Source organism: Ruegeria sp. Ofav3-42 (genome assembly GCF_022347725.1).
GTDB lineage: Bacteria > Pseudomonadota > Alphaproteobacteria > Rhodobacterales > Rhodobacteraceae > Ruegeria.
The window spans coordinates 57,672-173,014 of record NZ_JAKRGB010000005.1 but is presented as its reverse complement, the minus strand read 5'-3'; the positions used below and the strand labels follow the sequence as shown (position 1 = coordinate 173,014).

At 57.5% G+C, this 115,343-nt stretch carries 98 protein-coding genes and 3 riboswitches (2 of these 101 cut by a window edge); of the genes, 49 read left to right on the top strand and 49 right to left on the bottom strand.

The genetic code is table 11. The features are described from left to right. Positions 1-1,312, top strand: partial view of a DUF1501 domain-containing protein gene (locus tag MHN28_RS09830; protein WP_239338505.1) — the 3' portion only. It extends 71 nt beyond the left edge of the window; 1,312 of the gene's 1,383 nt are visible here — the last part of the coding sequence; its start codon lies beyond the left edge, outside the window; it ends in the stop codon at positions 1,310-1,312. Positions 1,313-1,583: 271 nt separating this feature from the next. Next, positions 1,584-2,174, top strand: a complete 591-nt coding sequence (locus MHN28_RS09825) for a TetR/AcrR family transcriptional regulator (protein ID WP_239338503.1) — start codon at positions 1,584-1,586, stop codon at positions 2,172-2,174. A gap of 25 nt (positions 2,175-2,199) precedes the next feature. Here the strand turns inward: MHN28_RS09825 and MHN28_RS09820 are convergent, their stop codons facing one another. From MHN28_RS09820 to MHN28_RS09810, 3 genes are all read right to left on the bottom strand, one after another. Continuing rightward, on the bottom strand, positions 2,200-3,261 hold the full coding sequence (locus MHN28_RS09820) for a ferredoxin--NADP reductase (protein ID WP_239338500.1): 1,062 nt from the start codon (positions 3,259-3,261) through the stop codon (positions 2,200-2,202). A gap of 84 nt (positions 3,262-3,345) precedes the next feature. Beyond that, positions 3,346-4,221 (bottom strand): ABC transporter six-transmembrane domain-containing protein, encoded by an 876-nt coding sequence (locus MHN28_RS09815; protein ID WP_239338497.1) that lies wholly within the window; start codon positions 4,219-4,221, stop codon positions 3,346-3,348. Beyond that, positions 4,218-5,369 carry an aromatic ring-hydroxylating dioxygenase subunit alpha gene (locus tag MHN28_RS09810; RefSeq protein WP_239338494.1) on the bottom strand — a complete coding sequence of 384 codons (1,152 nt, stop codon included), beginning with the start codon at positions 5,367-5,369 and terminating at the stop codon, positions 4,218-4,220. Before MHN28_RS09810 ends, MHN28_RS09815 begins: the two co-directional genes overlap by 4 nt. A gap of 331 nt (positions 5,370-5,700) precedes the next feature. On the opposite strand from MHN28_RS09810, the gene MHN28_RS09805 reads away from it, so the two are divergent. After that, the gene (locus MHN28_RS09805) at positions 5,701-6,879 is read left to right on the top strand and encodes a patatin-like phospholipase family protein (protein ID WP_239338490.1); all 1,179 of its coding nucleotides are present in this window, start codon (positions 5,701-5,703) and stop codon (positions 6,877-6,879) included. Between the two features lie 149 nt (positions 6,880-7,028). After that, a complete protein-coding gene (locus MHN28_RS09800) occupies positions 7,029-7,940 on the top strand; it encodes a LysR family transcriptional regulator (RefSeq protein ID WP_239338487.1) in 912 nt (303 codons plus the stop codon). A gap of 34 nt (positions 7,941-7,974) precedes the next feature. Here the strand turns inward: MHN28_RS09800 and MHN28_RS09795 are convergent, their stop codons facing one another. After that, entirely contained in the window at positions 7,975-8,565 is a 591-nt protein-coding gene (locus MHN28_RS09795; protein WP_239338485.1) for a TetR/AcrR family transcriptional regulator, read from the bottom strand. 197 nt (positions 8,566-8,762) lie between these two features. Between MHN28_RS09795 and MHN28_RS09790 the strand changes: the two genes are divergently transcribed. After that, complete coding sequence (locus tag MHN28_RS09790; protein WP_239338483.1) at positions 8,763-9,950, top strand: SRPBCC family protein; 1,188 nt, start codon at positions 8,763-8,765, stop codon at positions 9,948-9,950. 29 nt (positions 9,951-9,979) lie between these two features. Here MHN28_RS09790 and MHN28_RS09785 read toward each other — a convergent pair whose 3' ends face one another. Continuing rightward, a complete protein-coding gene (locus MHN28_RS09785) occupies positions 9,980-10,894 on the bottom strand; it encodes a LysR family transcriptional regulator (protein ID WP_239338481.1) in 915 nt (304 codons plus the stop codon). Positions 10,895-10,994: 100 nt separating this feature from the next. Here MHN28_RS09785 and MHN28_RS09780 point away from each other — a divergent pair, with 100 nt between their 5' ends. From MHN28_RS09780 to MHN28_RS09765, 4 genes are all read left to right on the top strand, one after another. After that, a complete protein-coding gene (locus tag MHN28_RS09780) occupies positions 10,995-11,954 on the top strand; it encodes a tripartite tricarboxylate transporter substrate binding protein (RefSeq protein WP_239338479.1) in 960 nt (319 codons plus the stop codon). A gap of 69 nt (positions 11,955-12,023) precedes the next feature. Then, positions 12,024-12,491 carry a tripartite tricarboxylate transporter TctB family protein gene (locus MHN28_RS09775; protein WP_239338477.1) on the top strand — a complete coding sequence of 156 codons (468 nt, stop codon included), beginning with the start codon at positions 12,024-12,026 and terminating at the stop codon, positions 12,489-12,491. A gap of 6 nt (positions 12,492-12,497) precedes the next feature. Beyond that, positions 12,498-14,012, top strand: a complete 1,515-nt coding sequence (locus tag MHN28_RS09770; protein ID WP_239338475.1) for a tripartite tricarboxylate transporter permease — start codon at positions 12,498-12,500, stop codon at positions 14,010-14,012. Beyond that, positions 14,005-15,111, top strand: a complete 1,107-nt coding sequence (locus tag MHN28_RS09765; RefSeq protein ID WP_239338473.1) for a lyase family protein — start codon at positions 14,005-14,007, stop codon at positions 15,109-15,111. The genes MHN28_RS09770 and MHN28_RS09765 overlap by 8 nt, the downstream gene beginning before the upstream one ends. Before the next feature lie 54 nt (positions 15,112-15,165). Here MHN28_RS09765 and MHN28_RS09760 read toward each other — a convergent pair whose 3' ends face one another. Continuing rightward, on the bottom strand, positions 15,166-16,716 hold the full coding sequence (locus MHN28_RS09760; RefSeq protein ID WP_239338471.1) for a class I adenylate-forming enzyme family protein: 1,551 nt from the start codon (positions 16,714-16,716) through the stop codon (positions 15,166-15,168). Positions 16,717-16,826: 110 nt separating this feature from the next. Next, positions 16,827-17,324, bottom strand: coding sequence for a flavin reductase family protein (locus MHN28_RS09755; protein ID WP_239338469.1), 498 nt, complete (start codon positions 17,322-17,324; stop codon positions 16,827-16,829). 186 nt (positions 17,325-17,510) lie between these two features. On the opposite strand from MHN28_RS09755, the gene MHN28_RS09750 reads away from it, so the two are divergent. Then, positions 17,511-18,950, top strand: a complete 1,440-nt coding sequence (locus tag MHN28_RS09750) for a coniferyl aldehyde dehydrogenase (RefSeq protein WP_239338466.1) — start codon at positions 17,511-17,513, stop codon at positions 18,948-18,950. Positions 18,951-19,056: 106 nt separating this feature from the next. Here MHN28_RS09750 and MHN28_RS09745 read toward each other — a convergent pair whose 3' ends face one another. The 5 genes from MHN28_RS09745 to MHN28_RS09725 form a co-directional block, all read right to left on the bottom strand. After that, positions 19,057-19,758: an ABC transporter ATP-binding protein gene (locus MHN28_RS09745; protein WP_239338463.1), complete on the bottom strand. Its 702-nt coding sequence runs from the start codon at positions 19,756-19,758 to the stop codon at positions 19,057-19,059. After that, a complete protein-coding gene (locus MHN28_RS09740; protein ID WP_239338460.1) occupies positions 19,758-20,522 on the bottom strand; it encodes an ABC transporter ATP-binding protein in 765 nt (254 codons plus the stop codon). The genes MHN28_RS09745 and MHN28_RS09740 overlap by 1 nt, the downstream gene beginning before the upstream one ends. Continuing rightward, complete coding sequence (locus MHN28_RS09735; RefSeq protein WP_239338457.1) at positions 20,519-21,805, bottom strand: branched-chain amino acid ABC transporter permease; 1,287 nt, start codon at positions 21,803-21,805, stop codon at positions 20,519-20,521. Before MHN28_RS09735 ends, MHN28_RS09740 begins: the two co-directional genes overlap by 4 nt. Next, positions 21,802-22,758: a branched-chain amino acid ABC transporter permease gene (locus MHN28_RS09730; RefSeq protein WP_239338455.1), complete on the bottom strand. Its 957-nt coding sequence runs from the start codon at positions 22,756-22,758 to the stop codon at positions 21,802-21,804. Before MHN28_RS09730 ends, MHN28_RS09735 begins: the two co-directional genes overlap by 4 nt. 82 nt (positions 22,759-22,840) lie before the next feature. Next, positions 22,841-24,088, bottom strand: coding sequence for a branched-chain amino acid ABC transporter substrate-binding protein (locus MHN28_RS09725; protein ID WP_239338453.1), 1,248 nt, complete (start codon positions 24,086-24,088; stop codon positions 22,841-22,843). A gap of 378 nt (positions 24,089-24,466) precedes the next feature. Between MHN28_RS09725 and MHN28_RS09720 the strand changes: the two genes are divergently transcribed. The 11 genes from MHN28_RS09720 (at position 24,467) to MHN28_RS09670 (ending at position 36,723) form a co-directional block, all read left to right on the top strand. Beyond that, positions 24,467-25,300 carry a xanthine dehydrogenase family protein subunit M gene (locus tag MHN28_RS09720; protein ID WP_239338451.1) on the top strand — a complete coding sequence of 278 codons (834 nt, stop codon included), beginning with the start codon at positions 24,467-24,469 and terminating at the stop codon, positions 25,298-25,300. Then, on the top strand, positions 25,293-28,043 hold the full coding sequence (locus MHN28_RS09715; protein ID WP_239338449.1) for a molybdopterin cofactor-binding domain-containing protein: 2,751 nt from the start codon (positions 25,293-25,295) through the stop codon (positions 28,041-28,043). Before MHN28_RS09720 ends, MHN28_RS09715 begins: the two co-directional genes overlap by 8 nt. Further along, positions 28,033-29,526 (top strand): 6-hydroxynicotinate reductase, encoded by a 1,494-nt coding sequence (locus tag MHN28_RS09710; protein ID WP_239338448.1) that lies wholly within the window; start codon positions 28,033-28,035, stop codon positions 29,524-29,526. The genes MHN28_RS09715 and MHN28_RS09710 overlap by 11 nt, the downstream gene beginning before the upstream one ends. Before the next feature lie 6 nt (positions 29,527-29,532). Then, a complete protein-coding gene (locus MHN28_RS09705; RefSeq protein ID WP_239338446.1) occupies positions 29,533-30,396 on the top strand; it encodes a UPF0280 family protein in 864 nt (287 codons plus the stop codon). Next, positions 30,389-30,970, top strand: a complete 582-nt coding sequence (locus MHN28_RS09700) for an amino acid synthesis family protein (protein ID WP_239338444.1) — start codon at positions 30,389-30,391, stop codon at positions 30,968-30,970. The genes MHN28_RS09705 and MHN28_RS09700 overlap by 8 nt, the downstream gene beginning before the upstream one ends. Next, on the top strand, positions 30,967-31,548 hold the full coding sequence (locus MHN28_RS09695; protein WP_239338442.1) for an amino acid synthesis family protein: 582 nt from the start codon (positions 30,967-30,969) through the stop codon (positions 31,546-31,548). The genes MHN28_RS09700 and MHN28_RS09695 overlap by 4 nt, the downstream gene beginning before the upstream one ends. A gap of 88 nt (positions 31,549-31,636) precedes the next feature. Further along, positions 31,637-32,851, top strand: coding sequence for an ABC transporter substrate-binding protein (locus MHN28_RS09690; protein WP_239338440.1), 1,215 nt, complete (start codon positions 31,637-31,639; stop codon positions 32,849-32,851). A 67-nt stretch (positions 32,852-32,918) separates the two neighbouring features. Beyond that, the gene (locus MHN28_RS09685) at positions 32,919-34,763 is read left to right on the top strand and encodes an ABC transporter permease (RefSeq protein WP_239338437.1); all 1,845 of its coding nucleotides are present in this window, start codon (positions 32,919-32,921) and stop codon (positions 34,761-34,763) included. After that, the gene (locus tag MHN28_RS09680; protein WP_239338435.1) at positions 34,760-35,533 is read left to right on the top strand and encodes an ABC transporter ATP-binding protein; all 774 of its coding nucleotides are present in this window, start codon (positions 34,760-34,762) and stop codon (positions 35,531-35,533) included. The genes MHN28_RS09685 and MHN28_RS09680 overlap by 4 nt, the downstream gene beginning before the upstream one ends. Next, complete coding sequence (locus MHN28_RS09675) at positions 35,526-36,227, top strand: ABC transporter ATP-binding protein (protein ID WP_239338433.1); 702 nt, start codon at positions 35,526-35,528, stop codon at positions 36,225-36,227. The genes MHN28_RS09680 and MHN28_RS09675 overlap by 8 nt, the downstream gene beginning before the upstream one ends. Before the next feature lie 70 nt (positions 36,228-36,297). Further along, a complete protein-coding gene (locus MHN28_RS09670; protein WP_239338431.1) occupies positions 36,298-36,723 on the top strand; it encodes a MarR family winged helix-turn-helix transcriptional regulator in 426 nt (141 codons plus the stop codon). Here the strand turns inward: MHN28_RS09670 and MHN28_RS09665 are convergent. Then, positions 36,718-37,830 (bottom strand): CaiB/BaiF CoA-transferase family protein, encoded by a 1,113-nt coding sequence (locus tag MHN28_RS09665; protein ID WP_239338429.1) that lies wholly within the window; start codon positions 37,828-37,830, stop codon positions 36,718-36,720. The genes MHN28_RS09670 and MHN28_RS09665 overlap by 6 nt on opposite strands. A gap of 69 nt (positions 37,831-37,899) precedes the next feature. After that, a complete protein-coding gene (locus MHN28_RS09660; RefSeq protein WP_239338427.1) occupies positions 37,900-39,066 on the bottom strand; it encodes an amidohydrolase family protein in 1,167 nt (388 codons plus the stop codon). A gap of 158 nt (positions 39,067-39,224) precedes the next feature. Here MHN28_RS09660 and fdxA point away from each other — a divergent pair, with 158 nt between their 5' ends. Further along, positions 39,225-39,554 (top strand): ferredoxin FdxA, encoded by a 330-nt coding sequence (gene fdxA / locus MHN28_RS09655; protein WP_239338425.1) that lies wholly within the window; start codon positions 39,225-39,227, stop codon positions 39,552-39,554. Positions 39,555-39,563: 9 nt separating this feature from the next. Then, the gene (locus MHN28_RS09650) at positions 39,564-40,370 is read left to right on the top strand and encodes a ferredoxin--NADP reductase (RefSeq protein WP_239338423.1); all 807 of its coding nucleotides are present in this window, start codon (positions 39,564-39,566) and stop codon (positions 40,368-40,370) included. Between the two features lie 76 nt (positions 40,371-40,446). On the opposite strand, the gene MHN28_RS09645 is transcribed toward MHN28_RS09650, so the two are convergent. After that, positions 40,447-41,217, bottom strand: a complete 771-nt coding sequence (locus MHN28_RS09645; RefSeq protein ID WP_239338421.1) for a crotonase/enoyl-CoA hydratase family protein — start codon at positions 41,215-41,217, stop codon at positions 40,447-40,449. Positions 41,218-41,226: 9 nt separating this feature from the next. Next, positions 41,227-41,988 carry an SDR family NAD(P)-dependent oxidoreductase gene (locus MHN28_RS09640; protein ID WP_239338419.1) on the bottom strand — a complete coding sequence of 254 codons (762 nt, stop codon included), beginning with the start codon at positions 41,986-41,988 and terminating at the stop codon, positions 41,227-41,229. A gap of 198 nt (positions 41,989-42,186) precedes the next feature. On the opposite strand from MHN28_RS09640, the gene MHN28_RS09635 reads away from it, so the two are divergent. The 6 genes from MHN28_RS09635 (at position 42,187) to MHN28_RS24835 (ending at position 48,225) form a co-directional block, all read left to right on the top strand. Further along, positions 42,187-44,031: a feruloyl-CoA synthase gene (locus MHN28_RS09635; RefSeq protein ID WP_239338417.1), complete on the top strand. Its 1,845-nt coding sequence runs from the start codon at positions 42,187-42,189 to the stop codon at positions 44,029-44,031. Further along, positions 44,028-45,656 (top strand): acyl-CoA dehydrogenase family protein, encoded by a 1,629-nt coding sequence (locus MHN28_RS09630; protein WP_239338414.1) that lies wholly within the window; start codon positions 44,028-44,030, stop codon positions 45,654-45,656. The genes MHN28_RS09635 and MHN28_RS09630 overlap by 4 nt, the downstream gene beginning before the upstream one ends. 16 nt (positions 45,657-45,672) lie before the next feature. Further along, positions 45,673-46,086, top strand: coding sequence for a Zn-ribbon domain-containing OB-fold protein (locus MHN28_RS09625; protein WP_239338412.1), 414 nt, complete (start codon positions 45,673-45,675; stop codon positions 46,084-46,086). Positions 46,087-46,097: 11 nt separating this feature from the next. Next, positions 46,098-47,246, top strand: a complete 1,149-nt coding sequence (locus tag MHN28_RS09620; RefSeq protein ID WP_239338410.1) for an acetyl-CoA acetyltransferase — start codon at positions 46,098-46,100, stop codon at positions 47,244-47,246. A 327-nt stretch (positions 47,247-47,573) separates the two neighbouring features. After that, a complete protein-coding gene (locus tag MHN28_RS09615; protein WP_239338408.1) occupies positions 47,574-48,059 on the top strand; it encodes a GNAT family N-acetyltransferase in 486 nt (161 codons plus the stop codon). 43 nt (positions 48,060-48,102) lie between these two features. Beyond that, positions 48,103-48,225: a hypothetical protein gene (locus MHN28_RS24835; protein WP_255732423.1), complete on the top strand. Its 123-nt coding sequence runs from the start codon at positions 48,103-48,105 to the stop codon at positions 48,223-48,225. 42 nt (positions 48,226-48,267) lie between these two features. Here MHN28_RS24835 and MHN28_RS09610 read toward each other — a convergent pair whose 3' ends face one another. The 10 genes from MHN28_RS09610 to MHN28_RS09565 all read right to left on the bottom strand — a co-directional run bounded on the left by MHN28_RS09610 (position 48,268) and on the right by MHN28_RS09565 (position 61,114). Beyond that, positions 48,268-49,083: a siderophore-interacting protein gene (locus MHN28_RS09610; protein ID WP_239338406.1), complete on the bottom strand. Its 816-nt coding sequence runs from the start codon at positions 49,081-49,083 to the stop codon at positions 48,268-48,270. Between the two features lie 146 nt (positions 49,084-49,229). Then, on the bottom strand, positions 49,230-50,366 hold the full coding sequence (locus MHN28_RS09605; protein WP_239338404.1) for an LLM class flavin-dependent oxidoreductase: 1,137 nt from the start codon (positions 50,364-50,366) through the stop codon (positions 49,230-49,232). A 142-nt stretch (positions 50,367-50,508) separates the two neighbouring features. Next, positions 50,509-52,278, bottom strand: a complete 1,770-nt coding sequence (locus MHN28_RS09600) for an acyl-CoA dehydrogenase family protein (protein ID WP_239338402.1) — start codon at positions 52,276-52,278, stop codon at positions 50,509-50,511. Positions 52,279-52,290: 12 nt separating this feature from the next. Beyond that, positions 52,291-54,588, bottom strand: coding sequence for a 3-hydroxyacyl-CoA dehydrogenase/enoyl-CoA hydratase family protein (locus MHN28_RS09595; protein ID WP_239338400.1), 2,298 nt, complete (start codon positions 54,586-54,588; stop codon positions 52,291-52,293). Continuing rightward, on the bottom strand, positions 54,589-55,770 hold the full coding sequence (locus tag MHN28_RS09590; protein WP_239338398.1) for an acetyl-CoA C-acyltransferase: 1,182 nt from the start codon (positions 55,768-55,770) through the stop codon (positions 54,589-54,591). A 25-nt stretch (positions 55,771-55,795) separates the two neighbouring features. Further along, positions 55,796-57,445, bottom strand: coding sequence for a long-chain-fatty-acid--CoA ligase (locus tag MHN28_RS09585; protein WP_239338396.1), 1,650 nt, complete (start codon positions 57,443-57,445; stop codon positions 55,796-55,798). Between the two features lie 39 nt (positions 57,446-57,484). Next, positions 57,485-58,873 carry an amidase family protein gene (locus MHN28_RS09580; RefSeq protein ID WP_239338393.1) on the bottom strand — a complete coding sequence of 463 codons (1,389 nt, stop codon included), beginning with the start codon at positions 58,871-58,873 and terminating at the stop codon, positions 57,485-57,487. Positions 58,874-58,905: 32 nt separating this feature from the next. Continuing rightward, on the bottom strand, positions 58,906-59,283 hold the full coding sequence (locus MHN28_RS09575) for a nuclear transport factor 2 family protein (RefSeq protein WP_239338390.1): 378 nt from the start codon (positions 59,281-59,283) through the stop codon (positions 58,906-58,908). Between the two features lie 39 nt (positions 59,284-59,322). Then, positions 59,323-59,970: a 3,4-dihydroxy-2-butanone-4-phosphate synthase gene (gene ribB, locus MHN28_RS09570; protein ID WP_239338387.1), complete on the bottom strand. Its 648-nt coding sequence runs from the start codon at positions 59,968-59,970 to the stop codon at positions 59,323-59,325. Positions 59,971-59,980: 10 nt separating this feature from the next. Beyond that, positions 59,981-61,114 (bottom strand): LLM class flavin-dependent oxidoreductase, encoded by a 1,134-nt coding sequence (locus MHN28_RS09565; RefSeq protein WP_239338384.1) that lies wholly within the window; start codon positions 61,112-61,114, stop codon positions 59,981-59,983. A gap of 179 nt (positions 61,115-61,293) precedes the next feature. Here MHN28_RS09565 and MHN28_RS09560 point away from each other — a divergent pair, with 179 nt between their 5' ends. From MHN28_RS09560 to MHN28_RS09540, 5 genes are all read left to right on the top strand, one after another. After that, complete coding sequence (locus tag MHN28_RS09560) at positions 61,294-62,271, top strand: TetR/AcrR family transcriptional regulator (protein ID WP_239338381.1); 978 nt, start codon at positions 61,294-61,296, stop codon at positions 62,269-62,271. A 203-nt stretch (positions 62,272-62,474) separates the two neighbouring features. Continuing rightward, positions 62,475-64,571 (top strand): hydantoinase/oxoprolinase family protein, encoded by a 2,097-nt coding sequence (locus tag MHN28_RS09555; protein WP_239338378.1) that lies wholly within the window; start codon positions 62,475-62,477, stop codon positions 64,569-64,571. Beyond that, a complete protein-coding gene (locus MHN28_RS09550; RefSeq protein ID WP_239338375.1) occupies positions 64,571-66,223 on the top strand; it encodes a hydantoinase B/oxoprolinase family protein in 1,653 nt (550 codons plus the stop codon). Before MHN28_RS09555 ends, MHN28_RS09550 begins: the two co-directional genes overlap by 1 nt. Further along, a complete protein-coding gene (locus MHN28_RS09545) occupies positions 66,220-67,287 on the top strand; it encodes a histidinol-phosphate transaminase (RefSeq protein WP_239338373.1) in 1,068 nt (355 codons plus the stop codon). Before MHN28_RS09550 ends, MHN28_RS09545 begins: the two co-directional genes overlap by 4 nt. After that, positions 67,284-68,021: an Asp/Glu racemase gene (locus MHN28_RS09540; RefSeq protein WP_239338371.1), complete on the top strand. Its 738-nt coding sequence runs from the start codon at positions 67,284-67,286 to the stop codon at positions 68,019-68,021. Before MHN28_RS09545 ends, MHN28_RS09540 begins: the two co-directional genes overlap by 4 nt. A gap of 41 nt (positions 68,022-68,062) precedes the next feature. On the opposite strand, the gene MHN28_RS09535 is transcribed toward MHN28_RS09540, so the two are convergent. Continuing rightward, positions 68,063-69,601 (bottom strand): trimethylamine methyltransferase family protein, encoded by a 1,539-nt coding sequence (locus tag MHN28_RS09535; protein WP_239338369.1) that lies wholly within the window; start codon positions 69,599-69,601, stop codon positions 68,063-68,065. A 309-nt stretch (positions 69,602-69,910) separates the two neighbouring features. Here MHN28_RS09535 and MHN28_RS09530 point away from each other — a divergent pair, with 309 nt between their 5' ends. From MHN28_RS09530 to MHN28_RS09520, 3 genes are all read left to right on the top strand, one after another. Then, a complete protein-coding gene (locus MHN28_RS09530; RefSeq protein WP_239338367.1) occupies positions 69,911-70,822 on the top strand; it encodes a LysR substrate-binding domain-containing protein in 912 nt (303 codons plus the stop codon). Between the two features lie 71 nt (positions 70,823-70,893). Continuing rightward, positions 70,894-71,098: riboswitch (cobalamin riboswitch) on the top strand. A gap of 81 nt (positions 71,099-71,179) precedes the next feature. After that, positions 71,180-72,433, top strand: a complete 1,254-nt coding sequence (locus MHN28_RS09525) for an aromatic ring-hydroxylating dioxygenase subunit alpha (RefSeq protein WP_239338688.1) — start codon at positions 71,180-71,182, stop codon at positions 72,431-72,433. A gap of 5 nt (positions 72,434-72,438) precedes the next feature. Next, positions 72,439-73,521, top strand: coding sequence for a hybrid-cluster NAD(P)-dependent oxidoreductase (locus MHN28_RS09520; protein WP_239338365.1), 1,083 nt, complete (start codon positions 72,439-72,441; stop codon positions 73,519-73,521). Positions 73,522-73,600: 79 nt separating this feature from the next. On the opposite strand, the gene MHN28_RS09515 is transcribed toward MHN28_RS09520, so the two are convergent. The 3 genes from MHN28_RS09515 to MHN28_RS09505 are packed head-to-tail and all read right to left on the bottom strand — an operon-like array spanning position 73,601 to position 75,653. Then, on the bottom strand, positions 73,601-74,398 hold the full coding sequence (locus MHN28_RS09515) for a metal ABC transporter permease (protein WP_239338363.1): 798 nt from the start codon (positions 74,396-74,398) through the stop codon (positions 73,601-73,603). Then, on the bottom strand, positions 74,398-75,138 hold the full coding sequence (locus MHN28_RS09510) for a metal ABC transporter ATP-binding protein (RefSeq protein WP_239338361.1): 741 nt from the start codon (positions 75,136-75,138) through the stop codon (positions 74,398-74,400). Before MHN28_RS09510 ends, MHN28_RS09515 begins: the two co-directional genes overlap by 1 nt. 2 nt (positions 75,139-75,140) lie before the next feature. After that, entirely contained in the window at positions 75,141-75,653 is a 513-nt protein-coding gene (locus MHN28_RS09505; protein WP_239338359.1) for a Fur family transcriptional regulator, read from the bottom strand. A 56-nt stretch (positions 75,654-75,709) separates the two neighbouring features. On the opposite strand from MHN28_RS09505, the gene MHN28_RS09500 reads away from it, so the two are divergent. After that, the gene (locus MHN28_RS09500) at positions 75,710-76,894 is read left to right on the top strand and encodes a zinc ABC transporter substrate-binding protein (RefSeq protein ID WP_239338357.1); all 1,185 of its coding nucleotides are present in this window, start codon (positions 75,710-75,712) and stop codon (positions 76,892-76,894) included. A gap of 214 nt (positions 76,895-77,108) precedes the next feature. On the opposite strand, the gene MHN28_RS09495 is transcribed toward MHN28_RS09500, so the two are convergent. The 5 genes from MHN28_RS09495 to MHN28_RS09475 form a co-directional block, all read right to left on the bottom strand. Next, positions 77,109-78,359 carry an aminotransferase class V-fold PLP-dependent enzyme gene (locus MHN28_RS09495; RefSeq protein ID WP_239338355.1) on the bottom strand — a complete coding sequence of 417 codons (1,251 nt, stop codon included), beginning with the start codon at positions 78,357-78,359 and terminating at the stop codon, positions 77,109-77,111. A gap of 149 nt (positions 78,360-78,508) precedes the next feature. Further along, positions 78,509-81,682 (bottom strand): efflux RND transporter permease subunit, encoded by a 3,174-nt coding sequence (locus tag MHN28_RS09490; RefSeq protein ID WP_239338353.1) that lies wholly within the window; start codon positions 81,680-81,682, stop codon positions 78,509-78,511. Next, positions 81,675-82,949 (bottom strand): efflux RND transporter periplasmic adaptor subunit, encoded by a 1,275-nt coding sequence (locus tag MHN28_RS09485; RefSeq protein ID WP_239338351.1) that lies wholly within the window; start codon positions 82,947-82,949, stop codon positions 81,675-81,677. Before MHN28_RS09485 ends, MHN28_RS09490 begins: the two co-directional genes overlap by 8 nt. 238 nt (positions 82,950-83,187) lie before the next feature. Then, entirely contained in the window at positions 83,188-84,438 is a 1,251-nt protein-coding gene (locus tag MHN28_RS09480) for a Xaa-Pro peptidase family protein (RefSeq protein ID WP_239338349.1), read from the bottom strand. Further along, positions 84,435-85,220 (bottom strand): 2OG-Fe(II) oxygenase, encoded by a 786-nt coding sequence (locus tag MHN28_RS09475; RefSeq protein WP_239338347.1) that lies wholly within the window; start codon positions 85,218-85,220, stop codon positions 84,435-84,437. The genes MHN28_RS09480 and MHN28_RS09475 overlap by 4 nt, the downstream gene beginning before the upstream one ends. Positions 85,221-85,319: 99 nt before the next feature. Between MHN28_RS09475 and MHN28_RS09470 the strand changes: the two genes are divergently transcribed. Then, positions 85,320-86,201, top strand: a complete 882-nt coding sequence (locus tag MHN28_RS09470) for a LysR family transcriptional regulator (protein ID WP_239338345.1) — start codon at positions 85,320-85,322, stop codon at positions 86,199-86,201. 300 nt (positions 86,202-86,501) lie between these two features. Continuing rightward, positions 86,502-87,266 (top strand): enoyl-CoA hydratase, encoded by a 765-nt coding sequence (locus MHN28_RS09465; RefSeq protein ID WP_239338343.1) that lies wholly within the window; start codon positions 86,502-86,504, stop codon positions 87,264-87,266. Between the two features lie 258 nt (positions 87,267-87,524). On the opposite strand, the gene thiC is transcribed toward MHN28_RS09465, so the two are convergent. Next, complete coding sequence (thiC, locus tag MHN28_RS09460) at positions 87,525-89,318, bottom strand: phosphomethylpyrimidine synthase ThiC (RefSeq protein ID WP_239338341.1); 1,794 nt, start codon at positions 89,316-89,318, stop codon at positions 87,525-87,527. 109 nt (positions 89,319-89,427) lie between these two features. Then, positions 89,428-89,547, bottom strand: a riboswitch (TPP riboswitch). A 429-nt stretch (positions 89,548-89,976) separates the two neighbouring features. On the opposite strand from thiC, the gene MHN28_RS09455 reads away from it, so the two are divergent. From MHN28_RS09455 to MHN28_RS09430, 6 genes are all read left to right on the top strand, one after another. After that, positions 89,977-90,465 carry an HPP family protein gene (locus MHN28_RS09455; RefSeq protein ID WP_239338339.1) on the top strand — a complete coding sequence of 163 codons (489 nt, stop codon included), beginning with the start codon at positions 89,977-89,979 and terminating at the stop codon, positions 90,463-90,465. A gap of 24 nt (positions 90,466-90,489) precedes the next feature. Continuing rightward, entirely contained in the window at positions 90,490-91,854 is a 1,365-nt protein-coding gene (locus MHN28_RS09450; RefSeq protein ID WP_239338336.1) for a sodium:proton antiporter, read from the top strand. A gap of 171 nt (positions 91,855-92,025) precedes the next feature. Further along, positions 92,026-92,132: riboswitch (TPP riboswitch) on the top strand. 32 nt (positions 92,133-92,164) lie between these two features. Next, entirely contained in the window at positions 92,165-93,145 is a 981-nt protein-coding gene (gene thiB / locus MHN28_RS09445; RefSeq protein ID WP_239338333.1) for a thiamine ABC transporter substrate binding subunit, read from the top strand. Next, positions 93,121-94,668 (top strand): thiamine/thiamine pyrophosphate ABC transporter permease ThiP, encoded by a 1,548-nt coding sequence (locus tag MHN28_RS09440; RefSeq protein ID WP_239338331.1) that lies wholly within the window; start codon positions 93,121-93,123, stop codon positions 94,666-94,668. Before thiB ends, MHN28_RS09440 begins: the two co-directional genes overlap by 25 nt. Beyond that, a complete protein-coding gene (locus tag MHN28_RS09435; RefSeq protein WP_239338329.1) occupies positions 94,655-95,347 on the top strand; it encodes an ATP-binding cassette domain-containing protein in 693 nt (230 codons plus the stop codon). The genes MHN28_RS09440 and MHN28_RS09435 overlap by 14 nt, the downstream gene beginning before the upstream one ends. Before the next feature lie 160 nt (positions 95,348-95,507). Then, on the top strand, positions 95,508-97,391 hold the full coding sequence (locus MHN28_RS09430) for an adenylate/guanylate cyclase domain-containing protein (RefSeq protein WP_239338327.1): 1,884 nt from the start codon (positions 95,508-95,510) through the stop codon (positions 97,389-97,391). Positions 97,392-97,432: 41 nt separating this feature from the next. On the opposite strand, the gene MHN28_RS09425 is transcribed toward MHN28_RS09430, so the two are convergent. The 7 genes from MHN28_RS09425 to MHN28_RS09395 form a co-directional block, all read right to left on the bottom strand. After that, entirely contained in the window at positions 97,433-97,981 is a 549-nt protein-coding gene (locus MHN28_RS09425) for a helix-turn-helix domain-containing protein (protein ID WP_239338325.1), read from the bottom strand. A 675-nt stretch (positions 97,982-98,656) separates the two neighbouring features. Then, entirely contained in the window at positions 98,657-99,634 is a 978-nt protein-coding gene (locus MHN28_RS09420; RefSeq protein ID WP_239338323.1) for a CoA ester lyase, read from the bottom strand. An 18-nt stretch (positions 99,635-99,652) separates the two neighbouring features. Then, a complete protein-coding gene (glyA, locus tag MHN28_RS09415; protein ID WP_239338321.1) occupies positions 99,653-100,948 on the bottom strand; it encodes a serine hydroxymethyltransferase in 1,296 nt (431 codons plus the stop codon). A gap of 67 nt (positions 100,949-101,015) precedes the next feature. Continuing rightward, a complete protein-coding gene (locus tag MHN28_RS09410) occupies positions 101,016-101,987 on the bottom strand; it encodes a D-glycerate dehydrogenase (RefSeq protein ID WP_239338319.1) in 972 nt (323 codons plus the stop codon). Continuing rightward, the gene (gene sucD, locus MHN28_RS09405; protein ID WP_239338317.1) at positions 101,987-102,877 is read right to left on the bottom strand and encodes a succinate--CoA ligase subunit alpha; all 891 of its coding nucleotides are present in this window, start codon (positions 102,875-102,877) and stop codon (positions 101,987-101,989) included. Before sucD ends, MHN28_RS09410 begins: the two co-directional genes overlap by 1 nt. Next, positions 102,877-104,073 carry a malate--CoA ligase subunit beta gene (locus tag MHN28_RS09400; RefSeq protein ID WP_239338314.1) on the bottom strand — a complete coding sequence of 399 codons (1,197 nt, stop codon included), beginning with the start codon at positions 104,071-104,073 and terminating at the stop codon, positions 102,877-102,879. The genes sucD and MHN28_RS09400 overlap by 1 nt, the downstream gene beginning before the upstream one ends. Positions 104,074-104,101: 28 nt before the next feature. Then, on the bottom strand, positions 104,102-105,343 hold the full coding sequence (locus MHN28_RS09395; RefSeq protein ID WP_239338311.1) for an aminotransferase: 1,242 nt from the start codon (positions 105,341-105,343) through the stop codon (positions 104,102-104,104). A 220-nt stretch (positions 105,344-105,563) separates the two neighbouring features. Here MHN28_RS09395 and MHN28_RS09390 point away from each other — a divergent pair, with 220 nt between their 5' ends. Beyond that, complete coding sequence (locus MHN28_RS09390; protein ID WP_239338308.1) at positions 105,564-106,193, top strand: response regulator transcription factor; 630 nt, start codon at positions 105,564-105,566, stop codon at positions 106,191-106,193. A gap of 217 nt (positions 106,194-106,410) precedes the next feature. On the opposite strand, the gene MHN28_RS09385 is transcribed toward MHN28_RS09390, so the two are convergent. The 6 genes from MHN28_RS09385 to MHN28_RS09360 form a co-directional block, all read right to left on the bottom strand. Continuing rightward, positions 106,411-108,180, bottom strand: coding sequence for a tetratricopeptide repeat protein (locus tag MHN28_RS09385; protein WP_255732405.1), 1,770 nt, complete (start codon positions 108,178-108,180; stop codon positions 106,411-106,413). Between the two features lie 95 nt (positions 108,181-108,275). Then, positions 108,276-108,878, bottom strand: coding sequence for a GNAT family N-acetyltransferase (locus MHN28_RS09380; protein WP_239338686.1), 603 nt, complete (start codon positions 108,876-108,878; stop codon positions 108,276-108,278). A gap of 239 nt (positions 108,879-109,117) precedes the next feature. Beyond that, positions 109,118-110,062: an ABC transporter substrate-binding protein gene (locus tag MHN28_RS09375; protein ID WP_239338304.1), complete on the bottom strand. Its 945-nt coding sequence runs from the start codon at positions 110,060-110,062 to the stop codon at positions 109,118-109,120. A 46-nt stretch (positions 110,063-110,108) separates the two neighbouring features. Then, positions 110,109-111,116 carry an ABC transporter permease gene (locus MHN28_RS09370; RefSeq protein ID WP_239338302.1) on the bottom strand — a complete coding sequence of 336 codons (1,008 nt, stop codon included), beginning with the start codon at positions 111,114-111,116 and terminating at the stop codon, positions 110,109-110,111. After that, positions 111,113-112,651 carry a sugar ABC transporter ATP-binding protein gene (locus MHN28_RS09365; RefSeq protein ID WP_239338300.1) on the bottom strand — a complete coding sequence of 513 codons (1,539 nt, stop codon included), beginning with the start codon at positions 112,649-112,651 and terminating at the stop codon, positions 111,113-111,115. Before MHN28_RS09365 ends, MHN28_RS09370 begins: the two co-directional genes overlap by 4 nt. Before the next feature lie 30 nt (positions 112,652-112,681). Further along, positions 112,682-114,235 (bottom strand): UxaA family hydrolase, encoded by a 1,554-nt coding sequence (locus MHN28_RS09360; protein ID WP_239338298.1) that lies wholly within the window; start codon positions 114,233-114,235, stop codon positions 112,682-112,684. A gap of 84 nt (positions 114,236-114,319) precedes the next feature. Here MHN28_RS09360 and MHN28_RS09355 point away from each other — a divergent pair, with 84 nt between their 5' ends. Together MHN28_RS09355 and MHN28_RS09350 are read left to right on the top strand one after the other, a co-directional pair. After that, entirely contained in the window at positions 114,320-115,057 is a 738-nt protein-coding gene (locus tag MHN28_RS09355) for a GntR family transcriptional regulator (protein WP_239338296.1), read from the top strand. Then, a protein-coding gene (locus MHN28_RS09350; RefSeq protein ID WP_239338294.1) for an aldo/keto reductase crosses the window boundary here: on the top strand, positions 115,054-115,343 show its beginning. Its footprint extends 763 nt past the window's final position; 290 of the gene's 1,053 nt are visible here — the first part of the coding sequence; its start codon is at positions 115,054-115,056; its stop codon lies beyond the right edge, outside the window. The genes MHN28_RS09355 and MHN28_RS09350 overlap by 4 nt, the downstream gene beginning before the upstream one ends.

Sequence of the window (115,343 nt, the reverse complement as noted above, 5' to 3'; positions counted from 1 at the left end):
GGGTGCGGCCCTGCCCGGGCTGGCGCAAGCCGGTGGCGGCATGATCAAGCCCGCTCGCAAGGCGCTGGTGTTCGTAATGTTGGATGGCGGCAATGACAGCTTCAACATGCTGGTGCCGAACGACAAGATCGCTCACGGCCAATATTCGGAAACTCGGGCCAATCTGGCGCTGTCCCGGAAAGAGCTGCTGAACCTGGACGCCCCCAAGGACCGGCTGGGACGCAGCTTTGGCCTGCACCCGTCGATGCCCGAGGTGGCAGAACTGTTCGATCAAAAACGCCTATCCTTTGTCGCCAATGTTGGTCCGCTGGTCGAACGGGTCCGGAAAGAACAGTTCTATGACGGTTCGGCGGCCCTGCCCCTTGGGCTGCTTAGCCATGCGGACCAGTTCAAGCATTGGCAAACCTCACGCCCTGATCTGCGGGTCAACGATGGGTGGTTCGGGTTCTTTGCCGATGATCTTCAGCCGTCGAAATCGGCGCATGAGATCGGCATGAACATCTCTCTGGCCGGGAACAACATCGCCCAGAACGGTAAGATCGACCTGCCTTATGCGATCACTGACAAGGGCAGCGTCGGGCTATATGTCAAAGAAGAAAGAAGCCCGCTGAACGATCTGCTGCTGGACAGCTTCAACCGGATGATGAACGCCGATCATAATGGTGACCCCTTCCGCGAGACCTATCTGAACCTGACCCGCGACGCCCAGGCCAAACACGAGACGTTCAAATCCGCGACCCGCGGGATCAAGGTACCGCGGTCTTTCCCGTCCTCGGATCTGGCGCAGCAATTGCGCATGGTCGCCAAGACGATTGCCGCCTCTGACCGGTTGGGGCACGAGCAGCAGACCTTCTTTGTTCGCTACATCGGCTGGGATCACCATGACGAACTGTTAGCTAACCACGCCCGGATGCTGCGCGTGTTGTCCGAGGCGCTTGGGGCTTTCCAGGCGACGCTGGATGATATGGGACTTGCGGATCGCGTCGTGACGTTCACCGGGTCCGATTTCGGCCGGACCTTGACGTCGAACGGCAATGGCACGGACCATGGCTGGGGTGGAAATACGTTGGTGATGGGCAATTCTGTCAAAGGCGGGCGGATTCTGGGGGACTACCCCGAACTGGGCCTGGCCAGCGACAACGCGCTGGATGTGGGTGATGGAGTACTGATCCCTACAACTTCGACCGATCAACTATATGCTGACCTGTCCCTTTGGTTTGGTGTTCAGCCGTCGGCGCTGGACACTCTGTTCCCGAACCTCAACCGGTTCTCTGATGTGGCGGGTGGCGAAAGGCTGGGCCTTTTCTCCTGACCCTGCCAACCCCGAGCACCCTGCCCACCAGGGTGCTCGGACCTTACCCGAATGTCAGGAATCCACTTATCCAAAAAGCCAGGCAGAAGCGCCCCGAACTCTGTAAAACAGAAAAGCAGTCCTCGGTCGGTACGGACTACCAGAACACAATTGAATAGTGGACCAATCGCCACCTAATCAGTGTAAAAGGCAATAGTTTACTGTCTAACTTGACAGTTTACTTAGAATACTATATTTGCGGGAAAACCTGTATCTAGCCAAGAGTAATCGCATGGGTCGCCCCTCGGTACAAGATCAACGCAAAAAAGAAGTTCTCGACGCGTTCATGACATGCGTTGCCTTATATGGGGTCGAAGGCGCTACACTTGAACATATTGCGGCCGAAGCCGGGCTGAAACGCCCCCTGATCCGGCACCACCTCGGCAATCGCAAAGCTATGGTTCTGGCGCTTGGTGAGCACATCGCCGATACCCTCAGCAGTCAGAGCGAGATGTTGCGCGTTGCGTTGGAAGATCACCCCGGTGTTCGCAACCTGATCGAGGCGTTGTTCAATTCCGACGGTGAGTTGGATCCGAGGATCAACATTTGTTATCAGGCCTTGGTCAATTCGGTTGAGAATTACCCGGAACTTCGCAAACCGTTGCTTGATTCGATGGAGACATTTTACAAGGTTGCGATTAACATCGTACTGGCGTCGCATCCAAATGCCGACAAGCAGGCTTGTGAAATCGTCGCGCACGGTATCGTCAACCTGTTCATCACGACGGACGCGTTTATCCCGCTCAAACCGCCGAAAACATGGGGCTACTCGTCCTATTTCGCTGCGTTGAAACTGGCCGAAACACTCGAAACCAAATCGTGAGCACGGCTACCCAGTTTCAGGTTGGTCAATCGTAGTTGATAGCCAGTTTCTCAGTCGTCGCGACAGCCTGGCACGAAAGCACTGCGCCTCGCGCAATTTCGCTGTCGTCCAGCGCAGTGCGCGCCCGCATGTGGACCGAACCCTTCTTCAGTTGACACCGGCACGCCCCGCAAACTCCGGACTGGCAGGAATACGGAGGTTCCAGTCCGGCCTGTTGCGCAGCCTGCAAAATTGTTTGGCCCGCCGCCATCTGAACCGATTGGCGTTCTCCGTTCAACGTGATGTCCACGACAGCGTCGACACCTTTTACACTGTCATCCGTGTCCTGCGCACCACCATAGCTTTCCATATGAATCCGGTTTGCAGGCACGTCCAAAGACATCAGCGCCTCTTTTACCGACTTGTTCATCCCGCCCGGGCCGCAGATGTAGTACTGCGCATTCTGAGCGTACGGTGGATTCTCGGCGATCAGAGCCTCAACCGCGTCCTTGTCGATGATCCCCCGTCGCCAATAGCTGAAACTGGACCACATCGAAGGCTTCGACAGCAGGTGTTGAACCGTCAGGCGATCGGCAAACGCCTCTTGGTAATCAGCAAATTCATCCCTGAACAGAATACTGTCCGCATTGTTATTGCCGTAAGCCAGATGCGCGACCGACCACGGCTCGGCCAACAGCACTGACTGAAGCATGGAATGCAGAGGGGTAATGCCGCTGCCAGCACCAAAGAAATAGTGCGTGCGCCGCTCGGTTGGGTCTGTATCCAGACAAAAGCTGCCGAAAGGCGGCATCACGTCAATCACATCGCCCGGCTGCACCGTGTCATTGATGTGGTTGCTGACAAGCCCTTTCTTGACCCGTTTCACCGTGATGCGCAGTGGATCGCCCGACACCGGAGAGGACGATATCGAATAGCTTCTGCGCACCTCTTCCCCGTTGAGCTGAAAGCGAAGAGTCAGGTGCTGACCGGCCCGCCAGGCGAATTCCTGAGCCAGTTGTGGCGGCACGTCAAACATGACGGATTTCGCCTGCCCGCCGATCTCTTCGCGGGTCTCACGCACGGTAAGTGGGTGAAAAGCTCTGGTCATTGGGAACCTCCGAAAAGCGCGCCATGCGTCTGTGCTGGATGGGTAATGATATCCGATATGCACCGGAAACTTGAATTGGTTCTGCTACGCATTCGCGCCCTTCCCGGATGCAGGTGCATTGATCCGTTCTGTGATCTCGGACAAACGCGCAAGGCTTTGCAGAACCATCGGGACGACCACGACCGATTGCACGAACTCAAAAGAATATGTGACAACCGAGAATATCTGCCCGGCAGTGGCCTGACTTTGGGTCGCAGCGAACCACAGATTAAAGGCCAGCATACTCAGCAAAACCGCAAAGATCGCACCGTAAACATAGGCCTCAGAGTCCGACAGGCGCACCTCATGAGCGCGCAATCTGAACAGATGCTGGCCGATCTTTTTCAGATCGTTGCTTTGCAACGACGTGACTTGCCTTTCTGATTGCTGATTCAGCAATCCGTTCAGACGAAAAAACCGGCGCGAAAACAAAGTGAAGATAATCACGATGAGCGCCGCAGCGAGGCCGGCGGCCGTCGCCAGTGCCCCGTGGAACGACATCAGAATGCCAATAGAGACCAACACCTGAACGGCAGCACCCATCGACTCAGGCGCCTCACCTTCCAAAAAATCGACCAACTCGCGCGCCATTAGCACGCGCGCATTCAGCACCGAAACTTCTTGCCCGGAGTCGCGCATGGCCTGCGCTTTGCCCAATTCGACGCGGATCGTGCCATAGGCGCGCGTGTCGTAGATACGGCGCAGTGTTGCGACCACCAACAGCGCCGCCATGACGGCGCCGAAATGGGTAAACGAGGTGTAATCACCTTTCGACAACCCGTCGATTGAATAGCCGATCAACAGCGGAAGAAAGGCGAACAGCGCCGTCTCGACAAGGGTCAGGCCCCAGGTCATTGCGATCTTTGCCCGGAAAACCCGCAACAAAGTGCCAATCGACAACCGGTCGTCAGGTCCGATCATTTGTCCTGCAACCAGTCGCGGACGACCCTCTGGTGCTGTACAACCGGGCTTTCTCCGACCGCGGCGGGGCCAACCTCAAAGTATGGCGAGGTCAGGGATTTCTGCTGTTGCTCACAGGCATATATGTCCTCTTGCGTGAAATCGCCCGATGCCATCGGGTCGTTTTCATCATAGGCATCATCACCTTCGTATTTACCCTTGATGCCAAAGTTGTTCCAGAACGACGCAGATCGGCTGGCCTGTTTCGTGAATTCCCACCCCGAGGCATTTGCGACACGCGTTCGGTTCAGGATACGCGTCCTGTCCGGGGCCAGCGGCGTGACGATAAAGGCGTTCCAAACATCCTCGGACGCGCCAATTCCAATCCCCGGAAACAACATCGGCACCCATGCACCGTTCTGATCTTCGGGAACGACCCTCGGCATCTGCAGCTTTTTGTTCTGATCCTTGGCGAAATCCTCGACCGGCGGCTCCCAGAAGATGTAGTGCGGCCCGTACCAGCCATATTGCGCCTTGGCGTGGTCGTACATCTGCAACGTGTTCGAATGCAGGTGGCTCAGGTGGTAGACATCGATGTAATTCTCGATGACGATCTTCCAGTTTGCCTTTATTTCATACGTGTTCGAGGTGTCTTCATGCTCGACCAGTTCTTCGGGAACATGCGGACCGACCTTGTCATCGACATCTCCGAACCACTTCATGATCGAACCCGCGTTCGGATCGGGATGAACGAACAGCATGCCCTTCCAGATATCGACGGACGCCGGTTTCAGGCCAAGGCAGGATTTGTCGACCGATTTGTATTCGCGATGTTCGTCCGGGACCGAAACAAGGTTGCCTTCAAGGTCATAGGTCCAGTCGTGATAGGGGCAGGTCAGCGCCTTTTGTGTCTTGCCGACCGCGCGGATCAACTGCGTGCCCCGATGGCGACAGATGTTATGAAAGGCCCGCAATCGCCGGTCTCGCCCCATCACGATAAATAGATTGTTCAACCCGGCCTGAACCGAGAGATAGTGGCCCGGCTCGGGCACGTCTTCCATAAAGCCAGCGAAACGCCAGGTCTTTGAGAATATCTCGCGCTGCTCACGATCGAACCACTCCTGCGAAGTGTAGGCTTCTGCGGGTAGTTCGTGGTACATCTGTGGCATGCTGTCCCCTCCTCGGGCCGTATTTTATCACGGTTGGCAAGCTGATCTGTTCTGATCCTGGCAAAATCGTTTGTCCGGCGCCGTATCGCGGCGGCATTCCGATGCGAAATAGGCAATCCACACATAGCTGTCAATGGTGACAATTAAAATGACGGCCCCAAGAAAGAACATCATGCGGGCTTAGGCGACATTCGGCTCGCCCGATCGGTGACTACTTGCCAAGAGGCAGGCTGGGCACCCAGAAAAAGAATCCAAGCCGGGCAAACGTGACTCAACAATCGGCGAATGCCTCGTTAAGGAGCCTCGAGCTTTTTGAGACGGACACGCCCGCATGCCCTCGTTGAAGATTTGCATCCATATTGTCCTTGTTTTGTCGCTGACAGCCTGCGCTGGCAGCTACGATCGTACGGCTCTGACGCCGACAGCGGCGACCTACGAAACGTTCCTGCCAGTCGGCGCAAATGCAGACAGTCGGTATTTCGAAGATGACAGCGGTGCCCGGCTGGCCGATCTGGAATCGGATATGCGCAAGACACTGGCACAGGTGCCGAAGGGACGCGGGCTGAACGTCCTTGCGCTGTCAGGGGGCGGCCAGCATGGGGCGTACGGCGCTGGCGTACTCAACGGTTGGAGCGAAACGGGAACCCGACCATCTTTTGATGTTGTTACCGGAATATCCACAGGGGCGCTGATTGCTCCTTTTGCCTTTCTTGGGCCGGACTATGACAACAGGCTAAAGCGGTTCTACACCGAAACTGCGACACGCGACATTGTCCGACTGGATCTGACCGGAGCCGTATTCGGGCGTGGATTTCTGACAAAGGCAACCCCGCTGAAGCAGGCGATCCAACAAGAGCTAACGGATGACCTGATCCTTAAAATCGCCGAAGAGCACCGAAAGGGCCGTCAGCTGCTTATCGGCACCACCAATATTGATGCCGAGCGGCCGGTACTTTGGAATATCGGCGCAATTGCGCAATCCGATACACCGCAGGCGCGGGACCTGATTCACAATGTTGTTTTGGCATCAGCTTCGATCCCCGTCGTATTCCAACCGGTTACAATTGACGTGACAAACGGCGAAGTTGTTCGCGAAGAACTGCACGTGGACGGTGGGCTGACACGCGAGATATTTGCCTACCCCTACGAATTACAGATGCGTCAGCTTTTGCGCTCTGCCGGGTTGAGCAACCGGAACAACCGCATTTGGCTGATCCACAACAAAAAGCTGGAACCGACATTCGATCCGCTGCCAGGAAACGCAACAGCTGTGGCCAACCGCGCGTTCGAGATGCTGATCCGGTCGCAAAGTCTGGGCAATATCGAGAGCATTCTGGCCCTAGCGAACCGCGACGGCTTTGGGGCGAACATCACCTATATTCCCAAAGAGTTCCTGACCAAGCCTGACGAACCGTTTGATCCTGACTACATGACCGAACTGTTTGCTATCGGATTTTGGGCAGGTCAGCATAAAGACGGTTGGGTCTACAATGTCCAGGACTGGCAGTGAAACCGGCTGGAATGCACGCATTTCTTACTCTGCAGCAGTGGCAACGCTCGCGTTTCAACCATTGGGGCGTGCCAGCAATGCACAACCTGTTTGAACAAATCGCAAATAACTGCAAGGTATTGGCACGAAACCATGATCTGAACGCATAGATGATACCGCCACGTCGCCTTTTTCCTTCAATCTCATCGCTCCGCGCCCTCGAAGCTTTGGACCGCCTCGGCTCGGCTTCAGCCGTCGCGGACGAGCTGGCACTGACCCAAAGTGCCGTAAGCCGCCAACTGCAGACATTGGAAGCGCAATTGGGCGTAGACCTGATCCGTCGCGACCGCAAACGCCTGCTTCTTACACCGGTCGCACAGGAATACGTGGCTGAGGTGCGGCAAGGATTGAACCAGATCGCTCAGGCCTCTCTGAAACTGCACGTGGCGCCCGCCGGAGGAACTCTGAATCTTGCCATTCTGCCAACATTCGGCATGCGCTGGTTGGTACCAAGGCTACCCGAGTTTGCCCGACTTCATCCTGACATAACAGTCAACATGTCCACCCGCCTGCGCCCCTTTAGCTTTACCACGGAACCCTTTGATGCAGCACTGCATTTTGGTGAACCTGACTGGCCCGGCACGGACCGGCTTTTGTTGCGGGTGGAAAGCGTACAACCGGTATGTGCACCATCATTGCTGCCCAAAGGCGTACCAGAGTCTCCGCGCGATCTACTGAAACTGCCCTTGCTACACATCCAGACGCGACCACACGCCTGGCAAGAGTGGTTCCGCCACATGGGCACAAGCCATCCAGAAGCGTTGCCGGGAACAATTTACGATCAATATACCACGATCAATCAGGCGGCGGTGCACGGGCTCGGCGTGGCCTTGTTGCCCAACTATTTGATTGAACAGGACCTGGCGACCGGCAAATTGATCGCAGCATTCCCCGATGCGGTCGAAATGATGGGGGCCTATTACCTCGTTTGGCCGAAATCCAAATCCGACGACCCATCTTTACGCAATTTCAGGCACTGGCTTGCAACGCAGGCCCAGACCGAAGAGGGCCTACCGCGGTAGCAAGACTAGACACCAATGCTCACGCCGCCCCCGCTTAGTCGGACACGTCAAGCGTTTCAGTCAACAACAATGCCGCCTGTTTCAACTCTAACCGCCAGTCTGACGGGGCATCAAGCGCAGCCAGAGAGTCAAGCGATAGAAAGACCGTCGAAATCCCCTGCGCAACGGCCCGCACCTTTTCTGCACTTGCGTTGGGCGACACGCGGCGCAGAGTTTTTTCAATGACCAACAAGAACCGCGAAAGGACCGCCAGCAGAGGTTTCGCAAGATCCGGGTGGTCTCCAATCGACGTGGACAAAGCCTGCCAGGCGGCCAGCAGTCGGGGGTCAATTTCCTCGTCGTCGGTAAATAGGATTTCAACCAGCTGGCTGCCGGATTCGATCTCGCTCAGGTAAAAATCCAATTCAGCGGTCTGATTGTTGAATGTGTTTGCAACATAAAGGCTCAAGGCAACGATCATTTGATCCCGGTTACCAAGATAATGCCGCAACAATGGGCGCTTCACGCCCGCCTCGGCCGCGACTCGCTCCTGCGTGGCACCCTCAAGGCCAAACCGGGCGACACATGTCATATAGGCATCAAGAATTTCTTCGGACCGTTGAGTTCTGAGGCTCGGACGCGGCATGGCAGATCCTGTTTTGCTGCCGAAGCGTGGCGCTTAAACTCGGCGGGTTGTCTCTGGCCGCTCATTTCGCAGCATTTTCCGGTTGTTACATCAAAATTAGTGAACGGTCACTTTTTGTTGACAAATGGCATTTTTTTCGTTATTTGTCAATATTGACAATAAAGAAGCAGCCAATCAGCCAATTGCGAGACGTATACATGCAACAACCGAATAAAATGCCGGAGGTCGCCACTCAGGAACTACCACCCGAGGCGTACACGTCAGAAGAATGGCTGGCGCAGGAAAACAAAAATCTCTTTTCGCGCAGCTGGGTATTTGCGGGGACCGAATCGAAAGTTGCCAATGCTGGTGACTACATGACCGCTAAGGCAGGGCATTTTACTCTGGTTGTCATCCGCGGCAACGACGGCGAACTGCGCGCCTTTCACAATATCTGCCGCCATCGCGGAACCGAGCTGCTTGACCGCGGCTGCGGCAATACAGGCAAGACCATTGTTTGCCCCTACCACTCATGGACATTTGGTCTGGATGGCGCGTTGCGCGGCATCCCCGAGCAGCGCGCGTGCTTTCCGGACATCGATAAAAAGGAAAACGGTCTTCACAAGGCGTCCGTAGCCGTATTCAAAGGCTTTGTGTTCGTTAACCCCGAGCCAGATCAGGACCTGTCCGACTGGCTCAGCGGGCTGGAGGATGTCGTCTGGCCTCATGACATCACCAGTCCCGAACTGATCTCTTATGGTGACGCCGTCACTTATGAGATGCAGTGTAATTGGAAAGTTTTCTTTGAGAACGCGATTGACGGGTACCATCTGGCCTATCTGCACAAGAATACCCTTGGCGGACCAACCCAGGACAAAAATATCTGGGACCCCTACGGCGACAACCAGGTCTGGTATTCGACCGAGAACGAAACCGTGCGTTCACGTGTTCCAAACTTCGTATCGAACCGCATGGACAAGTGGAACGCAAAAAAGATCCCGCATGCCGAGAAAGAAGGCTATGGGGGCGTCTATATGCTGTTCCCGACAACCCTCATCGTAGCCAGCCCATGGTCTTTCTCGGTTTCCGTGATGGAACCCGTCAGCGCCGGTGTGACCCGGTTGAACGTCTATGTCTGGGCCGCAAAATCGTGGATGTCCAATCGCGGATCGGTCAAGGACATTCCCGGATATGACAAGGCGACCGGCCTGATCAAAAGCTCTCACTGGAAAGTACATCCACTGGAAACCCAGGATTTCCAGACCGAGGACGTTTATGTGGTTGAAAAAATGCAACGCGCCCTGATGTCTCCGAAATATTCGGTCGGCAAAATGGCCGCTGGTCCCGGAGCGGAGTCGCCGCTGACATATTTCCAGAGATCCGTTCTCCGTCATATGGAAGCATAACTTCCCCAAAAGCCGCCTGATGGCGGCTCTCAGGCAAGCGCCAAGGTTGGGCTGTTTTTACACAGTTCGGACGCTTGCCAAAACAAAACGTCTTCAAAATCCTGCAACGCCTCTGATTTCTCCTGATTTACAGGATAGAGCAGCCCAAAAGTCATCCAACGTTCTGGCGCGATGGGAACCAACGCCAACCGGTCGAGGGCTTCCTGCGCAGCGACCAGTTCGTCAGCAATGGTTACACCCGCGCCCTCTGCAACAAGCGAGCAAGCAAGCTGTGAAGCCGCGACTTCACAGGTATGGCGTGGGTTGACGCCGGCAGATCGAAAAATGTCGTCCAATTGCTCGCGCAGCAAAAGTCCATTCATCAACCGGATCACCGGAAATTGGGCCAGATCGGTGGCCGAGACCGAACTGCGATCACGCAACTCGTGCGTAGCAGGCAGAACCGCCTGCGCCCGAACTCTGAGCAAGGGTTTCGTCCGAACTCCGGGATGTTGAACCGGCAATGCCCCTATACCAATGTCATACTCACGACCCGCCAGCCATTTGCTGGCTTCGCGCCGCGCCCGGATGTCCAGACTGACATTTGTATCCGGATGGGCTTGCAGAAATTTGGCGAGAGCGGGTGCCGAGATCGCGCGAGCGATGCGCGGCATGGTGACCACGCGCAGTGTTTCTGTGCGCCCTGCGCGTATTTCAGCCGCAATACGGGGAACCTCGTCAAGGTTGTCCAAAATTCGTCCCGCCTCGCGGTAGAACGCCAACCCCTCTCGAGTCGGCGTCAGATTCCGGCCACTGCGGTCAAACAGGATCAGGCCCAATTCTGCCTCCAGACCAGATATCAGACGGCTGATCGCCGGTTGACTCAGGTGCAGGATTTCAGAAGCGGCAACTAATGTACCTTCGGAAAGGGTGGCGCGAAAGGCTCGGAGGGCTTTGATATTCATCAGACTGAACCTTTACTATTTTGCAAGAGAAGATAACACCTTTGCATTTTTATTAACACTACTTTTAATCTAATTTGGATCGCATCTCAGGGAGGATGCTATGAAGCGTAGAACTATTCTCACCGCTGTCCTTGCGGCAGTAACCGTAACTGCAACCGCGACGGCGAGTTTCGCAGCCGACTGGCCGAAACGCCCGATCAATCTGGTTGTTCCCTACAAAGCCGGCGGCGGTACAGACGCCTATGCCCGCGCCATTTCGGCTGCGGCCGAAGGCATTCTGGACGTTCCGGTTGTCGTCGTGAACAAGCCCGGCTCGGGCGGTCTGAACGGGGCAAACTCAGTCGTTGGCGCCCGCCCCGACGGCTATACCATGATGATGACATCGGGCGGCTCGTTCCTTTTGTCGACGATGACCCGTGACACGGATATCGACGCACTGGAAAGCTTTGACTTCGTTGCACAAGTCGGTCAGCTGCAAACTTCGCTGATGGTGCCGCTCAACAGCCCGTTCCAGTCCGTTCAGGACGTGATCGATGCGGCCAAAGCCAACCCGGGCCAACTGCGTTGGGCACATTCGGGCCGCGGAGGCTTCCACCATGTCGGCGGCATGGGGTTCCTGGCCAGTAACGGCATCGAGGCTCAGGACGTACCGTTCAAAGGTGGCGGACCGACCCGTGCCGCTCTGATCGGCGAACAGGCCGACTTTGGTTTCCTGGGCGTTCAACAGCTGGCAGGATTTGAAGAGCAACTGCGCGCGCTGGCCGTCAACAGTCAGGATCGCGATAGCATCATGAAAGACGTGCCTGCGTTTGGCGAACTGGGTATTCCGTTTGCCGCCGTCTCCTCGCCGGTGATCGTGTTCGCCCCGAAGGGCACCCCGGCCGAGGTCGTTGCCGCGATGGAATCTGCGCTGGAGCAGATTGCCGCAAAACCCGAGTTTGCCGAGCTTCTGGCCTCGCGCGGAACCGGCCCGGTCTATCAGAATGGTGCGGACGCCAAAGCGACGCTGTCCGCCATGAAAGAGGACGCCACTCCCCTGGTCGAAAGTCTGACCAACTAAAGTCCTCAGGGCCGGGTGGGTTTTCTCCCCCCGGCCTTTTTGTATCTAACGTAATCAGGGAGGATCGACATGCGCGCCTATGCAGAAGGCCTTGTGCTAGCCCTCATCTCAATCATTGCCATCTGGGGTGCCTGGCAAGTGCCCGCAGCGTCTCCGGGGGATACCTGGGCAGGCATCGTGCCATTTTCAGCGTCCATCGCACTATTGTTTCTTTCCTGCCTGCTGCTGTTGGGTGCCGCACGTCAAACGGCCGACGGCACCAGCCAGGAACAAGACAACGGAGCAACGCTGCAAATCATCGGCCTGTTCATCATCGCCCTGATCTATCAGCAGTCCTTCCGCTGGTTTGGCTACTTGCTGCCAACGGCGATTGCCGCGCCGATCGTTTTGTACTTTTTCGGCGTACGCAGCTGGATCGGGCTGGCGGTGTCTGTGGTGCTATGCCCGCTGATCTTCCACCTCATCTTTTTTGTCCTGCTTGGTGTGTTCCCGCCATACGGCGAGGTCTTCGACCTGCTCAACTGGATACAGGGGTAAATCGTCATGGAAATTTTTCCCGCACTTCTTTCGGTGATCACCGACCCAACGCTGCTTTTTGCCATCGTGCTGGCCGCAGTCGTGGGCATGGTGGTCGGGGCCACACCTGGGCTGACCGCGTCGGCAGCCATTGCGATGCTGCTGCCCATCACTTTTTACATGTCGCCAATCTTCGCGCTCGCTTTCTTGTATGTGATCGGAAAATCCGGCCGGTATGGCGGCTCAATCGCGGCTATTCTGTTCAATACGCCCGGAACAGCAGCCAGCGCTGCAACACAAATCGACGGCTATCCACTGGCACGCGCCGGTAAGGCTGGCAAAGCGATGAAAGTGGCGACGATTTCGTCCATCATCGGAGACCTGATGGGCGACATCATGTTGGTTATCGGTGTCGGCTTTATTGCGGCGATCGCCCTGAAACTTGGCCCGCCAGAAACCTTTGCAATCTATTTTGCGGCCTTTGTGGTCATTGGATCTGTTATCGGCAACTCAATTATCAAAGGTCTGGCCTCGGCGCTGATGGGTATTCTGATTGCCATGGTCGGTTTGGACCCGATCTCAAGCGAAGAGCGTTACACCTTTGGTTCGTTCGAGCTGTCGAACGGCATCGGGCTCGTGCCGCTGATGATCGGCGTCTTTGTGCTGGGCGAAGTCTTTGCCCAACTGGAATCGCGTCGCAAAGCAACCGGCGAGACCAAAGAGAACGAAAGCACTGAAAACGGCAACAGCCTGACCTGGGAAGAATACAAACCCTGCTTGCCGCACGCATTCCGCGGAGGCTTTATAGGCGCAGGTATCGGCGTTCTGCCGGGCCTCGGTTCCGCGATCGCTGCGTTCATCTCTTATGGCGAAGGCAAACGCCGCGCGAAAAACCCCGAGATGTGGGGCAAGGGCGCGCTGGAAGGTGTCGCCGCACCAGAGGCCGCCAACAACGCGGTATCCGGTCCCTCGATGGCGCCACTTCTGACACTGGGCATTCCGGGTTCGACCATCGGTGCAATCCTTTTGGGCGTTTTCCTGATCCACGGCATTCAGGTTGGGCCAACCCTGTTCCTGACGGACAAGGAATTGGTCTATAAGCTGTTCGCCTGCGGTATGCTGGGTATTCTGGCCTATGGTCTGATCGGGTATTTCGGTGCCACTCAGGTGGCTCGCCTGATCCTGAAGATCCCGACCAACGTTCTATATCCGCTGATCTTCCTGACCTCGTTCGTCGCAGCATATTCGGCACGCGGATCCATGTTTGACGTCACGGTCATGACCTGCGCAGGTTTTGCCGGCTGGCTGATGCGGAAATACGACTTTAACGTTGCCGCATTCGTGATCTCGTTCGTCCTGGCCAAAGGCGCGGAAGAGACCTTCCGCCAGTCGCTACTGATGTCCGATGGCGGCGCCTTGATCTTCGTCGAACGTCCGATCGCGCTGGCTTTCCTTGTCATCGGTGCTGGGGCCATCGCCTTCCGCATCCGTGGGATCATGAAAGAGCGCAAGATCGCAAAGGGAGAGCTGGAAGATGCTTGAGCACTCCCTTTACCGAGACTGCTTTTCCAGCGCCGACATGCGGTCCGTCTGGTCACAACATGCCACGATTTCAGCCTGGCTAAAGGTTGAGCAGACGCTGGCGCGCCATCAGGCGCTGGAAAATCTGATCCCGCAGGAGGCCGCCGACGCGCTGGACGCGATTTCGGTCTGCAATCTGGACACCGAACGCCTGCACGAAGACATGATGCATGTCGGACGACCAATTGTGGGACTTGTCGAACAACTCAGAAGGCAGGTTGGTGATCACGCGACAAGGGTTCATTACCGGGCGACGACGCAGGATATTATGGACACCGCTCTGGCTCTGCAGATGAAGATCGGGCTTGAGCACATTCAGACCGGGCTGGAACGGCTGACCGCAGCCATCGGGCAGCAGATCGACGAAGTTGGCGACACCGTCATGATGGGTCGCACCAATGGTCAACACGCGGTGCCCATTCGGGCTGGCACCAAGTTGACGGTTTGGAAAGTCGAACTACTGCGGCGCGCGCAAGCGCTTGAAGAGTCGGCGGCGCGGGGCTTGAACGTCCAGATTGGCGGCCCCGTCGGCGATCTGCGCGGTTATAAAAACGGCACAGGTCACCGGATCAAGGAAGGCGTCGCCGCCACGCTGGGCCTGAATGTCATAGAGCCCCATTGGCAAAACGCCCGCGACGGTATTGCCGACATTGTCGGCGCGCTTGGGGGGTTGTGCGCGACGCTGTGCAAGATCTCTCACAACGTCAATCTGCTGTCATCGTCGGACATATCAGAATGGTCCGAGGTACACGTCACTGGCAAGGGTGCGTCATCCGCCATGGCACATAAGCAAAACCAACGCGCGTCTGAGTTTGGTGAAGCCGTCGCCCGGCTTGGCCGGCAGCGGGCCGAGCAGATCGGAGAGTTCACTACCCACCAGCATGAACGGTCAGGCGGGATGTGGATTGGCGAATGGATTGTCGTGCCCGAGACCTTTTTACTTACTTCGGGCGCACTGTCCTGGGTCGAGACCATCTTTGCCAATCTGATGCTGGATACGGACTCTATGGCGCGCAAAGTCTCGGACTTTGATCATGCCGCGGCGGCACAGCCGCACTAAATCCATCAACAAGCTCCCTGGCCGCGCACATACGCACGCGGCCAGGGAGTTTTCTCAGGCCGCGCCACTCTGGCTGCTGCGGCTACAGATGTCGATGATCTCACGTTTTTGGATTTTTCCGGTCGGCCCCTTGGGCAACGCTTCCCAGATTTCAATTTCCTTCGGTATCTTGAAGTTGGCGATCTTGCCACGGCAGTATTCGCGTAATTCTGCTCCGCTGACAGGCGTATCGGAATTCAGGGTTACAACGGCGTGTATCCGATCACCCCATTTCGGATCGGGCAAACCAAACACGCTCACCTCGTCGACCGCGTCATGCTCGGCAAGGCAGTTTTCGACCTCAACGGGGAAAACATTGTACCCGCCAGACTTGATACGGAATTTGGCCCGATCCTTGAGGTGAACATAGCCCTCGGCATCGATCACCGCGATATCTCCGGTGTGCAACCAGCCATCGCGTACGGTTTCCGAGTACTCCACCGCTTGATTCCAATAACCGGGTATCACGTATGGTGAGTGGATCAGCAGTTCTCCCGCCTCTCCGCTGGGCAGGTCATTGTCCTGCTCATCCACAACGCGGACGTCCACGTAATACAGGGGCCGCCCTGCGCTTTCCAGACAGTTGTGCCCGTCTTTCAATGCGCGCTCATGGTCAGTTGCCGTCAGCATCATACCCATCCCCATCAGTTCGGTCGTGCCGAACATCTGCAGGAACTTGCACCCAAACGCCTTGAGCGCCTCGCGCACCGTTGCTGGCGGAATCGGGGCAGAGCCATAGCCAAGCTGCCGGATCGAAGAGCAATTGTAGTGCGTGATCAGACCCGACGACAAAAGATCGTTCAGCATGGTCGGCACCAGAACGCAGATCGTGGCCTGTTCCCGGTCGATCAGCTTCAGGGCCGTTTCGGCATTCCACTCGCCGATAATGGCGCATTTGGTGCCGTGGAACATGTTGCGCAGAAGATGAATGATTGGAACACCCGAGGCTGGCATCGCATGCAACCAGACATCGTCCGGCCCCGCGCCTTCGGCAAGGGCGATTACGCCCATTGACTCGATCATCAACGCATGGGGATAGATCGCGCCTTTTGGCAACCCGGTTGAACCGGTCGTATAGCAGATCATCAGTTGTTCATGCGGTGTATGAGGGAATCGCCCACGATCAGCGGCCGCTGCGATCAGTGATTCATAGTCCCGCTCCATTTCATGCTGCGAACCGACACCCACAAGCACAGGCTGGCGTTCGCTGAACTTCAACGCGTCCCGAGCTATCGCGATCTTCGTGTCCTGAACGAACAACACATCCAAGCCCGCATCGTCGATCAGCGCTCCGATCTCTCGCGGGGCAAGGCGATAGTTCAAACCCACACGGATAGCGCCCGCCTTGGCGCAGGCACCAATTGTTTCAGCCACTTCGATGCAATCGGATAGGATGACCCCGACCCGATCTCCCTTGCGCACATCCAAAGCCCGCAGCGCATGCGCCAGCGCATCCGTGCGCTTGCCTAGGTCACGCCAGCTGCGACGGCGATCCAGTTCTACATATGCGTCCCGATCCCCAAAACGGTCTGCGTTTCGGTCAATCAGCTGGCCAAGCGTCGCCATATCAGTCTCCTCCCGGGCATCATTACACCACGTCTGTGAACTGTCGCCCAAATGTTATTCGGTCGTGAAATCTGTCTGTATCCGGCGAATGTGTCGCCGCAAAACCAGTGTCAGCTCTCAAGCGGTGTGAGTTTGTGGAATCCTTTGCGCCCGTATATCAGCGCCGATTTTTCGGGGTTCAGGTGAACCTCTTTCACCATGCCAAAGAACACTGCATGTGTCTTTGTGTTGGCCCAGTTGTCGACTACGCATTCAAAAGACACGACGGCCTCTTGCAGCACGGGCAGGCCCAAGTCGCCTTCGATCCAGGTTCCCGCCGCCTGAAACTGTTGTTCCTTGTCCATTTTCGAAGAAAAGGCACCGACAACGGCGGTCATGTCATCGGGTATAAGGTTCACGGCGAACTTCCGGCTATCCATGACAACGCCATAAGTCCGGGCGGTTCGGTTGATACAGACCAGCAACGCTGGTGGATCTGCGGTCAGCGAGCACACGGCCGTTGCCGCCATGCCGGCGCGCGCGCCTTCGAAATTGGACGTGATGATTGTGGTTGAGGCCGCAAGTAACTGCATGCCGGTCTTGAACCTGTCTTCGGTGGTCAGGGTCATACTGCGCTCTTGCCTATTAGTGAACGATCACTTACCTTCCACATTGCCGAGCAGATGTCAACGTGGACTTGGCGGCCCGGCAACAAAGAACCAAAAGCCCTGCCCTTGCGATCAAGGGATCGAACAAGGCACACAGATCAACAGGAAGGCGGTTGCACACCGCAGGACAACCGCAGGAGACGCACAGTGAACCAACATAGCCCCAACACAGTCGAGGGCCTTTCAACTCTTCTGGAAACGCAAAAGTCCCACCGGGCAGAACATGGCGCACCAAATGCGACTGAACGCAAAGAACGCATTACGCGGCTGATCGATTTGGTTTTGGATAATCGCGATTCCATGGTGGATGCGATTTCGGCCGATTTTGGCAATCGGTCGAAACATGAGACGATCACGGCAGATATAGTTGGAACGGTAAAACAGCTGAAATTTGCGCGGGACAATCTCGATCGCTGGATGCGCCCCGAGAAGGCCAAGATTGAATTTCCCCTTGGGTTACTGGGCGCACGCGGCAGCATCCAATACCAGCCGCTGGGCGTAATCGGCATTGTCAGCCCCTGGAACTTTCCAATTTACCTGGCCATTGGCCCCATGGCCGAAGCCTTTGCCGCGGGCAACTCGGTCATGCTGAAGCCCTCGGAATTCACGCCCCGCACGTCCGACCTGTTGAAGTCATTGATAGAAATGAACTTTGCCCCGCATGAGGCAGTGGTTGTAACCGGTGGCGTCGACGTTGCACAGGCGTTTACCGTCCTACCTTTCGATCATTTGCTTTTCACCGGAGCCAGCACAATCGGACCTCATGTCTTGCGTGCAGCGGCCGAACATATGGTGCCAACGACACTGGAGTTGGGCGGCAAGAACCCTGCCATCATCGCGCCAAGCGCGGACATGGATCTGACAGTTGCCCGCATCGCGGCTGGCAAGATTTTCAATGCGGGCCAAGTCTGCCTTGCGCCAGACTATGTTTTGGTCCCACGCGCAAAGATGGAAGACTTCGCAACCGCGCTGGCCGCAAAGATCGCCGAGGCCTACCCGACCCTGTCCGGCAACCCAGATGTTACCCATATCGTGACCGATCGCCAATTCGACCGCCTCAAGAAGCTTGTCGAACAGGCGCGCTCGGCCGGGGCGCGCATCGTGCAGGTAAACCCTGCGAACGAGGATTTCTCGGCCACCAACGAGAAAATCCTGCCACCGACTCTGATCATCGACGCCGACCCTGGCCTGGATGTCATGCAGGATGAGATTTTTGGGCCAATACTGCCGATCCTGCCCTATGACTCTCTGGATCAGGCCATAGCGTTCGCCAACGCGCGCCCACGTCCGTTGGCGGCCTATGTTTTTGCCAAAGACGCAAGCGAGCAGAACAAGGTGATGGAGAACACGATTTCCGGCGGCGCGTGCATCAACGACACCATCATGCACTCAACCCAGAACACCCTTCCGTTTGGTGGAGTCGGAAACAGTGGCATGGGCGCTTACCATGGTCACCACGGGTTCAAACGGTTCAGCCATGCAAAGGCCGTTTACAAACAGATCAATATGGATGGCGTCTTTAAAGCCGTGCGCCCACCCTATGGCGAGAAATTCTTCAAGACGATGGCTCCGTTCCTTAAGAAATAATCGGAACCAAAAAAGGGAGCTCCAATACAGGAGCTCCCTTCGCCTTGTTCTGCTCATGACCGACAAGGCAGCGGCAGTGTTTCAGAAGCGACGCGAGGCGGTTGCCTCAGACCTCCAGCCATTCCTTCCGGATATCGTCATTTTCACGCAGCGCCTGCGGGGTTCCTTCGTAAACCATGTGCCCGTGCCCCATCACATAGACCCGGTTGGTCACACGAAGTGCGATGGTCAGCTTTTGCTCAACCAATAGGATTGAAACCCCGCGCTTGGCGATTTGCAGCAGCAAATCCCCGACTTGTTCGACAATCTTGGGCGCCAGACCTTCGGTTGGTTCATCGATCATGATAAAGTCCGGATCACCCATCAGGGCGCGACAGATGGTCAGCATCTGCTTCTCACCACCTGACATGACCGACGCATCCACATCCGCACGGTTACGCAGGTTGGGGAACATTTCGAACATGTCCTCCATGCACCAACGCCCATCGCCGTCCTTTTGGCCTGGTTTCAAGCCCAGCATCAGGTTCTGCCGCGTAGTCAGGCCGGGAAAGATATCCCGGTTCTCGGGCACATAGCCGATCCCGGCCTTGGCGATCTCGAAACTTTTGCGACCCGCGATTTCTTTCCCGCGAAACTGGATCGATCCGTGCGGCGCGACCTCGCCCATGATCGCCTTGCAGGTGGTGGAACGCCCCACCCCGTTGCGACCCAGAAGCGAGACAATCTCGCCCTCACCCACCTCAAGATTCACACCCTGCAGAATGTGGCTTTTGCCGTAATAGGCATGCAAGTCGTTTACCTGAAGCATCACACGGCCTCCTCTTCCAAACTTGCGCCCAGATAGGCTTCTTTGACCTTTGCCGAGGATCGCACCACGTCCGGCGTGTTGGATTCGATTACCTCGCCGTAAACCAGAACCGAGATCTTGTCGGCCAGATCGAAAATCACGCCCATGTCATGCTCTACAATCAACAGAGTTTTGTCTTCGGTCACCTTGCGGATCAGATCGACAATCAGATCGGTTTCCGAATGGCTCATCCCCGCGCAGGGTTCGTCCAACAGAATAATGTCAGCGCCGCCGGCAATCGTGATCCCGATCTCAAGCGCGCGCTGTTCGGCATAGGCCAGAGTTCCCGCCAGTTCGTTCCGGCGTTGGGTCAGATTGATCTGGGCCAGGATTTCGTCCGCCTTTTCCGTCACATCCTGCTGCCGCCCAATCATGTGCCAGAAGGAATACCGATACCCCATCGTCCACAACAGCCCGCATCGGATGTTCTCGAACACGGTCATGTTGGGGAAAATGTTAGTGATCTGGAAAGATCGGCTGAGCCCTCTGCGATTGATCTCGAAGGGCTTCATACCGGTCACTTCCTCACCATGCAGGAAGACCCCGCCCGAAGTCGGCGCGAAGCGACCGGTGATCAGATTGAACAGGGTCGATTTCCCGGCCCCGTTCGGGCCAATGACGGCGTGCCGTTCCCCCTTGGCGATCTGCAGGTTCACGCCCTGGATGATCTTGGCCAGACCAAAGCTCTTCTCAAGATTTCTCAGCTCAATGGCGGGTGCGCTCATACCTGCCCCTCCGCATGATTGGCATTGTCCCAAGCTGCGCGGATTTCCGGCAGCACACGGGACACGAGGAAAAGGGATACCGCGGCGATGACTACGGCCATGCCGATGGCGTGATAGCCGCTGCTGTCAAAGGCGATGCCGTAAAGCTCCATTTCGTGATCACCGCCGTAACCGTGGCGCTTGTGAAACAGGATTTCCAGAATGGCCGCCAGCGACAGAACGCTGGTGATCGACGGGATTGCCACCTTGAGATACGGCTTGACCAGCAGATGCAACTTACCCAACGAAAACGGGCGGCGGTGCATAGCGATCAGCCCGGCGAACCCCGATGGGAAGAACATCACACAAGCGACAAACAGGATGCCCAGATACAGCGCCCAAAGCTCGGTATGCAGACCAAGGACGGTTTGCAGCAGGGTGAATACAACAGCCCCGATGATCGGCCCGACAAAGAAACCGGCCCCGCCGATGAACGTAATCAACAGGATCGATCCCGAGGTCGCAAGGTTCAGGTTCTCTTCTGTCAGGATCTCAAAATTGATCGCAAACAACGACCCGGCTACGCCAGCAAAGAAACCCGAAGCGCAGAAAGAAATCCAACGAACGTTGCGTTGGGAATAGCCCAGAAATTCTGCCCGTTCTTCGTTGTCACGCACCGCGTTGGCGATCCGCCCGATTGGTGTGCGAGAAAACAGGTACATCAGCAACGTTGCCACCAGCAGCCAGAAGATGGTCAGGTAGTAAACTTCTTGCTGCGTAAGGAATTCATACCCGAACACCGGCGGGCCCATTGTGCGGTCGCCCGAGATGCCCTCTTCGCCACCAAAGAACACGACGATGATCACCGAACAGGCGGCGATAAGCTCGCCTACGCCCAAAGAGATCATGGCAAAAACCGTGCCCGCCCGGCGGGTCGAGAAGCTGCCGATCAGGAAGGCAAACACCAGGCCGAACAAACCGCCAACGATCGGTAGAAATGGCAATGGGAGCCACAGTCCGTCCTCGACCATGTTCATCACATGCATGGCAAAGAACCCACCCAGCCCCATATATACCGCGTGGCCAAACGACAGCATGCCGCCCTGCCCCAGTAGCATGTTATAGCTGAGCGCAAACACGATGGTGATTGCCATCTGATTCATAATCGTCAGCGCCGAGCTGGTTTGGAAAACCAACGGCAAGCACAGCAGAAACAAAGCGGCAAAGGCCCACGGTATCGTTGTCGACAGCGACACCAACCGCGCCGTGCCCGCTGTCAGGGGTGTCTTGCTTGCGATACTCATGATTCACGGTTCCCCATCAGACCCTGCGGACGCAGGACAAGCACGACGATCATCAGCAGATACGGCAGCATTGGACCCAGTTGCGGCAGCGTCAGAGTCCAGAGGTCCTGCAGCGGGTGATCCCAGATCAACTCGGGCTTGGTAAAGCCGATGGCGGTCAGCACCTGTTCGGCAGTGATGTCATAGGCGGTAGCGAAGGTTTGCATCCACCCGATGATCAAGGATGCGACCAAGGCGCCCCAAAGCGAACCCAAGCCACCGATCACGATAGTAACGAAAACGATTGACCCAAGTTGAACGGCCATTCCGGGGAAAACACCCAGAACCGGACCGGCGATCACGCCTGCCAAACCGGCCATCGCGGTGCCGACACCAAAGACGCACATGAAAACCAACGGCACGTTGTGACCTAGGTTTTGTACTGTTTCAGGATAGCTAAGCGCGGCCTGAATGGTCATGCCGATACGTGTCTTGGTCAGGATGTACAGCAGCGTCAGAAAGATCCCCATCGCTACGGCAATCATGAACACCTTATAGGCAGGAAAAGCGTTTCCAGCGATGGCGAAGGCAGCGAAATCAAGCGCCTCGGGCTCCGAAAAAGGTAACTGGCTTTTGCCCCAAAAGAACTGAATAGTTTCTTCGATCAGCAGTGCGAGACCAAACGTAAAGATCAGTTCGGGCACGTGTCCGTATTTGTGGACGCGCCTTAACCCATATCGCTCGACCACGGCCCCGATAACCCCGACTATGAGTGGCGCGATCAGCAGACCGGCCCAGAACCCGGTCACGAGGCTGATCTGATAGGCGAAATAGGCACCCAGCATATAAAAACTGGCATGGGCAAAATTCAGAACGCCCATCATGGAGAAGATCAGTGTCAGACCGCTGCATAGCATGAACAGCAACAATCCGGTCACAAACCCGTCCAACACGTTCACGAGGAACAGCGCCATTGCTTGTCTCCCTGCATTGATAGAGTGGTGATCTGTGACGGCCCGCCCTAACAACAGACGGCCCGCCAGAGTGGTTAGAGAGTTAGGGGCGCTTCATCTCGCATGTGGTGGCGGAGTCGTTGGACGCCAATTCCACAATTGTCTCGGCAGCCATGCCGCGACCCGATTTGTCATATTCGAACAGGATGTCGTCAGGTGTCTGACCCTGCACGGTTACTGTCTGGATCGCTTGATGGTCGCTTTCACGCATCACGGTCTTGCCGGTGACGATGCTGTCATACTCCATCCCCTCCAGGGCGTAGGCGATGGCCTTGATATCGGTGGCGTTACCGACCTCGTTGATCGCCGCGGCCAGCATCGGCGCGACATTGGCCATTTGCGGTTGACCGAAGTCCAGGTCAGGGAAGTTCTCGTAGAACGCCGTGACGAACTCCTGCGCTTCGGGCGTTGCGGGCGGGTTCACTTGCCCTGCGCCAACCAGCTTGACGATGCCGTCGCCTTCTTCACCGAAAGCTGCCGTGATGCCCGAGGTCGCGCCGTAATAGGTGTAGATCGGCTTGTCGAAGCCAGCGCCCATAACGGCCTTGCCAAGACCGACCATGTCGCCGCCCCAGTTGCCGGTAATGACTGCATCCGCGCCAGAGCCGACGATCTTGCGCGCGTAAGGCGTGAAATCCTTGACCTTGCCGATCGGGTGCAACTCGTTCCCTACGATTTCGATATCCGGGCGCTTATCCTTGAGGAAACGCTGCGCTGCCGCGGCGACGGCCTTGCCGAATGAATAGTCCTGGCCGATTACATAGACCTTATTTATGTCCGGGTTGGCCGCGATGTCATCGGTCAGTGCGTCCATCTTGATATCGGCATTGGCGTCGAAGCGGAAATGCCAGAACTGGCACTTGTCATTGGTCAACGCCGGATCAACGGCCGAGTGGTTGAGGAAGATGACCGGGTCATCGGGGTTGCGGCGATTGTGTTTAGCAACGGCCTCGGTCAACGCATTGGCAACACCGGATGATGCGCCTTGCGCAATAATGCGGATCCCTTGATCCATGGCGACTTGCAGCTGAATCAGCGATTCCTTTGCGCTGATCTTGTTGTCAAAGGGCACCATCTCAAACTCGGCCTGCCCGTCCAGCAGCGCACCGGGCTCATTGACCAGTTCTTTCACGCTGTGACGATAGATCGCCAAGCCCTGCGTTCCGGTTGTGGCAAACGGTCCGGACAGCGGATCAATGAACGCGATTCGCACTTTTTCCTGCGCCGCCGCAGCCCCTGCGGTTAGGCCGGCAGCAAGTGCAGTCACCATCATCAAATTGAACTTATTCATTTCTTCCTCCCTGTTGACAGCAGGCGGTAGGTTTCAGCCTGTCGAAAGATCCACACATTGGTGAGTGATCGATCACTATCTTCATGGCTGTTTGTTAGTGTGTCAACGAATTACTGTCGAATTTCGAAACTACTGGATTGCCTCGGATTAATTTCGGAAATGCGCTTAAAATTTATTCATTTCTTTGAGGCCGCAGTCACCAAGACCTCCTTCGTCACTGAAAACAAAGAGAAAGTGTAAGTCTAACGGCCTTCGTGGCACAGGCTGCTTCGAATACAACCACTACTCAAAAACCACACAAACAAATCGTTGACATTTTTTTTGATCGCGTAATATCATTAGTACACTAACGAGAAAAATCTCATCAGGACAGACACTTTGCGGTATCTCTCACCCTGCACGCTCGACGATGCGTTTAATTTGCTGGCCACACATGACCTGACGGTTGTCGCTGGCGGCACCGATTTCTTTCCGTCTCGGCAGCGCCATGAGCTGCACACTGACATTCTGGATGTAACGCGGATCGCAAGCCTTTCGGGCATCACCTTTGCGGACAACCGCTGGAAAGTCGGAGCCGCGACAAGCTGGACCGACATCGTGCGGGCTGACCTGCCGGCTGCGTTTCGAGGGCTGCAAATGGCGGCACGGGAAGTCGGAAGCCTGCAGATCCAAAACAGCGGCACAATTGCGGGAAACCTGTGCAATGCCTCTCCTGCCGCTGACGGCGTGCCCCCGCTGCTTACGTTGGAGGCCAGCGTCGAACTTGGGTCGACGCGCGGCTTTAGAGAGGTCCCGCTGTCAGAATTCATCACCGGTGTCCGCCAGACCGCAAGGACCAACGACGAGATCGTGACAGCCGTCTACCTGCCCAATCCGCCCACTGGGGCTGTCGGGCATTTCGAGAAGCTCGGCGCGCGACGGTATCTTGTCATATCGATTACAATGACGTCTGCGGTCATCGGTCTCGATGAGAACCGCCGGATCAACTACGCTCGGATCGCGGTGGGAGCCGCCTCAGCAGTGGCGCAACGGCTGGAAAGCCTCGAAGCTGACCTGATCGGGAAAACCCCTGAGGCCGTTGAGATCACGCCAGATCATCTGGCGCCGCTCAGCCCGATCGATGACGTGCGCGGAGACGCTGCATACCGGCTGGATGCCGTGGCTGAGCAATGCGTCCGCGCAATCAGGGAGGCGGGTAAAAGCCATGGATAAGCGCGCAGACGAGGTCACAACCGAATTCACTCTCAACGGAAAGCCCGTCAGCGCGGCTCCGCGCGTTGGCGAACGCTTGTCTGAAATGCTGCGCGAACGGTTGGCGGCGCGGGACGTCAAGATCGGCTGTAATGCGGGCGATTGCGGTGCCTGCACGGTGCTGATCGACGGTGATCCGGTCTGTGCCTGTCTGGTGCCCGCACAACAGGCCGCCGGACGGGTGGTAGAGACAGTTGCCGGACTGACAGAAGAAGATCAGATCGCTGCCCGTTTGGCCGAAAGTTTTCAGAACCACGGGGCGGCGCAGTGTGGCATCTGCACACCCGGCATGATGACCGCAGCCGTTGCGTTGTTGCGTGAGACACCTGAGCCGAACTCCGAACAGGTACAGGATGCCCTTGGCGGGGTCCTGTGTCGCTGCACCGGCTATCGTAAGATCATCGACGCTGTCGTTGCCGCTGGCACAGTTCGTCAACCTGACACGACGACCGGGCATGCGGGCGACGCCATTCGGCGCGTTGATGGACTGCAAAAGGTTACCGGTGCCGAACTGTTCGGCGATGACGTGGCTCCGGCGGGCACGTTGGAGATTTTTGTAATCCGCTCACCGCATCATCGGGCGGGGTTCACCTTTGGCGATCTGAAGGCATGGGCCAAGTCCACCCCTGGAATTGAAGTGGTTCTGACGGCCGCCGACATTCCCGGCCGCAACGTGTTCGGCGTTATCCCCGATTTCGCGGACCAACCCGTGTTTGCAGAATCTGAAGCCCGATTCCGGGGTGAGGCAGTGGCCGCAGTTGTAGGATTGCCCGAGGTTCTTGCGACCTTTGACCCCTCAAGCTTCCCCGTAACCTGGGAAGAACGGCCCGCCGTACTGGAATCTCTCGAAGCCATGACACCCGAGGCGGCACAATTGCATCAGGATCGCGATGAAAACGTCATGTGCGGAGGATTTGTCAAATGCGGCGACCCCGAAAAGGCTCTGACCGACGCAGATGTCGTTGTCGAAGGCCATTATCGTTCCGGGTTTGTCGAACATGGATACATCGAACCCGAAGCCGGTTTCGCGGAAATCGTAAATGGCCGGGTCGAGGTACATGCCTGCACGCAAGCACCCGTAATGGATCTGGACGCGCTTGAGATCATTCTGGGCATGCCCCGCGATCAGATCCGCATTGTCCCAACCGGCGTCGGCGGCGGTTTCGGCTCCAAACTGGATATCTCCGTACAACCCTATCTGGCGCTCGCAGCGCTCAGAACCGGTAAGCCGGTGCGGTTGACGTATTCCCGTACCGAGTCGATGCAATCCACGACTAAACGCCATCCATCTGACCTGCGGGTCAGGATCGGCGCGACCAGAGACGGGCGGGTCAGCGGCATGACATTCGATGGCCTGTTCAATACGGGTGCCTACGCCAGCTGGGGTCCGACCGTAGCCAACCGAGTGCCAGTTCATGCCTCGGGCCCATATAAAATCACAGATTACCGCGCCGAAGCCAAAGGCATCCATACGCATTGCCCGCCGTCCGGGGCTTTCCGTGGCTTTGGGGTTCCTCAGTCGGCCATCGCTCAAGAAAGCCTGTTTGACGAGCTTGCGGACAAGCTGGGCATCGATCCGCTCGATTTCCGCATCCAAAATGCGCTGGACAACGGCGTCCCGACAGTCTGCGGGCAAGTATTCGATCAGGGTGTTGGCATTCGCGCCTGCCTGGAAGCGCTGCGCCCCGCATGGGCGAACGAAAATGCGACGGCCACGGCTTTCAACGCAGAAAACGATATGCTCAAGCGCGGTGTCGGATTGGCAGCAGGCTGGTATGGATGCGGCAACACCTCGTTGCCGAACCCCTCGACCATCAAATCCGGCGTTCGGTCGGATGGCAGTTTGGTCCTTCATCAAGGGGCAATGGACATCGGCCAAGGCGCAAACACGGTCATCACGCAGATATTCGCCACGGCGCTTGGCGTTCCAGTGTCCCAGATCGAATTGATTGGCGCTGACACGGATGTGACACCTGACGCTGGCAAAACTTCGGCTTCGCGCCAAACCTATGTCTCAGGCAGTGCCGCGCGCCTATCCGGTGAGGCGCTGCGCGCGCAGATCCTATCGCGCGTCAATGCCGGGCCCGATGCGGTGATTTCGCTGACCGCCGGCACAATCGACGTGGATGACAACGGTCAGAAGCATTCCATCGACCTGACCGCGCTGGAACCAGACGCCGAGGGTTATGTCCTGCGCGCCGAAGAAACCTATGACCCGCCCACAAAACCGCTGGATGAAAACGGTCAGGGGATCCCGTACGCTCAGTTCGGCTATGCTGCGCATCTGGCGGTGGTTGAAGTAGACACGAAGCTTGGGACGGTGAAGCCAATCAAATTCGTGGCGGCGCATGATGTCGGTAAGGCGATCAACCCGATGCTGGTCGAGGGTCAGGTACAGGGCGGTATCGCGCAAGGCCTTGGTATGGCGCTGATGGAGGAGTACCTACCGGGGCGCACCGAGAACCTGCACGATTACCTGATACCAACCATTGGTGACATTCCTCCTATCGAAACCCTCATCATCGAAGAAGAGGATGCCCACGGTCCCTATGGCGCCAAGGGTTTGGGTGAGCACGTACTGATTCCGACCGCACCGGCCCTTTTCAACGCAATCAAACGCGCCTGCGGCGTCCGGCTGACCCGGGGTCCGGCCACACCCGCGAAACTGCGCGCAGCAATCAAGGAACTTAAAGATGGCAACTGAGCGCACGACACCGGAGAAAATCCGCTGCGACGCCTGCCCGGTGATGTGTTACATCGCAGACGGCAAGGCCGGGGCTTGCGACCGATATGCCAACCACGGCGGTGATCTGGTCCGGTTGGATGCGCTTACTATCATCGAAAGCGCGGAAGACACGCGTCTTGTTCCGTTCCTGAAGGATGGCAAAGACCCTGAAGACTGGGACGGCGACATCGTGCAGGGCAAGCGGCCCTTTGTGACCGCCGTTGGCGCAGGCACCACCTATCCCGACTACAAACCCGCGCCGTTTATCGTCAGTCAGGACGTGCAAGGCGTTGATATGGTCACCGTCGTGACCGAGGGGATTTTCTCATATTGCGGCGTCAAAGTGAAGATCGACACCGATCGCCACATCGGCCATGAGCGCGACGTTGTTCGCGTGGATGGGGAGCCGGTCGGGCACGTGATGACTTCGGAGTATGGTTCAAAAATGCTGTCTCTGGGTGGTGTGGAACACCTGACCGGCGGAACCAAGAAAGAAGGCCGTGTCACCTGTGACGCCTTGCTTCGCCTGTGCAATCGCGAGGCCGTCGAGATGGTGATCGGCGATGAAGGACATGAGACAACTGTCGTCGTGCAAGCGGGCAAAGCCCCTATCATCAACGGGGTCGAGGAAAAGCTGATGCGCGTGGGCTGCGGCTCGGCCACGATCGGTATGTTCGCCAAACAATGGGTCGATCACGTGGACGACGTTGTGGTCGTTGACGATCACATCACCGGCGTATTGTCCGAGCACCAAGCTGGCAAAATGCTGGATGTCGAACCTACAGGGATCAAAATAAATGGGCGGCGATCCACACCAGGTCGTTATTTTCAGGTGGCCGAACCCGGCACCGGTTGGGGCGGCACCGACATCGAAGATCCGCTGAAAATCCTGGGCGATTTCAACCCGAAATTCGCCCGTGAAGGCATGAGCCTTCTGATGGTGTCCACCACTGGTGAGCAATACGGGTATTTCGAACTCAATGCCGAGCTAAAACCGCAACCGGCGGAGATTCCACAAGCGCTAAAAGCTTCGGCTGAACTGATCGCCGAGAATTGCGAACCGTCGGTCTGCTCGGTCCTCTTCATGGGTGGCGCGGGTGGCAGCCTGCGGGCCGGTGTCACAGAAAACCCGGTGCGGCTGACAAAATCGGTAAAGGACTCGCTGACCTTTGTGTCTTGCGGCGGGGCTGAGGCCTATGTTTGGCCGGGCGGGGGCATCACTGTAATGGTTGATGTCATGGACATGCCCACCGGGTCGTTCGGGTACGTTCCCACCCCGGCGCTGGTTGCCCCTATCGAGTTCACAATGCGCGTCAGTGACTATAGCACGTTGGGCGGTCACATGAATGAAATTAAGCCGGTATCGGAAGTCGTTTCAGATGAAACCCGCAAGGTGGACCAGTTCGAAAACCAACCCGATCCGATGTCATCGACCAATTACCGTTGGGCGAAAGGAGCTTAACCGCAGATGCAGCCCGTCTCCGCCATATTACCTTGTGGTCGCAGATTACACCTGCAACACGGCCCGATCGACCTGATCGTCGAGGCAGAGGGCGCGCGGGACATTGCATTTAAAGCTGCGCAAACACGGTTCCAAACCATCCTGCAGGACTTGGTGGATGAACTTGCGCTGCTGAAATCCGCCATGATACCAAACAGCCCGCGACCTCGCGGATTGGTAGCCCGGCGTATGGATGCGGCTGCACGTCCCCACATAGACGTGTTCGTCACCCCTATGGCGGCCGTTGCCGGAGCCGTCGCCGACGAAATTCTGACCGCCATGTTACGAGCCGCACCTTTGGATCGCGCCTCAGTCAACAACGGCGGCGATATCGCCCTGTATCTGGGACCCAATCAGACTTTCCGCATAGCCATGAGTGGGCTCGACGGGCGCGATCTGGGACGCATCGCCGTCAGTGCAGCGGACGGCATCGGCGGCATCGCCACGTCTGGTCGCGGCGGACGCAGCCTGAGCCTTGGTATAGCCGACAGCGTTACAGTTCTTGCACAAAATGCAGCGATGGCGGATGTGGCGGCGACGCTGATAGCCAATGCCGTTGACCTGCCAGGACATCCGGCCATCCGACGCCTTCCGGCCAATCAACTGCGCGACGACAGCGATTTGGGCGAAATGCTCGTTCCAGTTTCTGTTAACCAACTCTCGCCGAAAGACACCCAAAATGCCCTGTTGCGGGGCCTGAACACTGCCAAAGACATGCAAGCACGGGGATTGATCACCGCCGCCCACTTGTCGCTTGGCCAACAATCCTGCCAAACCGGAGCATCCCGGTTGGTGACAACCTCCACTCAAAAGGTTCCCGAATATGCCTGACGTTCAACTGCGAAAGAAGCTGTTTTCGCTTGAAGAAATTTACCATGAGGGTGGACCTCTGTCCGACACGCCTCTGGTGCGGGTGGCAGCGCTTGCCGTGATCGCAAATCCGTTTGCAGGCCGGTACGAACCCGAAATTCAGGGCTTCATGGAAGACCTCAAACCGCTTGGGCTGGAATTGGCACAGACCCTGATCGACATGCTGGGCGGGTCAGAAAACGTCGAGGGTTACGGCAAGGGCTCATTGGTCGGTGAAGGCGGAGAGCTGGAACACGGAGCACTTTGGCACGCCCCCGGCGGCTATGCGATGCGGCAGTTGCTGGGAACGGCAAATGCCATCGTGCCATCGTCCAAGAAAGTGGGCGGTGTCGGGGCGCGGCTGGACGTTCCGATCACGCATATCAACGCTTCGTACGTGCGCAGCCATTTCGACAGCATGGAAGTGGGCTGCAACGATGCGCCCCGCGCGGGCGAACTGGCTTTTGCATTGGTCATGACAACTGGTCCACGCGTGCATTCACGTTCGGGCGGGCTTGAGGCCTGGGATATCAAAGGAGAGGACGGGCTAAGATGACAAAAATTCGCAAGATCGCCGTGAATGTCGAGGAAACCCATATCGAGGCTGGCCGTTCAATCTCGCCCGCGACGCGTAAGGCCGTGGCAGTCGCCGTGATCGAAAACCCCTTTGCCGGGCAATATGTCGAGGATCTGAGCCCCTTGATGGAGACCGGTGCAGAATTGGGTGCCTTGTTGGGTCGGCGTTGCGTCGAAGCTCTTAACATCACGCCGGAACAGGCTGAAAGCTATGGCAAATCGGCCATGGTCGGTGAAAACGGCGAACTGGAACACGCCGCCGCCATCCTGCACCCCAAACTTGGCGCACCGCTACGTAAAGAGGTCGAAAAGGGCGCCGCGCTGGTGCCTTCATCGAAAAAGATGGGCAGCCCGGGACAGGTTCTGGACGTACCTTTGGGCCACAAGGACGCAGCCTATGTCCGCAGCCATTTCGACGGCATTGAAGTACAGTTGAACGACGCGCCCCGCGCCAACGAGATCATGGTGGCCGTTGCGGTCACTGACAGCGGCCGACCACTGCCGCGTGTGGGCGGTCTGACGAGCGAGGAGGCAGAAGGCAAAGACGGGTTGCGCTGAATGCAGCAACGGCACTGTTAAGGGCTGACAATACATTAAGAAGCCGGGATAACTGGCCGTGAAAAATGATCATTGGGAGGATATTGAAATGAATCTGATCAGACGCACGGTATTAGGCGCGCTTGCCGCGTTGCCCCTGGCCGGCTTGACGGCCGGGCCAAGCCTGGCTCAGGAAACGATCGTGCTGGGCGAGGTGAACAGTTACACCCGCCTGCCCGCATTTACCGAGCCCTACAAGAAGGGCTGGCAACTGGCCGTCGAACAGATCAACGCCGCTGGCGGGATCGACGGCAAGCAACTTGAGGTGATCAGCCGCGACGATACCGGGGACCCAGCCACTGCGATCCGTATTGCTGAGGAATTGGTATCCAAGGATGGCGCGGTGCTGATCTTTGGCACCTTCCTGTCGAACATTGGTCTAGCTGTTTCCGATTTTGCCAAGCAAAAAGAGGTCCTGTTCCTGGCCTCGGAACCTCTGTCCGACGCCATCGTCTGGTCCAAGGGCAACAAGTACACCTATCGCCTGCGCCCCTCGACTCATATGCAGGCCGCGATGCTGGCCGAACAGGCCGCCAAGTTGGACGCCGTAAAATGGGCTACGGTCGCGCCGAACTATGCCTACGGGCAGGATGCGGTGAAAGCGTTCAAGGCGGAACTGACCAAACTGCGCCCCGATGTGGAATTTGTCGAAGAACAGTGGCCCCCGGTTTTCAAGATCGACGCAGGTTCCACCGTTCGCGCGCTTGAGGCTGCAAAACCGGATGCAATCTACAACGTCACCTTTGGCGGCGACCTCGCGAAATTCGTCCGCGAGGGGTCCCTGCGGTTCCTGTTCGAAGGCCGTGATGTAGCATCGCTGCTTACAGGCGAGCCCGAGTATCTCGACCCTTTGGGAGCCGAAGCGCCCGACGGCTGGATCGTCACAGGTTATCCCTCGACTGACATCGAGACAGACGACCACAAAGCGTTTGCGGATGCCTATATCGAGAAGTTCGGCGAAGCACCCAAGACGGGCTCGATCGTCGGCTATAACTCGATCCTGGCCATTGCCGCAGCGCTTGAAAAAGCCGGGTCCACGGATACAGACGCCCTGCTGGCCGCGATGGAGGGCTTGACCGTCGAGAACAGCCCAACCGGCCCCTTCACCTTCCGCGCGGCAGACCACCAGTCCACAATGGGGGCATATGTCGGCAAGACCGGCATGGTCGATGGAAAGCCGTCAATGGTCGACTGGGCCTATGCAGATGGGGCGGACTACCTGCCCAGCGAAGACGAAGCGGCAGCTCTGCGTCCGGCAGAATAAGCCGGCTCTGGCGGGGCAATAGCTGCCCCGCCCCACAATAAGAACACAAACAAGGGACGGTGGCCCGATGGGGTTCTATTTTGCACAGCTACTGACCGGTTTGGCGAACGCTTCCTCGCTGTTTCTGATCGCGTCCGGGCTTTCGATCATCTTCGGTGTCACGCGGATCGTGAACTTTGCGCATGGTTCGTTCTATATGGTGGGCGCTTACCTCGCCTACACACTGGTCACGCTCTGGAGCGGCAGCATCCTTGGCTTCTGGGTCAGCGTCCTTTTGGCCGCCATGATTGTCGGACTGATCGGCCTTGTGATCGAATTGACCATCTTGCGTCGTATCTATCACGCGCCCGAGTTGTTCCAACTGGTTGCCACTTTCGGCGTCGTGCTGATCTTTCAGGATGCGACTTTGGCAATCTGGGGCGCCGAAGACCTGCTCGGCCCCCGTGCGCCGGGTTTGAATAGTGCAGTCCGGATCATGGGCGAACCAATACCTGAATACGACCTCGCGCTGATTGCGATCGGACCGGTTGTCCTGTTGGCTATATGGCTTCTGTTTCACAAAACCCGGTGGGGCGTTCTGGTGCGCGCGGCCACACAGGATCGAGAAATGGTCGGAGCGCTTGGCGTCAACCAAGCCTGGCTGTTTTCGGCCGCCTTTGTGTTGGGATCGTTCCTGGCCGGTCTGGGCGGAGCTCTGCAAATACCGCGTGAAGCTGTGTCTCTGCAGATGGACCTGTCGATCATAGGCGAGGCATTTGTCGTCGTAGTTATCGGAGGTATGGGCAGCGTGTCCGGCGCGTTTGTGGCGGCAGTTCTGATCTCAGTCCTCAACGCTTTTGCAATCCTCATCTTCCCACAGATTTCGATCGTGCTGCCCTTTGTCATCATGGCCATCGTCCTGATTTTCCGCCCTCACGGCCTGTTCGGCAAACCGGGCAGCGAAAAGGGGGCACCAGAAGAACCAGACCAACCGCTGGCATTGATGGATCAGAAATCCGCGATGGTTCTGGTTGCGGCGTTAGGTGTTCTGGCACTCAGCCCGCTTTTCACCGCCGATTTCACCACCGTTCTGATGGTGGACGTGATGGTCGCAACGCTGTTTGCAGTGTCCTTGCATTTTATGATGGGAATTGGGGGCATGGTCAGTTTCGGGCATGCCGCTTACTTCGGCGTCGGGGCGTACGGGGCTGCAATGGCGGTCAAGCTCCTCGGCCTGGGGATGATCCCGGCCATGATCTTCGGGCCGATCTGTGCGGTCTTCGCCGCCCTGTTCTTTGGCTGGTTCTGCGTGCGTCTGTCAGGCGTCTACCTCGCCATGCTGACACTGGCTGCTGCTCAAATTCTGTGGGGTGTCACCTTCCAATGGCAAGAGTTCACAGGCGGAGATGATGGTATTCTTGGCGTCTGGCCCGCGAAATGGGCGAGCGCGGACAAGGTCTTTTTCTACATCGCATTTGTCCTGTGCATTGGCGGTATTTGGGCCTTGCGACGCGCCGCGTTCTCTCCGTTCGGCTACACTCTACGCGGCATCCGCGACAGCCAGACCCGGGCCGAGGCCATTGGGGTCGACACCCGGTTCCACCAATGGATGGGCTTTGTACTGGCAGGTGGTTTCGCTGGTCTGGCGGGTGTCGTATTCGCCTTCTCAAAAGGCAGTGTCTTTCCCGACAGCCTTGGTATCTCACTGAGCATCGATGGCCTGATCATGGTGCTGTTGGGCGGCATCCACGCTTTGGCCGGACCGATCCTGGGCGCAGGCGCATTTGTCTTAATCGAAGATTGGGTCACGCGGTTGGATTACTGGCGCTTTATCTTCGGGGCCATCATTCTGGTCGTTGTTCTACTGGCACCTGACGGCATTGCGGGCGGTGTCCAACGCCTGCTGCGCGGGCTGAAAGGAGGCCGGGCATGACCAATGTTCTCGAGGTCCGCAATCTGTCCAAAGCCTTTGGCGGCGTACAAGCGGTCAAGGACGTCAGTTTCGACCTGAAAGAGGGTGAATTTCTCGCCCTGATCGGCCCCAACGGGGCAGGCAAGACGACCTGTTTCAATATGCTGAATGGCTATCTGAAACCGAACACCGGCTCGGTATCCCTGCGCGGGCAGGCGCTGATCGGCCATCCTCCACGCAAAATCTGGCGGATGGGCGTGGGCCGGACGTTTCAGATAACAGCGACCTTTCTGTCGATGACCGTCGTCGAAAACGTGCAGATGGCGCTGATCTCGCACCACCGGAGGGTGTTCGACCTGTTCTCACGCGCGACGCGCCTATACGTGGATCAGGCAATGGCGCTGTTGGAACTGGTATCAATGCAGGATCAGGCTGCGCGAGCCTGTTCCGAACTGGCCTATGGCGATCTCAAGCGGCTGGAACTGGCGATTGCACTCGCCCATGAACCTGCCCTTTTGCTGATGGATGAACCAACGGCGGGCATGGCCCCGTCGGAGCGCCTTGCTCTGATGGCCCTGACCGCTGAGATCGTGGCCAAAGGGGGCGTCAGCGTGGTGTTCACCGAACATGACATGGACGTGGTCTTTGCCCACGCCCACCGCATTCTGGTCCTGAACCGGGGCGAGTTGATCGCTGAAGGTAACGGGTCGGAAATTCGCACCAACCCGCTGGTGCAAGAGGTCTATCTGGGCGGCGGAACCGTCTTTGAAGCGGAGAGCGCCCATGCTTGATGTTACGAACCTTGGGGCCTGGTATGGCCGCGCACAAATCCTAAATGGGGTTTCGCTAAGCGTAGGCGAAAACGAAGTGGTCGCGCTGATGGGCCGGAATGGTGCAGGCAAATCGACCACTATGAAATCCATCATGGGATTGGTGCGTCATGTTGAAGGCAGCATTCGGTACGGTAATTACGACATTCAGGGCGGAACGCCCCACGCCATCTGCCGAGCCGGTGTGGGCTACGTCCCAGAAGACCGCCGGATTTTCGGGGACCTGACAATCGAAGAGAACCTCGAAGTCGGTCGCAGGGCACCTCGCCCCGATGCCCCCGAGTGGACGCAGGAGCACCTGTTCGAACTGTTTCCCAACCTTGCGGAACGCCGCAAAAACCTCGGCAAACAACTGTCCGGCGGCGAGCAGCAAATGCTGACTATTGCCCGAACGCTGATGGGAAACCCCAAACTTGTTCTGCTGGACGAGCCTTCGGAAGGGATCGCGCCTGTCATCGTCGAACAGATGGCCCGCGTGATTGCTGAACTGAAACGCGAAGGATTGTCGGTACTGATCAGCGAACAGAATCTGCACTTTGCGCGGATTGTATCGGACCGCGCCTATATCATCGAAAAGGGAGAAATGCGGTTCGAGGGCAGTTTCAAAGACCTCGACGAAAATCCCGAAATTTCAAACACCTATCTTGCGGTGTAGCACGTTCATCTTGTAGGGGTTGTGGCTTTGTTTATTATAGTACAAACGATTGAATCAAGCAGGGACCGTCATGACGGAATCCATTGAAAGCTATGCGCTTGACGAGCAGGTCGGCTATTTGTTGCGACTGGCCAACCAACGCCACGCGTCGATTTTCCAGTCCCACACGCTGGAAGGTCTGACACCCACGCAGTTCGCGGCCCTGATCCGTATTGCCGAGCTGGGCAAATGTTCACAAAACCGGCTGGGACGGCTGGCGGCGATGGATGTAGCCACGATCAAAGGAGTCGTCGACCGACTTCGGCAAAAGGGGTTGACCATCGTCGAGCCTGATCCGGGCGACAAACGCCGGACCCTGATCTCCTTATCTCCTGATGGCGCAGCCTTGGTGGCACGGATGAAGGATGTCGGTCAGAAGATCACGGACGAGACTCTCAAACCGCTGACCGCAGCCGAACAGCGCAATCTGATCCGAATTCTGCGCAAGATTTCATGATCTGACCGGGCGTTTGGCCGAGGCTTTGTCCAACTGCAAGTCAGACCGTGAAAACCGGATTGGCGTGCGCAAACCCGGCACGCCCTCAGGCGCGATCTGCATGCCGCGATGTTGGACTTGCGGGTCGGCCAGCGCTTCTTTCACTGAATTGATCGGACCTCCAGGAACACCATGTTTCTCAAGGGCCGACAACAGGTCGACTTTGGACCATTCGCGGCAGGCTTGCGTCAGAGATTCGGTCAGAACGGTGCGTTTTGCGACACGGTCCGCATTCGATAAGAACCGTGCGTCATCAATTAACTCCGGCAGATCGAGTATTCCGCAAAGGCTTGCGAATTGCCGGTCGTTTCCGCATGCGATGATGATGTGGCCGTCCGCCACCGGGAACACCTGATAGGGCACGATGTTGGGGTGCGCGTTGCCCAAACGTGTCGGGCACTGACCAGAGGCCAGATAGTTCATCGCCTGATTGGCCAGTACACCCGTCATGCAATCCAGCAGGCTCAGATCCACATGCTGCCCCTGGCCCGAGCGCTCTCGTTCCGCCAGCGCCGCCTGAATACCGATCACGCCATAGAGCCCGGTGAAGATGTCGGCAAAGGCCACGCCGATCTTTTGCGGCTCGCCCTCCGGGTCACCGGTTAGGTCCATGATGCCGCTCATGCCCTGGATCAGAAAATCATACCCGGCCCGATGGGCATAAGGCCCGTCCTGCCCGAACCCGGTGACCGATGCATAAACCAGCCGAGGGTTGATCTGTTTGACGCTATCATAGTCCAGGCCGAATTTCTTAAGCCCGCCGACTTTGAAGTTTTCGATTAGAACATCCGCATCCCTGATCAAATCGAGCAACTGGTCCCTGTCGCCCTCTTCCCCAAAATCCAGCGCAACGCTGTCTTTTCCGCGGTTTGCTGAGTGAAAGTAGGCGGCGGTTTTGTCGCCATCACGCTCAATGAACGGAGGTCCCCATTTGCGGGTATCATCTCCGTCCGGGCTTTCGACCTTGAGCACATCGGCGCCCAGATCGGCCAGCGTCTGCCCGATCCATGGCCCGGCCAGAATCCGCGCCAGCTCGATCACTTTCAAACCTTGCAAAGGGGTGCTCATGGCCTGAACCTTTCAAAAAAATCCCCAGAGGTTCAAGACCTCCGGGGGAAGTACTGTGAGTATTTCGTGTCAGCTGACGACTTCTGGCAACCGAGTGGCGGGCGGAGTGTTGCGGCTGCGTTCTGAGCGTACGACGCCATCGATGATGGTCATTCCAACACCGGGCAGATTGCCCAGTTGCACGGACTCGAGAATGTTCTTGCCTGGTGCGTGTTGCGCCTGATCCATCAGGACAAAATCGGCACAATACCCCTTTTCAATCAGTCCCGTATCCAGTTCGCGTTGCCGCGACGTGTTGCCATTGCCAAAGCAAAACGCGATCTCGGCCGGGACGTTGCCCAGCGACGACAACATCGCCACCATCCGCATGATGCCCAACGGTTGCACACCAGACCCAGCGGGGCCGTCAGTGCCCAGAATAATCCGGTCCATCTGCTTGAGTTCGCGGGCAGTGTTCAACGTCAAAAGGGCTGCGCGCTCGTTCCCGTTGTGCACAATCTCCAGTCCGGCTGTGCAGCTTTCGCACAGGCACATGATCTGATCGTCAGGCAGTGCAGAATGGCCGCCATTGATGTGCCCGATAACGTCTGTTCCTGTCTCTAGCACCATATCCGCATCAATCAGGCCAGAACCGGGAATAGAAGGCCCGCCGGTATGGATTGTGGATTGAATTCCATATTTCCGCGCCCAGTCGACCATCTGCTTCGCAGTCTTTCCGTCCTTGACGGTACCCAGGCCGACCTCACCCAGCAGTTTGACGCCAGCATCGGCCATCTCTTTGAAATCTTCCTCGACCATGCCGTGTTCGATCACTGGGGCACCGGCATGAACCTTGACACCGGATGGGCGGAAGTTCTCGTACCAGCGCTGTGCCGCAATCGCCATCGCCTTGAGGCCAACAACATCCTTGGGCCGACCGGGCATATGTACTTCACCAGCAGAAATGAGGGTGGTCACGCCGCCATGTAGTGTCGAATCGATCCAGTGAAGCTGTTGTTGGCGTGGGGTGTAATCCCCCACGACCGGATGAATATGGCTGTCGATCAGGCCCGGCGCCAGTGTCACGCCATTGGCGTCCACGATCGTCTCAGCGCCTTCACAATCCAGGTCTTTTTCATAACCCCATTCGGAAATCTTGCCGTCGATTGCGATCAGGCAATCTGCCTCCAGAATCGGCTCCTCCATCTTGCCCGACAGCATGAGCCCGATGTTTTTGATGACCAGTTTTTCTGCCATTTCGCCCTCCCGACATGTTCCGGATATCGTTAGCACACTAACTTGTTTCGATGTTTGGTCAAGAGCTGAACCTCCGGAATAATCATTAGTACAGAAACATATTGACAGCTGGGGGAATCTTACAATACTCATTCGTATACTAACAATTAGGCGGCCTCATGACCTACGTCGTTACCGAAAACTGTATCAACTGCAAATTCACCGACTGCGTGGAGGTCTGCCCCGTGGACTGTTTCTACGAGGGTGAAAACACACTGGTCATACACCCCGAGGAATGCATCGATTGTGGTGTCTGCGAACCGGAATGCCCGGCCGACGCAATCCGCCCCGACACCGAGGAAGGAATGGAAGAGTGGGTCGAGTTAAACGGCAAGTTTGCCGAAGTCTGGCCCGTAATCACCGAAAAGAAAGATCCCATGCCTGACGCAGATGAATGGAACGGCAAGGAAGGTAAGCTGGCGCTTTTGTCAGAAGCCCCGGCAGAATAGGAGACCGACATGTCACTGGACACCTCCCCCAAAACCGAGTTTCCCATTCCGGCGGGCGTATTCGCCCAAACCGTGACTGAAGTGAAGCACTACACCGACCGGCTCTTTAAGTTCCGCATCACCCGCCCTGCCTCGTTCCGTTTCCGGTCTGGTGAATTCGTGATGATCGGCCTGCCCAATGCGGAAAGGCCCGTGTTCCGTGCCTACTCCATCGCATCGCCCAGTTGGGATGAAGAGATCGAGTTCTACTCGATCAAAGTTCCCGGCGGCCCCCTGACCGAGCATCTTCAGAAAATCCGCGAAGGCGATACTGTTCTGATGCGCAAGAAACCCACGGGCACGCTGGTTAACGATGCGCTATTGCCGGGAAAGCGCCTGTGGATGTTCTCGACCGGCACTGGTATCGCGCCCTTTGCCTCACTGATCCGCGACCCGGAGACTTATGAGAAATTCGACGATGTTATCCTGACGCACACCTGCCGTGAAAAGGGCGAACTGGATTATGGCAAGGAACTGGTCGCAGCGGTCAAAGCCGATCCACTGGTGGGAGAAATGACCCAGAATCTCCGTCACTATTGCACCCTGACGCGCGAGGATTACCCGTTTCAGGGCCGGATTACCGATCTGATGGCTTCAGGGAAAGTGTTCGACGACCTTGGGCTACCGCAAATTTCGCCGGAAACCGACCGGGGTATGATCTGCGGGTCTATGGCGATGTTGCAGGACACCAAAGCCGCGCTTGAAGGGTTTGGGCTGGAAGAAGGCGCCAACAACAAACCCGCCACTTTCGTAGTCGAACGCGCCTTCGTGGATTGACCAACCGGGGCCCTGCCCCGCCCGACACCGGGATCCGGTGAAACGCTCTCACACCGGATCCCGCGTGTCTCGGGGTTTACTGATTGTCCCGCTTTCCCGTCTTGTTCAGAAATGCCTCCATCCCCGCCCGTGCTTCGGGAGAGGATTGGGCAATCGCCGCCGCCAGGCTTTCAGTAAAGAAGCCATCGCTGGCAGACATGTCGTTGATACGGGTGATCGCCTGCATCATCATGTAATTCGACAGCGGTGCGTTTTCGGTCACGCGCCGGGCAAGCTCCATCGCCTTTTCGAAAACGGTTCCGTCGGGCTCGACATAATGCGCCAGACCCAGCTGCAACCCTTCGTCCGAGCCATAGCGACGACCGGTCAGCATCATCTCCATCATCCGGCTGGCCCCGATGATCCGTCCGACGCGAACAGTTGCGCCACCGCCAACAAAGATCGCACGGCGCCCTTCGGGCAGTTCGTAGAACGTATCCTGCTGCGACACCCGGATATGGGCGGTCATGGCCAGCTCCATCCCGCCGCCCAGCACACCGCCGTTCATTGCGGCGACAACTGGCACCCGACCATATTCGATCTTGTCGAAGATCCGATGCCACAGGCGGCATTCATGCATCGCCCCCGCAGCGTCGCGCATCGAGTGTTCCAACAGGTCAAGCCCGGCGCAGAAATGCTGGCCGGAACTGCGGATCACCACCGCACCGACCTCATCCGGCAGAGTGTCGAAATAATGCTCAATCTCGTACAAAAGACCATGGTTGATTGCGTTGAATTTCGCAGGTCGGTCCAGCGTCAGGATTCCGATCGCGCCGTCTGTTTCTGAGGTGATATGTGTGTAGTCCATTGCAAAGCCTTATTTGGGTTCCAGACGGATCGCGCCGTCCAGACGCACGCATTCTCCGTTCAACATAGTGTTTTCGATCATATGTCCTGCCAGTCGAGCGAATTCAGCCGGCTGTCCAAGACGCGAGGGAAAGGGAACCTTGGCACCCAGACTGTCTTGAACCTCTTGCGGCAGCAAATCCATCATAGGGGTCGAGAAGATACCCGGAGCGATCGCCATAACCCGTAGGCCCGAGCGTGCGAATTCCCGCGCGGCGGGCAGGGTCAGGCTGGCCACGCCGCCTTTTGAGGCGGAATAGGCCGCCTGCCCGATCTGCCCTTCAAACGCTGCGGCAGATGCAGTGTTTATGATGATGCCCCTCTCGTTGTCCTCGAGCGGTTCGTTCTGCATCATCCTTTCAGCAGCTAAACGCATGACGTTGAATGTGCCAATCAGGTTGATCTGAACGGTACGCGCAAATGCACCTAGCGAAGCTGGGCCGTTGCGCCCTACGATCCGCTCTCCGTGAGTGACCCCAGCGCAATTGACGACGATGCGTGGCAAACCATTTGCAGCAATCGCGGCGTCCAACGCTGCTGTCACCTCGGTCTCGCTTGTCACATCGCACGGCGCAGCAACGGCGCTCAATCGGGCGGCCGCCTCCTCCAGCTTGTCCCCGGGCAAATCGAACAGAGCAACATTCGACCCGCGCGACGCAAGATATTCTGCGGTGGCATATCCCAATCCCGAAGCACCCCCTGTCACGATTGCAGATACGTTTTCGATTCTCATTTTTTGTCTCCATGTGCAGTACGGGCGCAGTGACGCAACGAAATCAGGCCACAAACTTGCGAGAATTCCTGGTGCATCTTATCCCTCAGCATTAGCTTTAGTGAACGGTCAATAATACATTTGCATACTAACAATTTTTTGGATAGCCTGATTTTTAAAAGCCGCACCGTCAGTGACCGGGTAACAGAGGGAGGACAGATGAGCATTTCGGCCCAGCAAAGCGACGAAATCGCAACGCGGACAGAAAAATTCGCGCAAGCCAGGGTGTTGCGCGAAGACTTGGGCGATGGTGCCTTTGTTCTGCGCAGTCCATATCCGCTGAAAATAGATGTTCAGTGCGTTTCTGAATACCTGGAACGCTGGGCAGAAGCGACGCCGGATCACCAATTTCTGGCAGAACGCAGCCCGGATGGAGATTGGGTCGGCGTCACCTATGCCGAAGCCTTGACGCAAACCCGTTCATTAGCGGCATTTCTTCTTGGCAAGGGCCTTAGTAAGGATCGCCCGCTTTTGATTCTGTCGGGCAATTCGGTCCGGCATGGCCTGCTGATGCTGGCCGCTATGCATGTGGGCATACCCGTGGTGCCCGTCTCCGTCCCCTACTCACTGTTCGACGAGTCGCTGGCCAAACTTCGCCACATCGTCCAGACAACAAATCCCGGCATGGCCTATGCCGACAATGCAGAAACCTATGCGCGGGCCTTCGAGTTTCTTGCCTCGGCGAATGTGGAACAACTATCCGACAACGGCGCACTGACCTTCGATCAGGCATTTGCGTCAGAGGCGGACGAGCGCGTGTCTGAAGCCCGCAGCAAGGTCGACCACGATACGACGGCCAAGATTCTGTTCACCTCGGGCTCGACCGGATTGCCCAAGGGGGTCATCGTCACACAACGCATGATGTTGGCCACGCAAGAGGCGGTGGTACAGATCTGGCCGTTTCTGGAAAATACCCCGCCGGTCGTGGTGGATTGGCTGCCCTGGAACCACACGTTCGGCGGAAACTTCAACTTCAACATGATCCTGCGCAATGGCGGCAGTTTCTATGTCGATGATGGCAAACCGGTTCCGGGCGAGATTAAAAAGACGATCCGCAACGTGCGCGACGTCTCTCCAACCCTGTTCTTCAACGTGCCGCGTGGCTTTGACATGCTGTTGCCCGTTCTGCGCGAGGATGCCGCCTTTCGCAGCGCATTTTTCAAACGGCTTGATCTGATCTTTTTCTCGGGTGCCGGGCTGCCGGATCATCTTTGGGAAGGCCTCGAACAGTTGGGCATTCAGGAGCGGGGTGAGAAAATCCCGTTTGTCAGCGCCTGGGGACTTACTGAGGCGATGATGGCAACCTGCGTGCACTTCCCCATCGACAAGGCGGGCGTGATCGGAGTGCCGGGGCCCGGATCGGAGCTCAAGTTTCTGCCGAACGGTGGCAAATTGGAAATGCGGGTGCGTGGTCCACATGTCACAACCGGCTACCTGAACAACCCGGAAAAAACCGCCGAGGCCTTCGATGAAGAAGGGTACTTCCTGACCGGAGATGCCGGGCGGCTGCAGGACCCCGACGACCCGTCGAAGGGCATAGTGTTCGACGGGCGCATATCAGAGAATTTCAAGCTGATGACGGGCACATGGGTGGCCGTTGGAAATCTGCGCGTAGCTTTGCTGCAAGCGCTCAGCCCGATTGCCTCGGATGCTGTTATCACCGGCCATGATCGGACTGAGATTGGCGCCCTGGTGTTTCTGAATGCGGATGAGTGCAAGGCCCTGACCGGGCGTGATGACACTCTGGCAGGTTATGCAGACGACCCCGCAGTGCGAGCCTTCATCGCCGAACGGCTGGGTGTGTACAACGCCGAGCAAACTGGCAGCGCCACGCGGGTCAAACGGATACGGATTGAGCGCGACGCCCCCTCGGTCGAGAAAAACGAAATCACAGACAAAGGTTACATCAATCAACGCCTTGCGCTGGAACTGCGCGCGGACGCGGTGGCGGCGCTCTATGACGGGGCAGAAGATGTAATCACTTCCGGAAAGGCCTCATCGTGATCGACTATACTGCCTCAGAGGCCGAAATTGCCTTTGTCCTGAAACATATCGGTCAACCCGAACGCCTGCCGGAATGGAGCGACGATCTGGCCGAAGCCGTGATCTTTGCTCTCGGTCGTTTCATCAACACCGAGATCGCACCGCTGGACATGGTCGGTGAAGAACAAGGTGCGCGGCTGGAAAATGGTCGGGTGCGGATGCCGCCAAGCATGGTTGCCGCCTACAAACGCTATGCCGACGCCGGGTGGCCCGGTCTTTGCGCCCCTGAAGAGTTTGGCGGCCAAGAACTGCCACATGTTCTGGGCGCGGTGCTCGCGGACATGCTGGCTGGCGCATGCATTTCCTATGAAATGGTGCTGAGCCTGGCGCAGGGCTGTATCCGCACGGTAAATGCCTCAGGCGATGACGATCAAAAGGCGCGGTTGTTGCCCCCGTTGATCTCTGGTGAATGGATGGCTTCGATGTGCCTGACAGAGCCCGATGCCGGATCCGATCTGGGCCGGATCAAGACCCTGGCAAAACCAGACGAGGATTCTTACACGCTCAGCGGCAACAAGATCTTCATCTCGGGTGGCGATCACGACTACACCGATAACGTTCTGCACCTTGTGCTAGCCCGCACACCGGACGCAGCACCGGGTGTGCGGGGCCTGAGCCTGTTTGCCTGCCCCGCCGTTCTTCCGGACGGCACTCGCAATCACGTTCAGACCGTGAGAATTGAAGAAAAGATGGGGATGCACGCCTCGCCCACCTGCCAAATGGCCTTTGATGGCGCACGGGCTGAGTTGCTGGGCGAAGAAGGCAAGGGCCTTGCCGCCATGTTCACTATGATGAATGCCGAGCGTCTGGACGTGGCGCTACAAGCTGTAGGTCAGATGGATGTCGCCTTCCAACGCGCCCGAGTCCATGCAGCGGGCCGCCGTCAGGGCACATCGGCCGAAGGCACCGCGCAGATCACCGAACACGGTGATGTCCAGCGGATGCTGCTGGATATCTATGCCTACACGATGGGGTGTCGGGCGATGGTCTATCGCACCTTTGTGGACATGGATCTGGGGGCCGATCAGGGCTTGCTGGATATCCTCACCCCGACCTGCAAGGCGTTTGCGACCGACGCGGTCAATGCAGCCTCAAGTCAGGCTGTGCAAATCCACGGTGGCTATGGGTTCTGCAAGGAATACCGCGTCGAACAAATCATGCGCGACAGCCGTATCATGGCGATTTACGAGGGCACCAATGGCGTTCTGGCCACAGGAATAGCCCGCCGCGCGATCCGGGCGGACAATGGCGCAGCTGCGGACGCTTTTGCCGAACTGGTTTCAGTTGGCCCCAGCTCGATGGAACTGGCCGATGCAATCGACGCCTGGAAAGCGGCTACTCAGGCCATGCAGGCAAGCGCTGATATTGGGCCTTCAGTCTCAGACTATATGCGCCTGACCGGGTTGGTTTATTTCGGGCGCGTCTGGGCCGATCTCGAGGCCGCCGCAGACGATGCCCCCGAACCCGAATTGTTGTGTGCTGCTGCGGCCCATGTCCGGGCGCGCATCCTGCCCGAAGCCGGGTTGCTGCGCCACCGCATCCTAAATCCTGAACCCACACATTCTGCGGCGATCTTTGCCGCCTGAAACCCAAGGACGACGAATGACTGACTTTACCCTTCCCGAAGCCAGCCCACAGGCCGACGCGGCATTCCGCGCCGGTCTGGCTGCTGGAAAATTCCTCATCCAACGCTCCAAAACCACCGGCGAGTACAACTTCTACCCCCGTGCCCTGTCCCCCACCACAGGCGCGGATGATCTGGAATGGGTCGAGGCTAGCGGCAAAGGCACCGTCTATGCCTCGACTATCATTCGCCGACCCGAGAAATTCGGTGGCGACATCAACAACGTGCTTATCGATCTGGACGAAGGCCCGCGGATGTTCAGCCGCATCGTCGATGTGGACAACGAAGCGATCACCATCGGCATGAAGGTGCAAGCCGTGGTGATGACCCCCGATTTCGGACCCAACGCAAAATCCGGCGAACCGGCCGTGTTCTTCAAGCCCGCGGAATAAGGAGACCAAACATGGCACACGCACTTCGCGGCAAATCCGCAATCGTCGGTAAAGGCTATTGGGGTTTGGGCAAAACGCCGAACACCTCACCCATGGAACTGATCGCCAAAGCCACGCAGAATGCTCTGGCTGATGCGGGCATGGATCTGTCCGAGATCGACGGCGTCTGTGGCGGAACCTTCTACCACTTCTTTCCAACGCTTTCGATTGCCGAGTATTTGGGCATCAAGCCGACCTGGGCGAACTCGGACATGGTGGGCGGCTCGTCCTTCATGTCCTATCTGGTCGAAGCGACCATGGCGATACAGGCGGGCCTGTGTAAGAACGTTTTGATCTGCTACGGTTCGAACGCGAAATCTGCGCGCGATCTCAACGGGCTGATTGAAACTCCACAATGGGAACGCGCTTACGAGCCGATGGTTCCGGTGCCAGGTTATGCCTTTACCGCACAACGTTACATGCACGAATTCAACGTGCCCAAGGAACACTTCGGACATGTTGCGATCTCGGCCCGCAAATGGGCACAACTGAACCCGGATGCCACGATGCAAGCCGATCTGACGATGGACGAGTACCTGAACTCACCCATGGTGGCTGATCCACTGGCGGTTCTGGATTGCTGCCTGATGTCCGATGGCGGGGCCGCGATCATCGTCACTTCGGCAGACCGCGCCAAGGACTATCAGGAAAAGCCCGCTTATTTCCTGGGTGGCGGCAATGCTATTTCACATCGCGAGATCAGCCAGGCCGCGACTTTGACGACCACCTGTGCTGCCGAAAGCTCGAAACGTGCATTCGAGATGGCCGGGATTACCACCAAAGACGTGGATGTTGTTGAACTTTATGACGCCTTCACCATCAACACGCTGCTGTTCCTTGAGGACATGGGCTTTGTGAAAAAGGGTGAGGCCGGAGCCTTTGTCGCCGATGGCAACATCGCACCGGGCGGGTCATTGCCGGTAAACACCAATGGCGGTGGCCTCAGCTGTGTTCATCCGGGGATGTATGGTCTTTTCTGCCTGATCGAGGCTGCAACCCAGATCCGGGGCGACGGCGGAGACCGCCAGATCAACGACGTGAACATTGCCATCGCACATGGCAATGGCGGCACCTTCTCGAACGAATTCACCACCGTTCTGGGCAGCGAAGCCGCGCTTTAAGCCCAAAAACTTTGGCGTCGAAGCGACTAACGCATAACCAACAGCAACCCGCCACAACACTGGCGGGTTTTTTGGGGACAAAACCCACCAAAGCGGCCACCTACCCACGGTCCGAGCCTGATGCTGAGCCGGTTTCGGGTAAACATCATTACGTTATACTAAGCCGCCATTGACAAACACACGGATGGATATGCAGAAAAGCGGCATGACTAACAACGCCGCCAAGTTCATGACGTATTACAGCCGCCTCAACTGAGCGCGGTGAACTTTTTTTGCCGCCGTATGGTGGCATAGATGTTGGCTCCTGCGGCGGAACAGGAGCCTCAAATGACAAAACCCCTCCTCCCTTTGCCCGCCAGTTTCGGCGAGATACGGCGCGCGCGACCAGCGGATACCGCACGCATTTGCCAAATGGTCAGACAGTTGGCCACGCATCATGGCGATACCCCGACCCTTACACGAGACGATCTCGCTCGAGACCTGTTCGGTGAAAAGCCTTGGGTCTCGATCCTTGTCGCTGAGATGGGCGACAAACTGATTGGATACGCAGCGATGTGCGGATTGATCAAGTTACAGTTTGGGGCACGGGGAATGGACGTGCATCATCTGTTCACGGAGGCGGAGTTTAGGGGTCGCGGCGTGGGGCAGAGCCTCATTGAAGCCTGCAAGATCGAAGCCATCGCTCGGTCATGCCGCTATTTGGCGGTCGGAACCCATCCAGACAATCATGAAGCTCAGGCTTTCTATACATCACTTGGGTTCGAACGCAGAGATGCACATCCACCGCGTTTCTTTACCCGACTTGCTACGTGATTGTCTGAGGCGCGCTAGAAACGGTCCTCAGGAAACGTACGTCGTGTATCTGCGACGGCAGAAAAAAGGGCGGCGCAAAGGGCTACGCAAGCGCAAACCACAGGCCAATGGCGGCACCTTCTCGAACAAATTCACCACAGTTCTCGGCGGCGAAGCCGCACACTGATCCTGATGCGGTGCCCGGCATTCGGGCACCGATCCGTTTCAGCTAGCCACTCACCTGCCCGGCCAGCTTATTCAGAAACGCCTTGGGCATCGCAGCAACTTTTTGCTGCGTCGCATCCGCACCTTTGATCTTTTTGTGCTCTTCCTCGGTCGCACCCGATTTCCAATAGCTCGACAGATACAGCTGATCGCGGCTCACGCCTCGCTCGGTTCGGAAATAGGTTCGCAGCGCGCGCATCGAATTGAATTCACAGGCGGCCCAAAGAGACCCGTGACCATCACGCCAGGGCAGCGACCTAACCTTGTCCACAAAGGCGGTCGACGGTTCATGAGGGGTGGGGTTGATGACGGTATGCAGAGTGATGCCTTTGGGCAGATGTACGTCGGGTGTGTCCTCGGCACTGGTCAGTTCCAGCACCACATCCCCCACCGTGCTATCAGGCAGGGTTTCGAGAATACACAACAGCGCGGGCATGGCCGTCATGTCGCCTGCCAACAAGACCCAGTCGCTGTTGGCGTCAACCTGTTTGATCGTTCCCGGGCCAGCGATCTGAATCTCGCTTCCGGGCTGCGCATTCTGCGCCCAGACCGCTGCGAGGCCCCCTGAATCACCGTGCAGGGCAAAGTCCACTGTCAACTCATTGAGTACGGGATCATGGGCGCGGATGGTATAAGTTCGCATCACCGGGCGATCGGGGTGCGCGCGGGGGGCATCAGGAAAGATCAGCTTGATATAGCCACTTTCATTGCCCTGAGGAAAGTCGCGCAGGTCTTCGCCACCCAACACAACGCGTCGCATGTTCGGGCTCAGATCCCATGCACGGACAACCTGCAAATTTCGCCCTTTTGATTGCGCCATAAAAAAACCTCCTAGGACCAAAGCTGATGCAGTTCGAAGTCAATCCTGAGTGATTTAGTCAAATTATTGCCCTGCACAACCCCAAATAGACTGACCCCGCGCACATCGCCTGTGCGCGGGGTCAAAAAAGTCATAATCGCGGTGCGTCAGGAAAACGCCTTGATGACCTTGGCGTAGTTGTCGAGCATCTCAAGCTCTTCTTCCTGAGTGAAATACCCGACGTGGTGCCAGACCACGAACTCTTCGGTGCAGTATTTCTCTTTCAGCGCGCCCACCTGATCGATCACCTGATTGACAGTGCCTTTCCAGACGCGGCCCATCGGTACGTGATAGGGTGGCGCGTTGTAGGCAAAATTGAACAGCTCTTCAAAGTCACGATAATGCTGTTCCGCCTGCGCTTCGGTTGAACCGATTGTCAGGTGGCCGCCCAAAACCAGAGTGTTCCCTACTGTCAGATCGGTATGGCCGTGATGATGTGCCTCTTTCAGATAGATCGGCATGGTCATGTCCATGAACTCGTCCTTGGACACGAACGAGACCAGCTTGGCACCTTCCTTGGCCCAGAATTTCGCCGTCTCCATTGACCACGAAAAGGGCACATAGAGCGGCGGGAAATCACGCCCATCGGTCCTTTTGCGCGGGCGCGGTACGATGCCCATCTTGCGCAAGGTACCGTTGTCGTCGACCGCGCCCTCGCCGCCATATTTTGCGGTCGGGGGGAAGGGCCATGTGATATTGTCGGCGGGGATGTTCCAGAATTCGCCATGATGGCTGAACGTTTCGTTGGTCCAGGCTTTTTTCACCACGGCCCAGCTTTCCTCCATCAATCGCCGGTTCCGGGCATCTTCCTTGGACCGGTCGGATTGCGTCGTGGTGATGTCGAGATGCTGTGCCAGCGTATTCAGCCAGCGCGGCGTGTTGCCCCGGACAAAGCCGCAGAACAGTCGCCCACCAGACATGTGGTCGATCATCGCCATATCCTCGGCCAAACGCATTGGATGGTGGGCCGTTAGTGCCATACCCACCTGCCCTACCATCAGGTTCTTGGTATTCGCCGCGATGTGCATGTTCCACAACAGCGGGTTGGTTGTGGTCTCGATCCCTTCGACCTGAAAGTGATGCTCGGTCATGCAAAAGCCGGCATAACCATTTTCATCGGCGAATTTCATCTGCTCGGTTGTCCGCTCCAACAGCGTTTCGTACCGATCCGGGTCCGACCCCGGCAGCACGACATCTTCGCCTTTTGAACGCATATAGGGTTGAACAAGGATATGGGTTTTCATGGCTTTGCCTTAATTTAGTTATCGTTCACTAATTTTTTACTAGCCACGCTCTCCGCAGAACTTGATTTGGGTCAAAAAATGCAAAAAGGGCGCCCTGTTTCCAGAACGCCCTTCAGCACCGCTGTCTGTGAAGAAGGAGGAGTTACAGACAGCGATCAGCCCGACATACAATGCCAGGTTCACCGGCTTGCATGATCAATTCGTGGCTTACCGCACGAGGCAGCGCGCGGGCCATGAAAGCGCGCGCGGCATCCGCCCGATCCGCATAATAATCAGGCGACTGGTCTCCGGACGCTACCGTGGCCACGCGGGCGATCCGCGCGGACATCCAGGCGGAAAGGCTCAGCGCCACAATTTCCAAATAGTCGCATGCCCCCGACAGCACATCGCCCTGCGCCGCCCCCAATACCCAGTCGGTCGACCGGCCAAGCCGTGTTGCCGCGTCACGCAAGTGGGTCTCGACATCAGAGAGGTCTGGGCCCAGTTTGCCCGCCTCGTCCAGCATGTCGGCGATCAGCCCCTTGATGACGGCACCATTGTCTCCGCGCACTTTACGCATGACCAGATCCCGGGCCTGAACCGCATTTGTACCCTCGTAGATCTCGGTGATCCGAACGTCGCGCACCAATTGCTCAACGCCATAATCTTTGATGAACCCGTGACCTCCATGCATCTGCACAGCCTCGTTCGCCATGCGCGAGCCCATGTCAGACAGATAGGATTTGATCACCGGGGTCAGCAGCGACAGCCGCGTATCAGCTTCTTTGCGCAGTTCCGGGGTCTCGGCACGATGTGCCGCATCCAGCAGACTTGCGCCAAAATAGGCCAATGCTCGGGCTGCATCCATCTCACCTTGTGCGGTCAGCAGGCGACGGCGTACATCCGCATGGGCGATCAGCGGATCGGCGGGACCGTTTGGATTCAAAGGCTCCCCATCCGCGCGGCCCTGGAGGCGTTCGTGGGCGTAGGCTGTTGCCGTCTGCACAGCAGCCTCGGCCACGCCCAACCCCTGCAGCCCAACTGACAGGCGTGCGGCGTTCATCATTACGAACATTGCGGCCAGACCTTTGCCTTCTTCGCCGACGATCCAAGCCTTGGTATCTTCAAAGGAAATGGCGCAAGTGGGCGAGCCGTGGATGCCCATCTTATTCTCAATCCCGGCAATGGTGATCGTATTGCGTTGATCCGTCGTGTTGTTGTCTACGTCCAACATGTATTTCGGAGCCAGAAACAAAGACAGTCCACGCGGGCCAGGCTGTGCACCTTCGACCCGGGCCAGGATCAGGTGGGCGACGTTTTCCGACATATCGTGGTCGCCCCATGTGATGAAAATCTTGTTGCCGGTGATGGCATAAGATCCGTCATCATTCCGCAGCGCCTTGGTACGGATCAGCCCCAGATCTGTGCCGCAATGCGGCTCGGTCAGGTTCATGGTTCCGGCCCAGTTGCCGCTGGTTAGCTGCGGGCAATAGACCGCCTTCTGTTCTTCCGAGCCGTAGGCCATCAGGGCCTCGACCACACCGAAATTCAACTCGTGTATCAGAGCGAATGCCAGATTGGTTCCGGCCATCCCCTCGCGCAAGGCGGCATGTAGGACGAAGGGCAGTTGTTGGCCGCCAAACTCCTCCTCTAATGCAAGCGCGTTCCAACCGTCTTCGCAGAACACCTTGTAGGCGTCGCCAAATCCCGGGGCGGCATAGACCTGACCGTCTTCAAGCCGCGCGCCGGGACTGTCCCCCGCCTCGTTACAAGTGGCAAGGTTGTCGCGCACGAAACCGTTAATCGCGTCAACGACAGCAAAGAACGTGTCTTTGTCGCAGTGTTCGTACCCCGGCAATGCCAGCGTCTTGTCGAGGTCCAGCACCTCGTCCAACAGAAAGGTAATGTCCCGCTGGGGGAGTTGATAGTCCATACCTATAATCCCTCAGTTTTTCAGCGGCTTACCGGTGGTCATGGTGTGACGCATCCGCTCGATGGTCTTGTCCTGACGGATCAGGCGCATCATGCCGTCGGCTTCCAGTTTGTGCAGCGCCTCTTCGTCCAAAGTACCACCGTCCCCGCCCGCCAGCACATGCGCCGTCTCGCGGGCTATTTCGACCGTGTAGGGTGCGTCGGGCATGGCATCAGCTAGGGCGGCCAACTTCGGCTCCAGCGCGGCATTGATTGCGGCGGCATCGAGCGTGATCTCGGCCATGGACGCAGGCTGATACCCATCGGCCAGCGCCAGCGCCGCCGCCTTTGCCTCAGCCAGCAGGCGGTCGCGGTTCATCACCACTCCGTCGGTGGCCTTCAGATAGCCCGCATGCTGCGCCATCGGAGCGGAGCCGGTCATCAGCGCCACCGAGATCACATCGAATGCAGCCTCGGCCCCTTTGACCGGGTCACCCAGTTCTGCCGTTTTGCGCAACAACAGCGCTGTTGTGCCACCCCAAGCCGGCAGCAGACCGACGTTGGCCTCAACCAATCCGATGTTACTTTCGAGCGCGGCCATAACCCGATCCGAATGCATCAATATCTCACAGCCACCGCCCAAAGCCAGCCCACATGCGGCCGAGACCACAGGAAACGGCGCATACTTGATCTTGCGCATCGTGGCCTGACCGATTGCCAACTGCCCTTCAACCAGGTCCAACTCTCCGGCATCGGCACGGTCCAACGCCTTTTTCAGGTTCGCACCCACCGAAAAGTGGTTGCCGTCCGACCCGATGACCATCGCCTTGAAGTCGCGGCCCACAACGTCCAATGCCTCGCTGACACCAGTCATCACCTGATCGTCCAAAGCCGCATTGGGCGCGGTGATCGTCAGCAAAGCAACGCCATCCCCCATATCGTGCAGCGCCACCGCTTCGGTCTGAAACTCCGGGGCATCCGTCAGGTCTGAGGCAAAGATCATCCCCGGCCCGCGCGGCACTTCTGCCTGCTCGCCCGAAGGCAGCAGTACCTTACGGTCACGGCCCATTCCCGAGTAAATCCCGCCGCGTTCCGCAGCAAGCTCCAGCAACGGCGGCACATCCAGACCTTCAGACTTCAGCCTGGCGACAATCTTGTCTGCGCCAATCTTGTCGATCAGCTTGAAAGGACCCATGCGCCAGTTGTACCCAAGCTCCATCGCGGCATCGATATCGGCCGGGTTGGCGGTGATTTCGGGCACGCAATAGGCCGCATAAGACAGCGCTGGCCCCATGACGGCCCAAGCATAATCAGCCAACCGATCACCGGCTTGATCAATGAAGTCGACACCGAAACTCTTGGACAGGTCCGGCCCCTTGGCCTGCGTACGATAGTCAAGCGTCGCCAGATCGACTACTTCAGCCACGGTTTTTCCGTTTGCATCCTTTGATCGACGATAGAACCCTGCGCCCGCCTTGCGACCAGCTAACCCCTTGGCAGCCATCTGATCGAACAGCTCCAGACCCTTAGTATGGAGTTGCTGCGGGTCTTCGGATTCAAGCAGGTTGCGCATGGACAGGCGCGATTTGCCCATCAGATCGATGCCGATCAGATCCATCAGTGCAAAAACGCCCGTTCCGGGCACGCCGAAGGGACGAGCCAGGACCGTGTCAGCCTCTTCCACGGTGATACCACGAGTCACTGCCTCGCGGGCAGCAGCGTTCATCCACAACCCACCCAGACGGTTGGCAATAAAGCCCGGGCGGTCATTGCAGGGCACGACAGTCTTGCCCAAGCACTTGTCGCTGAAGGCACGGGCACGTTCCGCAGCCGCCGGATCGGTATCGGGTCCGGTCACCAGTTCGATCAGGCGCATGTAACGCGGCGGGTTGAAAAAATGCACGATCACAAAGCGCTTGCGCAGGTCATCGCCCATCTGGCTGACCAGATCGGCCAGTGGAATGGTCGAAGTATTCGAGCTCAGCAACGCATCGTCCCGCAGGTAGGGCGCGATTTTCGCATACAGCGCGTGTTTGATGGCGAGGTCTTCCAGGACGACCTCAACAACCCAATCACAGTCGCGCAGCTGTTCCAGATCATCCTCGAGATTGCCCGCCGTTAGCCGCGCCGCGTAGGCCGGATCCGCCAACTGTGGCGCGCGGCCTCTGGTCATGCGCGCGATGGCACTCTTGGCCAGCATCGAGCGATCTTCCGCATCTTTGGGCACGATATCCAGCAGGACCACTTCGGCGCCTGCGTTGGCGAAGTGCGCGGCGATCCCCGCCCCCATCACACCCGAACCGATAACGGCGACTTTGTTGATCGCGCTCATTTACAGAACCTCGAACAGGCCAGCCGCACCCATGCCACCGCCAATACACATGGTGGCGACAATGTATTTCGCGCCGCGTTTCTTGCCCTCGATCAGTGCGTGGCCGACCATGCGCGTGCCCGACATGCCATAAGGGTGGCCCACCGAAATTGCGCCGCCGTCCACGTTCAGGATCTCATTCGGGATACCCAGCTTGTCGCGGCAATACAGGGCTTGCGACGCGAACGCCTCGTTCAGTTCCCACAGGCCAATATCGTCCATCTTGAGGCCGTTGCGCTCCAGCAATTTCGGGACCGCAAAGACGGGACCGATACCCATTTCATCAGGTTCGCAGCCCGCAACCACGTAACCCATGTAGCGGCCCAGCGGTTCTAACCCGCGCTGCTCGGCCAGCTTCTCCTCCATCACGACCTGCGCCGATCCGCCGTCGGACAGTTGCGAGGCGTTGCCGGCGGTGGTCCACTTGTCCTCTCCCATCACCGGGGCCAGTCCGGCAAGGCTTTCCAGCGTGGTCGAGGGGCGGTTGCATTCATCCTGGGTCAGCGTGACCTCTTCGTAAGTGACCTCGCCAGTTTCCTTGTTCTTATTCGCTTTGGTGACAGTGATCGGTACGATCTCGTCATCGAACTTGCCTGCTGCCTGCGCAGCGGCTGTGCGCTGCTGCGACTGCAGGGCAAACTCGTCCTGCGCCTCGCGGCTGATGCCGTAGCGATCTGCCACAGTATCCGCAGTGCGGATCATTGGATGGTAGAAGCCCCGCACGTTTTCCTTGATCCAGTCTTCGGCCAACCGGTGGGTGTTTTCACGGCCCATCACCAGAGAGATGCTTTCAGCTCCGCCACCGACAACCACGTCACAGCCATCCACCATGACCCGCGAACAGGCCCGGGTCAGTGCCTCAAGGCCCGACGAGCAGAAACGGTTGACCGTCTGACCCGATGCCGTCACCGGCAGGCCGGCCCGCATCGCAACCTGACGGCCCAGATTGCCACCATTCGCGCCTTCGGGCACGGCATTGCCAATGATCACATCCTCAATCTCAGACGGGTCGACCCCGGAGCGTTTAACCGCTTCGGCGACGGCATGGCCGCCATAAACGGCGGGGTGAGTGTCATTGAGAGCTCCGCGAAAGGCTTTGCCAATTGCAGTACGGGCGGTCGAGACGATAACGGCAGAACGCATGATAGAGATCCTTGAAAGGCTGAATTTAATTGTCGGTGGGCAGCTTGTAGTCGGCGTATTGATCACGCAGATGCAGCTTGGAGACCTTTCCGGTGGCGGTGTGCGGAAGCTCGGCCTGGAACACCACGTCATCAGGGGTCCACCACTTGGCAATTTGGCCGTCATAAAGCGCCAGAATGTCTTCGCGACTGATCTCCGAGCCCTCGCGTTTGACCGCTACGATCAGCGGGCGTTCGTCCCATTTGCGGTGCTTGGCGGCGATACAGGCAGCCTCCAGAACATCAGGATGGCTCATGGCGATGCTTTCCAGATCAATTGAGGAAATCCATTCCCCACCCGATTTGATGACATCCTTTGTCCGGTCGGTCAGGCGCAGATATCCCTGTGGGTCGATTGCGGCGACGTCACCAGTCGAGAACCAACCGTCCTCGGTGAATGCATCGGCACCTGCCCCGCCCCAATAACTGCTGGCAACCCAGTGACCACGAACCTGCAGCATGCCCGAAGCAATCCCATCGTGGGGCAGCAGTTCGCCTTCGTCATTGACGATGCGCATCTCAACGCCATAAAGCGCGCGGCCCTGTTTGGTCTTGATCTGCAACTGCTCGTCAATGGGCAGCTTGTCCTCGCCCCATTTGAGCATGGCCAGCGAGCCAACCGGCGACAGCTCGGTCATGCCCCATCCGTGAACGACCTCTGTCTCGTGACCTTTCTCGATCTTTTCGATCAGCGACAGCGGAGCCGCCGAACCACCCATCATCGCCCGTTTGACCGTTTTCAGTCTCTCGCCGCGCTGGTCGAGGTATTCGTACAAACCCAGCCAGACTGTCGGTACACCCGAGATCATCGTGACCTCTTCGCCGTCCATCAGTTCTTGCAGCGGCGCGGGGTCCATGCCCGGTCCTGGCAAAACCAGCTTGGTTCCGTTCATGATGCTGGCGTAGGGCAGACCCCAGGCGCAGGCGTGGAACATTGGCACGACTGGCAAAACCGCCTCTCGCGCCGTCAGAGCCAGCCACTCGCCTCCAGACACGCCCATCGCGTGCAGCACCGTCCCGCGATGGGAATACAGCACACCTTTGGGATTACCGGTGGTGCCAGAGGTATAACACAGCGCCATGGCGGCGTTTTCATCGAGTTCGGGCCAGTCATAGACGTCCGGCTTGCCGGCGATCAGGCTCTCGTAATCGCTGACCGACGTCTTCATTTGCGGCACTTGCTCCGGGCCTGTCAGGCTGTACCAACCCTGAACAGTTGGGCAGCGTTCTGATACGGCGTCGATCAAGGGCGCGAAGGTGGTGTCGAAGAACATATGCGTGTCTTCGGCGTCATTGATGATGAAGGCGATCTGGTCGGGATGCAGGCGCGGGTTGATCGTGTGGCAAATCGCTCCGATACAGGCCAGCGCATAATACAATTCAAGATGCCGGTTGTTATTCCAGGCCAGCGTTGCGACGCGGTCCCCAGGACCAACGCCCAATTCAGTCAGCGCGTGCGCCAGTTGCTGCGTGCGGCGCCCCATATCCGCAAAGCTGTAGCGGTCGATTGTCATATCCGAGTTGCGCCAGACAATCTGCGCTTCGGGATGTGCGCGCATGCCATGACGGAAGATGCTGGTCACCGTCAGCGGCATCGTCATGATCTGGCCGGGGATTGTTGCTTTGTCGGTGCTCATTTTGCCTCCCAAATTTTTTGTTGCCAGCATCTGCCTCGGTTACAGAGACGCTGGCGTCATCTCTCCGATGTCCCGTTCAATCCGCCACGACATCTGCAAAACGCCCAAGTCGTCGAACCGGTTTCCGACCAGCTGAATGCCGATCGGCAACCCATTTCGATCTAGTCCCACGGGGATGCTGGATGCGGGTTGTTCTGTCAGGTTGAACAGGAAGGTGTTGGCCCAGCTTTCGAACGGCTTGTTGGGGTCAGACCCCGGCAGTTCTGCGGCAAAGGCGGTGTTCGGTGTCGACGGCAACAGGACGAAGTCGTGTCCGTCAATTAGCGCCAAAGCACGTTCACGCAACGATTGCATGTGATCGAAGTTGCGTTGATGCTCAACCGCCGTCAGGGCCCGCGCGTCATAGCTCCAATCGCGTATGTAAGGCGTCTTTGCCTGCTCATCCTCGGTCTGACGCATCAGTTCGGACAGAGTGCGGACCTTATAGAACGCCTCAGTCGGTTCCCAATCGGTTCGGCTGAACGGCGCGGTTTCATGATAGGTGATCTGGGCGCCCATATCCCGCAAAACCTGCGCCGTTCGCTCGAGCGCGGCACGAACATCTTCGGCCACCGGTTCGCCCAAGCCTAGCTCTGGAACAACAAGAACAGACAGGTTTTCACGGTCGCCACGGGTCAAACGCGAAACATAATTCATCCCGTCCCGGGCCAAGGCGGTGAAGTCACGCCCATCCGCGCCGGTCAGAACATTCATGTGCAACGCGACATCGCCAAAACTACGCGCCAGCGGTCCTGCGGTGATGGCCGGGCTGTTACACACATAGTAGGGAACCCGGCCTTGGCTCGGCTTCAGCCCGGCCAGCCCGCAATACGACGCCGGCAGGCGGATCGAACCCACGATGTCGGTGCCAATCGAGAGCGGCTCGATCCCGGCGGCGACGCTGGCTGACGCGCCCGAGGACGACGCGCCGGTCGTACGCGACAAGTCCCAGGGGTTGCGCGTGACGCCATGTTTGGAACTGACACCGCCGGCCAGAATACCATAGTCGCACATAGTGTTTTTGCCGAGGATCACGGAACCGGCCTCGCGCATCCGGGCAACCGTCGGATGGTCGGTGGTGTTCACCACGACCGCTCCTGCAGCGGAACCGCGATAGGCTGGCATGCCAATGCAATCCAAGGCATCCTTGACCGTCGTCGGCACACCGTCGAGCGGTCCCAGCGCCTCATTGCCATGCCAGCGCTGTTCTGAGGCGCGTGCCGAATCCAGCGCGCGTTCAGCATCCAGATGATAGATCGCGTTGATCTGCGGATTGACTGCAGCAATCCGATCCAGCGCGGCCTGCGTGACCTCGACCGGGGAAAGTTCCAGCCGGGCAAAGGCCTGCACCATCGCACGCGCCGATAGTTGGGAATAAGGGGCCGTCATGGGTGAGAATTCTGGCTCGATCAGATGGGGTGTCAGTCTTCGGTGCGCTGGACGTAGTAGACCTTGGCGGCGATCTTCCAGCCCTCGCCGGTGCGGACCAGCGACAGATAGTCGATGAAGTAGCGCGGCTGAACGGCACAATCGATCTTGACCATCGCCGTGTTCGGGCCGGACTGATCAATCGAGATTGTGTGACCGTAGACGGGATAACCTTTGGACTTGGGGCTTTCGCGGCCACCGATGACTTCTTTGTACTTGTCCAGTGTCATGTGGATGTAGCTGCCATCTTCGTTGGCGCAGGTCAGGTCACATTCCGGCAGGAACATCTGGTCTACTTTTGTGATGTCGCCGTCATGCAGGTTTTCGATATAGGCCTGCATCAGAGCTTCGATATCGGCAAATGCGGTCATGGAATGTCCTCGGTCGTAAGTATCTGGGGGTGTCAGCTGTCAGGCTGCCTTGTCGGTGAGCAAAGCTTGACGGTACCGCTTGAGGTCTTCGATCGTACCGACCTTGAGGCCGTGGCGGGCTCCAAACTCCAGCAAGTCCGGCAAGCGCGCCATTTCACCGTCATCCCTCATGATCTCGCAGATCACTCCGGAATCGCCTTGCCCCGACAGGCGGGCCAGATCGACGGCGGCCTCGGTGTGGCCTTCCCGCTCCAATACGCCGTCAGGTTTTGCCACCAGAGGGAAAAGGTGACCGGGCGAGACTAGGTCAACCGAAGACCCAGTATCTGACGCCAAGAGCGCAATGGTCCGCGCCCGGTCGCTGGCGGAAATGCCAGTGGTGGTGCCTTCTTTTGCGTCCACCGAAATGGTGAACGCCGTATGATGGGGGTCGGTGTTCAACGCTGCCATCGGTCCCAGATTGAACTTTTCAGCCCTTTCCGGCGGGATCGCCATGCAGATCAGGCCCCGACCAAAGCGCGCCATGAAGTTCACGGCGGCCGCGTCGGTGCAGGCGGCAGGGATCACCAAATCGCCCTCGTTCTCGCGGTTTTCGTCATCAACAAGAATGACCATGCGGCCCTGCGCGCAGTCCGCAATGACATCTTCGATGGGCGACAACCGATAAACCTCGTGCAGGTCGAACATGATCTTTTCCTTAACCGTTCAGAGGTTTGATGACGCCTTCGGCAAATTCGATCAGAGCCTCCTGCTCAATCTCGTCGCCGAAATAGTTCACGTGGTGCCACACGAAGAATTCTTCTATCTGATACCGTTCGGCCAGTTCGCCGACCTGATCGAGAACCTGCTGGCGCGAACCATCCCAGACGCGACCCAGCGGCACGTGATACGGCGGCGCGTCGTAGGCTGAGAACCATAGGTTGTCGAACATCTCGCGATACTGCCTGGTCTTGGCGGGGGTCTTGCCCATCATCAGATGCGCGCCCAAGGCCAGAACGTCGTTGTTTGTGGTCTGCGTCAGTCCGTTTTCATGCGCTGCCTGCAGGCAATTCTCCAGGATCACCGGCATGAACTCTTCTTTGTCGGCGGTCACGAAGGATACCATCTTGGCCCCTTCCGAGGACCAAAACTTGGCGGTTTCCATCGAGTAAGAGAACGGCGCATACACCTTTGGGTGCGGTTTTTGCAGCGGGCGCGGAACGATACCCGATTTGCGCAGGATCTTGTTTTCATCGACCGGGTTGTCACCACCCCACAGCTTGGTCGGATTAAACTCCCACTCGACGTTCGACGGGAAGTTCCAGAATTCGCCCTGATGTTCGGTCAGGTCATCAGTCCAAAGCGACTTGATCAGACGCCAGTTTTCATACAACGCGCGTCGGTTGCGCTGGTCTGCCTCGGACTTGTCGGACTCGGCCGAGGTGATGTCCAGATGCTGCCCCATGGTTGCTGTCCAACGCGGTGTGTTCCCGCGTGAGAAACCCGCGAAGACGCGACCGCCAGTCATGTGATCAAGCATGGCGATGTCTTCAGCCGTCTTGATCGGGTTCATCGCCGTGAGGTTCATTCCCAGCTGACCCACTGTGAAGTTCTTGGTGTGCTGAGCGATGTACATGTTCCAGAACAGCGGGTTGGTTGTGCATTCCACACCTTCGACCTGCATGTGATGCTCTGTCAGGCAGAAGCCGTCATACCCAAGCTCTTCGGCCAGTACCATCTGATCGCGCAGCGTGTGCATCATCTTGTTGAACCGCGTAGGATCACGCCCGGCAAGCTGGGTGTCCTCGCCATGCTGGCGCGCGAATGGAATGGCGAGAATCTTGAACTTCATACAGGCGTCCTCCGGCGTGTTATTGAACGTTCACTAACACTCTCATGAGGCCGCCAAATTCGTCAAGCCCCGAAATGTCTTTCCCTGCGTCGCCCGGGCACTGCGACGATTTCCAACTGGACAAGACATAAGGATTTCAACATGTTGCCTCGGGGCAAGATCCTAAGGAGGCAGGCCGGGTGTTTTTATATTCAGCAGCGCAAGTCGATGAATTCATTAAGAAATCACAGCTGGATGGCGTATGCCTAGCGCTGGCGATTGATGCTGCGCGGGAAGAACTGAAGCGCCTGGGTGACACATTGCATCCGACTTTGATCAACACCTCGGCCACGAATCTGGCGACACCAGGACAGGGCCAGATCGAAGCCCAGGCCTTGCGAATGTCGCCAGAGGATTCGCCGCTGACATCTTACCGTGTTTCGATCGTTCAGGCCGGTCGCAAACCGGGCGAGTCCGCCACTCTGATGGAAGTGACCTGTACGTTCTCGGTTGACACCGATCTGATGGAAACACCGAAAACCACTCAGGCCGAAAAACCCGCCCGCGCCCTGTCCGACACAGCCGAGGAGCGGCGGCGGCAGATATTTGAAGGCGCTTGCAAGGTGATCGCCAAGCACGGGTTCGGCAATGCCTCGATGCGCGAGATCGCCAAAGAATCCGGGCTGTCGGTTCCGCTCATGTACAAGTACATCAAGGACAAGGACGATATCCTGCATCTGATCACCACCATGTGCATGCAGGACATTATCGATTTCTTTGATACCGGAGAGCTGTTCACCGGACCCGCAGATCAGAACCTTGAAAAGGCTGTAGACCGGTACATCGACTACATCGGCGAGAATCGTCGCTATATAAATCTGGTCTACTCAGAAACACGCTCGATGTCGGCCGAGAACCGCGCGCGTGTATTCGACATGGAACGCGACTTCATGGGACGCTGGAAAGGCATTCTGGATCAAGGGGTCGAGCAGAAGGTGTTCCGCCCCATGAATACGGAATTGATGGCGAACTATCTGTATTTCCTGTGCAACGTCTGGTCCCTCAGGCACTGGAGCATTGGCAAGTTTCCCGAAAGTGAAATCCGCACCAGCCTGAAGGCCTTGATCATGGACGGCGTTCTGGCCGAGTCCGATCCTGCCAAAGCGGCAAAACCCTGAATTCTGTCGTTTCCGGGCAATTTAGTCGCAAACCAACTTGCGGCATGATCCGGTCGAAGCAAAAATACGCTTATGACTATGATCTGTGCTCCAAATCGTCTGGACCGCCGCGCAACCGGTTGTGACCTCGTCGTCAGCGGGTGATCGCAGGGGCTGTGCGCCCTTTGCTTTCTGCCTAGACAATGGACAATTCGGATTACTTCATGACATCTCAATCGTTGCGCCTGGCCATCGACATTGGCGGCACCTTTACCGATACGGTACTCGTCTCGGGCGACGAGACCATACTGGCTTCGACCAAGACACTGACAACTCACCAGAATCCGGCCGATGGCGCGATGGAAGGTGCAATGCGTGTCATGGAACAATCGGGCCGTGCCCTAAGCGAGTTAACGGGTTTCATCCATGGAACGACACTGGCGACCAATGCACTGATTGAACGGCGCGGTGCCGTTGTAGCGACGGTCACGACCGAAGGGTTCAGGGACATTCTGGAGATCGCCTACGAACGGCGCTATTCACAGTACGATATCAACCTGGAAAAGCCCGACCTGCTGGTGCCCCGCGAACGGGCGCTGACGATCCGGGAACGGATGTCCGCCGACGGTAACGTGTTGATTGACTTGGAAGACAGTGCCGTCGACGCACTGCTGGACGATCTTGATGCCAGCGGCGCCGAGGCCGTCGCAATCTGCTTCATGCACGCCTATGCCAACCCGTCGCATGAACGCAGGTTGCGTGACATCATTGCAGAAAAGCGACCCGATCTCACGGTGTCTATCTCGTCCGAAGTCAGCCCCGAGGCACGTGAATTCGACCGGCTCTGCACCACAGTCGCCAACGCATACATCCAGCCATTGATGGAAAGCTATCTGGCGCGGTTTGTAGCTCAGTTTGAATCTGAGGGCGTGTCCTGTCCGATCCTGATGATGACTGCGGGCGGCGGGATGTGCACCGTTCAGACAGCCGCACGCTTTCCTATCCGTCTTGTTGAAAGCGGGCCTGCGGGCGGAGCTATCCTTGCCGCGCGCATCGCGGCGCGTGCAGGGATCAACGAGGTTCTGTCTTTTGACGTTGGTGGCACGACTGCCAAGCTTTGTCTGATAGACAATGCACGACCTCAAACCTCGCGCCAGTTCGAAATCGCGCGGGCAGCGCGGTTTATCAAAGGTTCGGGTATGCCAGTGCGCATCCCTGTGATCGAGATGATCGAGATCGGCGCTGGCGGCGGCTCCATCGCCGGTGTTGACCGGCTGGGGCGGCTGACCGTTGGGCCGAAATCGGCCGGATCGGAACCCGGCCCAGTGGCCTTTGGACGGGGTGGCACCGAACCAACGGTGACGGATAGTGACATCGCTTTAGGCTATATCGTGCCGGACACATTTGCCGAAGGGTATATCAAGATCGATCCTCAAGCCTCCAAAGAAGCGCTGAGCAGGGTGATTGGGTCTCGGCTGGATACCGACGCGACGGGATCAGCCGATGGGGTCAGCAGGATCGTCGACGAGAGCATGGCCAGTGCCGGCCGGATGCACGCCGTGGAGTCGGGTAAAGACCTTGGTCCCCGCACCATGATTGCCTTTGGCGGCAACGGCCCGCTTCACGCCAGTCGCGTGGCGCGATCCGCTGGTGTCAGTCGAATTGTGATCCCACCCAATCCGGGCGTCGGCTCGGCAGTCGGTTTCCTCTTCGCACCAGTCAGCTTCGAGATCGTGCGCTCGCGCTACTCGTTGCTGGAGACACTGGACCTCGACGGAATCAACTCTCTGTTTGCCGACATGATTGCCGAGGCCAGTGGTGTTGTCGCTCAAGGTGCGGGCGATGCCCCCACCGAGACGCAGCGCACCGCCTTCATGCGCTACAACGGTCAGGGCCACGAGATCGAAATCGCGCTGCCCGACCGCGTCCTGACAGCCGATGACATCGATCCCCTGATTACTGCTTTTGAGGCGGAATACCGCAAGCAATTCTCGCGACCGGTGCCGGGAATGCAGATCGAGATCCTGAACTGGGCCGTGCGCGTGGCCACGCCGGACTCCGAAATACCTGACCTGCCCGTAACACCATCTCTGACCACGATCACGCCTGCTGAAACGCGGCCCATCACCTGCGACGTGGACGGGAAAGCAAAACTCGCTGGCTTTGTGCCGCGCGACAGCCTGAACCCCGGCGATCGGGTCTGTGGCCCTGCGCTGATCACCGAACCGCAGACCACCACGCTGGTCTCGGCCGACTTTTCGGCGCAAGTGGACGCCATTGGAAACCTCGTCCTGATCCAGGACCAGAAAGGAGGCGCATGATGACTGCCGATCTTTCCCCCGCCCGCCTGCAAGTGATGTGGAACCGCCTGCTGGCCGTGGTCGAAGAGCAAGGCCAGACCCTGATCCGCGCGGCGTTTTCACCCATCGTACGAGAATGCGGAGACATCTCTGCCGGGATTTTCGACGTCTCCGGGCGAATGTTGGCACAGGCCGTCACCGGCACGCCGGGCCATATCAACACAATGGCCGAGGCGGTGATGCATCTGCGCGCGCATTTCCCTGTGCAAAACATGAAGCCCGGCGACATCTACATGACCAACGATCCCTGGCTGGCCTCCGGGCATCTGAACGATTTTTTGCTGATGATGCCCGCATTCAAGAACGGTAAGGTTGTGGGCTTTACCTCCTGCACATCACATCTGGTCGATCTGGGGGGCCTCGGTATGGGGCCAGAGGGCTCGGACGTCTATGACGAAGGTCTGCTGATTCCGCCCTGCAAACTGGTCGTAGAGGGCGTACCGAACGCCCTGCTGCTGGACATTGTCCGCGCCAACAGCCGCGAGCCGATTGCAAACGAAGGTGATATTTACGCGCTGATCGCTTGCTGCGAGGCCGGGGTGAACCGGTTAGTCGATATGATGGACGAATTCGGCATCGACGATCTGGACCGGCTGGGCAGCTATATCATCGACACTTCGCGCCGAGGTACGCTGGAGGCGATCGCCGAGGTTCCGGAAGGCGTCTACAAGAATGCGCTGAAGATGGATGGTTACGAGAATGAGCTGGAACTGCACGCAACCCTGACCGTCAGCAAGTCGGGCATGCATGTGGATTTTACAGGCACTTCGGGCTGTTCGCGCAAGGGCATCAACGTGCCGCTCAACTATGCCACCGCCTATACCGTTTTCGCGCTGCGCTGCATCGTCGGCTCCGATATTCCAAACAACGCCGGATCGCTGGAGCCATTCACCGTGGACGGACCGAAGGGCTGCATCCTGAATGCGCAACGCCCTGTGCCGGTTGCCATGCGGCACACGCTGGGACAGGTAACGCCCGATCTGGTGCTGGGCTGCTTGCATCAGGCGCTTCCCGATGCGGTCCCGGCCGAGGGCGCATCGTGCATGTTCGATCTACCGATGCGCCATGCCCCCGAAGTGGCCCGCGATGGTGGCCGCGAGTTTGCGGTCGAACCGGTCCACAACGGCGGCACTGGTGCACGGCCTCATGCAGATGGGCTGTCCGCCACCGCCTACCCCTCGGGCGTATTCGGCAGTCAGGTCGAGATAACCGAAAGTGTTGCGCCCGTCACCATCTGGCGGCGCGAGTTGCGTCCGGATTCCGGCGGCGCGGGCAAGTATCGCGGCGGGCTGGGCCAGAGGATCGAGGTGACCTCGGCCAATGGTGCGCCTTTCATTGTGTTCCTCTCAGTCGAGCGCCTTAAGTTTCCGGCGCTTGGTCGCAGGGGCGGACAACCCGGCGCCCCCGGGTGCATTCGATTCCGTGACAGCGAAAGTGACATTCCAGGCAAAGGTGAATTGCGGGTTGAGGACGGCGATTACCTGATCTTTGAAACCCCCGGCGGCGGCGGCTTCGGCCTTCCGGCGGAACGCGATGCACAGGCAGTTGCCTTGGATCTCAAGCGCGGATTGATCAGCGAAGACGGCGCAAAAGCCTATGGAGGTGCGACATGATCCGCCCGGTCCCCCATGTAGGCGCAATGGCCGCCTATGCTCTGGCCGATCTCGGTGGTGAAGGGACAATCTCGTTGGCCCAGAACGAAAGCGCCTTTGCCGCAAGCCCTGCTGCAATCGCAGCGGGCCGATCCGCGATGGCGGACCTGCCGCTTTATCCCGACCCGGAATGGCCTGAACTGCGCACCGCAATCGCCGATGTGCACGGGTTGGATCCAGCACGGGTGCTGTGCGGCGCGGGTTCCATGGAATTGATCGGTTGCCTGATCCGGGCCTATGCCGGGCCTGGTGACCGCGTGCTGGGAACGGATTATGGATACGCCTTCGTCTCATCCGCCGCAGCGCAGGTGCAGGCTGACTACGTCAAAGCCCGTGAGATCGACCTGACCGTATCCGTGGATGACATCTTGGCCGCGATTAGGCCTAAAACCCGGATCGTCTTTGTCTGCAATCCCGGCAACCCCACTGGCACATTGATCCCGAATGCCGAAATCCTGCGCCTGCGGGACGGATTGCCCGGAGACGTTCTTCTGGTCGTGGATCAGGCCTATGCAGAGTTTTCCGACTACGCAAATGACCCGGCCGAGATTTTCGCTCTGGCAGTCCGGGGTGATACCGTGGTGATGCGCACGTTTTCCAAGGCGTACGGTTTGGCAGGCGCGCGCGCGGGCTGGGGGTATTTCCCGCCAGAGATAGCGAACGAAGTGCGCAAGCTATTGAACCCCAACAACATTTCTATCGCGTCGCAAACTGCTGCCGCAGCCGCGATGCGCGATCAGGACCACATGAAGGACGTGGTTTTCCGAACGGCTGGGATCCGGGGCCGGTTTGCCGAAGATTGCCGGGCATTGGGCCTGACTGTCCCCGAAAGCCATACCAATTTCGTGCTGCTGCGCTTTGCCTCGGCGGAAGACGCGCATCGTGCAGATGCAGCCCTGCGTGCCGAAAACCTGCTGATGCGCGGCATGGGGGGATACCGGCTGGCTGATTGTCTGCGCGCCACGATCTGCGAGACACCAGTAATGGATCGCTGTCTGGCCATCCTGAAAGGAGTTCTGAAATGACCGAGACCCGAACTACCGCGAAGATCGGTGTTCTGGTGCCTTTCACCAACACCAATCTTGAACCGGATATGGAACTGCTGCGTCCGCCGAACACGACGGTCCATTTCCAGCGCATGGGCGGCTATGACGTGGACGAGGTTCCTGGCTCGGACCAGATGGCCGGATTAGGGGCATCCGATATCAGCCATGACCTGCGGATGATCTCGGGCGTTCGCCCCGATGTGGTGCTGTATGGCTGCACCTCGGCAACGCTGACACATGGACCATCCTTTGACGCCGATCTGGCGCAACAGATCAAGGCTGGCTCAGGCGCTAAGTCCTTAACCGCAGCCGGTGCGCTGATTGCCGGCATCAAAGCGGTTGGCGCGACAAAGGTCGGTTTCTCTTCGCCTTATCTGGGTGAAATCAACGATCAAGCGATAGATTTCTTGGCCCATAACGGCATTGAAACCGTCAACCGCGCCGATATTGGTCGCGAACTTGGCAATTATGGGCAAGGAGAACTGACGCCGGACGAGGTGTTTGATCTGGCCTGTCAGGCCGATCATCCGGATGCTCAGGCAATTGTCCTGAGCTGTACCGACATGCGCTCGGTCGAGGCGGTCGAACGTATCGAGGCCGCTTTGGGCAAACCGGTCGTCACGTCCAATCAGGCAATGATGTTTGGTTTGATGAAAGCCCTGAATCTGCCCCGCCACGATGCCCTGCCCGGGAGTCTGTTCGATAACCTTTGACTTGGATCGGGGCACGGCAACCACCCTGCCCCGGTCAGCCCCTAGGGTTCTCCACTGCCGATCTCTTCGCGGCGATTGGCGATATAGGCGTCCAGCTCTTCACGTATCGCCGGGTCCATTTCCGGGGCCTGATATTCCCGCAAAGCCTGCTGCCAGAGATCTGTCGCCCGTTGCAATGCGTCTTTTGCCCCGGCAGCCTCCCAGTTTTCATAGTTCTGCCAGTCCGACAGCATCGGCTTGTAGAACGCGGTCTCATACCGCGCCATCGTGTGTTCGGTGCCAAAGAAGTGCCCCCCGGTCGGCACTGAACTAATCGTATCAAAGCCCAGTTCGTCGGCATCGAACTTAATCGGCTTGAGAAACTCCATCATGTTCTGGATGATTTCGACGTCCATTATGAATTTCTCGTAGGAAGCCGTAAGGCCGCCCTCTAACCAGCCCGCGGCGTGATAGACAATATTTGCACCGCCGAGAACCGCGCCCCAGGTCGCCATCATTGTCTCATATGCGGCCTGAAGGTCGACCACGTTCGACGCATTGGCGTTCGATGTTCGGTACGGAATACCGTAGCGCCGCGCCAGTTGGCCACCCACGATGTTGGCTTTGGCGTTCTCCGGTGTGCCAAAGGCCGGGGCGCCGGATTTCATATCCACGTTGGACGTGAACGAGCCATACATGACCGGCGCTCCGGGGCTGACCAGTTGGGTCAGAACAACACCGAACAGAGCTTCAGCATTCTGCTGCGCCAGCGCCGCGGGCAGAGTGACCGGTGTCATCGCCCCCATCAGGGTGAACGGCGTCACCGTTACAGGCTGACCGTATTCCGCCATCGCAATCAGGCCATCCCCCATTGCATCGTCGAAAAGACGTGGCGAGTTGACCGATATGATCGTAATTACACCGGGATCACCGCGCATCTCTTCGGGCTTTTGTCCGCGCGAGATCGCCATCATGTTGATCCCATCCATCGCCCGCCCGCGCCCGATAGCGGTGCAGTGAAAGCTCAGATCGCTATACGTCAGATTGGCGTTGTAGGTATCCAAGTGGCGGTTGTTGGCAGGCATTTCAATCGGTGCCATCACCTGATTGCCGATCAGATGTATCGCATTAAAATGATGGGCCAAGCGGATGAAATTACAGTAATCATCGAAATTGCCCTGACGTCGCCCATTGATACAGTCGTGAACGTTCGGAGGCCCCGCCACCAGCCCAAAATTTACGTGATTGCCGCCTAGCGTGATCTGCTTGGCGCGATTGCGCGAGGTCAGAGTGAATTCGCGCGGAACTGTTTTGAGGGCTTCCAAAACGATGTTCTCATCCATACGGATCGTCTTGGTGTCTCGGTCGACAATTGCCCCGGCGCGCTCAAAGATATCCATGACGTTGTCGCCCATGACGCGGATGCCCGCCTCGGACAGGATCCGCATCGAAGTCGCATGCAATTGGTCCATCTGGTCAGGGTTCAGCAACTCGAACGGCGGGTACTCATTGCGGATCTGTTGCCACGGCAGCTGATCAACACCCGCTGCGTTGCGGCCAGATTTACCGCGACGTCCGCCTCCGCGTCTTTCTCGTGCCATGTTCTGTCTGCCCCCGTTTCCGATTCTGGATGTAGCCGAAATGCGCTCGGCTGCGCGGTTCAGCACTTTCAAAAAGTACCAACCGCAGAAGCCCTGTTTTGCCACTTAGCGACGCTTTTATGTCGGAAAGAGAGCATGAGGATTTCTCACGCCTGCACGAAAAAAATCTTGGGGCATTGGGTCGGGAACTTTTGCAGCTTAGCCTTCGCATCCTGTCGCATTTGGCACCTGAGAGGTGTCGCGATTGGACAAGATACCCCACTGCTGCTTTCCCTATGCAGGTCATTAGCCGCTGGGAGAAACCCGATAATGATGAACCTGCCCCACCTCACCTTCCTACGGTCATTCGAAGCTTCCGCACGACACCTGAGTTTCACCAGTGCCGCCGAAGAGCTGAACTGCACCCAATCTGCGGTCAGCAACCACGTGCGGTCCCTAGAGGAATTCATCCAACGCCCGTTATTTGTGCGCCACCCCCGCTCTCTGTCACTTACAGACGTCGGAGAAGCCTATTTGCCGTCTGTGCGACACGCTCTGCAAGAAATCGACGTCGCAACCCGATCCGTTAGCCAACGCCCGCACACCCGAAAAGTGGTCATCTCCTGCCCGTTCAGTCTGGCGGAAAGCTGGTTGCCGGACGTGATCCGCGAGTTCAACGCGGCTCATCCTGATATTGATCTGACTGTCCACGGGACGGTTTGGACCGACGTGGAAAACAGCGTCTCTGATGTCTCGGTCACGATTCATCATGTCGACGAAGCGACCGCTGATATGAAACGATTGTGGGTGGAGAAACTGACAGTCGTCTGCGCGCCGGGCTTTACAGTGGATGGAAAGCCGCTGCGCGATCCGAAACAGTTGCGACGTACGCGCCTGATCCACATTCTCGGTCGGCCTGCCTATTGGGAACTTGTCAGCAAGTATTTTGGCCTGACCGACCTGAACCTGAACGAGGGCCAGCGAACAAACGCCTCCAATCTGGCAATGGAATTGGCGGTGCGGTCCCTGGGCTGTGTCGTTTTGCCAAAATCTCTTACCCGTTCTTATGTGGCACGCGGAGTGTTGATCGAACCCTTCGAAATCGATCTGACCAGCCCATGGGCCTACTATTTCACGGCCAAGGACAAGCTTCCAACACCTTCGGTACAACTGTTTCGGAATTGGTTGTTGAAGGCTGCCGCTGACGAAAAGTGGTTCGATTGCGACATGTCGAAAGCCTGAAAACCAGATTTCGAAATGTCTGTTTTGGAAGCGGAATTGTCGCAAGTATTTCAGCGCAGAAACGGGTCGGAAATATTCTGTGCCTGTGAGGTGCCGCTGTTTGATTCTCAGGCAGCGGAGAATTGGGAAGCCGGTGAAATTCCGGCACTGCCCCCGCAACGGTAAAGAAGGTCAGGTACGGCAAACAACCACTGGGACGAGGATCCCGGGAAGGTGCCGATACCGGGCGAAAGCCCCTTCCAAGTCCGGAAACCAGCCTCGCAGATAAGTCAAACCGCGGGTGGCGGTGGGGGCGCAGGTTTCGGACGTGATCCTCGCACGGCACCGGACGGTTCTCCCTTGCCATCTGCCCAAGCAATGCCGCGGGGCGCGGCAGGAGAGCCAGAAGTGAGCAAAATTCAAACCCTATTGGCCCGTCGAAACCCAGGCTATGCGCTGGAGCAGGCGTTTTATACTGATCCAGAAGTTTTCCAGACAGACCTTGAAACCATCCACTACCGCGATTGGCTGTTTGCCATTCCCGCCTGCGAACTGGAAAAACCCGGCAGCTACGTGACCTACAACGTCGGAGCTTACCGCGTCATCATTGTGCGTGGCGCGGACAATCAGATACGGGCCTTTCACAATACCTGCCGCCATCGCGGGTCGGTCATCTGCAAGGCCGCAAAGGGACATGCACCCAAGCTGGTTTGCCCATACCACCAGTGGACCTATGAACTTGACGGGTCCTTGTTGTGGGCCCGCGACATGGGGCCGGGCTTTGATCCAAAGCAACACGGATTGAAGACGGTTCATTGCCGGGAACTGGCCGGTCTCGTTTACATCTGCCTGGCCGATGAAGCGCCGGGTTTCGATACATTTGCCGAACTTGCGCGGCCCTATCTGGAGCCTCATGACCTAGGCAACGCCAAAGTGGCCTTTGAGAGTTCGATCATCGAGAAAGGCAACTGGAAGCTCGTTTGGGAAAACAACCGCGAATGCTATCATTGTGGCGGCAACCACCCGGCGCTCTGCCGCACGTTCCCCGATGATCCGGCAGTAACCGGAATAGAAGGCGGTGAAACCCCGGCCCACATGCAAGCGCACTTTGACCGGTGCGAAGCTGCGGGGATGCCATCTAAGTTCTACCTGCATGGTGATGGCCAATACCGTCTGGCGCGGATGCCTCTGAAAGAAGGCGCAGAGAGCTACACGATGGATGGAAGATCAGCCGTGCGCCGTTGGTTGGGTCGCTCGCCGTTCGCGGATGCTGGGTCGCTGCTCAAGTTCCACTATCCGACCACGTGGAACCACTTTCTGGCCGATCACTCGATTGTTTTTCGAGCCACACCCATCGGTCCTACGGAAACCGAGGTCACCACGAAGTGGCTGGTCCACAAAGAGGCCGTCAAAGGTGTCGATTATGACCTGAAACGCCTGACCGAGGTCTGGATCGCTACCAATGACGAAGATCGTCAGGTGGTTGAGGATAACCAGCAGGGCATCAACAGCCCCGCCTATATTCCCGGACCTTATTCGCCCTCACAGGAATCCGGGGTTCTTCAGTTTGTCGATTGGTACTGCAACACATTGGCCGCCCGACTGGCGCCGGGTGCTATGGCCGCGGAGTAAAGGTTATGAAAGATCTAAACCCGCCCTTGGCAGCAACGTGGCAAGATAGTGAAACCCTGGAATGCGTCTCGGTCGTGCCCGAGATGCCAAACACCGCCAGTTTTACCTTTCGCGCACCCTCTGCCGCCCTGTTCGCCTACCAGCCCGGACAGTTTCTGACACTCGAGATCCCCGCTCCGGGACAGCCGGGCGGAGTAGTGCATCGGACCTATACGATCTCGTCCTCACCCTCCCGACCCAGATCCATTACGATCACGGCCAAAGCGCAGGCCGACAGTATTGGTACACTCTGGATGCTTGACAATCTTCAGCCAGGCATGCGGATAAAGGCCATCGGCCCCGCTGGACTGTTTACAAATGCCCGAAGCACTGCGGGCAAGTATCTGTTCATTTCCGCAGGCTCGGGCATCACTCCGATGATGTCGATGACCACCTGCATGTGGGATGAAGGGCGCAATTTGGATATCGTCTTTATCAATTGCGCCAAACGCCCGTCCGAGATCATCTTTCGCCAGCGACTTGAACAAATGGCCAGCCGCACGCAAGGTCTGGATCTGAAATTCGTGGTGGAAGAGGCCGATCCCTACCGGCCCTGGACCGGATATCAGGGACAGTTCAATCAACTGATGCTGGGGTTGATGGCTCCGGACTATCTGGATCGCGAGGTCTATTGTTGCGGTCCGGAACCCTTCATGCAAGCCGTGCGGGATGCGCTGACGGGCCTTGGTTACGATATGGAGAATTATCATCAGGAAAGCTTCGGCGCGCCCGTTGAGACCGAGGCCGATCAGCCCGATCTGGATGACATCATCCCCGATGAAGAGACCAGTGCAGAAATCCACTTCGCAAGCTCGGGCATAACTGCCAAAGTTGCCGAAACTGACACCGTGCTGGCGGCGGCTCGGTCCGTGGGCCTCAACATTCCATCGGGTTGCACTTTCGGAGTCTGCGGCACTTGCAAGGTCAGAAAGACTTCGGGCGAAGTTCACATGGTCCACAACGGCGGGATTTCAGAAGACGACATCGAAGCTGGCTATATCCTTGCCTGTTGTTCCAACCCGATCGGCAAGGTCGAAGTCGAAGTTTGAGTAGCGCGGAAGGCGTGGTTTTCGCGCCTTCCGTTTTATCCTCAGGAGTCCGTCCTTTTGTTCAGCCTTTCAAAGGTACTCAGGCTCTGTTCCGACGCTGCCACCCAAGCAGGCTGAAACACGCAAACAGGACAGCCGCCACGCAAACGATGGACGGACCGGCCGGTGTATCAAAAACATACGCCGCCCGCAGCCCGGCCACAGCGGACGTCGCCCCTATTGCTGCGGCAATCAACGCCATCGATTCAGGCGACCGCGCCAGGCTACGCGCTGCCGCCGCCGGGATAATCAGCATCGCCGCGATCAGCAAAACCCCCACGACTTTGATCGCAACAGCCACTGTAACCGCCAGTGACAGTGTCAGCACCAACTGCTCGCGCTTGGGATCGAAGCCGCTGGCATAGGCCAATTCCTTGTTCAGCGTCGCAGTCAAAAGCTGGGACCAACGCCATGTGATCAGAGCAACCACCAGCGCGGCACCGCCCCAGATCACGATCAGGTCCGAGCGGGAGACGGCCAGAATGTCGCCGAACAGGTAGGCCATCAAATCAATGCGAACGCCGGATAGAAACGACACCGCCACAAGACCAAAGGCCAAAGCGGAATGCGCCATAACACCCAGCAAGGTGTCCATCGCATATCCGCGCCCTGCCAACAAAGTGACAGTCAGTGCCATCAGAAGTGCAACGGCCAGCGCACCAGTGAAAACCGACATTTGAAACGTCAAAGAAAGCGCAACGCCCAGTATCGCAGCGTGCGCTGTAGCATCTCCGAAATAAGCCATCCGCCGCCACACCACGAAACATCCAAGCGGAGCTGCGGCAAAGGCCACGCCAACGCCAGCGAGCGTTGCCCGGGTCATAAAATCATCAAGCATTATTCTGCGGCTTCCTGAGAGTTCGTATCGCAAGTGTGGTCATGATCGTGATCATGGCGATAAAGAGCGAGCGCGCCACCCGTGCCAGTACCGAACAGCGCTCGGTACTCGGGGGCCGAGGCCACAACGGCCGGTGAGCCTTCACAACAAACATGGCCGTTCAGACAAATCACCCGGTCCGAAGCGCTCATAACCACGTGCAGCTCATGACTGATCATGATGATCGCACACCCGGTTTCGCGGCGCACGGCTTCGATTTGGCGATAAAACGCGGCCGATCCGGGTTGGTCGAGGCCTTGCGTTGCCTCATCCAAAAGCAGGATTTCAGGCCGGTTGATCAATGCCCGCGCCAGCAACACGCGCTGAAACTGACCGCCAGAGAGCTGCGACATTTGACGCTTCAGAAGGTCGGGAACGCCTGCTGTTTTCAATGCATCCGCGCAGTCTTTGCGCGAAACGCGATTTGTCAGGCGCATGAAGCGTTCAACTGTGATGGGCAGGGTCGGATCAATGTGCAGCTTTTGCGGGACGTATCCAATTCTCAGACCCGGCTTGAGCTTAACCTGCCCGGAGGCCGGTGTCGCCGCACCAATGATCGCCCGCAGAAGGCTGGTCTTGCCCGAGCCATTGGGACCGACAATCGTAACGATCTCGCCCGGCTCAACAGCCATTGCGACGTTACGCAGAACGGTATTGGCCCCATAGCTTATGCTGAGGTCTTCTACGGTAATCAGGTTCATTTCTACGCCTTTTCGGTGCAGTCGGGGCAGACACCTTCGGCTTCTACAACTGTCCGTTCAATCTCGAAACCCACGGCGCGCGCAGCGGCACCCAAAGCACCCTTGGCGGGCGCGGAATGCGCTTCGGCTACGGCGTCGCATTTTCTGCAGATCATAAAGGCTGGCGAATGTGTGGCACCGGGATGCGCGCACGCCACAAAGGCATTCAAACGCTCGATCTTGTGTACAAATCCATTGTCGACAAGAAAATCGAGTGCCCGATAGGCTACAGGCGGCTGAGACCCGAAACCTGCTTCGCGCAAACGGTCGAGGATTGCATAAGCACCAAGAGCCCGGTGTTCCTGCAACAGCATTTCGAGCACCTTACGTCGAACCGGCGTCAGACGCAGACCTTCGTCTTTGCACCGCGACTCGGCAATTGCCAGAGCACTATCGACGCAGTTCTCGTGGTCATGTTCCTGGAACCCAACCAGAGCCGTGTCTTCGGCAAGTGCGGGTGTTGTCTCACTTGTCATGTTATTCCATATCATGTATGCCGCTCGCAACGTTATAAAATCACACAGAGGGTCTGATGTCCAGAAAGCTTCTTCCTGTTTCGATCATTGCTGCGCTAATGGGTGGCACAGCTATGGCCGATGTCCCGAATGTCGCGGTTGACATTGCACCAGTGCATTCACTGGTGGCACGCGTCATGGAAGGTGTAGGAACACCGGACCTGATCGTACAGCCCGGCGGATCGCCCCACGAATACAACCTGCGCCCCTCTGAAGCGGCGGCCCTGCAGGAAGCAAATCTGGTGTTCTGGATCGGCGAGGATCTGACACCGTGGATGGAAGGCGCGATTGAAACTCTGGCCGACGGCGCGACAGTCACGTCCCTGCTGGAATCGGATGGCACTGTACTTCTTGATTTCCGCGAAAGCGCTCTGTTTGAGGCGCATGACCATGGCGATGAGGATGATCATGGCCATGAGGAACACACCGAAGACAAGGATCACGACGATCATGGTCACGACGACCATGCCGACGAAGCAGGGCATGACGACCACGACCATGACGGTGAACATGGTCACGAGGATCACGGCGAAGACAAAGATCATGACGATCATGACCACGGCGACGAGCATGCCGAAGGCGATGACCATGGTCATGAGGACGAGCACGGCCACGACGAACACGCCGAAGGTGACGACCACGATCATGAAGAACATGCCGGGCATGATGACCATCATGATCATGCACATGGCGAACATGATCCGCACGCCTGGCTCTCGCCTGAAAATGCCAACGCATGGCTGAATGTGATTGCCGCACAGCTTTCCGCTGCGGACCCGGACAACGCAGGCACCTATTTCGCAAATGCCGCCGCCGCGCGTGAAGAAATGGCAGCGCTTTCTGCAGAGGTGAACGAAACGCTAAAGCCAGTACGCGGCAGCAGCTTTATCGTGTTCCACGACGCCTATCAGTATTTCGAGAACGCCTTCGACTTCCCGGCATCCGGCGCGATTTCGATCGGCGACGCCTCTGATCCAAGCCCGGCCCGCGTTGCCGAGATTCAGGGCCGCATTCGCGATGAAGGTATCGATTGCGTTCTGGCAGAACCGCAATTTAACCCGGGTCTGGTCGAAACTGTCATGGACGGAACCGAAGCAAAAACAAACGTGATCGATCCGCTGGGCGCTGAACTGGAGCCCGGCACGGCGCTATACCCTGAAGTCATTCGGAACATGGCCAAAACACTGGCTGAGTGTCTTTGACACCAATGATCAGCCCATTCCACGTCTATACCTGGAATGGGCTGACTATCGCTGGGGGCAACGCCTGTACCCAGTTGGTTTACATTAACCAGTAACGTTGTCCCCATCACACTCCGACTGAGATGCTATTCATCCCCTAATCACAGTTGCCGAATTTCATCGCACCAACGATACCGGCAATTGCCCGAGGACCGGGGCATTCCAAGCGTCTGCGTCAGGCGGCAATGGTCTTCATGGCACCAAGAAACTGCGCCACCTCGGCGACGCTGTTATAATGGCACATCGAGACCCGGACACAGCTGTCCATGTCAAGTGGTGCCAGAATGTTACCGGAATAGTGATCTGCCTTCCGTAAATGGGTGCGGATGCCCTGCTCGTTAAGCAAACGCACAACGTCGACCGAAGGTACGCCGTCCACAATCAGCGATACCAGACCCTCGCGGGCCGGATTGTCATCGCCGCCCAAAATGCTGACCTTTTCCATTTCGGCCAGTCCGGGCAGATTCCCGGTGCCATGGATCATCGCATCGGTCAGCGCCTTTTCCTGAGCATGGATCGCCTCGCCCGCTGCTACAAACTTGTCGCGTCGATCGTCAGAATCTGTGACCTGTGAACCCAGCCATTCGAAATAGCCAACCACATCAGACATGGTAGCATAAGACCCGGTGTCGCGCGTGCCCATCTCCCAATTGTCGGCTGGGCCGTCGATCAGGCTGTTGTGCGGCAAATCCGTCAGCCGGTCCGAGATCCAGGCAACCCCATAGCCATGGCGCGAAAACACCTTGTAGGGCGAGATCACATAACCATCCACGTCATAGGCTGTCAGGTCGATCCGGCCATGTGCAGCGTGCTGGATGCCGTCGACGATGATGTAGCAGTCCGGCGCAACGGCCCGGATGGCTGCGGCCACGGCCTCCACGTCGACCCCCATCCCGGTGACAGGCGAGGTGTGAACAATGGTTGCCACTTTGGTGTCGGGCGTGACTTTTGCGGCATAAGCCTCGGCCGTTACTGTGCCGGTAGTGTCGTCATGCTCGACCAGAACATGGCTCTGCCCGGCTACGCGCGCCCAGCGGTCGCAAGCGCTGCGGGTGGCGGGGTGTTCCAGCGTCGTGCCCAGAACCTGACCCGCGCCGGTGCCCAGACAGGCGTTCATGATCAGGCGAAACAGCAGCTCAGTTCCGCTTTCGCCAACGAAGAACTGGCCGCCCGGCGCGTTCATGAACACGGCCATATCCTCTTTGGCCTGAGTGATCACGCGCACCAGTTCGTGGCTGCCGGGATTGTCACGCCCCTGATTGTCAGGGATGGCCGCATAGTCCTGCGACGTTTCCACCACCGAGTTCAGCGTCAGCGCGCCGCCGGCATTTTCAAAGAAAATGCGCGGCCCCTGCTGTGGGCAATGGTCGATCTGGGCAAACCGGTCACGGATTTGCTGAAGCAGTTGGTCATTGATCTGGGGCATGGGTACTCAATCGTGCAAGTGTTTCATTCTGACAGGATATATGTGTTGCGACCCAAAGTACGCGCAAAAAAACCGGGGGCTATGCGGTAATATTTTGTTCAGCATCGCAACAGTTCTGTGACACCTGATGATTGAACCGCCATTCCCGTTTACTCCGCAGGCAAAACCTCCGCTTCTGAGCCCTGTCGACCAGCCATAACGCTAAACAGCGCGGGCACCATTGTCAGGGCAGCAATCGTTGCTGCGAACTGACCGAATATGATGGCAAGGCACAGTGGCCTCCACGCTTCGTCCGCCAGCGCCAAGGGTGCCAGACCTACCATGGTCGTCAGCGTTGTCGACACGATCGGGCGAAAACGGTCTGCTGCCCCCTGGCAAGCGGCCTGCGCGATATCCATACCCTTGGCTACATGCCGGTTCATCGTGTCCACAAGAACAATGCCGTCATTCACCGCAATACCGGCCAGAGCAATCATACCGATGACCGCCGGAAAGCTGAGTTCGATCGCGAACAGGAAAAATCCAAAGGCCACGCCGGACAGCCCGCAGACCACGGTGACAAGGATAATTGTTGGCTGAAGGAAAGATCGGAATTGCAGGATCAGCACCGACGCCACACCCAGCATCGCCAGAATAAAGGCCTGCTGTGCGCCGCCATAGGTTTCGCCAGCCAGCTCGAACTCGCCCGCGAACTTGTAGGTGTAGCCAGGCGGCCAGTCTTCCTGCATCGCCCTGAGTTCGGGTTCGATCAGATCGTGTAGTTGGTTAAAGGTGTAGGAAAAACTCTTACCCATAACCGTTGCCGTACGCTGACCGTCCTTGTGCGAGATGGTCAGAGGGATACGGTCGGTGCGCTGCTCGGCCAGCAGGGAAACCGGAACCCAACGTCCATCCGGTACGCGGATCTGGATGCTTTTCCATTCTTCCCAGGTTTCTGGCCCACCCAGCCGACCCTGTTTCGAGGGCCAGTAGGTCTCGACGCGGATCTCCAGATCATCCGCGTCCGAACTGGTGCGCATCTTGGCCGCCTCATAGTCGCCCAAGTAATGGGTCAACTGAGCGTTAAAGTCAGCCTCGGTTAACCCGTATCGCTGCAAAACCTCGCGCCGCGGCTGGATCGTCGCCTCGACCCGAGACTGGCCGAGATTGTCACGGATATCGCTGAGGCCCGGAATCTGCCGCAACCGTTGCTGCACTTGCTGGCTGATACGTTGAACACCCTCCAGCTCTGGTCCGAAGATATTGATCTGCAACGGGTCTTCGTTGGTGGACGCGCCTGTTTCCGAGGTGATCAGCATTCGGTAACCGGGGACGTCAGCCAAGGCTTGCTCGATCTCCGCACGCAGGGCGGGCACGGTTTGAAATGCAAGCTGGTCTCGTTCTGCCTTGGGCTTGTACAGAACCGTAAACCCAACAATGTTGCGAGCGGTCGCAACTGACAAACGATCTTCGGCAGAGCCTTCGTAAACAAAGTCGCGCTGGCCAACGACCATCAACGTCGAGGTCAGATAGGGTTTGTCTTGGAGAATGTCAGCAATCTTCAGCGCGACTTCTCGGGTGTCCTCCAGTTTGTTGTCCGGGGACAGCTCAACCGTGATCCCCATGTTACGCCCATCCGACAAAGGATACAGCGTGACCGGCAGCAGTGACCCCAGCATGAAGCAAGAGGTAATCACCGCGGCCCCACCGGCGATCCAGCCCCATGAGGTCGAGCGGCGGCGCACCACGGTGCGACCAAGCCAGCCGCGCAGCCAGATTTCCAGACGCTCCGTAATCCGGTCGACCAGCATTGGTTGAGCAGACTCGCGGCGTGACAGGAGGAACTGCGACAGCGGGATCGTGATGAGCAACGACACCGCATAGGATACCACCAGCAGCACGCCTGCGGTGACGGGAATCGAGCGAATGAACTTGCCATCCAACCCGCCGATCATGGCAAGCGGCACAAAGATCAGCACGGTGGTCACCGTCCCGGCCAGGGATGGTACCGCGAATTTCTTCACTGTTTGAATGGCGGCGTCGCGAAATTTCAGTTTCTTGCGGTGAACGCCTTCGTGCATCCCTTCCATCATCAGGATGAAGTCATCGACCAGCAGCCCCAAAGCCAGCACCATGCCGATGACCACCATGACGTTGAACGTGTATCCCAACATCCAAAGCACCGCGAGCCCACCCAGCATGGTGACCGGGATCGACAGCGCCGCCACGGTTGCCTCGCGCCATGTAAGCAGAAAGAACAATATGACGAACACCGCTGCCACTGACTGCCAACCATTGACCAGCGTCTTGTCCAGTTCCTGCTGGATGATTTCGGCGTCGTTCGACACGATGTCGTATTGCAACCCGACCGGCCAGTCGCGCGCCTGCATGGCCCTATCGATCACCTGCGTAGCCGCATCGACCAGCTTGATGGTGTCCTGCCCATCCGCTTTGATCACCGACAGCGCCACGCCCTGGGTGAAATCGCGCCCTTCGCTTGAGTAGTAGGTTTCCGTTTCTGCCCGGTACAGGGCCTGTTCGACGCGCGCCACGTCGCTTAGACGAACGACGTATCCGGCCGGGCTGCGACGAATGACGAGATCGGATAATTGCTCGACATCGTAAATCGCCGTTTCGCTTTTTAAACTAAAGGACTGCTCGGGGCCTTCATAAACGCCCAGCGGAAAGTCCTTGGCATGGGCGCGAATAAGGCGACCCACATCAACCGGTGAAACATCATGCGTGCGCAGCCGTTCAGGCAGCAATTGCACCCGTACATAGGACTTTCGATTGCCCAGCAGGTCGACCTTGGTGATACCCGGAATGCGCAACAGTTGCTTTTTCAGACGCTTGGCTGTCGTGTCCAGTTCACTGGGGGGAACTCTCCCGAACAGAACGAAGGATGCAATCGGCATCGACCGGATTGACGCCTGTGTAACCACAGGTGTTTTCGGCCCTTCAGGAAACTCTGCCCGCGCCTTGTTGACCCGCTCGCGCAGCTGACTGATGGACTCTTGCAATGGCGCATCCGCGTCGAACTCCGCAAGAATAACCGAATTCGAATGCGTTGAACCGCTGGAAAATTTCTTGAGATCCTCAATATCGCGGATTTCCTGTTCTATCCGGTCGGTCACCTCTTTCTCCATCACGGATTGCGGCGTGCCGTGCCAACTGGTGTGGATGAAAGCCATGGGAATCTGCAGATCCGGCAGCGATTCCTTGATCATGCCGCGAAAGGCAAACACCCCGCCCACGGTGATGAACAACAGCAGCAGTATCGCCAGAATTGAATCGACAAAGAAGAATGAAAACAGGCGATTGTCTTTGGCACGCTTTTTATCCATTGCGGGCCTCGGGGTCTAACAGCTGAACGGAATCTCCGGGTAGAAGCCTGTGCCGTCCTTCGGTAACGACAATGTCCCCTGGCTCTAACCCCTCGGGGACTTCAACCAGCGTGTCTTCGCGAATTCCTGGCTGGATGACACGTTCGGAAACGGTGTTGGTGTCAGCGTCGACGACCAGAACGTACGCCTCATTATCCCGGTGCAGCAGCGCCTCGACCGGTACAACCGGAGTCGCTTTGGCGGCCCTCAAAATTTTGACCCGCGTCAGTTCTCCGTCGATCAGGCCCAGATCGGCCTCGTTCGTGCGTAGGGTGACGCGCACAGTGCGCGAGTCCGGGGACAACATCGGCGCCACAGCGTGCACCGATGCATGAAGAAGGTCGGCTTTGCCCTGCCCCACACCATGACCGGCCAGCCCGTCACGTAAAACAACGGCTGGATTGCCAACCCTCAGTTCTGCACGCCGATGCATCGGAATTTCGACTTCAATCTCAAAAGTGGACGCATCCAGCAGGGTCACGGGAAACGTTGCGGCCATGGATGTGTCGTCAAGGGAACTCATTTCCTCGGGCAACACATATTCACCCTCGCGGATGTTCAACCGCGCAACAACACCATCCCACGGCGCGTGAATTCGAGTTCGTTCCAGATTTCGGCGCGCTTGCGATACTTCGTTTCGCGCGGCCAGCACGCCCGCTTCACTTGCGACAACGCGGGCCTCGGAGGCTGATACGTTGGCAATAGCCACTTCCAGCTCGGCCGTGGCCTCATCGAATTTCTGCTGCGAGACCACTTTTTTGTCCAGCAGCACCCTGGCCCGGTCCAGTCGCGTTCGCCAGAGGTTCTCAGTGCTTTTCGACTGCTTCAACTGCGCATTGGCCATATCCACATTGCGCTCTGCTTGGGTCAGGCCGGTGTCGGCAATTCTGAGCGCCTCGATGTAATCAGCGTCGTCAAGACGCGCGATCAACTGACCTTTCTGGTCTTCTATCGGGCCAGTTACGGATGCGCCTTCGCGGACATCGTCGCCCACCTCGGCAACCCGGCCCGGCACTTCAAATGTCAGATGGCTGCGGCGTACCGCCCGTGCAGTACCTTCACCGTAAATCCAGTCGCGCAGCTCCTGCTCACGCACCTCAGCCCAACGCACCTGTGTCGGAGCGGGCGGCGCAGGCTCAAGCGCCACATAGCGCTCGGCCATACTTGTCCAGCTGAAATAAGCAATACCCACCAGCAGCGGCAACAAAAGGCAAACAAGCAGAATCATCCTGACCGCTTTTTTCATGATCGAGGGTCTCCGAAACCAGTTTGGAGAAATGATTTATGGGATTGTTGTTTTTTGTCAATAGAGACAATTTATAAATATGCACGGTTTGTGAAACGCTGAATGGTCAGCTTGCTGAACACATTCAAACAGCATGGTCCGGCTGATGCGGATCAGGCTGAGGCCTTTCGGGATACTCAATGCAAGTCAGGCGTCACATAGCTGGCGAGTAGCGCAGGCTTCACTCGAACGGGAAACTGTCCAGCCGCTCGTTGCCATCTTCGGTAACCAGTACCTGTGTTTCCAGTTTGACGCTTTCCGAACCCTTCTCGGCAATCAGGCTTTCTACACAAACGACCATTCCGGGCTCGAACCTCCCGGACATCGCGCCCTCGCCCCAATCCACTTGCAACGGAACAACCGGCCATTCATCAGCCATACCGACGCCGTGAACCGCCAAAGAATAGCGATAGGGAATGTAAGGATCAGGAATGCGCCAGCTTTTGTCGTTGAACTCGGCAAAGCTGACACCCGGGCGTACCAGATCCAGATTGTGGTGAATTTGGTCCAGCGCCGTGTCGTACAGGCGCCGTTGCGTCGACGTCATGGGCGTGTATCCACAGGTCCACGCGCGGGAAAGATCGGCGCAGTAACCGTATGGGCCGATCATGTCGGTATCGAACGAAATCATCTCGCCCAGCTGGCAGGGTCGGTCCGAACACTCCTGATACCAGGGGTTCGTCCTTGGACCGCAGGTCAGCAACTTGGTCTCCAGCCAGTCGCCACCCGATCGCGCATTTTCGAAATGCAGGTGCGCCCAGAGTTCACGCTCGGTGGTGCCTGGGGTGGAGTGTTCGTAGATCCGCGCCATGCCTGCCTCGCACACACGGATAGTCCAACGCATCAGCTCGATTTCATCGTCGGATTTGATCGAGCGCGCGATCTCTGTAAGCGGCGAACCGGCAATAGGTTTGAGACCACGCGCCTTTAATGCATCGACGCCCCCATTCTCGAGCGTGTCGCAGGCAATGCGCCGGTTGTCTCCGCCATATTCCCGGACGATCTCGGCAATTTCATCGGCCCAATGGTCTGTTGCCACCTCTGTTTTGTCGCCTGAGGCCATGAACATCCACGTTCTGGCGACCCTCACTTCGTCAATGCCGGGCAAGCCTTCGCTTTGATGAAGGCAACCCTTGAACTCGAACATAATGGCTGGCCCATTGTTCAGAATCAGCGCATATCGCATCGGGTTATGAAGCGTCCAAACCTGCATGTTGGAACAGTCAAATGCATACCGGATGTTGCAGGGGTCATAGAGCAACAGCGCAGAGCAATCCGCGATTTCCATCTGCTGGCGCAGACGCTGCAGCCGGTATACGCGCGCCCGGTTCAGAACCGAGTCGGGCACGGGGCTTTTTAAAGGCTTATCCGCACCCTCGGCGTTCAGGTAAGTGAGCTTGCGATCATCTTTGAAGGCGCTTTCCGCGTTCATGATGCGCGCCCGTAAAACCCGATGCGCTCTTCCTCGGTAAACTGAACATTCGGTCGTTCGTAGTAGGAAAATACCGCGATAATGCGGTCGCGCTCGCCCCGCACGGGTGTAACACGGTGGGCCGTGTTCTTACCTTTGAAGATATTCAATGTTCCCGGCTGCAGCTTCATGAGCGTCGGCTTGCGACGCCCCTCCAGCAAATCAGCGACCCCGTCGTAGTTTGGGTCGACGTCACTGCGCAGATCCTTCTCATACTCGAAATCTCCGCCCGAGTCGGGCGCCTGCAGCAGCAGCGTTGTGGTGAATTCCGATCTGTCAAAGTGCCAGTTCAGGGCCTGCCCCTGCGCATAGGCCATGACATTCACCCGGGCCAGCGGGTCCTGCATGACGAACAGCTCTGGCTTTTCCATCACTGCAGCCAAAAACTGCGCAAACGGAGGCCATTCATACAGACGGATCACAGTAGACTGCCCCATCCGATCCGCGCATATTGTCCGGTTCGACGTTTCAAATTCGATAAGGGCGGGATGGTCGTCGTTTAGACCGTCGATGCTTTTCTTGAAGTAAATGTTGTGCCGACGTGCATGAACAAAAGAGTGTTCGCTAAAAACCGGCTTGAGCTCCGCAACCGCGGATTGGATGGCGCGGTCCCGGATAAATCCGGGCAAGTTGAACAGGCCATTCTCGGTCAGTTCCAACTTGCAGTGTTCAATCAGCTCTTGCCACGCCACGCTGCCCGGCTGGTCCAGCGGGTATAAGTCCAAGTTGATCACATCACGCATCATCGATCCTCCCAGTCTTGAATCCTGAGTAGGGCTTGAACACTGACCTTATCAATAGGTATTCTTTTTAGGGTGCATTAGATTTTCTAAAGGTTTGCCATGAAACGCACGGCTCCACTCAATGCGCTGCGCGCTTTTGAAGCCGCGGCCAGAACGGGCTCGTTTACCAAAGCTGCGCGCGAACTGAATGTCAGTGCCGCGGCCGTCAGCCAACAGGTAAAATTGCTGGAAGAGTTTTGGGACGAGACGTTGTTCATCCGGCAAGGAAACAGGATTTCTCTGACGGACTCCGGGCAGATGGCCTATCCTGAACTCGCGGGTGCAATAACGCGCCTGTCTGACCTGTCCGACAGGATGCAACGGACAAACACCCGTCGAAAGCGGCTGGTGCTGAGCGCCCCACCCTCGGTCGCCGAAACCTGGCTGGCGCGGAAGCTTTCCAAACTCGGGTTTGACAATCTTGAGACACCTCTGGGCATTCGGATCGAGGAAGATCCCGTGGACTTCCAAGCCGATCGCATTGATATGCGGGTTTTCTATGGTCACGATCTATATGGTGACTATCAGGTCGTATCCTTGTTTTCAGATGTTCTGGTTGCGGTGGCTTCACCGCAGTTGGCCGCGCAGTATAGTCACGGGCTGATCCGGGTCCCGGATCGATGTTTCATCCATACCGACTGGGGACCGGGTTTCGCCTCTTCCCCGGATTGGAACACCGCATTGGATGGACGCCGGATCATTGATCGGTCAGCCGGACAACTTGTGGGGCACAGCAGCACCGCGTTGAGTTTTGCGCGCAATGGGCTGGGTGTTGCCCTCGTCCCGCAGGAAATGGCCGCGACGGATCTGAAAACCGGCAACATCACCAAGATGGACCTGTCACCGATCACACTACCGCAGGACTATCTGATTGCTTATCCAAAAAGGCTAAAGTCACATCCGGACGTGCAGAAAATCGTTGGTTCGCTGCAAAATGGCTAATCGTATGCCAGCGCAGAGGCGACGTGGGGTCATTACCGTGATTTGTTGACGATGCCTTATCGCCAACATACGAACTGATTAAGATGCATAAAATCTCAGCCCTCAACCATGCTCAAAAGGCGCACAGCACGCGGTTTCTAGCCGATCAATGCAGCGTTTCTCAAGCCACGTTGGGATCGCAAACGCGCCGCAGTTCAGCACGTGTTGAACTAAGTCGCTAAAGATGCGGCTGCCATCGTCTGAACCGAAACCCACTTCCAAGCCGGCACAAGTTCCGCAGAAGCCCCAAGGACAAACCCCATGAGCGCAAACATCATCGTCAGCACCCAGGATCGCGTTACAACGGTAGCCATTGCCCGCGAGGAAAAGAAAAACGCGATCACCTTTGCCATGTACACAGCGATGGCCGAGGCCATCGAAGAATACGGACAAACCGACAGAGCGCGTGCGCTGGTCATCACCGGTTCCGGCGATATGTTCACGGCTGGCAATGACCTGCAGGATTTCATGGCTGGCGGTATTCCGGCAAGTGCTGAAGAAAATCCAATCGTGCGCTTTCTGAACGCGATCCGCGATTGTCCCAAGCCCCTGATCGCGGCGGTAAACGGCCCGGCGATCGGAGTTGGCCTGACCATGCTGCTGCACTGCGATCTGGTCTATTCCGCGCAAAGCGCCACATACAGCGCTCCGTTTGTGCAGCTGGGTCTGGTGCCCGAGGCCGGGTCGTCGATGTTGCTGCCCGCTTCGGTCGGCATGGCCGTCGCTAACGACGTCCTGCTTGCTGGTCGTATCTTGGACGCGACCGAGGCATTGGACCATGGGTTGGTCGCCCGAGTCTTTTCTGACGGTGAAATGATGACCAAAGTACAGGAGATCGCTCGGCAAGTTGCCGCCTCGGCACCTGTCGCGCTCCGTCAATCCAAAGCCCTGATCCGTAGTCAGCGTGACGAAGTGGCCGGCCACATGGCCGATGAAATCAAGATCTTTGCGCAGCAGTTGCAATCGCCGGATTTCGCCGAAAGCGTCGCGGCCAAACTTCAAAAAAGGACGCCAAACTACGGTTGAGCGGTACCGCTGTAGAACAGTACCACTATTACCGTATCCAAAGACCATCCATCCTTCAGCGTCCGATTGGAAAGTCTGTCGACATCTGGCCTAAGCTCTGTTCGGCGGGTTCAAAGTATGTCGCTTTGTTGGGAATGTCGGCCTGTGTCACCTTGCCCGATGCAAACCTTAGCCCGTGCTGCGTTGTCGGATGGCCATTGAGAGGGCCTTGCAGAAAAGCGCCAGAGCCGAAAGCGGCTCCGGCGCCACGTTTTACACCTATTCGCTGTCTACGGGCAGGTAGAGGTCACCACCCTGACGGAATTTGGCCGCCATGGCTTCCATTCCTTCCTTTTGCGCCTCGGACCGAATGTCGTGGCTGATCCGCATTGAGCAGAATTTCGGCCCGCACATTGAACAGAAATGCGCCACCTTATGTGCCTGCTTGGGCAGGGTCTGGTCGTGGAATTCGCGTGCGGTGTCTGGGTCGAGTGACAGGTTGAACTGATCCTCCCAGCGGAACTCGAACCGAGCCCGCGACAGGGCATCGTCACGGCGTTGCGCACCCGGAAGACCCTTGGCCAGATCCGCGGCGTGTGCGGCGATCTTATAGGTGATGACGCCGGTCTTCACGTCGTCCCGATCCGGCAGGCCCAGATGTTCTTTTGGCGTGACGTAACAGAGCATCGCGCACCCGAACCAGCCAATCATTGCCGCGCCAATACCGCTGGTGATGTGGTCATAGCCCGGTGCAATGTCAGTGGTCAGGGGGCCAAGCGTATAGAATGGCGCTTCGTGGCAGCACTGCAACTGCTTGTCCATGTTTTCCTTGATCTTATGCATGGCCACATGGCCAGGGCCTTCGATCATCACCTGACAGTCCTTTGCCCAGGCGATCTTGGTCAGTTCACCCAGCGTCTCGAGCTCGGCAAACTGCGCCTCGTCATTGGCATCAGCGATGGAACCGGGACGCAGGCCGTCACCGAGGCTGAACGACACGTCATAGGCGCGGCAGATGTCGCAGATTTCGTCGAAATGCTCGTACAGGAAGCTTTCCTTGTGATGATGCAGACACCACTTGGCCATGATAGACCCACCGCGCGACACGATGCCAGTCACCCGGTTCACGGTCATCGGGACCATATGCAGGCGCACACCCGCATGAATGGTGAAATAGTCTACGCCCTGTTCGGCCTGCTCGATCAGCGTGTCGCGAAACACCTCCCATGTCAGATCCTCGGCAATACCATTGACCTTCTCCAATGCCTGATACAGCGGCACAGTGCCGATCGGAACCGGTGAGTTGCGAATGATCCATTCGCGCGTGTTGTGGATGTTGCGACCGGTGGACAGGTCCATGACCGTGTCGGCACCCCAGCGGATCGACCAGACCATCTTGTCCACTTCCTCTTCCATCGAAGAAGTCACAGCCGACGTACCCATGTTGGCGTTGATCTTGACCAGAAAGTTACGCCCGATAATCATCGGTTCGCTTTCAGGGTGGTTGATGTTGGCAGGGATGATCGCACGGCCTGCGGCGACCTCGTCCCGCACGAACTCCGGGGTCACATAGTCCGGAATATTGGCGCCCCAATCATTGCCTTCGCGTTGCTCGGCCACGGCCTCGCGCAGCTGGTTTTCGCGGATAGCAATGAACTCCATCTCGGGCGTCACAATCCCGGCGCGGGCATAGGCCAGCTGTGTTACAGCCTTGCCATCTGTTGCGCGCAGAGGCCGTGGACGCACCGGAAACTCGGGCGTCAGGCGGTCGCCTTCTACAAACCCGTTATCCTCGGGTTTGATCTCGCGCCCTTCATACTCTTCGACATCGCCGCGCGCCTCGATCCATTTGCGGCGCAGCGGGGTCAGCCCCTGACGAATGTCCGTGATCACATTCGGGTCGGTGTAAGGGCCAGAGCTGTCATAGACCGGCAGTGGCGGCTCACCCGCTGTGGGATGGACCGAAATCTCGCGCATTGGCACCCGGACACCTGGGTGCAGCGTACCATTCACATAGATTTTGCGTGATGCAGGCAATTCACCTGTGGTGATCTTGGGATTGGGGACATTCATGTTGGTGCTCCTCAAGCAGTTCAACTCAAAAAGACACCAGATGAGTTTTGGCTTGGGGAAACGAGAGGGTGTACGGCCCCCTGTTCGGAGTGCGCCCGCCCGGATCCGTGGCCTGCGCGCCCTAGCTTCCTACGCCAGTATCAACTGGGTCAGGTTCAAAGGGTCGCGTCGCCGGGCAATGCCCCGTCCGCCTCTCAGTCCCCTAGGTGGGACTCCCCTGCGTAAGGACCGTCTAGCCTGAGAGAGAACGAAGAAGCAAGTTCCAGTTTTACCGCGTCATGCGTCCAGATGTACGGCCAGCCAAACTGCCAAGCGCGGGCCAAGGGGCGTGTGCCTGACCGATGAAAGCAGGACCGCCGACTGCAATGGGTGGGAGTGCATTTCCCCGGTGCCCGGCCCGTAGGCGCCGCACCTCGCTTCCGCCCGCAAAATCAGTAGCAAATTATCGGTCATTTGTCCGACCGACGCCGCAGATGACGGTAGCGATATCAATTTAATTTCATAAGTGGGGTGGCCAATTCTGGTTGACGATGAAATGCAGTGCGCATCAGCAAATTTTGATTCGCTTTGGCAGGCTTTCCGCAAGTCCAGCCGGGCGTTTTTTGTGGCTGTTCAGATGGGAAACCACTCGGCGGCCAATCGAAGTCAGAGGGAACTCATGGGCCTGACCTGCTATGATGTAATGGTACCGTCTGAGGTACAGAATACCATTCTGCCGGATGAAAGCATCGCGACGGCTTTCAACATCATCAGAGGCAGCCGGGCGCGTTTTCTGCCGGTGGTGGCCGAAGATGGAACCTATGTTGGCGTTTTCACCGCCCCCACACTTCTGAAGTTGATCCTGCCCAAAGCGGCAACCATCGGTCTGAACGATGATGCGTCCCGCGTCCCGATCGAATCTCTGAGCTTCATGAACTTGACGAGGGATGATTTCGAACAACAGCTGGACCGGCTGAAGACTGAGACTGTTCGCGACAACATGTCGAGACCATCCAACATTCCTGTTGCTGCACCCGACACGCCGGTGATGGAAGGCATCTTCCTGATCTACAAATACAAACGGCACGTGATCCTTGTTGAGCCCGAAACCAACCGTTTCGTCGGCACCGTAAGCGCCAACTCGCTTCTGGATCGCGCACTCAGCTAACCCTATACGAACCGGACTAAAACCTTGGCAACGCATTCGACGTCACACGGAGAGAGCGCTCTCTCTGTTCCACAACTATTGGGAATCGATCCCCTTTGGGTCGCAACCGGAATCCTGATTTTGGTTTACGCGGTCCTGATCACCGAGAAGGTCAATCGCGCCATTCTGGCCATGCTGGGCGCGTCCCTGATGGTCCTGTTTGGCATCATCAATCAGGAACAGGCGGTGGCGGGCGTGGACGCCAACACCCTGGCCTTGTTGATCGGTATGATGGTCATCGTGGGCATCACCAGCAAATGCGGGCTGTTCCAATACGTGGCGATCAAGGCCGCCAAAGCGGTAAAAGCCAATCCAACCGGCATCCTGATCATGCTGACGCTGATCACTGCAGTGTTTTCCGCGCTTCTTGATAACGTGACAACCGTCCTGCTGATCGCTCCGATCACGCTGCTGATCACCGAAGCGCTGGAAACGCGGGTTTTTCCGTTCTTCATTGCCGAAATCCTGGCCTCGAATGTCGGGGGCACCGCCACTCTGATCGGTGACCCGCCCAACATCATCATTGGTTCGGCTGCAGGGCTGAGCTTTAACCAATTTGTAGTGAACCTGGCTCCTATTTCGGCCATTTGTCTCGTTGTCCTGACCGGCATCATCTACCTGATGAACCGCAAGGAACTGGCCAGCATCCCGAAATCGGCAAGTGAGCGGATCATGGGCTTCAATGAATCCGAAGCTGTCACCGATGTTGTCCTGATGATCAAGTCTCTGGCCGTTCTGGCGCTGGTGCTGCTGGGCTTCACGCTGGGGCACAGCTATGGGATTCAACCTGGCACATCGGCGCTGGCCGGTGCGGGTCTTCTGATGCTTCTGGCCTATGGCCATCAAAGCGGCGAGGAACAATCCGAGTCGGTTCACCACATCTTTGGTGAAGTCGAATGGGTCACGATCTTCTTCTTCGGTGGGCTGTTCGTCATCGTTGCCGGTGTGGAACATGTTGGCCTCTTGGCCTTCTTCGGTGAGAAAGTGCTGGAACTGACCCAGGGCGACATGATGTGGACTGCGTTCTTCATCTTCTGGGCTTCTGGCATCCTGTCCGCTATTCTGGACAACATCCCCTTCGTAGCCACGATGATCCCGCTGATCGAATCCACCGCCGACACGTTTGGCGGCAAGGATGCGATCGAACCCCTGTGGTGGTCGCTGGCGCTTGGGGCTTGTTTGGGCGGCAACGGCACATTGCTGGGGGCCAGCGCCAACCTGACGGTCGCCGCGTTTGCAGAGAAGGCAAAACAGCCTATCGGCTTCATTGCCTTCGCCAAAATCGCGTTCCCAATCATGATCCTGACGTTGATGATCGCGAACGTGTACATTTGGCTGCGGTACTTCTGACTTCAGGGCCCTTTGAATCAAGCGCGCTGAAAGCGTTGCTGGTTCAAAGGGCTTCAAGTTCCGACAGGCGGTGAGGCACCCAAATCGCCTCGACTTGCGAAAACACAAACTTCGGCCCCTTCGCGGCGCAATTTTATTAGGTTGTCTTTTCGGCCAATCCCCCCTAGTGACGGCCTCACCTCGGGGAGCGCGGCCTGCCGCGCTGAGATGCTGACCAAGCGAACCCGTAGAACCTGAACCGGCTAGAACCGGCGGAGGGAAAGGTGAAGGTTTCGTCCATCCTTGCCCTCTCGCCGCAATGGAGGATGACATGAAACATCTGCTGATTGCTGCGGGACTACTGAGTGCAACTTCGGCCATCGCCGCCGATAAATCTCAGCTGACCGTGTACACCTATGACAGCTTTGTATCCGATTGGGGCCCCGGCCCGCAGGTGAAAGAAGCTTTTGAAGCGACCTGTGAATGCGAACTGAACCTTGTAGGTGTTGAAGATGGTGCCGCCCTGTTGTCGCGTGTCCGGCTTGAGGGTGAAAACTCTGACGCCGACGTGGTGTTGGGGCTAGACACAAACCTGATCGCTGCGGCCCGGGAAACCGGTCTATTTGCGCCCAGTTCCATCTCTGCGGACTTCGCACTTCCGATCGAGTGGAAGGATGACACTTTCACTCCTTACGATTGGGGTTACTTCGCGTTTGTCTACAACGCAGACGCATCGGCGCCTGCCAACTTTAAGGAACTGGCAGACAGCGACACCAAGATCATCATTCAGGACCCGCGCTCGTCCACTCCTGGTCTGGGCCTGCTGATGTGGGTCAAGGCGGCCTATGGGGACGAAGCACCAGAAATCTGGGCCGGTCTGGCCGATAACATCGTGACCGTCACCAAAGGCTGGTCCGAGGCATATGGCCTGTTCCTTGAAGGCGAGTCGGACATGGTCCTTAGCTACACAACCTCGCCAGCTTACCATCTGATCGCCGAAGAAGACGCGAGCAAAGCGGCAGCGGCCTTTGACGAAGGCAACTATCTGCAGGTCGAAGTGGCGGCAAAGCTGGCCGGAACGGATCAGCCCGAACTGGCGGATCAGTTCCTGGAATTCGTGGTCTCGGATGCGTTTCAGCAGATCATCCCGACAACCAACTGGATGTACCCGGCCGTGACCCCGGCAGCAGGTCTGCCCGAGGGTTTCGAGACCCTGACCGTGCCAGAGAACTCCCTGCTGTTCTCACCCGATGAAGCCGCCGCTGTGCGGGATCAGGCCCTTGCGGAATGGCAGAACGCGCTCAGCCAGTAAGCCCCTGGCCGGGTATCGGCGCGGCGGCTTTGGTCGCCACGCTGATACTGGGTACACTTGCGGCTGTCGCACTACGTGCCGAAACCAGCAGCGGGTTCAGCCCCGCCGACTGGGCGGCGCTAAAGTTCACGCTGACCCAATCCACGCTGTCAGCCCTGTTCAGCGTCTTGCTAGCCGTTCCGGTGGCCCGAGCCCTCGCTCGTCGGCGGTTCCGGGGCCGACGCGCTTTGATCGCCCTTCTCGGTGCACCGTTTATCCTTCCTGTCATCGTAGCCATCCTTGGGCTGTTGCAGGTCTTCGGACGGTCCGGTTGGATTTCTGACCTTCTGGGTCTTTTTGGCCTGCCGCCCATCCGCATCTACGGGCTGCACGGGGTTGTGCTGGCGCATTTGTTTTTTAACCTGCCCTTGGCTACGCGCCTTGTGCTGCAGGCCTGGCAGGAGATTCCCGCTGAGCGATTTCGTCTGGCCGCGCAACTGGGCTGCAACGGTGCGGCGATGTTCCGATTGATCGAGCTGCCCATGCTCCTGCGCATTCTACCGGGCGTTCTGGCGGTGGTCTTCGCCATTTGCCTGACAAGCTTCGCCGTTGCGCTCACCCTTGGTGGAGGTCCGAGGGCAACAACGATTGAGTTGGCAATCTATCAGGCATTTACCTATGATTTCGACCTCGGTCGCGCGGCGCTGCTTTCCGCGCTGCAATTGGCCCTGACTGCCGTCGCTGCATTCGCCGCGCTGAAGTTTTCACGCGGAGATGGATTTGGAACAGGCCTTGATCGCGCCATACGCCGCTGGGACGGTGGAACACCTACACTTGACGCGTTCTGGATTCTTACAGCGGCCACTTTTCTGCTTCTCCCACTCGCGTCAGTGGTAATCTCCGGTTTTGCAGGGCTGTTTGAAATGCCCGCGATGGTGTTTCGTGCGGCCCTGACTTCAATCATTGTTGCCGCAGCCAGCACTGCCATTCTTTTGTTACTTGCACTCCCCATGGCCGCCGCGGTTGCGACCGGACGTTATGGAATAGTGGAGCTTAGCGGTATTTTGGGATTGGCGGCTTCACCTTTAGTGATTGGCACTGGCCTGTTCATCCTGATCCGCCCATTGGCAAATCCAACAACACTCGCACTGCCCGTGACGGCATTGGTGAATGCGGCGATGGCTCTGCCCTTTGCCCTTCGCATTCTTGTACCCGCAGCGCGTGACGTCGTGACTCGGCACGGTCGGCTTGCGATCTCACTGGACATGGGCAAAGGGACATTTTTTGCGCGCGTCCTGCTGCCTCGTATGCGCCCGCAAATCTGCTTTGCTGCCGGTCTTGGGGCCGCGCTATCCATGGGCGACCTAGGCGTGATCGCGCTGTTTGCCGATCCGCAGATCGCAACGCTGCCCTTGCAGATTTATCGGTTGATGGGGGCCTATCAGATGCAGGCCGCCGCGGGGGGCGCACTACTGTTACTGCTGCTGTCGATGGGTGCATTCTGGCTTTTGGACCGAGGAGGGCGCTGGCATGCTGAAGCTTGACGACTGTTTGATTAAAAACGGCAATTTCACCCTGCGCGCTAACATTCAGATCGAGGCTGGAACCAGCGTTGCCATTATCGGCCCATCCGGGGCGGGAAAGTCCACATTGCTTGAAACCATTGCGGGTTTTCGAGACCTCAAGCGGGGCCAGATCTTCTGGAAGCATAAGTGTGTTTCCAATCTGCACCCCGGTAAGCGCCCATTGGCGATGCTGTTTCAGGACGGGAACCTGTTTCCGCATTTGACGGCCGAACAGAACATCGCCTTGGGCCTGCGCCCAAACGGCCGCCTTTCGAAAGATGAGGAAACACAAGTGCAATCGGCACTGGATCGGGTCGCCCTGCCCGGGCTTGGAGGGCGGCGGCCATCGGAACTGTCAGGCGGCCAGCAAAGCCGGGTCGCATTGGCCCGAGTCCTTGTGCAGCGGCGCGAGATTTTGCTTTTGGACGAACCCTTTGCGGCTCTGGGACCTGCGCTCAAGGCCGAAATGCTTGATCTGGTGGCCGATCTGGTGGCCGAGAGCGACACCACTTTATTGATGGTCAGCCATGATCCGCAGGACGCGCGCCGCATCGCCCAGCAAACGGTTCTTGTGGCGGATGAGATAGCGCACCCCCCTGCAGTGACCGAGCAGCTTTTTGAGAACCCTCCGCCGAGCTTGCGAGAGTACCTCGGCTAGCAGCGGCGTCGCCTGGATCATACGTTAGGCATAGTAGGTCCGCAGGTTTTGGCCTCGCATTGAATAATGCGCGCGTTTTGCATCAACCTCTCACGCGATATCGCAAGGTTAAGGCTTCAACTGCGTTGAAACGAGCCCACAAGCAAAATATCGTTCAATAATGGTCACAGAAGACAAACATCTGGAACGCACCGGCTTAGTCCAAGCCGGTAAGCGGGCGGACAGCCCCCGATCCAGAATCAAAATCAAGATCTCTGCACTGCTGGCGCTGGCCATCGGTGGATTGGTGGCGCTTTCGGCGGGAGCGGTATTGTTTGTATCCACATACGCCAATGTTCAAAACACTACTGAATTGCTGAACACTTCTGCCTCGATGATCGTCGAATCCATCGAGGACAATATCTTCAGCCTGACAACGCCGATCGAGGAACTTGCGAAATCCCTGCAGAAAGACGCGAGCTTAGGTGACGTCGACCTTTCAGACACCGAATTTCTGGAGGCTTACTTCAAAGGTGTTGCAGCGTCGGCGCCTTATTTGACCGACCTTGCCGTTGTTTACCCTGACGGCAGCCTTTTCGTCACAACTCACATAGCTGGACCTGAAGGGCCGACCTTCGTCTCTGAAAACGAACCCCCTGCTGCCGGGACGCTTCGGTTTCTGAAAGACGTTAAGGGGTATGGCGGCCTGTTCTGGAACGAACCCTTTTTCGATCAGGGCAGAACGCACATCTCGGCGACCGTACCGGCCTACAAGAACGACGTGTTTCTGGGCGCTGTGCTTGTCTCTTCGACAGTGCATCACTTCTCGGACATTGTCGGTGAGTTGGGAGGCAAATACGGTGCAACCGGTTTCATACTGTACGGAAAGAACCGTGTTCTGGCGCACCCAAAACTGCTGAACCTTTCGGCAACTGAGTTGAATTCGGATGCACCCCTGCATTCGATTGCAACACTGGGCGATGCGGTCATCTCGCAGATGTTGAGACAAGCGCCTGAATTCCAAGGCACTGACCGCTCATTTGATGGGTATGTGGTCGAGGTCGCAGACACCGAACAACTGGTTCTGACCAGCACCGTCTATGGGTTTGGCGCGGAGCCGTGGATCATCGGCCAGTATTCCCCGCTTAGCGATTGGAGCAATCAATGGTCGCGCCTGAGTGACGCGGCGCTGGTCAGTGGCGGGTTACTTATCGCTTCCGTACTTGCGGCGCTGCTGCTGGCCAGAAGGCTGGCGGCACCGATCCACAGGTCGACCGAAGAGGCTATGAAGATCAGCGAACTGAATCTGGATCAGATCGACTATCTGCCTCCTTCTCGTGTCGCGGAACTGAATTTGCAGGCTGCGGCTTTCAACAAGATGCTCGACGGGCTGCGCTGGTTCGAAACATACCTGCCCCGAACTCTGGTCCGGCAACTGTTGAAGACCGGAGACCCCGATGTTGTCGAACCTCGCGAAGTTGAACTGACCGTCATGTTTGCCGACATCGTAGGTTTCACGGCGGCATCGGAATCCATGACCCCGCAAGCCACGGCCGAGATGCTGAACCACCACTTCGAGATCCTGAACCGCTGCATTCAGGCCGAAGGCGGCACCCTCGACAAGTATATCGGCGATGCTGCGATGGCGTTCTGGGGGGCACCTCGGGAACAGAAAGATCATGCCGATCGTGCCTGTCGTGCAGCCGTGGCCATCAAGCAGTCTCTGGCCGAGGCTGGGGTTACGTATGGCGTCAAGATCGCAGTTCATACCGGGCCGCTTATTGTCGGGAACATTGGCGCTTTGGAAAGGATGAATTACACCGTCATCGGCGATACCGTGAATACCTGCGCCCGGATCGAAACTCTGGCCGGGGATCTGTCGACCGACGACCAGACCAAGATTCTGATCAGCGATGCGACCGCAAAGCTAATCGGCGCGTCTTTCCATCTGGTTCACGTTGGCGAATTCCCTGTTAGAGGTCGACAGGGAAAGGTGAACGTCTACCGAATTGATGACGTGCCCAACAACGACGATACGAAGGACCATGGTGTTCCTGCGGGGTGAACCACCAAAAACGGCGGTTCGAACGAAGGCCCTCGTTCACATCATTCAGCTCGCCGCAGTTGTTTCGGTGTCTTACCGTACTCTGCCTTGAAAGTTTGTGCGAGCGTGGACGTGGATGAGAACCCGCATGCAATTGCAATATCAATGACCGGCATCTGCGTGTTTGAGACTAGAGTATATGCTTTTTTCAGTCGAAGCTTCCTGTAAAATTTACCGGGTGACGTACCCAAATTCAGCATGAACTGCCGTTCAAGCTGCCGGGTCGAAATGCCCACGCGTCGGGCAAGGCTGGCCGTTGGCAACGGATGCTCAGTGTTCTCCTCCATGATGCGGATCGCGTTTTGAAGCCGCTTTTCAAGAAAGTTTGGATTGGCGCTCAGGCCTTTGGGTTGCTCCTGAGCGTGGCCACGAACATTGTTCAGCATCAGTTGGCAGGCGAGTTCCGCGCGGTCCTGAGGTTCAAGTACCTCAGCAAGAATGCCGATAGTTGCCTCGGCTGCATGTCCGTGACCGGCGCACGTTAAGACAGTTCCGTTTCGGGCGACAAGGGATTCTGAAAGTGTCGGATAATCTCCGACTTCCCGCAACAACCCGACGTCCCGCCAATGCGTTGTAACAGGTCCTCCCTGCGGGGCTGTCGCCTTGATGTACTCTCTGGCCGCGTCCGAAAACAAGGCAACCGGTCGCTTGAGTTTCTGCATCGCCCGAACGCGTCGCAACCAGGAATTGACGTCACTTATTTGGCCTCCGACAACACACAAACAGTCACTGAGATATTGGTCAGCAATTGCGGGTTTTGCCCGCACAATCAGGTCAGAGCAGCTGGTTACCAGACCAGGCGTGTCAGACGTTATCAGCCACTGAAAGAGGTCGCGGTTGAGAACGTCATTTGCCGTCTGCAAAACGGCTATGATCGATGAAAGCTCAAGGTATGCGAATTCCCCTTGGACAAAAATCTCAAAGGTTATCTGTCGTTCGGTCTTCGATTTCGATGCAGGTTCTAACATTCGACTGTATCTTACTGTATTTGCCTGCGCGATGCCCCTTAAGTCAGGATGCGGACCCCGTCAGCGGTCGCTGAGGCGCCTTAACATCACTCGGCGAACGGCTACTTTGAACCGATCAACAGATTGAAAGCAAGAAGCAACCGGTATGACTGTCCCACTCGAGTGGTGATACATTTCTCAGGTCAACCCGGGGTCCTCAAAAGACGAGGCGCAGAGCCAAAATGGCCCTGCGCCTTGGCAGTTTTGAACTGTGGCGGCTCAAGCTGCAGCAATTTGACCGGCTTTTTCCACCAGTACTTCGGCCTGACGGATCGAGGCGTAGTCGATCAGACGGCCGTCCAGGGATACAGCGCCTTTACCGGATGCTTCGGCCTCGGCCATGGCAACCAGAATACGCTGAGCCTTGTTCACTTCCGCGTCGGAGGGCGACATGACCTCATTGGCCAGTGCAATCTGGCTGGGATGAATGGCCCATTTGCCTTCACAGCCCAACACCGCTGCACGCTTGGCGGCGGCGCGGTATCCGTCCGGATCCTGGAAATCGCCGAAAGGTCCATCGATCGGGCGCAGCCCGTTCGCGCGCGCCGCGACAACCATGCGGGCCAGCGCATAGTGCCACATATCACCCCAATGGGTCAGGCGACCTCCGTCAGCATCTGCGTCCGTCAAAACCGAATAGTCAGGGTTCACACCGCCGATAATCGTGGTGCGCGCACGGGTCGAGGCCGCGTAATCAGCCACACCGAAATGCAGGCTTTCGTTACGCTTCGACGCCGCAGCGATGTCGCTGACGTTCTGCATCCCAAGCGCAGTTTCGATGATGTGCTCGAACCCGATCCTCTTCTTGTAGCCCTTGGCGTCCTCGATCTGAGTCACCAGCATGTCGACGGCGTAAACATCGGCTGCGGTTCCAACTTTGGGGATCATGATCAGATCCAGCCGCTCGCCAGCCTGTTCGACCACATCCACCACATCGCGGTACATATAGTGGGTATCCAGACCATTGATCCGTACCGACATGGTCTTGTTGCCCCAGTCGATATCATTCAGCGCTTGGATGATGTTCTTTCGCGCCTGTTCCTTTTCGTCCGGCGCAACAGCGTCTTCCAGATCGAGGAAGATGACGTCCACATCGGACTTGGCCGCCTTTTCAAACATGCCGGGCTGGCTACCGGGGACAGCCAGTTCGCTACGGTTCAGTCGGCCGGGGGCTTGTTCAATGGAATGAAAGCTCATGGTTTAGGGTCCTTTGTCTTACAGGTTCGGATAGATTGGGAATCGCGCGCAGAGTTCGGCGACTTCGGCTTTGACCTTGGCCTCGACCGCGCCGTTGCCGTCTTCGCCATTGGCGGCCAAGCCGTCGACGACCTCGATGATCCAGTCCGCGATCTGGCGGAATTCGATCTCACCAAAGCCGCGGGTGGTGCCGGCGGGTGAGCCCAGACGGATGCCCGACGTGATGGTCGGCTTTTCCGGATCAAATGGCACGCCGTTCTTGTTGCAGGTGATATGCGCGCGACCCAAGGCCTTCTCGGTGGCGTTGCCCTTGACGCCTTTGGGGCGCAGGTCGACCAGTACGACGTGGGTGTCGGTGCCGTGCGTCACGGTGTCCAGACCGCCCTTGATCAGCTGATCCGACAGCGCCTGCGAATTGACGACAACCTGCTTGATGTAGTCCTTGAAGGCTGGCTGCAGCGCCTCGCCAAAGGCCACCGCCTTGGCCGCGATCACATGCATCAGCGGACCGCCCTGAATGCCGGGGAAGATCGCCGAATTCACTTTCTTAGCGATATCTTCATCATTGGTCAGGATCATGCCGCCACGCGGACCGCGCAGGGTCTTGTGCGTGGTGGTGGTCGCCACATGCGCATGCGGGAAGGGGCTGGGATGCTCGCCTGCGGCGACCAGACCGGCAAAATGCGCCATGTCCACGTGCAGATAGGCGCCGACCATGTCGGCAATCTCGCGCATGCGGGCAAAGTCGATCTGGCGCGGAATGGCCGAGCCGCCTGCGATGATCAGCTTGGGCTGGTGCTCTTTTGCCAGCGCCTCGACCTGATCGTAGTCCAGCATGTTGTCTTCCTTGCGGACGCCGTACTGCACCGCGTTGAACCACTTGCCCGACTGGTTCGGGCGGGCGCCATGGGTCAGGTGACCACCCGCGTCCAGGCTCATGCCCAGAATGGTGTCGCCGGGTTTGATCAGCGCCTGAAACACACCCTGGTTGGCCTGGCTGCCCGAGTTCGGCTGAACGTTGGCGAACTCACAACCAAACAGCTCTTTGGCGCGGTCGATGGCCAGATTCTCGGCGATATCAACGAACTGGCAGCCACCATAGTAGCGCCGACCGGGGTAACCTTCGGCGTATTTGTTGGTCATCACCGAGCCCTGCGCCTCCATCACGGCGGCAGAGACGATGTTCTCGGACGCGATCAGCTCGATCTCATCACGCTGGCGACCCAGCTCGGATGTGATCGAGCCGAACAGCTCAGGATCACGGTCAGATAAAGACTGGGTGAAAAATCCGTCGGTACGATGGGGGGCGTTCATTTTGAAACCTCCTGAAAAAAGGCCACTCAACCGGACCATGCCGGTGAGCGGCCAAGTGGGGATTGGGTCAGATCACGCGATCACGCGGCGCACGGCCCGCGAAGAAGTCTCCGAGGTTGTCCAGAACACGGAAGCCCATGGCTTCGCGCGCTTCACGAGTGGCACTGCCCAGATGCGGCAACATCACAAGGTTGTCGCATTGCAAAAGGTCCGGGCTAATCCGGGGTTCACCATCGAACACGTCCAGTGCGGCGCCACCGATCATGTCGAACATCAGTGCCTGGATCAGGGCCCATTCGTCGATCACCTCACCGCGCGCGGTATTGATCAGGAATGCGTCGGGCTTCATCAGGCTCAAACGGCGCGAATTGATCAAATGCCGGTTCGCTGTGCCACCGGGACAGTGCAACGACACGAAATCACACTGAGGTAAGAGATCGTCGATCGTGTCCACTTGGGTCGCGTTACAGGACGCCAATACATCAGGCGAGACCTGGCTGCGGTTGTAAACGAGGATGTCCATACCAAACCCGTGATGTGCGCGGCGAGCCAACTCTTGACCGATGCGGCCATATCCGATGATGCCCAGAGTCTTGCCACTAACCTTGGTGCCCACCAAATGTGTGGGTCGCCAGCCAGTCCAATTGCCTGAGCGCAGTTCACGCTCACCTTCGCCCGCACGCCGGGCCACCATCAACATCAGGGTCATGGCAATATCGGCGGTGCATTCGGACAAAACGTCGGGCGTGTTTGTCACCGTCATGCCCAGTTCGCGCGCCAAGGGTTCGCAAATATGGCTGAATCCAACGCCATAGTTGGCAAGGATCTTGGTTTGCGCGCCGGGAACATCCAAGGCTTCGGCATTCAGAGTGTCGGTGACCGTAGGCAGTACCGCATCATAGCGTTTCAAAGCCTCGCGGATTTCAGCCGGGGACATAGGTTTGTCCCCGGTGTTGAGTACAGCGTTGTAATTCTCGGCCAGCTGCGCCTCGACGGCAGCGGGCCAGCGGCGGGTCACAAGAACCGAAGGTTTTGCCATTACGCTGCCTTTCCCATGACGCGGGCGATAGTCTCGCCGATGACAGCCGGGTTTTCAGCGACCGTGACACCCGCGGCCGAAAGGATTTCGACCTTTTCGGACGCGCTTTCGCCGAAGGCCGAGATGATGGCACCGGCATGACCCATGGTCCGGCCTTTGGGCGCGGTCAGGCCCGCAACATAAGCAACAACGGGTTTGGTCACATGATCGCGGATGTATTCCGCGGCTTCTGCCTCCTGCGGGCCACCAATTTCGCCGATCATAGCGATAACTTCGGTCCCTTCATCCTGTTCAAACCGCTCCAGAATATCGCGGAACGAAGACCCATTGATGGGATCGCCACCGATACCCACGCTGGTCGAAACTCCAAGCCCGCGTTCCTTGAGTTGGGCAGCTGCCTCATACCCAAGCGTGCCAGAGCGACCGATGATCCCGACATTTCCGGGCAGGTAGATATGGCCGGGCATGATCCCCAACAACGCTTTCCCGGGGCTGATGGTGCCCGCGCAGTTCGGCCCGGTTAGCACCATGCGCTTTTCCTTGGGATAGCGGTACATATAGCGCTTAACGCGGATCATATCCTGCGCCGGGATACCGTCGGTGATGCACACGCAGTAACGGATACCCGCATCGGCGGCTTCCATGATGGAGTCTGCAGCGAACGGTGGCGGCACGAAGACCAGGCTGGCGTCCGCTCCGGTTGCCTCGACGGCTTGTTTGACGGTATCAAACACAGGCACACCTTCGACAGTTTCGCCGCCCTTGCCGGGTACGACTCCGCCGACCACGTTGGTACCGTAGGCCAGCATATCTTTGGTATGAAAGCGCGCCATGCGTCCGGTGATGCCTTGCACGATGACGCGTGTTTCGCGGTCGAGAAGAATGCTCATTACACAGCCCTCATCTTGGTGTTTTGGGTCAGATCGTTGCGCCATGCGCCGACAGCGCGTTCGGCGGCCTCCATCAGAGTTGTGGCGCGGATGATCGGCAGGCCGGATTTCGCGAGGATTTTCTGGCCTTCTTCAACATTCGTTCCCGCCAGTCGCACAACGACAGGGATGTCGAGGTCCAGTTCTTTCAGCGCCTGCACGACACCTTCAGCCACCCAGTCGCAGCGGTTAATACCTGCGAAAATGTTCACCAGAATGGCCTGAACGTTTTCATCCGACAGAACCAGCCTGAACGCTTTGGCGACCCGTTCGGGCGATGCGCCACCGCCGATATCGAGGAAGTTGGCGGGCTCACCGCCAGCCAGCTTGATTGTGTCCATCGTCGCCATCGCCAGACCGGCGCCATTGACGATGCAGCCAATATTGCCGTCCAACCCGACGTATGACAGGCCACGGTCGGCAGCTCGGCTTTCACGTGGGTCTTCCTGACTTTTGTCTCGCAATTCGGCGATTTGCGGGTGACGGAACAGGGCGTTGTCGTCAAAGCTCATCTTTGCGTCGAGCGCCAGCACACGATCATCACCAGTCACGACCAACGGGTTGATCTCGACCATCGTCGCATCCAGCTCGCTGAAGGCTGCATAGCACCCCTGCAAAGTGCGAACCATTTGCTGTACCAGACGCGGTTCCAGCCCAAGCTGAAACGCAATCTCGCGAGCCTGAAACTCCTGCAACCCAACCGCAGGTTCCACTATAGACCGCACGATGCTGTCCGGGCGTTCGGCAGAGATGTCTTCGATCTCCATCCCGCCTTCAGACGAGGCGACGATCATCACCCGCTGGCTGGACCGATCCAACACGAACCCCAGGTAAATCTCGCGGTCGATCGGCACTGCAGATTCGACATAAACGCGGTAGATGCCTTTGCCTTCGGGACCCGTCTGATGGGTCACCAGCTTGCGACCGAAAAGATCATCACAGGCCTCGTAGATCTCACTTTCGGTGTTGCACAGCTTGACGCCACCGGCCTTGCCGCGACCGCCAGCGTGAACCTGGGCTTTGACAATCCACTTGTCCCCTCCCAGTTCCCGCGCGCGGTAGGCCGCCTGTTCCGGACTATAGGCCAAAGCGCCTGACGGAACAGCGACGCCGAAGTTCGAAAGAACCTCTTTCGCCTGATACTCATGAATATCCATCTGCATTCCTCCCGTTCATGCAGTGTGATTAAGCGGCAATCGACGTGCCGTAGCGGCTTTCGAGCAGCGCCTCGATCTCATCGGCATCGACCTGACCGCCCAGTTCCCGCATGGCTTCGGCGAACAGGTGTACGATGCGGCTGACGGCCTGGCGGTTCAGTTGATTGAGAATACCGATCCGAACCTGCACAGGCGCGCTGAGCGTTGGCCAAATACCAAAACTCCGTGCCCGACAGTTCTGCACCAGTTCCATCTCGCGCCCGGCGAGTTCCGGCGGCAAATTCAGCACCACGAGGCTGGGCATGTCCGAGGTCACCTCGCATCCCATTGCTGTCACGGCATCGCGCAGTACGCGTTCGTGGGTCTTGTACGACGCCGACCGCCTGGCCAATCCTTCCTGCAACGTTAGGCGCAGAGATTCATGGAAAGCTGCAACGGCATAACCGGAATGGGTTCTGTGATATGTCCCTTTCTCGACATCCGCGCCGTCAACGATTCCCCAGTGGCGGGCTTCGAAAATCGGATTGTGGACGTAGGTGTAGGCGCCCGTTGTCTTGAGATTTTCGATATAGGCGTCCGTGAAGCTGACAGGAGCGTAGGTCAGCGGCAGACAGCACAGTCCCTTTTGCGGGCAAGACGCCCAACCAGAAATCCCCGGATAGTCGTCGATCGAAAAATCATCGACGCCCAACGACGAGACGGCGTCGATCAAGCCCATCACACCATGGCGCTGGCAAGCATCCGAAAATCCGCGCAGATCGTTGATACGGCCGGAACCGGTTTCCCAATGCGCCATAAAGGCCCACTTCGGCTTGTGCTGCTCCAGCGCAGCCTCGACCATTTCACCGGTTACTGGCTGGCCGTGCGGCACGTCAATCACTGTGACGCTGGCTGCCTGAGGGTCAAGCGGGCTGGCTGCGTGTTCCTCTGGCGTGGCAGCCTTGATCCGCAGGGTCAGCGCATCGATTCCGGAAAACGTGCCGTTGGAAAAAGCCACAACCTTATCGCCGGGCATTACGGCCGAGAACATCGTGTCCAGGGCGCTCCAGCCTGTACCGGCAACTGCGAAGGTATAGGCGTTTTCGGTGCCCCAGATTTTACGCAGCATATGCTTGCACTCGACCATGCCCCTCAGGACATCGCCCTGCATGTGATCGGCAACGCCGGCATTGGCAAATGCTTGCAGAACACGGGCGTCTGTATTGCCCGGCCCCGGACCCGCGGCCAAAGTCTCGGGTATCTCAAGCGGAGGGAAAATCTGGAATGTCATAATTGGACGACCTCGGCTGTTGGCGGGGCGCTGCGGCCCGTTGTGTTGACTTGCCGGGTAGAAAACGCGGGGTTGCCCTATGACGCAACGTAACTTACTACTGCTTTTGGACATCTAAAAGTATGGGTATATTCCCACCCTTTTTGGTAAAAATACCAAGGTATACCGAAAATCAACCTACCCATATGGGTGGGAAACTGCAAAACAGGGCGAAAATCAAATGGTTGATAATCCACAAGCCCCGATCGACGTCATGCTGGCCGACAGCAATCCGCTCGTCCTTTCTGCGATGTCCGAGATATTCGAGCGCGACTCACGATTCTCACTTGTTGCGACATCAGCGACGGCCGAGGGGTTTCTGGGAACCGTGATGCGGGTCCCCGTCAAGGTCGGCGTGGTCGATTGGAATCTTCCTATTCTGGGCGCAGCAAAACTGATCGAAGTCCTGCGCGAACAGCCAAATGCCCCGCGATTTGTCGTCTATGGAGACACTGCGGGCGATATTCCACGCCTGGCAATGCAGGCCGGAGCCGCCGGTTTTGCCGCCCGCTCTGGCGAGGTCGAAGGTCTTTTAAAGACCTGTGCCGATGTAGCCGCTGGTAAGATGGTCTTTCCGTTCATCGACGTTCGGAAAATGCAGCAGGACCCGATCCAGAGCCTGTCCCGCAAAGAGCGCGCCATTCTCGAAGCGTTGGCCCAGGGCATGTCCAACAGGGACCTTTCAAAGGAACTGCAGATATCCACCAACACCGTCAAGTTCCACCTGTCCAACATATATGAAAAACTGGCCGTGAAGAACCGCACCCAAGCCATCGCCTATTATTATTCCTCGCAGATGTCTCGAGACTGAATTCACCGACCAAAGATGCCCACTAGGGCCAGTTCAGGTCGGGCTGATCGGTCTTCGCCCATGGATTCAGGGTAAATTGGACCCAGCTTGAAACGGCGTTCATATCTCTCTGGTACTATAACTTATTCCCCGGCATCGCCGCCCGCGGAGACACAGATCAAGCAAAGCACTGGAGCAGTTTCTGGATACGAGATAAACGCACCTTTCGTTCCGTCGTTCAGAACCCGGCCTTCTTCAGACCTTCGACGAAATGCTGTGTGTCTTCTTCCAGCCGGTCCGGTTGTACGGTTGTCCACCGCGCAAGGGAGAAATTGGGATGCGCCTCGCGGTGTTTATCCGTAATCAGCCGGGCCATGTCTGTTTGGCCAAGCTGTGCGTAACTGGCCGCCAACATCCGTTGCCCCTCGGTCGGATTATTCATTTTGTTTACGGTCTCAATGACGTCGTCATAGCGCCTGAGATTGTAGTACGCCCCGCCCAGATGCCACAGATATTGATCCGGGAAGTACGGGTTCAGGCGCATTGCCTGCTGAAGATGGGTAATCGCGGTTTCATTGTCGCCATAATGGGCCAAGGCATCCGCATAGTCCGAATGCATATCCGCGTCATTGGGGTTCAGCGCCAACGCCCGCTGATAAGACTGAATCGCCGCGTCATGCTCTTTGCGGTAGAGGTGGACGTAACCCAGCTCGCCAAATCCGCGCGCATCAGTCGGGTCCAGTTCAATTGCGCGCTGCGCCAGGTTTAGGGCTTTTTCCAACGCGCCCGACGGATCCTTGGCCCACGAATAACGCCAGTCGATGTTCAGAGTCCGCGACAATGCGGCCGCAGCCCGGGCATAGCCCCCATCACGCTCTAGCGCTGATTGATAGAAGTTTTGCGCTATGCGGTTGTCGTAGCGAGTGTATTTGAAGATATGATGCTGGCCCTGCAGCACCGAGCCGTACGCCTCAAGGTCAGACGGTATCGCCTGAATCATCCGCTGCTTTTCGTGGGACTCGATCATCACCGCAGTGGCGGCGACGATGCACTCCGTTACCTCGTCAAGAATATCGAATACATCATCAATCTTGCGGTCGAACCGTTCGCCCCAAATCGTCCGTTCGGTGCTGGCATCAATCAGTTCGGCGGTAATTCGGATACGGCTGGCAGAACGACGCACACTGCCACGCGCGATGTAGCGAACATTCAGTTTTTGCGCAGCCTCTTTCGGCGGCATTGATTGGGTCTTGAAGAAAAATGACGAATTCCGGGCGATGATGAACAGATTCCGGAACTTGGACAGATTCATGATGATGTCATCCGTCAAGCCTTCGGCGATCCAGCTGTCGGATTCGTCGCTACCACTGCTGTTAAAAGGTAAGACGGCCACCGAAGGGGTATCCGGCCGTTCGAGAATATTTCCCTGCAGGTCCGGGCGCATCGTCCCAGCCATGGTCGCACCGGCGACTTCACTGCGGACGCAATAGGTGGCAACCGGGTTCAGAATGTTCTTAAGCTGCTTAGGCCCCAGAAATTCGTACCCATAACGCAGACGATTACAGACCTGGTCATAAACCGCTGAACTGACGTAAACGCGTTCAGGTTCGGCAATCTCTTGCAATCGTGCCGCGATGTTCACGTTGTCGCCATGTATTCCGCGCTCGTCGATCAGAATTTCCCCAAGGTGAATCCCCGCACGAAACTTGATTCGCTGGTCCTTTGGCCGCATTTGGTTGTGCTCGCGCGCGATCTGGTGCAATTCCACACCGAATTCCACGGCGCTGGTTGCTGTCTCGAACAGAGCCAAAACCCCATCGCCCCGCACTTCGACGACACGGCCTTGATACTTGGCACACGAGGCTTCGAGTAGAGCGAGAAGCGATTTCAATGCGTTGTAGGTATCAAGCTCGTTTTCGCTCATGAGCCGTGAATAACCCACGACATCGGCGAAAAGGACCGCGCCAAGTTTTTGGGTTATTGAAACGTTCGAAATCGTTGTGCTCAAAGGTGGTACTCGTTTCTAGGACTCTGATCGGACCCGGGATCAACATATAGCAAAAAATGCTTTTGACGACCGAAGACCTTCAATATTACTGCAGGTCAACAGGCCGTGATGTGAGGCGGCCACGACCAGGCGGCACAATCGTTCGGACCAAAAATGACGGTTGTTTTGCTATCCAGTTCCTGGGCCAAAGCCTGACGGCGCGCCATCCAATCTGTTTTCAGAACCCCGACCACGATCATGTCATGAAAAGCTCCGTCGGCGAACCACGCCTGCCTCATTGTTCCTTCAATTTGGCAACCAACCTTAGCCACCAGATCGCGGCTGTGGTGATTATCTGCGCGGTAATAAGACGTTAACCTGTTCAGCCCCAACTGCCGAAAGGCCAAGTCCATCAGCAAAGCGGTCGCGCGAAGCCCGACACCAGACCGGCGGGCGGACTTGCTGATAAAGATGGCAATCACCGCATCGCGATTGATGTTAGATATTGCCTCCAGCCCTGCCAGTCCAACCGCCTCACCACCGCTGGTTTCAATAACGAACCAACAATTTCGGCTGGCATCAGACGACGTGAATGTGCCCTTCCACATTTCTTCAGCGTGAGACAGGCTCAGAGGAGCACGAGAGGTTCGGTCAAAGCGCGCAAGGTCTTCGACATCCTGAAACCAGGATATGACTGCCTCCAAATCCACCCGCTCCATCGGGCGCAATCTAAACGTACTATTTGCACTATCAGGCACGAGAAAAATTACCTTTGAATGAAATCAATGCAATCTAATCAGACAGTAGCACAAAAGTTTTGTGTTTACGAAATGAGAAAAACCCGCCCCCGGAAACTCCCATAAACCTTTGTAAAGGCGCTATTTGTTACCGCGCACCGAGATCCAATACGAGTCCGACCCACCTGACAGGTGGGCCGGGCGGTTACAGTAAACAAGTGTCAGTCGTACAGAACGGCGGCGATCTTCGGATCATCAATGTTGGACGCATCATAGTAGTAGAAACCCGTGTCGATCAGAGCCGGGACGTCCTCACCCTTCATCGCGGCAACCGCTGCCTTGACGGTTTCGTATCCAATCCCGACAGGGTTTTGGGTGATGGCGCCGGCCATCAGACCGCTCTTGATCGCGTCTTTCTGGGCTTTGCCACTATCGTACCCAATGATGACCAGACCTTGGGTGCCCAGTTCCTGCACACCGTTGACCACGCCGATAGCCGACCCTTCGTTTGTGCCGAAAATACCGTTCAGATCGGGGTTGGCCGTCAGAATTGCCTTGGTTACCTCGGTCGATTTGAGATGGTCGCCCTGCCCGTACTGCACGGTAACAACTTCAATGTCTGGGTACTTCTCGGCCATGCGGTTTACAAACCCATCACGGCGGTCGATTCCAGTGCGGCTGGTTTGGTCATGTGCGACCACAGCAACCTTACCTTTTCCGCCGATCTTCTCCGCCATTTTGTCGGCAGCCAACCCCGCCGCGGCCAGATTGTTCGTGGTGGCAGTTGAAACCGGGATGTCACTGTCGACACCACTGTCGAAAGCGATGATCGGAATACCTTTGTCGTTGGCCTGCTTCAGCAGCGGAATGGCCGCCTGGCTGTCAAGCGCGGCAAAGCCAATGGCTTTGGGGTTGTTGGCCAGCGCCGCTGCCAACATGTCAATCTGCCGGTCGACCATAGTCTCGTTGTCCGGCCCTTCGAAGGTGATGGTCACTCCGTATTCATCCGCTGCCTGCTCTGCTCCGGACTTCACCGCCTGCCAAAACTGGTGCTGAAACCCCTTGGACACCAGCGGGATATACACCTGTTCGGCCGTGGCCATGGAAGCGGGCACTGCCAGAGAGGCTGCGCTCAGCGCCCCCAGAATGAAACGACGTGTAAACATGATTTTCTCCTCCAGTTGGTCGTTTTTTATTCGATTCCTAAAATGATCAGCCGGTTTTCTTGCGTCGGGCCATGTCGGCGTAGACAGCCAGAATAATGATCGCGCCGGTCACAACGGTCTGCCATTCCTGGGCAACGGACAGAACGCGTAAGCCGTTGGTCAGCACCGCCATGATCAACGCACCGATCAGAGTACCCAGAATGGTGCCGCGCCCGCCGGACAGAGACGTACCCCCGATCACTACAGCGGCGATGGCTTCCAGTTCATACCCAAGACCCAGCGCAGGTTGGGCCGAGTTGAGGCGTGATGCGATCAGAATGCCTGCAATTCCGCAGATCGCTCCGGCCAGCGCATAAATCCGCATTTTCCACATGTCGGTGTTCACACCGGACAAACGCACAGCCTCTTCGTTCGACCCCAACGCAAAGGTGTAACGGCCCAGCACCGTTCGACCCAGAATGTACGAAGCGGCGATTGCCACCAGAAACAGGATCAACACCCCATTGGGGATCGGCAATGCCGGGAAGACTTCTCCGATCAGCGATCCGCGCGAGATCTGGTCAAAGCCGGGCGTGTCGTTGAAATAGATCGGCCGCGTGCCCGAGATCACAAGCGACAACCCCTTCAGGATCAGCATCATTCCCAACGTAGCAATGAACGGCGGGATCTTCATCTTGGCCACGAACGTGCCCGAGCACAGACCACAAAACGCACCCGCCGCGATGGCTGCCGCCACCCCCAGCAACAGCGGTAGTCCCAGATAGGTCAACGCAACGCCCGCAATGACGGCGCAGAACGTCATCAGAGTGCCCAACGACAGGTCGATACCACCTGTAATGATGATCAAGGTCGCCGCTACGGCCAACACTCCGTTGACTGACGTCGCCTGCAGAATGGCAATCATGTTCGAAGTCTGCATGAAGTTCGGCGACGCGATCGAGAAACCGATCAACAAAGCGATCAAACTGGCAAATGCCAGCAGCTTTTGATACGCGCCGCTTTCCGACAGACCTGCGAGGGGCTTCTTTTTGTCGATGTCCGTTGCTGTGGTCATTGCGTTGTCCCTGTTACCTGCATCGCAGCCTTGCGTTGGGTTGCCAGATGCATGATGTCTTCTTGAGTTGTGTCCTTACCCCCGGGGAGAATTCCGGTCAGGCGGCCCTCGCACATAACGGCGATGCGGTGGCTCAGACGCATTACTTCGGGCAGCTCCGATGAGATCACGATGATGGTTTTCCCCTGCTCGGCCAGTTCTTCGAGCAGCTTGTAGATTTCGGACTTCGCTCCCACATCGATGCCGCGTGTAGGTTCGTCGAAAATCAGGATGTCACAATCGCGCAAAAGCCACTTGGCAATGACGACCTTCTGCTGGTTGCCGCCGGAAAGCAGACGAACTTCCTGCGCGTCCGACGGCGTGCGGATACCTAGCTGCTTGATATAGCTCTTGGCAGTGGTGCTGATTTCGCCATCATTCAGAACACCTCCACTTCCGGTGAACATGTCCATCGAAGCCAGCGCGATGTTGTCCCGCACGTTCATCCCTGTCGCGAGGCCAAAATGCTTGCGATCCTCAGACAGATACCCGATCCCGGCCCGCACCGCATCCTTCGGCGATTTGATCGAGACTGGTTTGCCATGCACCCGAATATCGCCGCTGTCCTTCGGATCGGCGCCAAATATGGCCCGGGCCACCTCGGTGCGCCCTGCCCCCATCAAACCGGCAAAACCCAGAATTTCTCCCCGTTGAACCGAGAAGCTGACGTCGCTGATTTCCTTGCCCCGGGTTAGGCCAAAGATTTCCAGAGAAACTTCGGCATCGCCCAGATCAGGCACGTCCAACGGTTCCTCGTTGACCTCGCGCCCGACCATCATCGCAATGATCGTGCTGATTGGAGTTTCAGCGGCGTCAACCGTTCCGACATATTCGCCGTCGCGCATCACGGTCACGCGGTCCGCAATCTGCTTCAGCTCATCCATTTTGTGGCTGATGTAGACAATGCCCACACCCTCGGCCTTTAGACGCCGGATAATCACGAAAAGCTCTGCAATTTCAGCGTCGTTCAAAGCCGCAGTGGGCTCATCCATGATCAAAACCGTGGATTGATACGACAATGCCTTGGCGATCTCGACCATTTGCTGTTTCGCAATTGTCAGGCTTCCAACCAGAGTTTTGGGATCAAGGTTCAGATTCATCGACGCGAAAATCTCGGCCGTTCTGGCGTTCAGCGCGGCCTCATCCAGTCGCCCAAAACTCTTGCGGGGTTCGCGCCCAATAAAGATGTTCTGCGCAACCGTCAGATCGTTCATCAGGCTCAATTCCTGATGGATGATGCCAATACCCAGATCCTGCGCTTCGCGCGGAGTGGTTGGGCTGGCCGGTTTACCTTCGATCTCAAGATCACCACCGTCGCGCTGATAAATCCCGGACAGGATTTTCATCAACGTGCTTTTTCCAGCGCCGTTTTCGCCCATCAATGCGTGGACTTCACCGGCGTACAGATCGAATTGCACGGATTTCAGCGCGTGCACGCCGGGGAAGTGCTTATCAATCCCCGTCATGTCGACCAGCTTTTTCATTTCTCCTCCCATGTGCCCCTCTCCCCTTGGGCAGCGCGCGGGTTACATCACCGCGCCGATTTGCCAGGGCACGAATTCCACGCCCCCAAATCCAAGTTCCTCACTTTTTGTTTGCTCGCCGGAAGCGACGCGGATCAGAATTTCGAACAACTCCTCGCCTTTGGCTTCGATGCTGACACCATCGGTGACGATGTCGCCGCAGTTCAGGTCCATGTCGTCGGCCATCCGGGCGTACATTTCGGAATTAGTGGCCAGTTTGATGCAGGGTGTCGGCTGATAACCCGATACCGACCCGCGACCGGTGGTAAAGACGATCAGGTTCGCGCCCGAAGCCACCTGCCCCGTGACCGAACACGGGTCAAAGCCCGGGCTATCCATGAAAACGAATCCGTTTTTGTCGATCCGTTCGGCAAATTTGTACACGTCCCGCAAGGGCGCGGTGCCGCCTTTGGCGACAGCGCCCAGTGATTTCTCAAGGATGGTCGTCAACCCGCCGCGTTTGTTCCCCGGGCTTGGGTTGTTGTCCATTTCACCGCCGTTGCGCGCGGTGTAATCCTCCCACCACTGCACGCGCTCGATCAGCTTCTCGCCGACTTCTGGCGTTTCGGCGCGACGTGTCAGCAGGTGTTCTGCGCCGTAGATTTCCGACGTTTCGGACAGGATTGTTGTCCCGCCATGGCGCACCAGCAAATCTGATGCGTAGCCCAACGCCGGGTTGGCCGTGATCCCGGAATACCCATCCGAGCCGCCACACTGCATGCCAACCGTAAGCGCGCTGACTGGCGCGGTTGCGCGCGTGGCCTGATTTGCCAACTCGGCAATGCCGCGCAGCTCTTCCAAGCCGCGCTCGATTGTGCGACGTGTCCCGCCCTCATTCTGAATGGTCATGTATCGCAGCGCCCCATCCGGGCGGATCGGGCGGCCACCAACCAGATCAGCAACCTGCATGACTTCGCACCCCAGTCCAATCAACAGGATGCCCGCAAAATTCGGATGCTGCGCATAGCCCGCGAGGGTTCTGTACAACGTCTCGTACCCTTCATCCTTTGCGGCCATGCCACATCCGGTTCCGTGGACAATAGGCACGATACCGTCGACATTTGGAAAGGAAGAAAGAAGTCCCGATTTTTCGGCAGCCTCAGCGATAAAGCGCGCCACGGATCCGGAACAATTGACCGTCGTCAGGATACCAATGTAATTGCGCGTTCCGATCTTGCCGTCCGAACGGTGGTAGCCCTGGAAACTGCGGGCATTGTGGATTTCCGGCAGAGGTGCGTTGGCTGTGGCATGGGCATAATCCTGCTGGTGATCCCCCATGCCCAGATTGTGCACGTGGACATGTTCGCCTGGAACAATATCCGACTTGGCCTGCCCGATGACCTGACCATATCGAATGACGTTTTCACCTTGGGCGATCAGCGTCGTCGCAATCTTGTGGCCGCGCGACACCGCCCCAAGAAGCGGAGCCGAAAGGCAATCTGGATGCTCACCTGCCGTCAAATCACGCAGAGCGATGACGACATTGTCATCCGGATTCAGCCTGACCGTATCGCGCTGTGCGTCCTGAAGGACCTTGATTTGATCACGTGCTTGCATTGCTATCCCGCTTGCTTGCCCCGACAGCTACGTCGAAAACTACCCACTTGTCAACTAACATGTTAGAATGATAAACCAGCAACCATGAACCGACCTCAAGATATTGACGCAACCCGCCTGCCGGACATTTCCACTACCGAAGGGTCGCTGGCGCAGCGGGTTTACCAGTCAATCAAGCACGCCATTCTGGCCCTTGATTTCCCACCCGGCGCCAACCTAAGAAAAGCGCCCATTTGTGAACGTCTGGGCGTGTCGCGCGCACCCGTTTCCGAGGCCATTGCGCGATTGGCAGCCGATGGACTGGTCGATGTCGTCCCGCAATCCGGTACGCGCGTTTCCTACTTTTCGATGGCTGAAATCCGCGAGGGCGCGTTCCTTCGCGAAGCATTGGAGCTGGCGACGGTCGCGAAGGTTGCACGGGACCTTACTGAGGATCAGCGCAAAAAACTCAGCCGCAATATGCGCATGCAGGAGTTGCTGATCGAGGATGAAGATATCCCTGGCTTTTATCAGGCCGACGAAGATTTCCACGCCCTGCTTATGGATTTCACTGGATTTCTTCGACTGCCAGAGGTCGCTCAGACTGTTTCTCTGCAGGTCAGCCGGGCGCGGATGCTATTGCTGCCAACGCCGGGACGCGTTGCAGAGACACTGGCCGAACACCGGGCCATCTTTGAGGCGATCAGCCGCCACGACGAACAAGGCGCTCAGGATGCGATGCGCCATCACCTTGGTCAGTTGATGCCCCGTATCGAAGTCCTTCGGCAGGAAAAGCCGCAACTGTTCAATATCACCCCTAAGGACACGCGAGAGGCAGGATGACCGTTTCACAAACCGAGCTTTTGAACAGCCGCACACCCCGACCTGTGCCCCTGACCCGGATGGGTTTTGGCGGCGCACCTTTGGGGAACCTCTATCGCAAGGTGACTGATGAGGATGCCCAGGCCGCTTTGCATGCGGCGTACGGTGCTGGCATTCGCTTTTTTGACACGGCACCTCAGTACGGGTTGGGTCGGTCCGAACACCGGTTTGGCCAAGCCATCGCCCGTTTCGGGCGCGACAACATTCAGCTGTCAACCAAGATCGGACGGTTGTTGTTGGACTGCGA

Excerpts from the sequence above, each read along its gene's own strand:
- MHN28_RS09820 (WP_239338500.1), bottom strand. The coding sequence starts at position 3,261 with ATGACCAGAGCTTTTCACCCACTTACCGTGCGTGAGACCCGCGAAGAG.
- MHN28_RS09505 (WP_239338359.1), bottom strand. The coding sequence starts at position 75,653 with ATGACAAGTGAGACAACACCCGCACTTGCCGAAGACACGGCTCTGGTT.
- MHN28_RS09475 (WP_239338347.1), bottom strand. The coding sequence starts at position 85,220 with ATGCGTGATGTGATCAACTTGGACTTATACCCGCTGGACCAGCCGGGC.
- MHN28_RS09625 (WP_239338412.1), top strand. The coding sequence starts at position 45,673 with ATGACTGACTTTACCCTTCCCGAAGCCAGCCCACAGGCCGACGCGGCA.
- MHN28_RS09465 (WP_239338343.1), top strand. The coding sequence starts at position 86,502 with ATGAGCGCAAACATCATCGTCAGCACCCAGGATCGCGTTACAACGGTA.
- MHN28_RS09645 (WP_239338421.1), bottom strand. The coding sequence starts at position 41,217 with ATGGACTACACACATATCACCTCAGAAACAGACGGCGCGATCGGAATC.
- MHN28_RS09805 (WP_239338490.1), top strand. The coding sequence starts at position 5,701 with ATGCCCTCGTTGAAGATTTGCATCCATATTGTCCTTGTTTTGTCGCTG.
- MHN28_RS09440 (WP_239338331.1), top strand. The coding sequence starts at position 93,121 with ATGGCAGAACGCGCTCAGCCAGTAAGCCCCTGGCCGGGTATCGGCGCG.
- MHN28_RS09705 (WP_239338446.1), top strand. The coding sequence starts at position 29,533 with ATGCAGCCCGTCTCCGCCATATTACCTTGTGGTCGCAGATTACACCTG.
- MHN28_RS09675 (WP_239338433.1), top strand. The coding sequence starts at position 35,526 with ATGCTTGATGTTACGAACCTTGGGGCCTGGTATGGCCGCGCACAAATC.
- MHN28_RS09620 (WP_239338410.1), top strand. The coding sequence starts at position 46,098 with ATGGCACACGCACTTCGCGGCAAATCCGCAATCGTCGGTAAAGGCTAT.
- MHN28_RS09590 (WP_239338398.1), bottom strand. The coding sequence starts at position 55,770 with ATGCGTTCTGCCGTTATCGTCTCGACCGCCCGTACTGCAATTGGCAAA.
- MHN28_RS09635 (WP_239338417.1), top strand. The coding sequence starts at position 42,187 with ATGAGCATTTCGGCCCAGCAAAGCGACGAAATCGCAACGCGGACAGAA.
- thiC (WP_239338341.1), bottom strand. The coding sequence starts at position 89,318 with ATGAATGTCCCCAATCCCAAGATCACCACAGGTGAATTGCCTGCATCA.
- MHN28_RS09370 (WP_239338302.1), bottom strand. The coding sequence starts at position 111,116 with ATGACCACAGCAACGGACATCGACAAAAAGAAGCCCCTCGCAGGTCTG.
- MHN28_RS09575 (WP_239338390.1), bottom strand. The coding sequence starts at position 59,283 with ATGACCGCATTTGCCGATATCGAAGCTCTGATGCAGGCCTATATCGAA.
- MHN28_RS09500 (WP_239338357.1), top strand. The coding sequence starts at position 75,710 with ATGTCCAGAAAGCTTCTTCCTGTTTCGATCATTGCTGCGCTAATGGGT.
- MHN28_RS09430 (WP_239338327.1), top strand. The coding sequence starts at position 95,508 with ATGGTCACAGAAGACAAACATCTGGAACGCACCGGCTTAGTCCAAGCC.
- MHN28_RS09395 (WP_239338311.1), bottom strand. The coding sequence starts at position 105,343 with ATGACATTCCAGATTTTCCCTCCGCTTGAGATACCCGAGACTTTGGCC.
- MHN28_RS09585 (WP_239338396.1), bottom strand. The coding sequence starts at position 57,445 with ATGAGCACCGACAAAGCAACAATCCCCGGCCAGATCATGACGATGCCG.
- fdxA (WP_239338425.1), top strand. The coding sequence starts at position 39,225 with ATGACCTACGTCGTTACCGAAAACTGTATCAACTGCAAATTCACCGAC.
- MHN28_RS09640 (WP_239338419.1), bottom strand. The coding sequence starts at position 41,988 with ATGAGAATCGAAAACGTATCTGCAATCGTGACAGGGGGTGCTTCGGGA.
- thiB (WP_239338333.1), top strand. The coding sequence starts at position 92,165 with ATGAAACATCTGCTGATTGCTGCGGGACTACTGAGTGCAACTTCGGCC.
- MHN28_RS09755 (WP_239338469.1), bottom strand. The coding sequence starts at position 17,324 with ATGACCCTGACCACCGAAGACAGGTTCAAGACCGGCATGCAGTTACTT.
- MHN28_RS09670 (WP_239338431.1), top strand. The coding sequence starts at position 36,298 with ATGACGGAATCCATTGAAAGCTATGCGCTTGACGAGCAGGTCGGCTAT.
- MHN28_RS09435 (WP_239338329.1), top strand. The coding sequence starts at position 94,655 with ATGCTGAAGCTTGACGACTGTTTGATTAAAAACGGCAATTTCACCCTG.
- MHN28_RS09455 (WP_239338339.1), top strand. The coding sequence starts at position 89,977 with ATGGGCCTGACCTGCTATGATGTAATGGTACCGTCTGAGGTACAGAAT.
- MHN28_RS09580 (WP_239338393.1), bottom strand. The coding sequence starts at position 58,873 with ATGACGGCCCCTTATTCCCAACTATCGGCGCGTGCGATGGTGCAGGCC.
- MHN28_RS09360 (WP_239338298.1), bottom strand. The coding sequence starts at position 114,235 with ATGCAAGCACGTGATCAAATCAAGGTCCTTCAGGACGCACAGCGCGAT.
- MHN28_RS09480 (WP_239338349.1), bottom strand. The coding sequence starts at position 84,438 with ATGAACGCGGAAAGCGCCTTCAAAGATGATCGCAAGCTCACTTACCTG.
- MHN28_RS09800 (WP_239338487.1), top strand. The coding sequence starts at position 7,029 with ATGATACCGCCACGTCGCCTTTTTCCTTCAATCTCATCGCTCCGCGCC.
- glyA (WP_239338321.1), bottom strand. The coding sequence starts at position 100,948 with ATGAACGCCCCCCATCGTACCGACGGATTTTTCACCCAGTCTTTATCT.
- MHN28_RS09355 (WP_239338296.1), top strand. The coding sequence starts at position 114,320 with ATGAACCGACCTCAAGATATTGACGCAACCCGCCTGCCGGACATTTCC.
- MHN28_RS09770 (WP_239338475.1), top strand. The coding sequence starts at position 12,498 with ATGGAAATTTTTCCCGCACTTCTTTCGGTGATCACCGACCCAACGCTG.
- MHN28_RS09565 (WP_239338384.1), bottom strand. The coding sequence starts at position 61,114 with ATGAAGTTCAAGATTCTCGCCATTCCATTCGCGCGCCAGCATGGCGAG.
- MHN28_RS09730 (WP_239338455.1), bottom strand. The coding sequence starts at position 22,758 with ATGGCGCTGTTCCTCGTGAACGTGTTGGACGGGTTTGTGACCGGATTG.
- MHN28_RS09665 (WP_239338429.1), bottom strand. The coding sequence starts at position 37,830 with ATGAGCACCCCTTTGCAAGGTTTGAAAGTGATCGAGCTGGCGCGGATT.
- MHN28_RS09775 (WP_239338477.1), top strand. The coding sequence starts at position 12,024 with ATGCGCGCCTATGCAGAAGGCCTTGTGCTAGCCCTCATCTCAATCATT.
- MHN28_RS09510 (WP_239338361.1), bottom strand. The coding sequence starts at position 75,138 with ATGAACCTGATTACCGTAGAAGACCTCAGCATAAGCTATGGGGCCAAT.
- MHN28_RS09745 (WP_239338463.1), bottom strand. The coding sequence starts at position 19,758 with ATGCTTCAGGTAAACGACTTGCATGCCTATTACGGCAAAAGCCACATT.
- MHN28_RS09650 (WP_239338423.1), top strand. The coding sequence starts at position 39,564 with ATGTCACTGGACACCTCCCCCAAAACCGAGTTTCCCATTCCGGCGGGC.
- MHN28_RS09365 (WP_239338300.1), bottom strand. The coding sequence starts at position 112,651 with ATGGGAGGAGAAATGAAAAAGCTGGTCGACATGACGGGGATTGATAAG.
- MHN28_RS09525 (WP_239338688.1), top strand. The coding sequence starts at position 71,180 with ATGCCGCGGGGCGCGGCAGGAGAGCCAGAAGTGAGCAAAATTCAAACC.
- MHN28_RS09490 (WP_239338353.1), bottom strand. The coding sequence starts at position 81,682 with ATGGATAAAAAGCGTGCCAAAGACAATCGCCTGTTTTCATTCTTCTTT.
- MHN28_RS09740 (WP_239338460.1), bottom strand. The coding sequence starts at position 20,522 with ATGAGCGCACCCGCCATTGAGCTGAGAAATCTTGAGAAGAGCTTTGGT.
- MHN28_RS09610 (WP_239338406.1), bottom strand. The coding sequence starts at position 49,083 with ATGGCGCAATCAAAAGGGCGAAATTTGCAGGTTGTCCGTGCATGGGAT.
- MHN28_RS09550 (WP_239338375.1), top strand. The coding sequence starts at position 64,571 with ATGACTGCCGATCTTTCCCCCGCCCGCCTGCAAGTGATGTGGAACCGC.
- MHN28_RS09470 (WP_239338345.1), top strand. The coding sequence starts at position 85,320 with ATGAAACGCACGGCTCCACTCAATGCGCTGCGCGCTTTTGAAGCCGCG.
- MHN28_RS09765 (WP_239338473.1), top strand. The coding sequence starts at position 14,005 with ATGCTTGAGCACTCCCTTTACCGAGACTGCTTTTCCAGCGCCGACATG.
- MHN28_RS09735 (WP_239338457.1), bottom strand. The coding sequence starts at position 21,805 with ATGAGTATCGCAAGCAAGACACCCCTGACAGCGGGCACGGCGCGGTTG.
- MHN28_RS09520 (WP_239338365.1), top strand. The coding sequence starts at position 72,439 with ATGAAAGATCTAAACCCGCCCTTGGCAGCAACGTGGCAAGATAGTGAA.
- MHN28_RS09790 (WP_239338483.1), top strand. The coding sequence starts at position 8,763 with ATGCAACAACCGAATAAAATGCCGGAGGTCGCCACTCAGGAACTACCA.
- MHN28_RS09485 (WP_239338351.1), bottom strand. The coding sequence starts at position 82,949 with ATGATTCTGCTTGTTTGCCTTTTGTTGCCGCTGCTGGTGGGTATTGCT.
- MHN28_RS09660 (WP_239338427.1), bottom strand. The coding sequence starts at position 39,066 with ATGGCAGAAAAACTGGTCATCAAAAACATCGGGCTCATGCTGTCGGGC.
- MHN28_RS09515 (WP_239338363.1), bottom strand. The coding sequence starts at position 74,398 with ATGCTTGATGATTTTATGACCCGGGCAACGCTCGCTGGCGTTGGCGTG.
- MHN28_RS09410 (WP_239338319.1), bottom strand. The coding sequence starts at position 101,987 with ATGGCAAAACCTTCGGTTCTTGTGACCCGCCGCTGGCCCGCTGCCGTC.
- ribB (WP_239338387.1), bottom strand. The coding sequence starts at position 59,970 with ATGTTCGACCTGCACGAGGTTTATCGGTTGTCGCCCATCGAAGATGTC.
- MHN28_RS09825 (WP_239338503.1), top strand. The coding sequence starts at position 1,584 with ATGGGTCGCCCCTCGGTACAAGATCAACGCAAAAAAGAAGTTCTCGAC.
- MHN28_RS09680 (WP_239338435.1), top strand. The coding sequence starts at position 34,760 with ATGACCAATGTTCTCGAGGTCCGCAATCTGTCCAAAGCCTTTGGCGGC.
- MHN28_RS09785 (WP_239338481.1), bottom strand. The coding sequence starts at position 10,894 with ATGAATATCAAAGCCCTCCGAGCCTTTCGCGCCACCCTTTCCGAAGGT.
- MHN28_RS09700 (WP_239338444.1), top strand. The coding sequence starts at position 30,389 with ATGCCTGACGTTCAACTGCGAAAGAAGCTGTTTTCGCTTGAAGAAATT.
- MHN28_RS09760 (WP_239338471.1), bottom strand. The coding sequence starts at position 16,716 with ATGGCGACGCTTGGCCAGCTGATTGACCGAAACGCAGACCGTTTTGGG.
- MHN28_RS09725 (WP_239338453.1), bottom strand. The coding sequence starts at position 24,088 with ATGAATAAGTTCAATTTGATGATGGTGACTGCACTTGCTGCCGGCCTA.
- MHN28_RS09375 (WP_239338304.1), bottom strand. The coding sequence starts at position 110,062 with ATGTTTACACGTCGTTTCATTCTGGGGGCGCTGAGCGCAGCCTCTCTG.
- MHN28_RS09540 (WP_239338371.1), top strand. The coding sequence starts at position 67,284 with ATGACCGAGACCCGAACTACCGCGAAGATCGGTGTTCTGGTGCCTTTC.
- MHN28_RS09695 (WP_239338442.1), top strand. The coding sequence starts at position 30,967 with ATGACAAAAATTCGCAAGATCGCCGTGAATGTCGAGGAAACCCATATC.
- MHN28_RS09780 (WP_239338479.1), top strand. The coding sequence starts at position 10,995 with ATGAAGCGTAGAACTATTCTCACCGCTGTCCTTGCGGCAGTAACCGTA.
- MHN28_RS09615 (WP_239338408.1), top strand. The coding sequence starts at position 47,574 with ATGACAAAACCCCTCCTCCCTTTGCCCGCCAGTTTCGGCGAGATACGG.
- MHN28_RS09600 (WP_239338402.1), bottom strand. The coding sequence starts at position 52,278 with ATGGACTATCAACTCCCCCAGCGGGACATTACCTTTCTGTTGGACGAG.
- MHN28_RS09545 (WP_239338373.1), top strand. The coding sequence starts at position 66,220 with ATGATCCGCCCGGTCCCCCATGTAGGCGCAATGGCCGCCTATGCTCTG.
- MHN28_RS09420 (WP_239338323.1), bottom strand. The coding sequence starts at position 99,634 with ATGAGCTTTCATTCCATTGAACAAGCCCCCGGCCGACTGAACCGTAGC.
- MHN28_RS09380 (WP_239338686.1), bottom strand. The coding sequence starts at position 108,878 with ATGGAGCGGGTGGATTTGGAGGCAGTCATATCCTGGTTTCAGGATGTC.
- MHN28_RS09530 (WP_239338367.1), top strand. The coding sequence starts at position 69,911 with ATGATGAACCTGCCCCACCTCACCTTCCTACGGTCATTCGAAGCTTCC.
- MHN28_RS09685 (WP_239338437.1), top strand. The coding sequence starts at position 32,919 with ATGGGGTTCTATTTTGCACAGCTACTGACCGGTTTGGCGAACGCTTCC.
- MHN28_RS09815 (WP_239338497.1), bottom strand. The coding sequence starts at position 4,221 with ATGATCGGACCTGACGACCGGTTGTCGATTGGCACTTTGTTGCGGGTT.
- sucD (WP_239338317.1), bottom strand. The coding sequence starts at position 102,877 with ATGAGCATTCTTCTCGACCGCGAAACACGCGTCATCGTGCAAGGCATC.
- MHN28_RS09605 (WP_239338404.1), bottom strand. The coding sequence starts at position 50,366 with ATGAAAACCCATATCCTTGTTCAACCCTATATGCGTTCAAAAGGCGAA.
- MHN28_RS09715 (WP_239338449.1), top strand. The coding sequence starts at position 25,293 with ATGGATAAGCGCGCAGACGAGGTCACAACCGAATTCACTCTCAACGGA.
- MHN28_RS09690 (WP_239338440.1), top strand. The coding sequence starts at position 31,637 with ATGAATCTGATCAGACGCACGGTATTAGGCGCGCTTGCCGCGTTGCCC.
- MHN28_RS09390 (WP_239338308.1), top strand. The coding sequence starts at position 105,564 with ATGGTTGATAATCCACAAGCCCCGATCGACGTCATGCTGGCCGACAGC.
- MHN28_RS09495 (WP_239338355.1), bottom strand. The coding sequence starts at position 78,359 with ATGCCCCAGATCAATGACCAACTGCTTCAGCAAATCCGTGACCGGTTT.
- MHN28_RS09400 (WP_239338314.1), bottom strand. The coding sequence starts at position 104,073 with ATGGATATTCATGAGTATCAGGCGAAAGAGGTTCTTTCGAACTTCGGC.
- MHN28_RS09795 (WP_239338485.1), bottom strand. The coding sequence starts at position 8,565 with ATGCCGCGTCCGAGCCTCAGAACTCAACGGTCCGAAGAAATTCTTGAT.
- MHN28_RS09810 (WP_239338494.1), bottom strand. The coding sequence starts at position 5,369 with ATGCCACAGATGTACCACGAACTACCCGCAGAAGCCTACACTTCGCAG.
- MHN28_RS09595 (WP_239338400.1), bottom strand. The coding sequence starts at position 54,588 with ATGAGCGCGATCAACAAAGTCGCCGTTATCGGTTCGGGTGTGATGGGG.
- MHN28_RS09555 (WP_239338378.1), top strand. The coding sequence starts at position 62,475 with ATGACATCTCAATCGTTGCGCCTGGCCATCGACATTGGCGGCACCTTT.
- MHN28_RS09535 (WP_239338369.1), bottom strand. The coding sequence starts at position 69,601 with ATGGCACGAGAAAGACGCGGAGGCGGACGTCGCGGTAAATCTGGCCGC.
- MHN28_RS09710 (WP_239338448.1), top strand. The coding sequence starts at position 28,033 with ATGGCAACTGAGCGCACGACACCGGAGAAAATCCGCTGCGACGCCTGC.